Source organism: Nonomuraea sp. NPDC049607 (assembly GCF_040675375.1).
GTDB lineage: Bacteria > Actinomycetota > Actinomycetes > Streptosporangiales > Streptosporangiaceae > Nonomuraea.
Genome location: NZ_JBFAOV010000002.1, coordinates 1 through 115343 on the forward strand (window position 1 = coordinate 1; position 115343 = coordinate 115343).

Consider the following 115343-nt stretch of genomic DNA (forward strand, 5'->3'; position numbering starts at 1 on the left):
CCACCTCCCTCCAGGGAAACGATCACAAGGATCCTGGGAAGCGATCTTCCGAGCCTCCACTCAGTTCCAGGTCAGACCAACTCGTGAACACCCCAACGGTGAGGCCCGCCAGGAGTTTTCCATCGTCCTGACAGCCCAGCCGGTCAGCGGCGAGCCTATGCCAAGCGACGAGTCTCGCGAGGTCTGCTGGGTGCCTCGCGAGCAGGTCACCCAGCTGCAGATGGACCGCTCCATGCGGATGCGCATTAAGCACTATCTAGCCGGCACTGCCCTTCCGCACATTGGCTGATCTCCGCCAAAGCCTCGGGAGGGCCCCTACGATGACCATGCTGCTTCACATCACCGCGGCCAAGGACACCCGCCCAATACATCCGCGCAGTAGGCGGCGGACACGAGGGAGCAGCCAGTGCATATTGCTGCCGGTGCTCCCCTCCTTCCAGACCACACCAGCGGCTGGCCGCGAGCTGCGACGAGGCGATCAGCGAACCCCTCTTGCCCATCCCGGCACATTGGGTCGACCTGCAGGTCAAGCACCCTGCGATAGCTCTGAAGCGGTACAGGCCACCAGTGACGCTGCTGCCGGAGGGTATCGGCGAGGGCGGCACGGTCGGAGGTGGGACGTCGAGGGGGATCAGCTCCGACCGCGGGCACGCAACGCGGAACGGGTGGGCTGAGGCGGTCAGGCCGAGCGAGGATCTCGATAGTGCGTGGCGGAGAATCTGGAGGGCCCATGCACATCTGGCGCGTTTGCTGCAAGGCTTATGGGTGGCCTGCCAGGACGACAACTATTTGATCTTGCGGCGCACCTACCTGGGCGAGCTCGAAGAGAGCGCCCTCCAGCACCACGCTGACGGCTTCTCCTTGAACTCGGACGAAAAGTACCTGCGACTTCGCGTCACACACCCACCTCTTCCAGACTTCTGTCAGCTTATGTAGCCGACTGTCCGGAATCTTCTGGGCATCTCAATAGCCCTGCCGCTACGAGGACGCTGCAGTAGCCTGACGACCACAAACGATGGTGCCCGCTGAAGCGGGAGCAAGTTCACCCGTGGAACCAGAAGCGTGGCCTCCCCTCAGGCACACTACCCTCACCAGCATTCTGGCGTATCGGCCTGAAGAGAGATGGTGGGCAGGTATTCCATGGGACCTGACCACTTTATGCTGTGTCGAGCTAGCCGCGATACCGGGGCGTCGCGGGCGCGGTTATCGATGAGTGGATAGAGAGTGTGCAGTGACGAAGAGCTGGCACAGCGACTGGCCCGTCGTTGATCCGGAGATCCCTGCCGAGGATCGGAAGCTGATTGAAGACAATCCACAACTGCAAGGCCTTCAACTGTCTACGGCGACTCAGGCTGACTGGAAGCTGGCCCGGGAGCTCCAGCAGACCTACCACGATCGCTACGTCATCGCCTCCGAGCTCGACAAAACGGGCCGTGAACTCGTCTCGAGAGCCCTAGTCGCGGCAAACCGGGTGCTGACCGCCGAGGTCACTCGTCAAGAACAGCTTGATGCCGCCGCTGCGGCGGTGATGCTGCCGCAGCAGCTCTGGGAGATCGCGAAGCTCGCACGCATGCAGACCGAGGTCCGCCGCGATCTGGACAATCTGGCCGACGTTGCCGAGTTCGCCACCCAGCAGCAGGCTCTGGATGCCTCGCTGACTGAGCTAACCAGCAAGGTCGAGGAGCTGGAAGCATACGCTGCCACGGTCGTCGAGACGGAGCGGCTAGCCCAGCTAGCGGTGATTCGTCACCGAATGAACGACCGGGTTGAGGATCTGCTCTCCCATACCAGCGACAGCGAGTCGCTAAGGTATCTGAGTTCGGACGCCGAGACACTTAAGCAGGCCATGCAGGAGCAGGCTCCCGTTTCCGAACGGTACGCGGCCTCTGCGTTCCAGCGCGAGGTCAGTCTGGATGAAGGCCGCGAGGCGCAATTGGTGAAGGTGCTGCGAAAGTGGCGCGACTCGCTGATCGATCTCAGTGGCCGCAACAAGCTGCTCAACTTCAAGCCGGGCGCGAATGGCCTTGAGATCATTCAACCGGGCACGCACCAGTTGATCAGGGGCCTTGACAAGGGCATGCCGTTCGCCGAACTCCCAGAAGACCTGGAGGGGAAAAGGCAGTTCGCTCTCAAGGATGGCGAAATCCTCACCCACAAGGACTCACGGGCAGCGCTTACCCGCGCCCTGCGCAAGCTCTACCGCGACAGCACCCAGATCTACACTGATACCGGCCTGTGGGCGCTCGCACTCGGCATGGGCGCGCTGGAGTGGAGTGACGACGGGGGTAAGACCTTCATGTCGGCGCCACTCATGCTTGAGCCTGTGCACCTGGAACGCACTAACACCGGCTCTGGTTTCCGGATGAGGGCCACTGAAGAAGACGACACGATCCCCAACCCGGCGCTGGCCGTCAAGATGGAGACCCTCGGCATTAAGTGGCCCGCGCCTGAGGCGATGCAGGATCTCCCATCAGCGATATCTGCGGTGCGTGAGTCTGTCAGGGGGATACATGGCTGGCGGGTCACCGACCGGGTGGTGCTGGCGATCTTCCAGTCCCATAAGGAGGCGATGTACCGCGACCTCCTCGACAATGAGGGGCGCGTGCTCAGCAGCCCGCTAGTCGCAGCGGTCGCGCTCAGCGGCGATCCGAGCCCGCTGACGCAGGGGCTCTACTTCGATCCACCCGAGTTGAAGGACCTTGACGTAATCCAGCCACCGGAGACTGCACCGCTCGTTCTGGACGCCGACTCCTCCCAGCGGCAGTGCATCGCCGCGGCGGTCAACGGACACAGCTTCGTCATGGACGGCCCGCCCGGCACCGGTAAAAGCCAGACCATCGCCAACATGATCGCGTCACTGCTCCATGCTGGCCGTACCGTGTTGTTCGTCAGCGAGAAGGCCGCGGCGCTCGACGTCGTACGCAACCGGCTGAACCATGCCGGCCTTGATTCATTCTTGTTACCGCTGCACTCTCATAACACCAGCCGCAAACACGTCGCTCAGCAACTGGGCCGTGCGCTGATGGAGCGCACCAAGGCGGTCAAGCATTCCGTGGACTCCGATCGGCTGCGAGGGCTTCTCGGTGACCTGTCGGGCTACGCGGACGCGATGAACCGCATACGCCAGCCTCTAGAACGTTCCCTCCATGACGTGCTGGGGCGGCTCAATGAGCTCGCTGGTGTCAGGCAACTCGCGCCCCGCAGGACGTTCGACCCGAGCCGAGTCACCGCCAGGGAATTCCAGGAGATCCTGGTGGCGGCGCGCGGGGTTGCTAAGGCCTGGCGACCCGTCGCCGAGGGCGAAACTTTCCTCTGGCGTGGCCTGGCCAGCGCTAGTTCACCACAAATCTACCTTGACCGGCTTGGCGAAGAGCACCACGCCCTCATCACAGCGCTCGATGTTCACTACGAGCTGGCCATGCCGCTCGGGATGAACGACCCGGCGCGTATTGGCGACCTGATCGATCTGCTCGGGGCTACCGCCGAGCGACCGGTTGTGCCAGTTCACTGGCTCACTAGCGCCGACCTTCCCGGCCTCCGCTCCGCACTGCTCGATTTCGCGCAGCGCCGTGACCAGGTCCTCGACGTAATCGACCGCGTCGTACACGACGCCGGTCCGCGCTGGAATGAGCTAGACCGGTCACTGACTCCGGCGCCCTCTGCCGAAGAGCTGGCCTTGTCCACGCTCAGTCCGCACGGTATCGATATCACGGCACTTACTGCCCAGCAGGCCAAAGAGCTGTCCTCCAGATTGAGCGCCACCGCCGACATGCTCGTCAGACACCAGCTTTCCCTGTCCGACCTCGCCGAGCTGTACGGCGTGGCGGTACCGGTCAGTGCCGATGCTGGGCTGCGGCTTTGCCGCTTGGCAGCGTACTCGGCGGCCCAGGCCTGGCCCGAGGCAGTCTGGCTCACTCCGGCGGGTCGTCAGGCTGCCACGGCCGCTGTCCGGGAGCTGACCTTTGCGATCAACGAGCTGATCTATGCCAGGAGCGCGGCAGCCGATCTATTCACCGATGCGGTGCTTTACAGCGATCAGCTCGCGGAGGTTGCTAGCCGGTTCGCCACACTGTATCGGGGGCTGAAGAAGCTCTCCTCCGCGTACAGGAAGGACAAGGCATACGTCGCCAGCCTGACTACTGACGGCGTGTTCGGCAAGACCACCGCTGAGCGCCTTCCGCAGGCGATAGCCTGGCGAGCTGCGCATAAGCGCTACCTCGCGGTGGTGGCCACACATGCCGGCGCCCTCGGCGCCTACTGGAACGGCGAGACGACAGACTACGAGCTAATCCGCCAGGTCCTGACCGCTGCTGCAGATATTGAGGGACTGGCCGGACCTGTACAGAACCGTGCGGCCTTGAACGCACAAGTCGCCCATGGCGGGACACCCAATGCTTTTGCAGCGGAGGTAGCAACGTCAGTTTGTGCAGACCTGGAACGCTGGCAGGCAGAACTGGCGCCGGCTCCACAGGCGGGCGGACGTCCACAGCTGGCACGAATGCCCTTAACAGATGTGGTGGCCTGGTACCGAGCACACCTTGGGCCGCTTCGCTCCGCCGCTGAACTCGCTCAGCACGTCGATCAAATTAGCGCCGCTCAGAACAACACGCTCGGTTCGGCGCGCCGCAGGCTGGGCCTGGCGATCGATGCCTGGCGCTCGCAGGAGGAGTTAGCCGCGGATGCCAACGCGGACCGCGAGATCCTGGGGGAGCTCTTCGACGGTATCCGGACCGCTCAGAGCGCAATTGATGGCGCTTTGACCTGGGCCGAGCGGGCCCAGGACTGGGCGCACGGCCCGCTACCTGAGATGGCCGCCCACGCGCTGCTTGCTTCGGCCCCGGATCCAGTCCTGACCAGCGCCTATTCCCGCTATGTGCGCGCAGCCGACGAACTGTCAGAACTGTTCAGCGGCCCGCGTAATGCGGAGCTCCTCTCAGCTCTGCTCAGCACAGCTGACGCCGCGCAGGAGACTGTGACGAGGCTTCTGGCGGACCGCAATGGCGCCGAGGAGTGGCGGGCCTTCGTCAACAGCAGCACGATCCTCGGCCAGTATGGCCTGGCCGACCTCATCGAGCGCTCCGCTGCCCAGTCGGCCAGCGCAGCGGACTTCCCCAGCCTGGTGGAGTGCGCCGTCCTACGGGCCTGGGCCGAGCATGTACTCTCCCGCGATCCGGCTCTTGCGGTGGTCCGCGGCCCGCAACGCGACGACCTGGTCGATGAATTTCGCAGGCTCGACGAGGCTGTGATAGCGAATGCCTACTCGCAGGTGATAGACGCCTGCAACGCGCGTATGCCCAAGTCTTTCCTCGGGCCCGCCGCCATCATCCAGCGGGAAGCCGAGAAGAAGTCCCGGCACCTGCCAGTGCGCGTGCTTCTACATAAAGCGCCGGATGTGGTACAGCGCCTCAAGCCATGCTTCATGATGAGCCCGCTCACGGTGAGCCAATTTCTGCCGCCGGATTTCAAGTTCGATGTCGTCATTTTCGATGAGGCGTCGCAGGTCATGCCGCATGATGCAATCAACTGCATATATCGTGGCAAATCGCTGATTGTCGCTGGTGACCAGAAGCAGATGCCGCCGACAAACTTCTTCGGTGTCGCCGAGGCGGAGACCGACGAATACGACGAAGAGATCCCCGACACCTTCGAGTCTTTGCTAGACCTGTGCAAGGCAAGCGGCCAGATCCGCAGCATGCCGCTGCGCTGGCACTACCGGAGCAGGCACGAGGGACTGATCGCCTTCAGTAACCAGGCTTTCTACGACGGCGCACTGGTGACCTTCCCCGCGCCGCGCACGAGTGCGGCTTACCCCGGCATCACCTTCCACAAGGTGACGGGACGGTACTACCGGGGCACAGCGCGGAACAACCCCATCGAGGCGGAGGTAGTGGCCAGCCGGGTCTTGGAGCACTTCAGGATCAGGCCCGGGGAGAGCCTCGGAGTGGTTGCCATGTCGAGCGCACAGGCCCAGGCCATCGAAGATGCGGTGGAGCGTGCCCGGCTCGCCCAGCCCGACCTCGACAAATTCTTCACCGAAGGGCGTCTGGACGGCTTCTTCGTCAAGAATCTTGAGACGGTTCAGGGGGACGAGCGGGACGCCATCCTTCTCTCAGTCGGGTATGGCCCCGACGAGCGTGGCAAGCTGTCGCTGAACTTCGGGCCACTCAATCGCGCCGATGGCTGGCGGCGCCTCAATGTCGCCATTACCCGGGCCAGGTACAGGGTGGAGGTCATCTCCTCCATCTCCGGTTCGGATATCCCCGACAGCAACAACACCAGCCGGCAGTATTTCAAGCGTTACCTTGAATACGCCGAGCGCGGCACCGATATGCTGCCCGGGCACGCCAGCGCGGGCGAGAGCCCGGTCTTCGAGCGAACCATCGCCGAAGTCATCCGCAACTGGGCATACGACGTCACCGAGCAGGTAGGTATCGCCGGATACCGTATCGATGTCGCCGTCAAGCACCCCGAAGACCCAGGTCGTTACGTACTTGGAATCGAGTGCGATGGCCGGATGTACGCCTCCTCTGCGGTAGCCCGCGACCGCGACCGGCTTCGTGACCAGGTGCTCCGTCTGCTCGGCTGGCGCACCTATCGTCTGTGGGCTGCCGACTGGTACCGAGACCCTCGCGGAGCCGGGCTGCGGCTCCGCGAGGCGATCGAGCAGGCGGTAGTGCACGCCGAAGAGCCTGAGATCGCCATACCCGCTGCGGAACCCGCATCGGTGATGGTTGAGAACGCGACCGAAGAGCCTGTCGCCTGGGGAGAGCCATATCGTCGCGCTCGGACACGGCTAATCCCCCGCACTCTCCCGGAGATGCATCTGTACGACGCGCAGCCGCAGCTGCGGGCGCTCCTCATGGAAATCGCGTCGGCTGAGGCACCGATTCACCATGGCCTTCTCTACCAGCGCGCCCGCGAAGCCTGGGGAGTGGGCCGCACTGGCTCGCGGATCAGTGACAACCTCAATTACGTGCTCTACGGCCTGGTGAGAGAAGGCCAGCTGATCCTGGAGGAGGAGTTCGTCTACGTGCCTGGCAACAAGATCGTGGCCAGGAGCCCAGGTGATGGTGTGGAACGGAAGGTCGGGCAAATCGCACCTGCCGAGCGGGATGCCGCGATCTTCGGAATCATCGGGGACGCTCCCGGGATTTCCCAGGCAGACCTGATCACGGAAGTGACGCGGTTCTTTGGCTGGCGCCGTACCGGCGCCGAGATCACCGCAACTCTCAATGCCGATCTTAGCCGTCTGGCCGCGGCCGGGCGGATCAGCGGCCTACCGGAACGCATTGGCTTGGTGAACGATGCATGCTGACGTGCAGCTTGGCAGCGGCGTCCAGCCGCAGGACTTCGCCCTCCTGGACGGCCTGCTTGCCCCACGTGAGGCAACCCGCGCCATCTTCGCCGTCAAGCTGTTCAGCCCGCAGATCACTCACTTGGTAGTCACCAGCGCCAGACTGCTCGGTGTCGCGATGCCAGCAGGCCATGTGGCGCTGCAGATTCCGCTCACCGACGTGGCGGGTGTGGACATCAAGGCGCACGGCTTCGGCCGCCCGAACGCCGTGCTGGTCCACCGGAAGACGGCCTGCCCCGCCGACCTTGGTGACGCCTCTCCTCGGGATCGCGGCGGGATACGGCTGGCCATCACCAATGCCGCAAGATCACCGCAAGTGGTGGTCATTCCATCTCCTGCGGTTGGGCCGGTTGTGCCTGCGGTGCCTGTGCAACCTGAATCCCCGCCGGTTATTGCCGCGGAACACGCACAGGAGGATACGCCGGAGGAAGTGCATGCGTCCGGCTGGCATCGACGAGTGCCGACCAGCGGCTCCATCGAGTTGCCGCCAGATCCGCGAGCGCTGGACGGCCTCGGCCGTAATCACTCTCTGGAGACCGCCATCGCTGACCTGGTCGACAACTCCATCGACGCCAGCGCCACACACGTGCTGATCAGGATGGTTCGGCTAAATGGCCGCCTGACCACGCTCTACGTCGTCGACAACGGCAAGGGTATCCCTGACTCTGCAATCGATACCGCCATGACCGTCGGCGGGCAGCGGGACTACCAGTCCGCGGACCTGGGAAGGTTCGGCCTCGGATTAAAGGCCGCCTCGTTCAGCCAGGCGCAGAGTCTGACGGTGATATCCAAGGCTGCCGATTCGGCGGTCGTAGGCCGCAGGTGGCTACTCGACGGCAATCGCAAAGGCTTTCACTGCGATGTCATTTCCACCGCCTTCGCGAGCGCGGAGTTCGGCCGCGCTTGGGGATTGCCAGGATTGGCTACTGGAACGGTCATCCGCTGGGACGAAGTCAGCGGATTCCCTGCCACCAGCGACCCCGCGCGCGTCGAGGAGTTCATCACCCAGACGGCGAGCGCACTGCGCAGCCACCTCGGCCTGGTCTTCCACAAGATCCTTGAGGCTGGCCGCATCGTGATCGAGATCGACGTGGAGGACGTCGATCTCGACGCACCTCCGATGCGCACTCCCGTTTACCCCATCAACCCCCTGGGCTACCAGCGTTCCGGCAGGCACGGCTACCCGAAGGAGCTGAAGGCCGAGCGCGATGCGGTATCGCTCTCCTTCCGCTGTCATATCTGGTCCCCGCGGGCCAGTTCCCAGGCGTTCAAGCTGCCTGGTGGAGCCGAAGCACGGCAAGGTATCTACTTCTACCGGCGCGGCCGCTTGCTCCAGGCTGGGGGGAGCTGGCACGGCCTGCACCCCATGCACCGGCGGCTGCAGCTGGCGCGGGTCGAAGTCGAAATCGACGATGACATCATCCGGATCTTCTCCATGAACCCGGAAAAGTCAAGGGTCAATGTCGGTCCAGAGTTCGCACGGCTGGCGGAGCAGGCTGTCGCTGACGATGGGACTACCTTTCAGGACTACTTCACAGCTGCGGAAACCACCTTCAGCGACTCCCGCAAGCGCAAGAGTGAACGGCGCCCGATGGCGCCGCCTGGCAAGGGCATCGCGCCTGAGCTTCGTGAAGCCATCGAACGGGAGATCCCGCTCGACGAGGAAGCTGACCCCATCGATATCCGCTGGAAGATGCTCCCTCGCGACGACTTCTTCGAGCTGGATCGCGACCAGCGAGTGCTCTGGCTCAATGAGCGCCATCGGCCGGCTGCCTTTGGCCAACGGCGCAGTGTTAACGACGCACCGCTACTCAAGGCCCTGCTCTTCCTGCTCACCGAGAACCTGTTCGGCGGCGAATACCTCGGTCCGCGCGATAAGGATAACCTCGCGCTCTACCAGCAGATTCTCACCGCCGCGGCCAAGAGCAACCAGCCGTAACTGACCTTGAAAGGAGTCCGCATGACCGCCGAGCTGCGGGAGGCGTACCTTGACGCCCTCACCATCATGGAGCGCCGCGGGCCGCGCGACCTGCATGAGCTGGCGAGCAGGAACGCTGACATCGCTTGCAACGACGAGGCATTCCGCGCCTATCTGGCCGGCGCCGGACAGGACGACGAGGTGGTCCGGAACCTCCGTCTGCGGCTCGTCACCTGGGACAACGCCGACGCGGACCAGCCCTATTCGGCCGGGACCTTTCGCAACACGGAGGAGCGGCGCGCTGAGATCGTCCGCCTGCTCAAGGTCGATGACCGTACAGCGGCCCTGCTCCGGGAGCAGTTTCCGATCGCCGGAGTCGAGGAGCCCATCACCATCGCTGGAGACTGGGATCCGTGGTATCACGACCCGGCGCGCCAGGAGCGCGGCTTTTACTGGGATAATTACAGCAAGTTTCTCAGCGAGAAGCGCGCCTGGGAACCGGGAGCCGTCGCAGCACTCGACATCGCCACCGAGCGGGTGGTCGAATGGCTGTCCGACCCCCTGCGCTCAGAGGCATATCAGGCGAAGGGCCTGGTCGTCGGCTACGTTCAGAGCGGCAAGACCGCAAACTTCACCGGTGTGCTCGCCAAGGCCATCGACGCCGGCTATCGGCTGATCATCGTCCTGACCGGGACAACTGACCTGCTCCGTGCGCAGACACAGCGCCGACTGGACATGGAGTTGCTCGGCCGCGAGAACATCCTGCGCGGCATCGACGAGTCCAACCACGAGGCACTGGACTCCCTGGACTACCAGGACGACCCCGAGTGGCTGAACGACGGGTTTCTTCGTCATGGGGTCCGACCGTCAGACGCGGGGTTCCCGGACATCGACCGGCTCACAACCCACCGCTTCGACTATAAGAGCCTCAAGGCTGGCATCGCAGCGCTGGACTTCAAAAAACGAGAGCGCAACAGGCCCTTCTTCCACGAAGAGAACCTGTTCTTCAGCGACGCCCGACTGCTGGTGGTGAAGAAGAACGCAACCGTCCTCGGCAAACTGGTCAAGGACCTCAAGAAGATCAGCATACGACTCGGCGAGATCCCCGCCCTGATCGTGGACGACGAATCCGACCAGGCCTCTGTCAATACCAGCAATCCGAAGAAATGGAAAGCCGACCAGGTGGAGCGGACTGCGATCAACCGGCTCATCTCCCAGCTTCTGGTCATGCTGCCCAGAGCCCAGTACGTAGGCTACACCGCGACACCCTTCGCCAACGTCTTCATCGACCCGAGCGACGCTGAGGACATCTTTCCCAAGGACTTCCTCATCTCCCTGCCCTTCGCACCTGGCTACATGGGCGCCTCGGACTTCCACGACCTCGACTCCTCACCGGGCAGTGAGGCAGGCACCTTCGCTGGTTCCAGAGAGTGCGCGCACGTCCGGAAACTGAGCGAAGAGCCGGATGACACCGAGCTGTTGCGCGCGATGGACACCTTCGTGCTGACAGGAGCCGTGAAGGTCTTCCGCGAGCGAGTCAGTGGTTCCTCGTTCAGGCACCACACGATGCTCATCCACGAGGCCATGAAGCGAGACACGCACCGTGAGATGGCAGAGCAGGTATACGCGATGTGGAAGTCGGCCGGCTATGTGTCGGCTTCCGCCAATGAGCGACTCCGGCAGCTCTACGAGCGGGATGTCCTTCCCGTGTCTCGTGAAATTGGCGACGGACTGCCCATCCCGGGGACATTCGAGGCGCTAGTTCCGCATATCGGAGAGGCCGTCGCCCGGATTAGCAGCGTCGGCAACCCGGTCATTGTCGTCAACAGCGACAAGGACATCGAGCAAGAGGAGCTCGACTTCGATCGCAACCAGGTCTGGCGCATCCTTGTTGGTGGCAACAAGCTGGCCCGCGGCTTCACCATCGAGGGTCTCACCGTCTCCTACTACCGCCGGCTTACGAAACAGGCCGATACCCTGATGCAGATGGGACGATGGTTCGGCTACCGCAAGGGGTACCGGGACCTTGTCCGGTTGTTCATCACCGATGACCTTCACACCGCCTTCCGCGCGATCGTTCTCGACGAGGAGCACTTCCGGACCGAGCTCCGGCGCTACGCCGTAATGATCGACGGGAAGCCGCAGATCACACCGCGGGAGATCCCGCCTCTCGTGGCGCAGCACCTGCCGTGGCTCAGGCCAACCGCAGCGAACAAGATGTACAACGCCTACCTGACCGAGCGTTGCTCCCCGGGCGTTCCGCTGGAACCCCTGGCGTACCCGACGAGTACGGCCGCTTTGCGCGCGAACACCGAGCTGAGCAAGCCACTCCTTGCCGCTGCCACCGAGGACTGCTTCCTGTCCACGAAGACCTCCGCGTACCCGGCCAAGACAGGGATCATCGCGCACGCCGAATTGATCGACGTGCTGACCGGCTTGCAGTGGCTGGACAAGTCATTTGAGCCGGACCTTCGATGGCTGGCCCGGCTCAAGGCTGACCAGGTGCGCGACTGGGCCGTCATCTTCCCGCAGCACCGCAAGAGGGACCTTCCGACTGCCACCATCCTGGGTCACGGCCCGGTAAGCCTGGTCAACCGTACCCGTAGCCGCGGGCCGTACTTCAACCGCATCGCCGGCATGGAACACCGCCTGTCCGCCGAGCGGATCGCCAGGATGACGGGCCTGGACACCGATTCCGTGGCCGCCCGCCTCGCGGCGCCCCTGCGCGGCGCTATCCTGGTCTACTCGGTGATCGCGAATGAACAGTGGAAGCCCGACGCCTCCGGCGTGATCGCACCGGAAGACGTGATCCTGGCCTTCAACATCACTGCCCCCATCTCAGCCACAGAGAATGGTCGAGTCGTTACCTTCGCCGCCCGCGATCCAAAGCATGCCGAGGCCGCCATCATCGACGCCTGATCAGACGACTTCGAGGCATTCCAGATCTCGGAGAAGATCAGCCCCTTCGGCCGGGTGCTGCGCCAGCCGATAGACTACATCCGCCCAGGTCATGACTCTGGGGGGCTTCGCTTGGTGAACGCGTGCTTCGGCCGCCTGGGAGACGGAAGCGCGTCCGGCAGGATGATCCGCTGTGCCTTTTCGGTTGGCCTACCTGACTGTCTGGAGATTCTCGTTCTGCGTCACCAGATAGCCGTCCTGCACCGGCAACTCGGCGCTGGCACCAGAGTGCGATTCGCGCCCGAGGACCGGGCCTTTCTCCCTACGCTGCTGACCTCACTGCCGCGCGAGGTCCTGCGCCGACTACGGCTCCTTGTCCGGCCGGACACGGTCCTGCGCCGACACTGCGACCTGATGAGACGTCGTCATGCCGGCCGAAGCAGCCCTGGCGCCCACCCACGGTGCGCTCCATCCGCGCCTTCATTCTGCACCTGGTTCGCGAGAACCCGAGCTCGGACTACCAGCGGGTCCACAGAGAGCTCACCACGCTCGGCATAAAGGTCGCGCCGTCTACCGTCTGGGAGAGCGAGGCCTCACCTCGAGGTGTGGACACCTTGAGTGCCGGGTGATGGAAATCAAGGAGTTCCACCTTCTGCAACGCGATGATCAGTGCCAGCATCCCCGGTGGCAGGCCAGGCCGTTCCCGCGTCCCGTACGCGGCGAAACTCCGCATCGGCAAACAATTCGCCCAGCTCATCACGCACCCGCGTGGCCAGCCGATAGGCACCCTTCGCCGAAACAGCCCGGGCCACCTTCACGGTCATGTCCGGTATCTGCGGCCACGGGCGCGGATGCACTGACACAACGATCTCCACCCCATGGCCGAGGTGAGGGGAAACCGGCCGCACAGGGCATCGTCGTCGCAGACCAGCCCGAGATCACGGACATCGAGGGGTGTCGCCCGAATTAACCGCCAGGGTCTCATTGGAGCGCAAACGGGATTGCTCATGCATCCTGAACGCTGCAGCGCATTCGTGACAGTGCTCCAGCATCCGGAATATTGCCAAATTCTATCAAGTGGCTGACTACGGCTAAGACGATCCCTTCTGATCTGCTCCCGACTGCCCGCAGAAGGGTGTCTGTGGCCTCGGTGAGGCCCCGGGCTCGGCACGCCTGGATCGCGGCAGCGGCCTCCACCGCAGGCGCCTTGCCGCCGGCATAGTTCAACATGCCGACGGCATGCTCGTAACGGCCGTGGTCCAGATGCAGGACCAGTTCGTCGACCGGCCACAGTGCCTCCGCCGTCGAGCCGTTGCGCCGGTTCCCGTCGGCGGCCGGGACCGGCGCAACGGATAAGGCGCCGGTCCTGGCCGCCGTTGCCGCCGAGGTCCCACCATCCGCGTGCGCAACGATATCCGCAGCCGGCCCTGCGGCGGTGAATATGCCCTCGTCCAAGACTCGCTGCAGGAGGCGTCGCAGCTCCTCCTCGGTCACGGTCCCAGCAGGGTTCTTGCGCTCCGCGAGTTGGCGGAGCGCGAGGACCATTTGCGTGTCGGGATTCTGTACCTGCCCCGACGCAAGCCGGTCGAGGGCGGAGCGGGAGCGATGAATCTGAAACCCGACGCTGCGCAATGACCCGCCCGTGTCATGCAACAGAATGCGCACCGCCTGGGCGAGTTCGCGCCGCGCCGGTGAAAGGGAGGTTGAAAGGGGCTTCCTTCGCCCGCGTGGAGGCACAGATGACTCCTTGGGGTCCCGCAGGGATATCAGTTCCATCTTGGCGGACGCCTATGACAGTTGAGGGGTCCTGTTGCATCAGAGAGACACCGCGGGACACGGCGGCAAGCGGGACATAGCAGGGACAGGAAAGGCTTCCCGTGACGTAGATGCTTGCGCTTCGCTGGAGGAGCTGAAGGAATCGGCCCGCTTGACAGCTCTGGGCCGTCACGCGTTGCAGATGAGAGGATCCGAAGAACATGGTGGCAATACCGTCCTGGACGGACGAAGAACTCGGCACCAAGAAGCGCGTTGCGCTGTGGCTAGTGCAGGAGGTCGGAGTCGGAAGCGTGTTCACCAAGGAGCAGCTGCGGGCCGCGTTCGACGGAGTCAGCCAGGTCGACCGCCGTATGAGGGAATTGCGTGACCACGAGTGGCAGATCGACACCAACCGGGAGGATCCAGCTCTCGATCCCAGAGAGCATCGACTCGTGCGGCAGGGTCTGCCTGTCTGGGAGCCCGGCATGGGAAGCCGCAAGGCGACCGAGTCCGTGGGAGCCGTACAGCGTCGTGCCGTACTGATGGAGGACAACTATCTGTGCCGGACCTGCGGCATCGGAAACGGTGAAGCGTACGCCGACGGTCACGGAGCAACCTCCCATCTGGACATCGCGCGGCGCCAGATCACTTTGCCCAGCGGGGGCACCGAAGTGCAGCTGGTCACCGAGTGCAACCGGTGCCGCGTCGGCGGGCGTGACACCGACTGTGATCTAGGTGCCCTCGCGGCGGCACTGGCGCAGCTGTCGACGTACGAGCGCAAGATGCTGTCCGCCTGGATGGAGCGGGACGCCCGCAGCTTCAACGAGGTCGAGAAGCTTTGGGGCGTCTACCGCACCCTGCCGGCATCGGCCCGCGCCGAGGTCCGCGGCATGCTCCAATAGCCCCTATCCAAGCCGCGGGTCAAGCACCGAAGCCCGTGTGTCGGTGCTGCCCCGGCAGCTTTCTGATCGCTTTCACCCATGCGAAGGAGCACTCACGTGACGATCGACTTTGGCCAGCCCCGCGAGGCTGCCGACAACCGCGAACTCGTGGCCCAGCGGCTGAAGGAACTGCGCAACGGGAGCGGGGTCCCGGAGACGCTGACAGTTGAATGGCGGGGAAAGCCCATCCATGTCGAGGTCATCGACATGCCGGTCGAGGTCCTGCGCTACAACCCCGGCACGCACCGCATCCGCGCCCAACGAGCCTACGACCCGGCACGGGACAGAGCGCTGGACGAGGACCCCTGGAGCCCTGAGAGTCAGGAGTACCTCCACTCCCTGCTGAAGGCACTGCCCGCCGACCCCTCCGTGACCGACAAGGCCTTCGAGGACCTGCTTGAGAGCCTGCGCGAGTACCAGCAGAACGAACCCGGGCTGATCACCCGCGACTGCATCCTCGTCAACGGAAACACCCGCCGCGCTGCCCTCAAGGAACTCGGGCGGACCAGCATGCGGGTCGGCGTCCTGCCTGAGACCTGCACGTGGAGCGACATCCACGCCGTTGAGCTCTCCCTCCAGCTGCGCCCGGACACCCGACGGGACTACTCCTACATCAACCACCTGCTCGCCCTGGAGGAGCAGGTGAAGCTTGGCAAGCCTCTGCCGGAAATCGCCCGGAACTTCCACACCACAACGCCGGCTTGTGATCGTGACCTGTGGATCCTGGCCCAGTTGCGGGATCTCCTCAACCGCAGTTCTACCGGAACTATCTCTTTGCGGCTCATGGATTTCGAGAACGCCAAGGAGAGGTTCGCTGAGCTCTACCGCACCTACAACACCGAATCTGCACGTAACCGGGAGCGTGCCGACCTGATGAAGGAGGGTCGGCTCGCGGCCATCGTGCTCGAGTTCGCCAAGACGGATGTCCGGTTCATCCAGCCCGACTTCCACGAGCGTTTCCTGGACAAGCGGCTGCCCGCAGAGCTCAGACCCGAACCCGCACAGGAGACCACAGCTGTAGCCATCCCTGGCCTTGGCCGCACTGTCCAAGCTGCCAGCGCGAGGGTCACCGCAGCCAAGACTCTTACTGACTCCCTCCTGCGAGCCAAAGCTGTCAAGGCGGCAGGCTCCGCTACGACCGCTGAGGAGCAGAGGGCAGCAGCCGAGGTCTTCGAACGCGCACACGAAGTCTTCAACGAGGCGCTGGAGTTTGCTGGCAAGGACTTCCGGCTCCGCAAGAAGCGCCTCGCCGCCCCTGACCGCGTCGCTGACGCTTGTAAGGACCTGGAGCAGTGTGTTACCGACCTCGTCCTCGCCCGCGGCAACGCCAGTCTGGATGAAGGCGCATTCGACGACGCCCTACTCCAACTGCGCACCGTCATGGAGCGCGTTGCCATCGAGGCCGGCAAGAGCGTACCGCTCCCAGGCGAGGGCCTGACATGGCTCAACGGCGCTGTGGGGAGGCAGCAGTGACGGTAACACAGAAGGAGCCGTCGCTGCGGATAGCATTCGACGTCTCGCGAACCCGCGTGGTCCTGCGCACAGCGCCCGGGCACGAGCAGGATTTCGCAGACCTCGCCGCACGCATCGCCCCAGGCGGCCAGCGCGGGCCGCTGGTGGGGGAGTTCGATCTTGATGACTTCCTCGACCGCCTCATCGAGCTCGGCTCCTGGCGCCACGATGGCGTCGAGTGGGAAGACGCTCTTCTCCAACTCGTCAACGGTGTCCTCGACGACGCCGAGCGAGCCGAACAGACACTCCGCAACGGAGCAGACGTCGGCCAAGGCGCGATAACGCCAGACGATGTGCTGGGGCTACTTGGAGAAGGCTGGATCGGAGACCTCACCCTCTTCCAGCTCCGTGACGCTGCACAGCTGCTATCGCTCGGCCACGGCGCGAATTTCAGCGTCCCCGGCGCTGGCAAGACGCGCGTCACACTCGCCGTCTACGCAGCAATGCGCGAACAGGGCCTGGCCAAGCGGCTCCTCGTCGTCGGGCCCAAGTCCGCCTACGAGGCTTGGCTGACAGAAAGCCAGCTCTGCTTCCGCACGCCCCCGCGCACCGCTGTCATGAGCCGCACTCCCGACTACGGCGCCGAGGTTCTGCTGGTCAATTACGAGCGCCTGTCCCGGGCTGTGCCTGGACTCGTGTCCTGGCTGGGTGCCGCGCCATCGATGCTGGTGCTCGACGAAGCCCACCGTATGAAGCTTGGCGCAAACGGAACCTACGGCTCAGCCTGCCTCGCACTCGGGCCCGTCGCCGCCCGGCGGCTCATCCTCACTGGCACCCCGGCCCCAAACGGCGCTCGGGACCTGGAGAACCTGCTGTCGTTCGTCTGGCCCGGCCGCGGCAAACGCGTTGTCTCTGACGCCGTACGCGGCGGCGATCTCGCCTACGCCAGCACCGTGCTGCGTCCGCTGTTCACCCGCACCACCAAGCGGGAACTGAGTCTGCCACCATTCGAGCCGAAAGTCCGTTATATCAGTCTGCCGCCCATCCATCGGGAGGTGTACGAGGCGCTCAAGGGAAACTTCTCTGCGCGGGCTGAGGCATGCCGCGACGATATCGAAGCCCTCGGCCGGGCAGCGCTGCGCCTGATCATGGCCGCAACCAGTCCGGCACTTCTAATCGAGGGCAGCAGCCCGTACGAGCCGCTCGCCTATGGGCCATCGCCGCTAGAAGCCGCCCCCGGAGACTCTCTCTATGCGCTTCTGCGCGACCTGCCCAGCTACGAACTCTCCCCCAAGTACCAGGAGGCTGCCCACATCGTCGCTACCAACGCAGCAGCCGGCCGCAAAACGATCGTGTGGACGACCTTCGTACGCAACATCACCACCCTGGCCCAGCTTCTCTCCCCCCATTGTCCGGCCGTCGTCCACGGAGGCACGGCCGATCGAGACGAGGAAATCCGGCGGTTTCGCGAAGACCCGGGTTGCATGGTGCTGATTTCAAATCCAGCGACCCTCGGTGAGGGCATAAGCCTGCATCAGGTCTGCCACGACGCTATCTATATCGATCGCGATTTCATGGCCGGCCGGTTCTTGCAGAGCCTTGATCGCATCCACCGCTTGGGCTTGGCACCCGGCACGGAGACCAGGGTCACCGTTCTCGTCGCGGAAGGCACCATTGACGAAGTGGTCCAGTTGCGTCTCGAGGCAAAGCTGGAGTTCATGGGCAGCATCCTGGACGACCCAGAGGTGCGCCAGCTCGCAGACCTCGTCGAAGAGCCCGTGGACAGCTACGGCCTGGACTTGGCAGACATCCGCGAACTCCTGCGCCACCTGGGCTAAGTGCTCCGGGAGGACCGTGAACTCTGGTTATGTAACGATGGATTTGCTTGATCGTTTAGCGAATCGCTGATTGCCGGTTGCGTGACAGGCGTGGGCGGGGGTCGATGCCGCTTGAAATGGAGGTCGGATAGTATGATCGGCGCCTTGGCATCCACTGTCGGCGAGAATAAGCCGCCCCGACAGTGGACCGCGCCAAGTTTGATGCAGACTGGTGTGCCCCCTGAGTTGGATAGATTGCTTTGTGCGCCCCGGCCTGGGGTGATTCAACGGCCACCGGCCGCGGACGCATGGAGAGCCGCACCCAAAGTCCTCGCCGCGCCGCGGACTTGCTCCGGGCTTGGAAGATGCACAACTCCGAACCTGGATGCCCGCGCCAGCTGAATAGGGTGAAAGTGGAAGGGTGGAACAGCGCCCGCCAGAAGTTCGCTCGTTGGAATCTTGCGCCCTTGGCCATCTTTGTGGAACTTGGCGTTCTTCACAAGCAAGCTGCACACCGTACGACCGCACCAGAAGTCCACTCGGAAGAGCGCATCGGCAAGGGGATGCATCCTTACGTCAAGCCCAGCGTTGCGGAGATGCACGACTACGAAAATCTCCCGGAGGAAGGAGTAGTAGGCGTTCCCGACTCTCCAACGCATGGAGGCTGTGACTACGGTCCTGCTGGGGCCGCCCAGCGTTGACGATACCTGGGTGATCTTGTCCTGAGCAGGACGCCACAACATCTCGTTTCCCCGAGGATCGTCATGCACGAACGCCCGGAACTGCTGCCAGGTTGGCAGCATTTCCAATGACTCGACTGCGAGATGGAAAGTATGGGTGAAAGCGAAGTCCGGATGCCAGTCAACGATCGCCTTGACGCTCTCAGCTGTGGCACGCTTCACCTCGCCGAGGGCATGCTCGGTCGACATGCAGACGCGCTCTACGTCTTCAGGAGTCAGACGGTAGATCGTGGAGGTTTGATGTGCGAGCACGTGAGGGACGACCGTGTCCTTCTTGGCTGGGTCGTCAAGCCATCGTTGGAGCACGACTTCGGTGGGGCTGGTCACGTTGAACAGGTCGAGTACATCTTGAGCGGTGGTACGAAAGATCACAGTGGCCCCATCCGAGGGTTGCGGCCTGCAGGAACATCGAACCGTTCTATAGGTGAAGATACATGGCGCCACCGATAAATATCGGATCAAAGCGGGCATAGCTGCATCTAGCTAGGTAGATGCCGTCTTCTGCCAATAATTTGCCTGATCACGCCGCAGAAGGCTAGTTCCGAGAGGAGGGATCTTGGTGGGGAGTAAGCCTCATCGGGTCCTATGACCGGGAGCGAGGGTCTCTTGGTAGACGTCGTCTGGACGAACGACAAGCTGGGAACGCGGATTCGCGTCGCTCTGTGGCTACACAGTGAAGTTGACGAAGGAAACCGGCTCAACAAGCAGCAGCTGAGGAAGGCGATCCCCGGCATTGAGCAGGTGGATCGGCGGATGCGAGACCTCCGGCCGGCCGGCTGGGTTATCAAGACCTACCGCGACATGGCCAGCCTGGGCCCTGATGAGTTGTACCTCGAGAAGGTCGGTACCCACATTTGGGAGCCTGGGCAGCGCTCGGTTGGGCTGCGAACGATCAGCGGCAAGCTTCGAAGAAAGGTCATAGAGCGGGACAACCATCGCTGTGTCCGCTGCGGCATTAGCGCCGGCAAGGAATACCCCGACGAATCCGGCAACCACGCGCAGCTCACCCTTGAGCACATCACGCCACACAAGCATGGTTCGGCTGCCCAGCTCGAGGATCTTGTTACGGAGCGTGCGCGGTGTAACGAGACCGCCAGGCACCTGACGGGATCCCAGCTCTCCGCCGAGCAAATATGGGACCGTATTCAGGAACTGCCCAGGAGAGAGAAGGCCAAGCTGTTGACATGGATGGTGGCCGATCGAAGGGCCGCGACAGACACCGAACAGACCTGGGCGCGTTACCGCCAGCTTCCCGCCGCGCATCGGGACGCCCTCAAGAAGCAGCTCGGCATCGTATTGGGGAGCGGCAGTTGAGCATCGACAGCAGCGACGTCACCCAGCCTGTGAACGACTCGGAGCTGGAAGCAGTCTTCTCCCACCTCATGGGCGTCGACGAGGACGGAGTGAGAATCGCAAAGTCGATCCGGAGGACGTTCGACATGCTCCTGGACGGTCAGCACACCGGCCGTTTCCGCTGGCAGCAGCTACACAAGACCGAGAAGACCCACTGCGGGACACTGGTCGAGATCAACCTTCAGCGGGAGTTCGACTTCGACGATGGCCACTTACTGGACTACCTGATCGTCGGAGTCGAGGTGGACTGTAAGTACTCCCAGGATCTCGGGGATTGGATGATCCCCCCGGAGGCAGTCGGGCAGCTTCTCTTAGGCCTCTGGGGGAATGATCAGCTTGGTCAATGGTCTGCGGGCCTGGTTCGTGCACGTCCGCACCTTCTAACGTCAGCCAAGGGAAACCGTGATCTCAAGCGCCGCCTGACGAAGGAAGGCAAGAAGACCATTCGCTGGCTGTTCCAGAACGCCCCTCTCCCGGAGAATGTGCTGCTCCGCATACCGGAAGGTGATGTTGCTGCCGTCTTCGGCTGTGGGCCTGCGGGGCACAACTGCAAGGGCCATGGAAGCAAACGCGTAGACGAACTCTTTCGCAGAGCACAGGGCCGGCTGGTCAGCAGGACGGCTGTGGCCACCGTGGCGCAGCAGGAAGACTACATGAAGCGGATCCGCGGAAATGGCGGCGCTCGCTCCAGGCTCCAGCCTGAGGGCATCGTGATCTTCGGCCAGTACGACAGTCATAGAGACCTTGCTCGTCAGCTTGGGCTTCCGATCCCTGGCGCGGGTGAGTCCATCAGTGTCCGGCTCGCGGAACGCCGCCCTGAGCATGGCGACCTGCCGTACATCGTTCTCAAGGAAAAGCGATGGGTAGTCGCAGGACCTGGTGATCCAGTGGAACCCGCGCCTACCTTGCCAGAGATCAAGCGATCGGCCTCAGCGCAGGAGTAGTTTTCCAGAGGAGCGGCGTGTCATCCAATCTTGCGGGTAAGCGGGCTCTAATACCGCGAATCCGGGCATGTTGAGTAACCTTCCCGTGTGGGCGATGAAGATCAGACGGTGCCGTTTGCTGCTCTAGCAACGGCTGATCTCGTGGTGGATGCCGTTTTTGCGGGCGGCAGCGCAGGCAACGCGTCCGACGACCCCCTGGCCCGGCTCCTCCCTGGAGTCGGCAACCGGGGCGGTTTCCGCTGCAACGGTTCCCCCACGCGGCAGAGCGTCCGATTCGCGGTCCTCTTCACCACAGGCGCCGAACCCGACTGGCCAGACGAACTAGACGCTCAGACCGGCCTCTTCACCTTCTACGGAGACAACCGTCGCCCGGGCACAGAACTCCACAAGACTTCGCGTCGCGGCAATCTCCTGCTCCGCGATGCCTTCAACTGGAGCCACAGCGACGCTCGAGTGAGCGTGCCACCATTCTTCCTGTTCGAGAAGGCAGCCCCCGCTGGCCGCGATATCCGTTTCCGTGGCCTTCTTGCGCCCGGCGGCGCCGCACTGACGTCCGACGATGAGCTGCAAGCGATCTGGCGTTCGACCCGTGGTATTCGTTTCCAGAACTACCGTGCCCGGTTCACGGTTCTCGACTTCCCGAAGATCGAGCGAGCCTGGATCATGGATCTCGTCAGCGGAGACCCACTCGGGCCGAACTGCCCGCCGCCATGGCGTGAGTGGGTTGAAGCCCGCACGTACCAAACGCTCCTCGCGCCGTCCACCACGGTCATTCGGAGTACGGCGGAGCAGCTGCCTGACGCGGGTGGCAAGCTGATGGTGGCAGCCATCCACAGACACTTTGCCGGCCGTCCCCATGACTTCGAGGCCTGTGCCGTCGAGATCTGGCGGATGCTAGCCCCTTCAACGGGCGCCTGTGAGGTCACCCGGCATAGCCGCGATGGCGGTCGCGATGCTGTTGGCGAGTATCTTCTAGGGCCCGAGGGCGATCGGGTAGCCGTCGAGTTCGCTCTCGAAGCTAAGTGCTATGCCCCGAGCAACTCGGTGAGCGTCGAGGACGTAGCCCGGCTGATCTCCAGAATCCGCCACCGCCAGTTCGGCGTGTTCGTGACAACCTCCCACTTCAACAGCCAGGTCTACAAGGAAGTTCGCGGCGATGCGCATCCCATCGTCATGATCTGTGCCCGCGACATCGTCGATGTCCTCCGGCGTCATGGGTACGGAGACGCAGAAGCCGTACAAGCATGGCTCGAGCACCGGTTCCCGGTGTCAGCATGATCAGTTTGGCTTCTGCGAAGCTTTACCGTCATCCTGTCCGCATACACCTTGCCAACCTGGGGAACTTGTCAGCCAGTAGCGCTAGAGTCGCTCGCATGTTCGGAACTGGGATCGACTGCAGCGATCACCGCCTCAACGGCGGCGGTCAGCGCTTCGTGCTCCCAGAGGCGGACGACCCGCCATCCAGCAGATCTCAGCGCCTCGTTAACTGCCTGGTCGCGTTCCATGTTCCGACGGAGCTTGGGCGTCCAGTACCACTCATTTGTCGTCGGTTGCCGGCCGTGCTCGGGGCAGACATGCCAGAAACAGCCGTCCACGAAGACAGCAACCTTCCGCGCGGTGAAGACGATGTCCGGACGAACCTTCAGCTTTCCAAGATCAAGGCGAAGATCCTTGCGGTAGCGATACCCCAGCCGGTGCAGCGCACTGCGCAGCACCACCTCCGGCTTGGTGTTCGCCCGGCGGTTGGCCTGCATGTTCCGCGATCGGCCCTCGTTGAGCGGCGCCGGGTACAGCCCGCGCTCGTGGGCCTGCTCTCTAGCTTGAAGTCTCTTCTGGTCAGACACAATCGTTCCGTTGGGCTCATGGCTCCCTGTCTTCTCCGAGAAGATACAGCTGCCCACCGGTCCATGCCGTATCCAGATTACGAAAGGGGTCCCTGTGACCGAGAAGCAACTTCGGGTCATTGAGATCTGTGCTGGAGCCGGCGGCCAGTCCCTTGGGCTGGAGAAAGCTGGCTTCGATCATGAGCTCGCCATCGAGCTAGACGATAACGCAGTTAACACACTGAAGCACAACCGTCCTGACTGGCATGTGGCCTCGGGGGATGTGGCGGATCCTCAGGTGTGGGACCCAGCGAACTACACGCCGGACAAGCGAGGCGGCCAGCCGATCGACTTGTTCGCTGGAGGGGTTCCGTGCCCGCCCTTCTCCATCGCAGGTCGGCAACTGGGTGCGAATGACGAGCGAGATCTATTCGCCTGGGCCGTTGAGCAGGTCCACACCCTCCGCCCTCGAGCCCTCATGCTGGAGAACGTTCGGGGGCTGAGCATGCCGCGCTTCGCAGGTTACCGGCAGCATGTCTTGGACCGGCTCAAGAAGTTCGGTTACGCGGCCGAGTGGAAGCTCCTCCACGCGTCTGACTACGGGGTTCCCCAGCTTCGCCCTCGGTTCGTGCTCATCGCGATGGCTCCTGACGACTTTGAGCACTTTCACTGGCCTGAGCCCACAGGCAAGCGTTCCACGGTTGGCGAGACCCTGTACCACCTCATGAAGGCGAACGGCTGGGCAAGAGCTGAAGAGTGGCGCGACCGCGCCAATGACATCGCCCCAACGATCGTGGGCGGATCCAAGAAGCACGGCGGCGCGGACCTTGGTCCAACCCGTGCAAAGCGTGCATGGAGCGAGATGTGGGTTGATGGCCACGGGCTGGCAGATCATGCACCCTATACGGATGACGACATAATCGTTGACCGCGGACCGAAGCTCACGGTGGAGATGGTCAAGCACCTCCAGGGGTGGGACGACGACGACTTCAAGTGGGAGTTTAAGGGTAAGAAGACCTCGAGCTATCGCCAGATTGGAAACGCTTTCCCTCCGCCTGTGGCCAAGGTACTCGGAGAAGCTATCGCCGCAGCGCTTAATAAGAGAACCCAGCGGAGAGAGCGGACCTTCCGCGAACCTCAAGATCCGATCTATCTTGCGCTTCGCAACCACGGCGACTTCATGACCGCCACCGACCTTGCCGCCATGTTGGAGCTCGAGCTCAAGGAGTTGGAACGCCGCATCAATCTCCTAGGGCGGGACTTCCAGATCGAGGTCAGCAACGGCACCGAGCCCGCAGCTTACAAGCTTGGAGCTTTTAAGGCATTTATGGGCCAGGATGACCACATCCGTCACGATCAGTTTGAAAAGTTCCGATCTCGCATCAGCTGACTCGTGCAGCAGGATGCAGCGGCAGCGTTCTCATGCCCCACGGCGGCTGAAGCGGGCGCAGCGGCAACGGCGGGCGCCACCAGCGCAGTGCCGTTGAGGAGGGTGGACACGAGCAAGCCTCTGAGCGCTAGGAGCTCTCAGAGGCTAGGGATGGGATACGCGACAAGGATTAGACGTCTGCTACTCACGAATAATTGCCGCTCGTCGCTGTCCGGATGCGGACATCACAAAGCCCTGCGTCGCCGGTTGATAGCGTGGTTCGCCGCATCTGAGAACTGATCCGCGCGAGGCCAGCGGCTGAAATGACAGGGAAGATTTCCGGCATCATCGGCTAAACCTCGTACGGGAATCGGCCGTTCCTTGACTGACCTTGCCGCCCGTCGGATGCTGAGTCTTGCCCTGGTGCCTCGGCTTGGAGGGAACGTCTCGTGCGGAGAGATGTCACGCGGGCTCACTACGATCGCCTGGCGGACAGGTACGACGAGAACTGGGCCTACAGTCCAGAGTTCATCCGGTGGATGACCGATGGCATCCTCGGCCGGTTGAGTGTCGGCTCTAGCGATCTGATGTTGGATCTCGGGTGCGGGACTGGCCTCTACTCCCGCGGTCTGGGCGAGCACGCCGACACGGTGGTCAGCGCCGATCCCTCCCCAGCGATGCTGGAGCAACTCCCCGCCGACGAGGGTTTGATCCCGCTGTGCGCGGGAGCCGAAGACCTCGCCGAAGGCCGGATCATGCCTCCTCATGACGGCTACGACGCGATCCTCCTCAAGGAGGTGCTTCACCACGTTGCAGATCCGCCGCAGGTCCTCGCCGACCTGGCCCGCCTTTTGAGGCCGGGCGGGCGGATCCTCGTCGTCATGCTTCCGACGACTATCGACTACCCGTTGTTCGAGGCAGCGCTGACGCTCTTCCGGGAACGGCAGCCCGACCCGGAAGACGTGGCCGCTGCGATGGATCGCAGCGGTCTTCGGGCCGAGCTGACCTACGATGACTTCCCGCTAACGTTCACCGTCGAGCGCTACACGCAGATGGTCCGCGACCGGTACATGTCACTGAGCCGTTTTCATCCCCCGTACGGCGGGCTGCTGATCACAGGATGATCGCGAGGTTGGCGTTCACCTGATGGCATGGCGAAACCCCTGGTAGACGGGTTGATCACCACAATCACGTCCGCCACCACCAGGGGCCTCGGATGCTGTTCTATCGTGCTGCCGTCGATTTGTCGCGCTCAACCCTGAACTACCTCGCCAGCCTCATCCGCTGACACCGCAAGGCGATCGGATCGACCTGGCGGCTGCTCAACCCCGGGCAACAAGCCCTGCTCGTGCTGGTCCACCTGCGCAAGGGAGAAACGTTCCCTGAGCTCGGGGCCGGGTTCGGGGTCTCGACGGCGACCGCGTGGCGGTACGTGGAAGAGGCCGTGATGCTGCTGTCGGCACGCTCGCCGAAGCTCGGCCAGGCACTACGCCGGGCACGCCGAGCCGGGCTGCACTACCTGGTGCTGGACGGCACACTGATCCGCATCGACCGGATCGCCGCCGACCGCCCGTACTTCTCAGGCAAGCATCGCGTGCACGGCATGAACATCCAGGTCATCGCCTCGCCGGACGGCACGATCTTGTGGACCTCAGGCGCACTGCCGGGCAAGACCCACGACCTGAGCGCCGCCCGCATCTGGGGCATCCTGCGCGCACTCGAGACGGCCGGGATCATCACCCTCGCCGACAAGGCCTACCAAGGAGCCGAAGGCCCGATCCGCACCCCGTACAAGGGCAGGAACAAACCCGTGTCCCAGAAGCGGGCCAATCGCTCCCACGCCAGGCTCCGCAGCCCCGGCGAGCGCGCGAACGCCCAGCTGAAGAGCTGGAAGATCCTCCGGAAGCTACGGTGCAGCCCGTCCAAAGCCGGCCACCTGTGCAAGGCCATCGCCGTCCTTCAGAATCACCGAGTCACGCAGGCGGCGCAAAGATGAAAAGCGTTCACTGCTGTCCAGCTTCGACGACGCAGAGATCGAGGCCGGGATTTCCGAGATCCGCCGCGAGCATCCCGGTCCCGAGGTCCATTTCCTGGATCGGTTCGCCTTCATTCTCGGGACGAAGGGGTGACGGCACTGTGAGCGTTGAGTTCGACACTCGCTTGTTCCAGTTGAAGAACGAGCTGGATGATCATTCCAGGGTCGCCCGGCATCTCGGGCTGGACTTCGAGCGCCCGATCAAGTCGCTCGGCGACGGTTATCCCGAGAACGCCATCGCCCTGGTCGGGAAGATCACCGAACGGATCCTCAAGCAGCTCTGGCGGCACCACAACGTACCCGGTGACCCCGGCGGAAAGGCGCTGAGCGAGCTGATCAAGGGGGCGCAGCCGTACATCCGCAGCAGTACGGTCCTGGACTCCCTTCGCGACATCCAGCGGCTGCGGAACAGGTCCGCCCATGATGGGTATGAGATAGCCGAGGAGGACGGGCTCACTGCTGTCCGCCGGCTGCTAAGCGTGCTGGCGTGGTTCAGCAGCACCGGCAGCGGCGTCCTGAGTGGGGACGTGCCCAAGCTTGCCCCCGAGGTGGCCGCCAAGGCTGAGTTTCTCGCGGGGCTGTATCTCACGCTGGGCTTCCAGCCGGTCAAGCGGTTCGAGCTCTCCCGCAACACGGTTTATCAGCTGTTTTTTCGTGAGCGAGGACTGCGCAGCGAGTACGTCGAGTTGCTGCTGAGCAGGAACGTCGACGATGTGGTCCAGGTCCTGGAGACCACCGATGGCGAACTGCTGCAGACTCGGCTGCCCAAGCTCACTCGCTTCCTGATCCTGGAGGAGAACGGCATCAGCCAGGTGCCGAGCCCGCTGGGTGGTGACTACCGGGTGCTGGCCTACGACCGGTTCATGGACGCATTCGTCGACCTGGACCGGCATCTGGCAGATATCGTCGGCGCCTACCCGCAACTGCTGGGCGCGGGGCGACTGTCCCTCTCCGGTGATCTGCTTACCACCGACGAGCGAACGGGCGAGCAGCGAATCTCCCGGGTAGGTGCGGCCGACCAGTTGCTGGACGAGGTGGCGGCTTCGGGCGGGAACCTGCTCATCGTCGGCCGATCGGGCAGCGGCAAGACGACGCTGCTCAAGCAGTTGGTTGCCCGCTCGGTCGCGGCGAGCCGACGGCGGTACCGGTTCTACTTCGACATGAGCCTCAAGCGGCCGGACGAGGCCTTCCGCGAGTTCGTCACGCGCGTCCTCACGCCGTACATGGCCGTGGAGAGTGCGTACGTTTTCGAGGTGTTCCACTACTTCGCCCGTTCCGGCTCGGTGCTCTGCGCGCTGGACGGCATCGATGAGGCGGTGCCGTCGACGACCCAGGCAGGATTCCTGGAGCTGTTCAGCGAGATCGCCCAGGTCCTGTCGGCGGAGTCGGCGGTCATCACCACCTCCCGGGTCTCCTTCCTGGAGGACTCCCCCCAGGTGCGGCGGCTGCTGGACGGCACTTCACTGGTGTCGGAGAAACTGGTTCAGCAGCTTCACGCGCAAGGCGTGAACCCGCTGCTCGTGCCGCGCTTTTCGGCGTTGCGCCTGCATGACGCCACCGACGCCGCCTCGCCCCTGGAAGTACGGCTGGCTGAGGATCTGGATCTCGACCGTGACCGGCGTCTCCCACACCTGGCCGAGCTGGCCTGGCAGCACATCACCCGGGTCGGTGACTCGGCGGGGCTGAGGTCCGCTCTGCCGTCGATCACAGCGTACTTCGGGCTGGCCTTCCTACACGGCCGTACGGTCTTCACCATCGTCGACCTCGTCAATGATCTAGGTATCGAGTTGTTCGACGGCGGGCGGCTCACCTACGACGCCTTCCGGCTGCGGGCCTTGTTCCGGCTCGCGGGTCCCTCTGCGGTCTCCTTCGCCCACAGTGCTTACCAGGAGCTGCTGGCTGCAGAGTTCCTCCGCGATGCGGCCAATCGAGAAGCGTCCCTCGGGGTGGCCTCGCGTCTGACTGAGCAGGTTCGCGAGTTTCTCCATCGCAGGGGCCAGCAGGAAGCCCCGGCGGAGGACTGTGTCCTGCCGGCCGGTGTCTACCTGGTCGGACCGAGCCATCACTTGATGCTCAAGCGCGTCAGGCAGACCGTCCGCTTCGATCGTTTTCCTGTTACGGTCGGCCGCTACAACCGCTTCCTGGAGGCGGTCCGCCGGTACGGTTCACGGCAGTGGGACCACCAGGACAAACCCGAAGAGTTCTCCCACGAGCCTTGGCAGGAACGCCTCAAGGTTCAGGAGTACTTCACCAACCCGGCATACGAGGACCATCCGGCGGTCTGCATCAACTACTGGAGCGCCTACGCCTTTGCCCGCTTTGAGGGCAAGCGCCTGCCCACCTCTCTGGAATGGGAAGCCGCCGCCCGCGGGACCGACGGCCGGCTGTTTCCCTGGGGGGACGAGATCGATCTTGACATCGTTAGCAGCGCGGACTCCTGGAGCGGCCGTGCACTGATCACCTACGAGGCGTGGCGGGAGGAACTCGATCTCGGGAGGCTGAGCCAAGCCATGCCCAGTCCGGTCGACGCACATCCTGGCAATGTCTCCCCGTTCGGCATCCGGGAGATGGCCGGAAACGTCTGGGAGATCACCGGCACCGTACTGGAAGATCTAAACGAGGTGGTCATCTGCGGCGGCTCCTATGACAACCCCTATCGGGCACTGCAAACCTCCTCCAAAGGCCTGGCGCGGCGGCGAGGATGTAGCAACGCGGTCGGCTTTCGTTGCGTCGAGGAGCTGTGATGAGCGGTGAAGGGCTCGCCGAGAGCGATGGGCAGCGGTTCGGCTACATCGTCGATCGCATGCCGCACGGCAGCGGGCAAGGCGGGCGCCAGGGCACCTACATCGTCCGTGACGCCGACTCGGGCACACACCACTCCTTCATGTACGCCGACATTGTGACCGAGGGGTTCCGGACCATCCGGACCGGCGAACGAGTGCGGTTCCTGAAGACGCCGGAGGACTCAGAACATGCCTGCTACGTCATCCGCTTGGACCTCCCGGAGATCGAGGACTACTACCAGTGACCCGGCTGGTACGCCAGACCCTGATCGTTGTCTATGAGGCCCGCTTCCCTGCCGCACCTGCATGGGAGCCGGGACCGCTGGTCCTCCAGCATGGCCAGGTCCGCTCCACCGCCGAAGCCCGCAGTGAGTACTACAGCGCCAAGGCGGCCCGCGTGCTGTACGGTGACGCGGCACACGCCAGACGCTGGCACGACGCCTCTCGCCGCCTCACCGCCCACGGCGAGATCGCCGGCATTGAAGCCGTCCGCGTGAACGACGAGCCGGACGCTTGCGGGCTGGTGGCGATCCATCTACGGCTCAGGCAGGGAACCCCCATTGCACTGCTGCGCGCCCTTGCCCGGCGCCGAGACACCCTACCCGCCGATTTCGACCCGCAAGAGCTCGTCGGGGGGCAGATCACGATCGAGCCAGGTGTCCGCCCCTTCACCATCACTTTCATCACCTCAGCACGGAACGGCCTGCCGCGCCTATACCGGCAGCCTCGCTACTGGCGCTGGCCACCCGTCTGCCAGTGGCTGTGGGCTCTCGCTTCCCGGACTAACCTGGCCGACTACCCCCCTGACCCGAAGAACCTCGAACCTGCAGACAACGAGATCATCCGGCTTTCCAGCGACTGGCAGGCCATCGTCCTGCGAGATGGGATGGGAGTAGTCGGCGTCCGTTCCGACCGGGGGCAGGACGACCCGTTCTACTGCTACGCGGAGCTGTACCTGCGCTCGATCTACCTGGACGCCGTCCTGCTCGGCATGCTGCAGAAGCAGGGGCTCACCCATCTGGAGAAGCGCATGGCCGCCGCACTCGATTCCGCGCTGTCTGCGACGATGGCCGGGCTCGAACGCGAAGTCAGCTTCTTCCGCCATCAGCTGTGGGCGCAGCACCTTACCCCACATGGCACACCCAACCGCCTGCTGACCGCCTACCAGCGCCAGCACGCGCTCCGGGAGCGGTTCGAGCAGATGCTCACCGAGATCAGCGACTTCAACCGGCTCACCCGCGACGACGAGAACCGGCACGTCAACAGCGCCGTAGTCGTATTCACCCTTGTCACTGTCCCCGCTGGCATCGCCCTCGCGCTCCTGCAGGTCCTGGGGACCGATCAACCATGGCTCCTAGCCACCGTCGCAGGAGTCTGTCTAGTGCTCACCGCGCTTCTCCTGCGCACACGTTCCGCGCGGATGGCCTTCGGAGCTCTCCGCCGCCGCTTCACGCCATGACACAGGACGTTGGTGACACTTTCGTCGCGTACCAATCGGCGTGACGCTGCCTCGGCGAAGACCGCGGTGTATTTGGCGTTGCGGTCACGGATAAAGCCTCTACGCCTTCGGCCCGCTCCCCCAGGCCCATGACACGGTCGCTCCCCGAACGCCATCATTCAACCTCATCGCGGCGATCCTCCGCGTACCCCACCGGATGCCCGTGGCAGTAGCGAGGAATCCTACAACGAGCCTAGAGCCCATCATTCCCTGGCGTAGGCGGCCCCCGACACGCTGTCCTGGATCCCATCACCGACCCGGCGGACATCGCCAACCTAATCCCGTGCCGACGAGGGCGGCTCGCGATGCCCTTCGAATACTTGCATGCGGCCCGAACTGCACGGACGGAGTTTCGGCAGGCGCTCTATCGGCGGCTCGCCCATGCCGTAGCCACTTCCCACGTTGTACGTACGGCCAGGGCTGCCAGGTTCGAGTGATATCCACTTGGTCGGACTCATCCCTATTGCGCCACACAGGGTTAGCATTCAAGCGTCCAGTCGTCTCTCCTGGGTCAGGCCGTCATGCCGACGAAAGATGAGGTGGAGACCGCCCGCCGGCAGATCGAGCGTCTTTCCGATCAGTGCGAGGCGGATTTACGCGAGCTCATCCGCCTTGCTGAGGGTGGCGCGCTGAAAGGACCGGAGGGTGACAAACTCTCCGCCGATATGCGTCAGTGGGAACGCGAGACCAAGAACTACTTCCGGGCGGCCCTGGACACTCTCCACAACCTCCCCGCGTCCGAGGTGTCTCGATGAGTCCTCAGGTGGGCATCAACCCCGAACTCATGACCAAGCTCATCGCCATGCTCAAGCGCACGGGCCCTGAGTTCCGGGAATCGAGCCGCCAGGTCGAAAGCGCGCTCGGTCGTCTCGGAGTCGAGCTTTGGGCCTCCCCCGCGCTGCGCTTGGTCGCCGACCAGATGAGCGCGAAGCCGCCGGACCTTCAAGGCCGCCTGGACCTGATTCTCGCCACCCCTGACGTGGGGCTCGACCGCGAGGGCATGATGTGGGCGGACGGTGCGGACTGGCAGTCCAGCACCGCGGAAGGCGCCGCCGCCGCCCAGACCCTGGCGGCCAGAATCCGGGCGCAGGCCAAAGCCGGGAACCTCGACGCCAAGACAGTCGCCGAACTCGAAAGACACAAGAACGATCCCCTCTTCGCGGCCGCGTTCGCCAAGGAACTCCCGCCTGCTGAGCTCAAGCGACTGATCTCCCGCATGTTCAGAACAGATCTTCCTCCCACCGGCCGCCCGGACGACAAGGGCCTGGACACCGAGAAGAAGGTCGCCGACCTGTTCAGCACCATCCTGGGTACCGCCTCCCGGGCCCGGAAGCTGCCCGACAAGTACGCCGATGAACTGCTCAAGGATCTGGGCGACCCGCAGAGCGCGTTCGCCCTCGGCAGGCTCCTCGGCAAGGGGACGTTCGACCACGCGTTCCTGCTCAACGTGGTGAAGCGGGTCTACGACTACGACGTCGCCCACCCCCAGGCACGGGCCATCGAGCCGGAGTTGCCGCTTTCCGGCACGAACAAGATGCGCCCCGGCCCCGACGTGAGCCCCATGAGCACCGTGCTGAACGCCCTGATCAATCATCCGAAGGTGGCCCAGGACTTCTTCACCGACTCCAAGCGCAGGCCGCTGGCGTACCTGATGCGCGATCGGCGGTGGGCGCCTGGGAGCGACAAGCTGCTCGGCGAGGCCCTTTTCGAGGCGGCGACGAAGTTCCGGGACCATGGCATGCCCCGGGAGCAGTCGAGCGGATACAAGTCCGCGCTCATCGCCTCCTGGGCCGCCCACTACTGGTCTGAGGAGAAGGTCCAGCAGAACCTGGCGAACACCCGGACCTGGGCCGCCTCCATCCAGGCGAACTACATCAGCGACGTTCACCGGGCCTTCCAGGCTCCGGCGAGAAAAGACATAGGTGTAGACCCCGCCTACGATCCGGACAAGTCCCTGCCCGGCATAGAGCCCTATGGCGCCGTCTTCAACAAGAACGAGCTCAAGACGGTCATGACGTGGGCGTTCAACGACAACGACGCGTTCAAGACCATGGCAGCGGCCCACGCGCAGTACTCGGTGAAAGCCCTGGACGAGACAGCGTCCAAACTGGCCGCGGAGGTCAGAACCAAGTTCGCCGCCTGGCACAAGTCGCACCCCGGAGCGACCAAGAAACAGATCGACGACAAGCGACAGGACATCCTCGAGAACACGATGAGCGACAGCGGCGGATCTGCCGAATTCAAGGGCATGGTGAAGGACCTCAGCGAGACGACGTACGCGGTCGCCGATGCCGGGAACATCGCCAAGATCGAGGAAGCCAAGAAGAACGACGAGCGTTACGCGATGTACAAGGACATGGTCACGAAGATCATCGATCTGGTACCCGGACCACCTGGCAAGTTCGTCGGCCTACTGGTGGACCAAGCAAAGGACCACATCTATGGACAATTCACGCCCAATCAAGAAGGCGAGGCAAAGAAGGCGGCCGCGAATGCGATGGATGATGCCAAGGTAATGTTCGAAGATGCCACTGCGGCCGCCATGATGCGACACGGCCTCTTCGGCGACGGATCGGTACCGGCACCCACTCATCCATACGCTTCCACGGAGAGACCAAAAGCCCCTGAGAACGACTTTCTTGTGAACGGGAAGATCATATCAAAGGATAAGATGAGCGAATCACAAAAGACTGCCTATGATGAATGGCTCCACCGAACCCCTGCAACGGATCGCGTCTTCTTCGGCGTAGATGACGCTATAAACCGTGACACTTGGTCGTGACAGAGGCCTATCATGAGTGAAGCCCGCTGCACAATGAGAAACCTATCACCTCCCACAGCACTGCTTCTTGCGGTGGTCCTGCTGACTGCCTGCTCGGCCTCTCCCCCGCCGTCGCCATCGCCCACTCCAGACACGCGACCGCTTGGTGACATCACCGCCGCCCCCAAGGAGTGTGGCTTGCTCTCGAGGCAGTCCGTCGAACGGGCCACTGGTCTCAGCGACTTCACCGTCGAGAAGCACATGTCCGACGATGGAAAGCTCCTCAGGTCCTGCTCCTTCTACGCCAAACCCCATACCGGAAACGCATATCGGCTAAAAATCAGAATTGACGATCCGTCTCAACTTCCACTGAGTCGTTTAGGGGGATCCAGAGCCTCCAGAAACGGAGTCGACCTGCCAGCTGACGCCGGGCCCGGATTCACCTTCACCCTCGTGGAGTCCGGCGAGAAATACGGGACCGACGGCTGGGCATGGTCACGGAATGGCAGTCGCATGCTCAGCGTGTCGCTCTCCGACACCCCACCCAACAGGGACGCCCAGAAGGATGCCATAGAGTTTATTCGCCAGCTCAGGCCCATAGTTCTCGACAAGGACTGAGTATCGACCCGGACGCCCGACCGACCCAAGTGATCCGTTCACACGCATATAGTCGATCGAAGACCGAGGCCGCCGACTGCCCGATCAACACAGCGACGACCAGCTCGGCCACTTCCGCCGAAGGTATCCGCCTGCGCCTCATGACACCCAAGCGCATAGACCGGCCCACCAAGCGGCGGCATCGAATTCCTGTCAGTCTGCCGTGACTGGGCAAGGAGCACACAGACCGAATTACCCGGGTAGACGGAGCGTGGCATCCGTGGAGGAACGCCACGATAAGACGCGAGGCAGGGAGTGAACAGCCCCGGCAGGGCCGGGGCCGGAAGCAGGTCCATGCAGGCTACTCGGTCAGAGCGTCGTTGATCTTGCCATTGAAGTGCTCTCGCTGACCATCCACGCATTTCGCGTAGACCCGCAGCAGGACATCCACGCCATGGCCGGCGCGCTTGGCCACCTCGACGGCCGGAACGCCCGCGTTCAACCACAGCGAAACTGCAGCGTGCCGCAGGTCGTACGGTCGAGCAGCCAAAGATGAGGCGAACTGCGCCGGGGTGAGCGCGAGTTTGCGAGCTTCCTGCCAGACGTAGGAGTACGCCGAACTGGAGTAGGTGCCACCGGTACCCGTGTGGAAGACTCTGCCGTCCTCAGCGGTGGCATACGCGGCGATGTGCTCGCGAAGCATGGCAACCAGGATGGGCGGGATGGGGATCTCTCGTGTTTCCTTGTCCGCGCGGTGCTTCAGGTTGCGCGACTCGTGGGTCTCGCCGGAGTTGGTCCAGCGCTTCGTTCCCTGAGGCCGCGCCCTTTCCAAGACGATCAGGCCCCAGCCCGCGTCCGGCAACGTGCAGTTGGTCAGCCGCAGGTCCGCCGCTTCCTCCGGCCGGAGTGCGGCGTAGTAGACGCATGCGAAAAGGGCCTTGAGCCGAGGACCGCGCCTGCGGCCCACTTTCGGCACTGCATCGAGGAGTTGCCGTGCTTGGGTGGGGTTGACCACCGTCCGGGGGTCAACGAGCGTTACGGACTTGGGCGGCCTCCTCTTGATCTTGTCCAGCGGGTTTCTGTTGAACAGTTGCTCCTCGACTGCATGCTCCAGGAGGTGATGCAGGATGGCGCGCTTGCGGCGTACCGTGTTCGCCGCCGCCGGTGCGCCGGAGAAGGTGATGGATACGGCTTCGAGGGCCTTGTGTAGAACCTGCGCTTCTTCGAAGGCCGTCAGCGGCAATGAGGCCCTCTCCAACCAACTCAAAGCCACGGCCTGTGCCGTCGTCAGGTCGGCCCGCCGCTTCTCCGGGAGCAGCGCGTGGATCCGTAGAACCTCTCTGAGTTCCCCATCGGCAGGACGGTGCGGCGCGTCGGTGACCAGCACGGGGATGAGAGAGAGCAGTGCGTACGCGTCTGTCTCTCGGGTTCGAGGTGCCGTCGAGTTCCAGCGTCGCAGGACATACGCCTGAGCGAACTGGAGGAACGATGGCCCGGAGGATCGCCGCGCGCACTTCGACACAGGCAGGCCGGTGCCGAGGTCGAACTCCTCCCCTACCTTGGTCGCCTGCCGTAGGTCGGACATGAAGGCGTAGGCCAGCCCCTTGGTCCGGAAGCTCTTCGACCTTTCCTTGCCGGCTACTCGCCAGCGAGCGATGTAGGCGGGCGTACTGTTGTTGAAGCGCCGCTGGATCTGGCCTAGCTTCACGTCGTAAGTGGTGTTCACCTCGACTCCCGTCGTGAGTCGAGCCAGGCCATGAGGTCGCTCCGCCAGATGCGGAGTTCGAGGTTGGGCAGTTGGACGCAGACTGGTGCGCGGCCAATCTGACGCCAGCGGTAGAAGGTGCGGCGGGACACGCCGCCCAGCTCTTTGAGGACCTGAGGAACGGTCAGCAGCTCATCATGCCTGGTCATCGGCCAATACCCCGGTTCGGAACGCAGGTGCTTGGGCGACTGCTGCCTGCGGGGACCGAATGGCGTACGGTACACCGGACCTTGAGGTCTACCCGGCGGACACTGTCCAGCTCATGCATGGTGTTGGCGTGGTGGAGGAGCCCACATGGAGTGCCGATTGGGCGATTCACACTGCCATGTAGGAGTACGCGTCGACGGAGCTCGCCGGCTCTACAGATCCGACTGGCCCCGCGGTTGTCAGGCCGGGCGTTCAGCCAGTCGATCGGCCCAGGGGTGGTGCGGGAACGGGCGAGCTTGCCCAAGACGTACATCTTTCCTCCAGCGATCTGATCTGACCTCGGCCCGTCAGGTGTCCTGGTGGACGTACGGTCCCGCGATCACCCGCATGGCGATGATCCCCGGACCGGCTGAGGCACGGGCTATAGACGCTCACCTCTAGCCGCGCTGTCAAGTCCAACGGGATGGCGTACTCACGTATCGCGGCAGCTCAGCATGGACCCAACCGCTGAGCGGATGGGCGAACAGGAGCAGTTTTCGGCGGCTTGCGGAAGGTCAGCTGGTCGCCGTACACGGTGACATGGATCGGCAATTCAACTGGGGAGCGCTTCCAGTTCGTCGTCGACCTCGCGAGCGCCTTCGGCGCCAAGCGGTAGGCGCTAACCTATTGATCTTGGTGGAAGGGGCCGATCGCCCTACCCGGCAACAGGGACAGGAGCTCGCCGCCAGCGAGCCCCAGTCAATTCCAACATCGGTAATCGTCAGAAGTCGAATTCGCCCTTCTTGGCGCCATCGATGAACGCAGCCCAAACCGATGCTGAGACGACGTAGGGAGCCTGGTCGGGGGCTTCAGTGTCGCGGATGCCGACCCGGCCTCCGGGTAGCGGTGCAACCTCCAGGCAATTGCCGTTGTCGCCAGAGTGTGCGGCCTTGCGCCAAGCAGCGCGGCCCAGATCCTCGTTGGTCACTTCCATTGCTTGGCTTTCTCCTCGATCAATCGGAGTGACGCCCTGCGGGGAAGGGCATCACCATGCAACATCTCATACCTCGACTTGACGTCCAGGACACGATCGGAGTCGGCGGTGATCTGGCTCAGAGTGATTGACTCAATATAGGCCGTATCGGGCATCTCTGGTCCGCTGGCGAGCATGAAGGCACCTTGCAGGCCGGTCGTCAGCCACGCATTGTGGGGAAGGACATGAATGTGAACGCGCGGATGATCATCCATCGCGGCCAAGTGCGTGAGTTGCTCGTTCATGACCGCCTCACTACCGATGGGCCGGATGAGGACCCCCTCGTCCAGCACTGCCCATAGCGTAGGCCCGTTCTCCCGCTCCAGGATGCGCTGGCGATCCATCCGGGCGGCGACGCTTTGCTCGACGAGGTCGGGAGTGGTTCTCGGCCTGCCCCGGAAAATGGCTCGAGCGTACTGCTCGGTCTGAAGTATGCCAGGGATGATCAGCGGCTCCCAGGCGCGAAGCATGTCCGCCCGCTGTTCGATCTCGACGAGTTGAGCCAGCCAAATCGGCCACCGGCCGGCATGCTCGACGGTCTCCCGCCAGCGGGCCAGCAGTCCGCCATCGGCTTCCAACGCAGTGTCGGCGGCGCGGGCGAATTCCTCGTCGGCCGGACGTTCCCCGCGCTCAACCATGCTGATCTTCGAGACAGACCAGCCGAGCATTGCGGCAAGTTCCTTTTGCCGCCTCCCAGCCAGTATGCGGTATTCACGAAGATGAACACCGAATTCCGCTCTTGGGGCTTTCAACGCGGGTTCTGGATCGATGTCTCGCAATACAGGCTGCCTCCTTACTCGGGGTACACGAGAAACGCACGCCGCATGTGTAGTAGCACACCTGGTTCGTGCCTGGAAAGTGCTTTGCAATCCACCCCTCAGGCTGGGGATTTCTGGGAAGGTTCCTTCAGGCCAGCTCGGCGTATCACAGCCAGCCACACACAGAAGATGATCGTGCGTGCACTTGGCCGATCCCATTATTCACATAAGCGGCATGGCTGTTGATCGAGGATTAGCGAGGCGGATTCGTTGATCTACTACATTTCACTCCCCCAGCTCCAGGTAATCGGCACAGCCCATCTGGCGCACAGCGATCGGGCCCCTCATCTGGCCCGGAAAGCTGTCAGCGTCTGGCTGGCGCCCGAGCATCCAGCGCAGGAGATCACGGTTCTGGCGGCCTCGGAACTGGTCACCAATGCGGTGAAGTACGCCGACGCCTCCAGCGACAGCGGCGATGACGGTCGTGATTGCGGCGGTGATGCCGAAGGCCGTCAGGACGCAATCACGCTCAGGCTGTGTCAGGGGCGGGACTATCTGCGGCTGACGGTGACCGATCCCGGATCGTCCTGCTCAGAGCCGTCGAGGATTCCGCTGCAGACACCGAGCCTGGACGCCGAGCGTGGGCGGGGGCTGGCAATCGTGGAAGCCCTATCCCGCAACCGGTGGGGCAGCTACCTGATGCCCCTGACCGGACTGCGCCTGGTGTGGTGCCATCTGGACCTCAACCCGACCCCAGCGCAAGTCGAAGACCTGTTCCGCGCCCCGATCTAGCCGAGCGCATCCAGCCGCGTGTCAGAAGCAATCTCCGCTGGAACCCATTGCCGTCGATCAGCCTCGGAGACCGTCATGCCCGAACCCGTCCCGCCCGGCGTAGCCGACCAAGCCGCCACCTACCTCAGCGACCTGCAAAAACTGCTGCAGGAACAGGGCCTGCACGCGCGCCTGCTCACCCACGACGAGCGACTGCCGCGTCTACGGGTCATCAACCCCGACGCCCCCTCGCTCAGCGAGGTCATCTCGGCGGCACCTCTGGGAAACGAGTGGAGCTTGTGGTGGTCATGGGCCGAACCGATCACCCCGGTCAATGAGATCGCCACCGCCGCCGAGCGCATCCGCTACGTGCTAACCCCCACCGCGAACTAAGACGCCTGCCTCGGACCACAACGCGAACCAACCTGACAGCTTCCTGCCGCTCCATGACGCGGCAGGAAGGGCCACGATCCGCACCCATCGAACGACACCGGCCACGCCGGTGCGCAAACCCCCGCCCAGAAGGCGGACTTGTCTGGATGCAGCGCCTCATCTGGCCACATCCGAGAGCGCCGGATGAGAGCAAATCCTCTGTCTCTCGGGAGCGCGGGAGTCGTGTGCAGCTCGACACGAAGCGCTTCTGAGAGGGCGGTGACCGCGAGCGCCTCGAGTGAAGGCGTGGACGCGGTCACGCCCGGACGGCTGGCCGATGAGCGGAGCCCGGTCAGCCGCCCCTGCGACGATCACGGTGGGGCCCCCGTCCGCCTGATCGTCGCCGGGCGGCCCCTCGCAAGGAAATGGCGTCGCAGAGGCAATGGGCCCTGCGACTGAGGGGCCGCCCATCTCCGTAGACGTCCGGCAGCAGCGCGCTCCCTTCCCAGCGTGTGCTGCTGCCGGACCCAGGGTCTCCCAGAAAGCACCTGCTATGGGTCACACCTGCCAGGCGCATCATCCCCTTCTGATAGGGCCTCCTTCTGTTGCAGAGCAGGGAGAAGGTGAAGGCCGGCCAGTCGTGCGACCCTTAAATGCGGTGCCCTTGGCGACTTGTCATCCGTCCTAGCCTGCCGGGCGGCGGCTGTCATTGCCGCCCTGGGTAGTGGGTTCAAGAAGCGCCCGCAGCCCTCGCACCGGCACCGCGTACCGGCCGCCGATGCGCAGCACCCGGCACGGGAACTCGCCTGCTTTGGCCAGGCGATATGCCTTGGTGCGGCCCATCCCGAGCAGCCGTCCGGCCGTCAGCAGGCTGACTACCTCCGGCCGTTCAAGGGCCTCGGTCGCCTGGAGCTGGGTTGGGATCGTGCTAGTCATGCATGACCTCCGTGACATTGATGAACAGGAGCCGTGGTGGGCCACGCGGGATGCGCAGCCGCTGTGACCGTGGCGGGCTGCGGTGAGCGCTACGCCACCGGCCCGGCCCCGACCGGCCCCTGCTGGGGGACCGCCGTTCATGGACGGGCGGCCACAGCCCTAGGCATATAGGTCTGGCGCGGGACGGGCTGATGGTGGCGCTATCGATGCTTACCTTCGTGGCACGCACAAGCGATATCCGCAGGTCTACGCCCATGGCCAGGATCAGGACCGGAGCGCGGGATGATCCGGGCTACTTCAGCTCGCGGCCGTCTCGAAGGCTGGAATCCGACTGAGCTGATGCCGGAGTCGATTCCTGCTGGAGACTCTGCAGCTTCTGCGAACTCACGGGCTTCGCGACTCTCCGGAACACCAGCAGGTCCTCGTGCGCGACGGCGTGGATGGGCAGGCCGCGCGTCCATGCCTTGCGTGCTTCATAAAGCTGGAAGAACGACGCCCGGTTCAGAAGGTGGCCATCGCCGAGGCCACACAGCAGGCACACGATCCGATCGGCGAACACCAGACCCGCGTCCTCGGCGACCTGGTGGACGTGACCGGGCAGGTCGATCAGCTCACCGCGCACCCGGTACGGCCGCACGGTAATCGCCGCAACTCCGCCCGGGCGCAGCAGTTCCACGCAGCCGGCCAGGATGTGGCCGAACCCGTCCAGCAATGCCGGGAGCTGCTGGTGGGCGAGGTTGCCGCGGTCGGTCGAGTAGTGATGGTTCCACTTGCGCACGCCTGGCTCTCCGGTGTCGCGGGTGGAGCGGATGTGCCCGTGCGTCACCGCTCCGTACGGCGGGGAGGTCAGCACCAGCGCCGCCTGCCCCGCCAGATCCGGTAGCAACCGGGCGATGTTGCGAGAGTCCCCGACCACCACTCGCCCGAAGCCGGACGCCCCCTGCTTCTTTGCGAAGCCGAGGTTCGCGACGGCCAGGCGCGCCCATTGTTCCTCGTACTCCACGCCCGCGGCGTGCCTGTCGAGATGGATGGCTTCGACCAGAGTGGTGCCGATTCCGCACATCGGGTCGACGACCAGTTCGCCCGGCCGGGTGTAGGTGGAGATCACGCGGGCGGCGATGGAGGGCAGCATCTTTCCCGGATGCCGCATCGACTCCGGCACGTACCGGCCCCGCCGCTGCACCCGCGAGGGCTGCTGCCCGGTCGCCCACACCGACGTTGTCACCTCGGCCATCAGCGCTCACTCCCAGCCTGCGCGATGGAACCGGTGGCGGCCTGCGAGCCGGCGCTGCCCGCGGGCGGCGCCTGCCGTCCGTGCGGCTCGGGTAGCCCTCTTGGCCGCGTGAACAGCAGCACGTCCGAGTGCACCCGGGCGCTGGCCGGCAATCCGGTGCACTGCGGCAGGTCCTGCAACGCGGCCAGGCCACTGCGCAAGAGGTCAGGCTCGATGCACTCACCGCGAGCAGAGTGCCGCAGGGCGACGATGTGCTGCAGATACACCAGCCCCACGCTCCGGGCCTGGGTGATGATCTTCGGCATCGGGTCGGCCACATCGCCTTGGCGATGCAGGCCGGTCACCACAGCCAGATGCCCGTCCGGCTTCACCAGTCTCGCCGCCGCCGCGATGCCGTGCGGCCTGGCCTCATCGTGCGAGCTTGCCTGGCCCAGGCGCCGACCCGGCTGGTCGCAGATCTGCTCCGTCACCACCAGCCCTGCACTCCTGATGAGATCGGTCAGCGGCGCTTCGTCGTCCTTGTGTTCGGTGATGCGTAGATCGGTGACCTCCAGGTCGTGGGCGGTGTGGGTGCGCGCGAGACGTGTCCAGGTCACGTCCGCACGAGCCGCGTCGGTGAAGACGGCCACCGGCAGGCAGCCCGCCGTCAACGCGGCCGAGACCAGCTGGTGATCGCCAGCACCGAGATGAACCACCGTCTCGCCCAATCGCGCGCAGGTGGCTATGAGGTGACGGGCCAGGGGGCCGCTGACCGGATGGCAGCAGCCCGCCGCGCAGGCGGCGATGGCTTCGGTGTCGGCTGCCGCCAACCAAACGGTCAGCGGCAGATGCCCCCGTGAAGGGGCCTGGGCCTCGCGGCTCATACAGAGTTCGCGGAAGGGATCGATGGTCGTTGCGGACGTGGACGAAGAGTTGGCGGTGGTAGAGCCGGAGACGGTGGAGGTGGTGATGGCCGGTTCAGTCATCTGGGTGTGGCCCGAGTACCGGGTCAGCGGTCCCTGTCACTGAACCAAATACCGGACTGATGGCCGGAGTTAGGACGGGCCGTCAAGCAAAGGTCCGGCAATGCCGGCCGCTACCGTCCAGCACTCGCGGCCTCCACGGCTCGGTCTCACCTGCGGATCCGTCCACAGCTTGCGGGCGATGTTTCCTCATCGGAGGCACTTGCCAGCCATCGAGGCAGCCACGGATCCGGAGGCGCATGTTCCGCACGCCAATGAGGCAGTTCCTCTTCTGCGTTCATTCGATCATGCAGATAATGATGCGGCATATGGGTCGGACACTGATGTAGCTCTGGCCCGCTCGGTGGTGTGCTGGCCTGGCCCCTTTCCTTGCCGGGCCAGCATCTTCATGTCCCGCCGTTGCGACAAGTCCACCCCTGCCCAGAAACGTTTTCCCAGGTCACAGCGTTTTCGTGCAGGCCCTGCACATATCTCGGACACTGCCTGTCCTCAGCTTTCACCTGGGTTAACCACCGTTGCTGGGCAGCATCGGCCTACGCTGAGAAGACACGGGCCCAGGCCGTGTCAGCGGGAGGTGGTTCGCGTGTCGAGCCAGAAGGACGAACTGGCCCAGCGCCGCTTCGTGAAGCTCGTCGACCAGATCAAGGTGATGATGGCTGCCGGTCTCAAGCCGGAGTACTGCGGCTTCTATGGCCAGCTCATACTCGACCAAGAGGCGGTCGCCGAACTGGGAGAGCTTGCCGACATTCGGCGAGCAGCGCGAACGGCCGGACGTCAGCTCGGTTGGCATGTGCGCACCCATGCCGCCCACAACAGAACCCTCTTCATCATCGATGACCGTGACCCTCCCCGGGGGATCCAGGAGCTGGCGGGACGCCGCGCCGCTGACGCCGTCTCTGCCGTCATCTCCAGCGCCATGGCCGAGGCTCGCATGCTCCGCACCAGCGCGCCCATCGCCCTCCCCAACCGTCCAGACAGCGCAGGCGTGGATCTCTGAGCAGCCGATGGCCTGCCATGTCCTCAACGGCGCTTACCGCCGAGCTACGGGACCAGGCTCGGGGCTGCCCGCTTGACTCAAGCTTGACCTAGGAGTTTCGCCCCCATCCCGTTATCGCAGGTCACGCAGCTTTTCGGATGCAAGAGGCGCGGAGCGCGACCTCGTTCCGGCCAGCGCGCGTATGCGCCACTTCCTTACGTCTTCGCAGGTCATCCTTAGTTCAGCGACATGATCCAAAACAGACTTGATCTTTGCTGTGCCCGAAGTCTGATCATTTCCTGCCCGGTTCTTGCCCAGGGCCCTTGGCGGGATGGCGACATCCGAACCGATCTCGTCTTCCGGGAGCGTCGCCATGTCTCAGCCTTCTTCGATCCGTCTGTCTTCGGACATCGCCAGCTCGACCGCCAACAACACGGCCCTCCAACTGTTCCCCTCCGATGTCGGCGACCTGTCCGGCACCTCCTGCCGATCCATCACAGACCTTCCCGTCTCCGACCTGGCCAGTTCGCTGGCGCTGGACGTGGCCGAGCACGCCTTCAACCTGCTCATGTGCGGCCCGTCCCCGCTGTCAGTCGACGGCGCCGCACTCGGGCAGGGGCTCCCCGCCCGGCCGATCCCGATGAACGAACTGCGGGCGATCCTGCTGCACCCGTCCTGCTCGCGTACCACCCGCGACCATGTCTGGCGGCACCTCATCGACCAGGCCCGCACCCACCGAGGAGCATGGATGGTCGCCGCCGTCGCACTCGCCATCCCAATGCTGCGCCGCCTCGCCACCACGCTCACCGACAAGATCTACCCCGGGCAGTCTGGCCGCCTTGCCCGCGCCGATCGGGAGGATCTGGAAGCCGAAGTGCTGGCCGCCTACATCGAGGCCTTGACTCGGGTGAAGCTGGCCTGGTCGCACCCGGTACTGCGGCTGTCGCGGCTCGCCCAGTTCACAGTTCTGCGCGCCTACGCTTCGGAGCGGCCCGGCCTGTTGGCCGATCCCGATCTCATCGACCGCCCCGACGAGCGGCAGCATCCGCTCGCCTATCCGGCCGGTCACCCCGACCTGCTCCTGGCTCAGGCGGTCGCCGACGGGGTCATCACTGAGCTGGAGGCGGAACTCATCGGGTTCACGCGACTGGAGGGCGTCTCGCTAAGCTCCTACTGCCGGCGCCGCGGCCTGCTCTACTGCACCGCGCTCAAGCGCCGTCAGCGCGCCGAAAACGCCCTCTACCAGGCCCTTCTCAAGCACAACCGGTAGCAACGGCATCGGTGTCGACGTGAGACGAGCAGCAAAGCGTGCGCAAAATCCGCTGGCTCCGATGTCCTAACTCAACTCTTCGGCCTGGTCTTTAGCCAGTTGAGAAGGCAGCGCGGAGGGCGTCGGTCCTCGGCAGCGGGCCACCTGGTCACCGGTCCCTGTCACCCGGCCCAGCCCAACGCTTCCGCTCTTGAAGGAGGACGCCCATCCGGCCCCGCAGCCGACCGGCACCTCCGCACTGCCCTCGCCCTGCACAACCACCCGCAACCGCAGCTCGACCGCACCACCGCACTGGGAGGTAGTACATGATCCGCCCGCGACGCACCACCTCATCCCAGACCCACAGCCTCAAGATCTTCCTTGTCGTCCTGGTCGTTCTCGGCGGCCTTGTCGTAGGCACCCTGCTCGAATACGCCATCGCCCATGCCGCCGCCTACGCCAACGCCACCAGCGTGACGCTGGCCAGCACGGCAGCGGTCCCGTCCTCGCTGAACGCGGTGATCGACAATCTGCGCAACGTCATCGTCGGCCTGCTCGTGGCTCTGGCCACCCTCTTCCTCACCGTCGGCGGAGTCCGCTACATCCTGGCCGGCGGCGACCCCGGCGAGGTCGAGGCCGCCAAGAAGACCCTGCGCTACGCCGCCCTCGGCTACGGCATCGCCGTCCTGGCACCCCTTCTGGTGACCATCCTCAAGGGCATCGTCGGAGCCTGACGATGCCGCAGCTCGCACGCCTCCGGCCGCTCCGGAGGCTGCCCTGGCCGGCCATGGCCCTGGTTCTGGTCACTCTCCTGACCGGGCTCGCCGCCACCGCGCCAGCACACGCAGCCCCGAGCCCCACACCAACGCCAGCGCCGTCGCCTTCCGCCAGCCCGGCCCTCTCGCCGCAGGTGACCTGGATCCCGCCAGCCCAGCAGTCGCCGCCGTCCTCGCCGCCCACCGGCGTGCAGGAGTGCGGGTGGATGGACATCGGATGCAAGATCAATCAGGCGATGAACGGCTGGTTCACCAGCCTGGTGACCGATGCCATCAACCCGGCCTTCGTTCTGGTCGGTAGCGTCCTGCTCGCCGCCCCGCCGCCCATGATGCTGGAGCGGGTTCAGGAGCTGTCCGGTCACGTGCGGCTGGTCGCCAATGCGCTGCTGGTGTTGATGGTGCTGGCAGGCGGTGTGATCGTGATGGCCTACGGCAGCGCCCAGACCTCCACCACGCCCGGCGAGGTCATCCCACGCCTGGTGGTCGCGGTAATCGCGTTGAACACCTCGCTGACCATCTGCCAGTACGCGATCGAACTGGCCAACGCCATGGTCACCGCGCTGCTCGGCGACGGGGTCGACGGGCAGCGGGCCGGGAACCTGATCGCCGCCAAAATCGACGGCCTCATCAAAGACCCCAGAGGCACCCTGCTCTTTCTCGTGCTGCTGGTCGGCGTGGCGGCATTGATGGGCTTCCTGCTCGCCTTCATCGGCATCATCCGGGTCACGCTGCTGCTGTTCCTGATCATCGCCGCACCACTCGCTCTGCTGTGTCACGCGCTCCCGCAGACCGAGGGAATCGCGAAGCTGTGGTGGCGGTCCTTGTCCGGTCTGCTGGCCATCCAGATCCTGCAGGCCCTCGGCCTGATCCTGGCGTTCAAGTTGTTCCTCACCGACTCCGCCGCCGCTTACCCGCTCAGCCCCGCAGCCCCAGGCACAGGCGATGTGGTAGAGGCGCTAGTGAAGCCCACCGCGAACCGGGCTCTGGACGCGCTCATCGTGATCGGCGTCCTGTTCGTGCTGATCAAGATTCCTGGCTGGGTGGCCAGGACAATCTGGCAGCAGGGGCAACCCAACATGCTGAAGCGGCTGCTCAAGGCCGTAATCGTCTACAAGACGCTCGGCGCCGCCCGCGCCCTGGGCAAGGCCGGGCGCACAGCCACCTCCAAGGGTGCTGTGCGAGCCGCGCACCGGCGCGGCAGGCCATCAGGTCAAGGCCGCCCCAGCGGCCCCCAAGGTCCACGAGCGCGCGGGCCCCGCCGCCCCGGCCCACGCACTCCACCCAGCTCATCATCGGGAGCCGCCATGCCCGGCAGCACGCCCACCTGGCAGCAGCTTGCACTGCCGCTCAATCTGCCGCCCCATGCAGCAGCGACGCCGACACCTGGAGCCGCATCTACCCCCAGCAGGCGAAGCAGGCAGGGCAAACAGCTCACATTGCCCTTCCCTGTCACCCGCGTACCACGCCCACCCACACCACCCTCCGCGGCCACCGCGACGACAGCGCGGCCCTGGATACGGCCCCACCCGCCCTGGGTTCAAAACCGGCTTCCTGGCATGCCCACCCGTGCCCCCCGCCCGGGCCAACTCCGCCTGCGACTCGATCCGCCACCTCGCCGCATCCCGCGCACTGGTTGTCAGCAACGATGGGAGGGCTGATGAGGCACGAGGCCGAACCGCCGCCGCTGTTGGCCCGTATCCCCTCCGACATCAACCAGCCGGACAAGATCGCCTACGGGCTCACCTTCCGCCAGATCCTCGTCGTCACCCTCACTGGCGGCATCGCTGCCGCCATCTACTACCTGTTCCACCAGCTACTGCCCGTCGTCATCCTGGCTTCCATCCTGCTCCCTCTCATCGCCCTCGGCATCACGGTCGCCCTCGGACGACGCGATGGGCTGAGCCTGGACCGGTTCGCCTGGACCGCGCTGTCGTTCGCCTGGGCTCCGAAAAGGCTGGTAGCCGCTCCTGAGGGGATAACCGAGCCGCCCCGGTGGTGCCGCCTGCGGGGCAAGCTGCCCGCACCGCTGCGGTTGCCGGTACGCGCGATCCGCACCGACGGCGCACTCGAACTCGCAGACGGAGGCGTCGCTGTGCTGGTGGAGACCAGCACCCTGTCCTTCCACCTACGCACCACCAGCGAGCAGGGCGCGCTGGTAGGCGCGTTCGGCCGATGGCTGAACTCACTTGAGTCTCCCGTGCAACTTCTGGCCCGCGCCCGGCCTGCGGACCTGTCCGACCTGATCCAGAGCATCGAGCATCAGGCAGACGAGCTGCCGCATCCGGCGCTGGCCCAGGCTGCCCGCGAGCACGCCGGCTACCTGGCCGAGCTGAACACCTCGCGTGAGCTACTGACCCGGCAAGTGCTCGTCGTGCTCCGCGACCATCCCGCCACCAATCGGGGACGGCGCCCGGTACGACGCGACGCCTCGGCCGCGGTCGTGTTGCGCAGGGCCGCAGAAACCGAACGCAGCCTGGCCGCACTCGGCATCGCCACCCGCGTCCTGGACGCCGAACAAGCCGCCCAAGCACTCACTGAGTGTCTCGACCCCGGCAGCTGGCATCCGCTCGGTCAGGCCCTCCTCGATGAGCCGATCTCCGCGACGGCGCAGACCCACACCACCTCGTGAGGAACACGTGAGATTTCACCGCCATCTCCACGGTCAAGACTCTCGGACGCTGCTCCACCCGACTGCTGTGCAGGTCGGTGTACGGTCCGTCGCCTTGCCCAACGCCGTCTGCGCGTCGTTCGCCGTCGCCGGATACCCGCGCGAGGTCGGCGCGGGCTGGCTCGAACCCCTGCTCACCTACCCCAGCCACCTGGACGTGTCCCTGCACGTGGAACCCATCCCGCAGCAGGTCGCCGCGATGCGGCTGCGCCGCCAGCTTGCCCGCCTGGAAGCAGCCAGCCGCGCCGACGCCCAACACGGCAGACTTGCCGACTTCACGGCCGAGGCCGCCGCCGACGACGCCACCGACCTGGCCGACAGCCTCGCCCGAGGGCACGGCCGCCTGTTCAAAGTCGGTCTCTACCTCACCATCCACGCCCCCTCGGAGCCGGAACTGGCCGCCGAGGTCGAACGCGTCCGGGCACTCGCGTCCTCGCTGCTGCTCGATGCCCAACCGGCGACGTTTCGTGCCCTGCAGGGCTGGACCACGACCCTTCCGCTGGGTGTTGACTCGCTCAACGCGACACGCACGTTCGACACGACCGCGCTGGCCGCCGCCTTCCCGTTCACTTCCCCTGACCTGACGACCGAAGTCGGAGGGACAGGGGTCCTGTATGGCCTGAGCGCCACCAGCTCCGGCATCGTCCTGTGGGACCGCTACGCCCAGGACAACCACAACTCCGTCGTCCTGGCCCGCTCCGGCGCGGGCAAGAGCTTCTTCACCAAACTCGAAGCCCTGCGCCTGCTCTACCAAGGGGTCGAGGTCGCCGTCGTTGACCCCGAAGACGAATACGCCCGCCTGGCACGAGCGGTCGGCGGCACCTATGTGCACCTCGGCGCGGCCGGAGTGCGATGGAATCCCTTCGACCTGCCCGTCAGTCAGGGTCCTCGTGACAACGTGCTGTCGCGTCGAGCAATGTTCCTGCAGACTCTCATCGCCACCATGCTCGGCGGGCAGCTCACCGCGCAAATGCGGGCTGTGCTCGACTCGGCGATCATCGCCACCTACCAGGCGGCCGGGATCACCCGCGACTCGGCCACTTGGACTCGGCCTGCGCCGCTGCTCGCCGATCTGGCCACAACCCTTACCAAAAACACCAAAGCAGCCGGTTCCGTGGAGACGGAACTGGCGGCGCAGCTTGCCCCCTACGTCTCCGGCTCCTACCGCGACCTGTTCGACGGCCCGACCACCACGCAGCCAGCCGGACACCTGACCGTCTTCTCCTTGCGTGACCTGCCTGAGGAGATGAAAGCGGTCGGCACGCTACTGGCGCTGGACGCCATCTGGCGACGAGTGGCCAACCCGCGCAACCGCAAGAAGCGCCTCGTCGTCGTGGACGAAGCCTGGCTGCTGATGAAGGAACCCGAAGGGGCCCGGTTCCTGTTCCGAATGGCCAAGGCCGCGCGCAAGCACTGGGCCGGGCTCGCCGTCGTCACCCAAGATGCAGCCGACCTGCTCGGCTCCGAGCTCGGGCAGGCGATCGTGGCCAACGCCGCCAACCAGATCCTCCTGCGTCAGGCACCGCAGGCCATCGGCACGGTCGGAGACGCCTTCGACCTGACCGACGGAGAACGCCAGTTCCTGCTCACCGCCGAGCGCGGCGAGGCGCTCCTGGTCGCCGGCCCCGCCAGCCGAGCCGCCTTCCACGTCATCGCCTCCGCCCGTGAGGTCGAGCTGATCACTACCGATCCCGCCCACCTGACCGAACTCGACCAACACGACCCACCTCCAGACCGTGCCGGTCACTCACCGGCCCAGACCGCTTCCAGCTTCCCGGGCGAAGACCACGACGAGGAGAGCGACCCGCTGTGATCACCGCTCCGTCGCCTCACCTGGACGGGTCGTGCCTCCTGTGCGGGATCGACGACCGCGATGTCCAGACCACGCTCGACTTCCTGGCCGAACTCCCCGCCCACCTGCCCCAACTCGCCCTCGCCTACGGGCCCCGTCTCGCTGCAGCCCTCGCCGTCATTTGGTCCATGGCCGCCGCCGCGCGCTACGTGCTGGGCTGGCTCCACCACATCGACATGGCGCCCGAGGCCCAGCTCATCGAGATCGCCAGCCCGCCCCGCAGCGACCCCGAAGGGGCCGTAGTGCTGTGGCGGCAACTCGTCGGCCTGCTCCGGCCAGCATGGAAACGCGCCTTCACCGGTCAGCCGCACCTGGTATGGGAGTACCACGGCAGCGACGCCGGAATCCGCATCCGCCTGTGGGTGCCAGGCCTAATCCCGCCCGGCATCGTGGAGAAGGCCATTCACGCCGCATGGCCAGGCGCAACCACCACCACCAGACCCGCCACCCCACCCTTCTCTGAGGGCACCAAGGCCACGGGCGGGCGGCTCGTGCCAGCCGCACCTGAACACTTCCCACTCAAGACCGACCACAGCCACGACCCGGTTCGATCGTTGCTGGAAGCCATGAGCGGACTGCGCGAAGGCGAACACGCTGTCGTACAGATCCTGGCCCGGCCCACCACCGGCAAACGCCTGCGCCACGCCTACCGGGCAGCCGCCCGCCTGCGCGGAGGAGGCAGCCGCAACAGCCTCGGCCGCGTCTTCGACGAGATCCTTCCCCTACCGTCAGATACGCGAGGCCACCACCGCGCGAGCGAGCTGGCCCGCGAATTCCCCGAACGCGCCGAACAAGTCCGCGCCATCCTCGCCAAAGCCGGTCAACCGCGCTACACGGTCGCAATCCGCTACGCCGTCGCCACCAGCCGCGAACCAGCCTCCACCGGCCTTCCGGCAAACAGTCCGATGAGCACCCGCCACGATGGCATGGGCTCCTCTGATCTGGTTCGCGGATGGCTACGAGGTCAAGCACACACCCTGGCCGGCGTCTTCGCCCTCTTCAGCGGCGGCCACCAGTACCTCCGCCGAGCCCGCCTCTGGCTCCCCCGTCGCGCGGTCAGCTCGCGCCGCCTCGACAGCGGCTACCTGCTGTCCGTCAACGAGCTGGCAGCACTGGCGCACCTGCCATGGGACATCGACGCACCCGGCGTCACCCGCGCCGGAGCCCGCCCCAACGCCCCGTCCCCGGCCATACCCCGCGCCACGGCCGGAGGGACGGCCCGCGTCCTGGGCGACGCCGACAGCGGCCCCCAGCGGCCCGTTGCGTTGCCCGTGGCCGACGCACGCCATCACACCCACGTGCTCGGCGGCACCGGCGTCGGCAAATCGACTCTCCTGGCCAACCTCGTGCTCGCCGACGCCCACGCTGGGCGAGGCGCCCTGGTCATCGACCCGAAAGGCGACCTGGTCACCGACATCCTCAACCGGCTCCCAAAGCGAGCAGTCGGCAAGACTGTGGTGTTCGACCCGCAAGACCCTGCGCCACCGCCCTCGATCAATATCCTCGCCGGACATGACCCCACCTTTGCCGTCGACTCCGTCGTCACCATCTTCCACCGTTGCTTCTCCACAGCCTGGGGACCGCGGGTGGATGACCTGCTCCGCTCCACCTGTCTCACCCTCACCCATGTCCTGGGCCGCAAGGCGACCCTGGCCGATGTGCCCCGGCTGCTGACCGACTCGGCCTTCCGAGCCCGGACCATATGCAAGCTCGGTGATGAGCTGCTGGCAGGGTTCTGGGACTCCTACGAAGCCCTCACCCCCGCAGGACAGGCCACCGTCATCGGCCCGGTGATGAACAAGCTCCGCGCCGTCCTGCTACGTCCGTTCGTCCGGCAGGCGCTGGCCAGCCCGGACACCACAGTCCCCATCGGCAGGCTCCTTGACCGAGGCGGACTGATCCTGGCCCGGCTCCCCAAGGGCATCCTCGGCGACGATGCCGCCCGGCTGTTCGGCTCCATCCTGCTCGCCCACACCTGGCAAGCCGCCACCCGCCGCTCCGAACTCCCCGAAACTGACCGGCCCGACGCCTCGCTCGTCATCGACGAGTGCCACAACTTCTTGAACCTGCCCGGCCACATCAACGACGTTCTCGCCGAGGCGCGGGGCTACCGCCTCTCCCTCGTCCTGGCCCATCAGCACCTCGACCAGCTCCCCGCCGACCTGCGCGAGGCCCTGTCCGCCGACGCCCGCAACAAGATCTACTTCAACGCCTCACCCAAAGACGCAGGTGACCTCAAGCACCACACCGCACCGTTGATCAGCCCGCACGACCTCACCCACCTCGGCGCCTACCAAGCCGCCGCCCGCCTCATCATCGACGGCCAGCAAACCTCCGCGTTCACCCTGTGCACCCGCCCCTTGCCCGCTGCGGTCGAAGGCCGGGAGACGGAGATCCGGCAGGCATCCCGCGAAGGATTCACTGCCTCGAAGAACGCCGCTCCTTCTCATCCGCGCACAGACCGCGAAGGCCGCCGCACCTCCAGCCGCGACCCGCGCTACGGCGCACCATCCACCCGCTGAACCGCACCCGCCTCTGCTGACCAGCCACACGCTCGCCCCGCAGATCCGAAAAGGGCCGGCGTGCCGCAACAGCCATGCGTCTGCTCCAACCAGTCCACCATCCGATCAACCCGCAAGGAGACGCCCATGAACATGCTCCCGATCCCGGCCGGACAGCCCCGCCTCGACCGCGCCACATTGCCCGCTCTGTCGGCGCGGCTGACCCCCCGCGACCACGACATCCTCACCTACCTGCACCGGCACCGCGTCCTGACCACTCACCAGATCCAGCGCATCTTCTTCGGCATTCCCCAGTCCACACGCAAGCGCATGAACACCCTGCACCTGCTCAACGCCGTCACCCGCTTCCGGCCCTGGGCCGGATACGGCGCAGGCTCAGCCCCCATCCACTGGGTACTCGGTAAGGCCGGAGCCGCCGTTCTGGCCGAACGCTGGGGTATCAGCGTCAAGGAACTCGGCTACAACCCTGACATTCCCATCGCCGTTTCCTCCCGCCTGAACCACCAGGTCGGCGTCAACGACTTCTTCTCCCGCCTCCACCACCAGGCCCGCCATGCTTCAGCAGAGCCCGAAGCCGCAGCCGAAGTAAGGGCTTGGTGGTCCGAGCAGCAATGCGCCAAGCTCTGGGGCGACCTGGCCCGTCCCGACGCCTGGGGCCAGTGGCGGGAGAACAGTAACGAGATCAACTTCTTTCTCGAACACGACACCGGCAGCGAAACCCTCAAGCGTGTCGCCGACAAGCTGCACGACTACCGCAACCTCGCCAACGCCACCGGCATCAACACCCCTGTGCTGTTCTGGCTGCCCAGCGCCGCTCGCGAAGCAAACCTGCGCAAACTCCTCACCGAATCGGGCATTCCGCTAGCCACCGCCGTCCACACCAGCGACGGGGATGGCCCCGCCGGGCCGATCTGGCTCCCCCTCGGAGCCGATGCCCATCCGTCCCGGCTGCGGCTCGCCGACCTTGCGGGCGCTTGGCCTCACCTACCCCTCGGCCGGATCCACGACCCGTCCGGCACCGACCAGCCGCACCCTGAACTCGCCACCATGCCTGCCGTCCGCGTCGGAGACGAACCGAGGTGAAGGCCGCCGCGGCCGGCGCCGCCCTCCTGCTGCTCGTCGTCTTGGCCCTCATCGCAGCCGCCACCAGCCTCCTGAGCACCTCCGGGACGCCCGGCGTCGTCTGCGCGACCATACCCGCGACGACGAGCAGGCCGGAGAGCAGCCCGGTCGCGGCCTCAGCTCCGGCGCCTACGGCTCTCGACCTGGACGCCGATCAGCGGGCCAACGCCTCGCTCATCGTCCAGACCGCGATGGAGCGGGGTCTGCCCGTACGAGCAGCCGTCATCGCGGTCGCCACCGCCTTGCAGGAATCCCAACTCCGTAACCTGCGCTACGGCCATCTCGACAGCCTCGGCCTGTTTCAGCAACGCCCGTCGCAAGGCTGGGGAACACCCGAGCAGATCCTCACTCCCCGCTACGCCACTGGCATCTTCTACGACCGCCTGGTCGAAGTGCCCCGCTGGGAGCAGATGCCGCTCACCAGAGCCGCCCAAGCCGTTCAGCGCTCTGCCCGCCCTGACGCCTATGCCCAGTGGGAGCCGCTCGCCCAGCGCACCGTCGACGCCCTGGCCGGGACTTGCGCCCCGCTCATCCCTGGCGAGCAGATCGCCGCTGTACTCGCCTACGCCCACGCCCAGCTCGGCAAGCCGTACTTGTGGGGAGCCGAGGGACCTGCATCCTTCGACTGCAGCGGTCTAACCATGCGCGCCTTTCAAGCCGCCGGGATCTCGATCCCCCGTGTTGCCGCCGACCAGTGGCGGCACGGCCCGGTCATCCCGCTCGGCCAGGAACAACCCGGCGATCTCGCCTTCTTCCGGATGGAAGCAGACGGCCCCGGACACGTCGGCATCGTCCTCGACAACGGCCAGATGATCCACGCACCCCACCAGCACACCGTCGTCCAAATCGGCACCTACCAGCGCGGGGACCTGATCGGGTTCACCCGCCCGGCCGCCCACCCTGCCACTGGCCAACCCGACCCACGCTGACTGCATGACCCACCACCATGTACAGCCCTAACGGGGCCATGGTTGCCCTTCACCGCCCCCGCCCTGCCTTGACATGCTGCCTGGCCGGGCGTGCCCCTGCCGGGCAGCGTGAGCTGCTCGTTTCTTCCCTAAACACATAGTCACAGATAGCGATGTGACCGATACTGTCCGGGAAGGTCTCCAGCAGGACCCGGTGAAGGAGACACCTCCATGTGCGCAGTCCGGCTCGCCCCGTCCCCGCTCATCGTCAGCCTCTCCTACGACCTCAACAACCCGATCAAGATCCGAGCCAAGCACAAGGTCGCCGGCATGCTTCTGCTCGACCGAGACCACGCCAACCGCCTCGAACGGGGCTGGAACGTCCCCGGCGCCTATATCCTCCTCGACCGCCCAGACACTGAGGGCCGATGGGGAGCCTACGTCGGCAAGGCCACCACCCCTGGACTACGCCAGCGTGTCCTCCAGCAGCTCAAAGGCCGGAACCACTGGTATCGGGCCCTGCTCATACGCTACGAATCCAATGAGGACGAGACGCTCAACAGTAGCGAAGCCGGATGGCTGGAAGGCCGCCTCCACGACCACCTCGCCAACGCCGGGCAAGTCGACCTGCACAACCGCAACCGGCCCCAGGACCCACCCTGACCGACGACGACGAAACCAGTCTCCTCGACTACATGCTCCCCATCGAATCAGTGCTCCGCCTCATCGGCCACACCCTCCACCCGCGCAACCCCAACGCCCCGGACGGCGGCGGACCCCTCGTCAAAATGGCCAAGCCTGTGCCGGAGAAGCCCGAACCCTACGTGAGCGTTTTCGGGGATGGGCCCAACCCGTATCTCCTGCAAAACCCAACACCTCAAGCGCTACTGGAGCGGTTCGAGCTGATCAAAGCAGGGAAGCATCCTCGAATTGTTGAAGCGGACTCCACCAGGCCGATGTGAGCCGGTGGTGCAGGAGGTATGCCCCGCCCAGCGCACTACGGATGTGCTGGGCGGGGCATGCCTCCTACGCCACCGGGTCAGGCACTACGCGATGCAGCCCTGTCCCTTCTCCCCGCCGTGCATCCTGCAGGCGAGCTCCTCCTCGGCCGTGAGCACCACGGCGTACAGCTCGGACACTTCGGTGGTCAGAGCCTTGTACAAGCGGTGCCAGCCGTCGATGATCAGCATCCCGCCGTTCGGGACCGTGGCCATGATCAACGGCACGGACAGGTCCACCTGAGCGGCGTGCTCGCGGTTGATGGCGACCAACCGGAGCATGCCCGCCCACTCCTTGGGTTCGATCCGGCCCTCAGCTGCGCGGTTCCGGGTGAGCTTCTTGGCTGTGGTGATGTCCCATCGCCAGGCCATCATCTGGAACGATTCCATCCGCGAGCTGCCCTCACAGCCGGATGCGGGCGGGTGCGTCGAGGAGGCCTCAGGCACGGTTGGGATCGGTTCGCCGGTGGCGGCGCTGTTGCTCATGCCTTCGCCTCCGGCCCGGGCGAGCTGCTGGGAGCCTGCTCTGAGGAGGAGGCCGGCACGAGTGTCTTGACTTGCGCCAAGAAGGTTCGAGCCGCGTCCTGCCGGATGAGGGCCAAGGCCCGGTCGAAGTGGGCCAGGGCGAGTTCGTGTTCGCAGTGCAGCCCGAGGACACGCACGGTCCCAGCGGTGTCAGGGGCGGTGGTGTCGTCGTCCAGGTAGGGACTGACCCAGGTGACGAACCTGGCCGTTGCATGAGCCGGGGTCAGGCCCCGGCCGCCTCGGGCGTGCTGGATCTGCCGGTCGACGAGCAGCCACCAACCGGCGAGCGTTTGCGCGTGCAGGATGTCGTAGAGCACCTCGGCACTCAGCCGCTGGCCCTGGCCGAGCCGCCGTCCGATGGTGTCGGCGTTATGCTGCCGTATCTGGCGGGCCTGCTCGATGACCACCTCCACCGACGGCGCTTCACTCTGATCGGGGCCGGAAGTGGCGGCGGTACCGGTGTCGGGTGCGGGGATTGGGGCATCGGGATGCTGCGGGTTCCACATGGGATTGTCCCTTCGTCCGGTGATGACGCCAGCGCCGGGACGCGCTGACACGGCTGGTTGCAGATTCACAGCGCGTCCGCCGTCGCTGAGGGAACCTCCGGGAGTACTACCGGGTTCGGGGGCGTGCTGGCGGGGTGGTGGTTGCCCACGGGCATACCTGAAGCCGGAACATCGGCTCCATCACCGGACTCGGCGAGGTGCTGGATCAGGAGCTGGCCGCTGGCGGTGAGGAAGTCGCGGGCGGCGATGCGTGAGGCGTGGGCGAGGGCGTGATCGAACAATGTGCCTGGCAGGGCCGCCGGAGGTTCTCCGGTGAGGTAGTGGCGGGCCCAGGAGCGCACCCGCCGCAGCGCGTGATCGGAGGCCAGCTTCTTGCCGGTGATCTCCTCATCCACCAGATCCCACCAGGCTCGCGATGCCTGGGCGTAAGCAGCGGCGAACAACTTCTCGCTGGAAAGCCGTCGCCCGTTCTGCAAGGTGAAGATCGCCTTTGCTGCCGCCGTGTAGAAGGCGTGGCGGGCAGCGATGATCTTCTCGCCGATCAGCCGATCGAACGGGTGCCGCTCCTGCCCGGTTTGGTTCGCGCCGATGTGCCAGGCGGGGGTACTACTGTCCGCTTCCCCAATCGGGGGCAGAGGGCCGGACTGGCGGTGATGATCCATCGCGTGTTTTCCTTTCGTCGGGTGATCGGTGAGGGGTGGGGGCTCATTGAGTGGCCGCCGGACCAGCGGCTCGGGTTCGCCAGGCGCGCGCCAAAGAGGCGCAGGCCGGGCAAGTGGACGGTGGGCGGCTGGAAAGCGCCGCGTCGGATACGGCACACGCGCCCGTCGATGACGAGAGACGCCGCGCGGGCATGGAAGCGCGATCAACGGCCACCCGGCTCTGCGCGAACCCGCGCCCGTGAAATCCTGGTCGTCCGCGCCGCCTGCGCAACCATCTCGGCCTCGTGCTTCTGGTCCGTTCGAGTCGGGGTTGAGGGAGGCCAACAACGCCCACCGTGCCCACCGTGCCCAGCGAGACGGGCAGACTGCTTGGTAGCGGCCTGGGACCTCGCGATCACGTGGGCCCCTGCCCAGCCCGTCCGCTCGATCCGGGAACCGCTCTCCCACGGCGTCACGAACGGTCGCCCTCGACCGAGGACCGCTCGATCCCCGGGATATCGGTGTCGGCCGGACGAATGCCGTGATCGATGGGGAGGGCAATCGCCTCGGCGAGCTTCTCGGTCGCGTCCAGAAAGGCACGCGCGCCGCCTCTGCGGGACTCGGCCATCGCCTGGGCGAACATGCCGCCGTTGTTCATCGGGCGGGCGTTGATCAGCGACTCCCGTGCCCGTCGCCGCACGGTCAACAGCGCGGTCCCGCCGTCGAGCGTCTCCTCGCAGCCGTGCGTGAGGTCGGTGACCTGCTGCCACCACGACAGCCGCTGGTAGGCGTAAGCGATGCGGCCCAGGTCCTTGTCACCCAACGTGCCTTCGTCATCGAGGGAGACGATGCGGCTGAGGGCCTCGCTGAGTTCCCAGCGGGCGGCGGTGGCGTAGTGGCTGACCAGGTCTTCGAGTCGTCCCATGACGATCTCCTTCAGTAGTGGTGGATGACGTACGTGGGGCGGGGTACCGGCCGGTCGGGGTGCCCCCGGCCCCAACCGGCAACTCGTCGCCTAGCGCGTCTCGTGATGGTCGGACGGGCGGCCCTCTGTGACGGTTGTCGGGTTAGTCCGTGTGGGTCCGGTACGGCTCGCGTCGGAGCCGGACCGGACAGCGACGTTGTGGGCTACGCGGAAACCAGGAGCCGGAAGGCACGCGCCTTGATCTTGGCGTTGTCGTGGTCATCCAGCAGGGCCCGCTCGGCCCGCACCGCCGCCACGTCGCGGTTGCCGAATACCGGGCTCCTGTGGTCCAGCCGCTCGGTCACCGCGTTGTACGCGGCCCATCGCGTGTTCCGGATCGGTTCCTGAGTCGGGGCCTGCGCGAACAGGTACTCGAGCTCCCGCATCGTTAGATCGTGATTGCGCTTGGCCAGGTCCTTTGCGTCCGCGGGAAGCGGGTGGAGCCGGTTGGCGAACTGACGGAACTCCTTCACACCCATCGGGACCGCGAGCAACTTCTCGGCCTCGGCCGCGAAGGCTTCCCCGTGCTTCCAGGTCAGTTTCAGCGCGTCGCGCGCCTCGGAGATGCGCCCGGCAACGTTGCCGGTGTGCCGGACAGTGAACTTCGAGGCGTGGTTGGCGAGCGCGGCTCGTTCGGTGTTCGCGCACACCACCCGAACCGGGGTGGCGACCGTGACGAACGAACCCCATCCGTCATGCCGGGAGAACGCGGCGAGGTACAGGTCGATCTGATCGAATCCGCCGACCATGAGGGGCTCGGGCAGGCGCATGGTGACGAACACCCGGCGTCCGCCGTTCAGCGAGCCGCCCGTGTCGAAGATCGCCCCGGACTCGTCCACCAGCGTCTGCAGGAAGCCGGTCACGTCCTCGTTCTGCAGGACCTGATAGTCCCTGCCGACACGGCCGAGACGCTCGGGTTGACTGGTGACCGGGTTGGTACGCACTACGAGGAAGTCCTCATCGGTGACGACCGGCTGGCCGGTGACCGGATCGGTGACCTGACCGACCGGCACCTTACGCACGTTCCACCCGGCCAGCTGGGCGTTGGACAGGAGTTCCTCGGCGGTCATCGGGCCTGGTGCGGTGTAGCCGAGCCCGTGCCAGCCGGGTTTCCCGGCGGCGGCGAACCCGGCCGAACCGTTGGCGAAGATCTCGATCTCGTGAGCCATGACAGCTCCTCTCTTTGAGCATGCGAAACAGAAGTGATGACCGAATGGGCCATGGGTGGGGTGGGGTTCCGCCGTACTGAGGGCTGGTGCGCCGGTGATCAGGGGGGCCAGGCGGTGTTACCGCCCGGCACAGGCCGGGGTTGTGCCGCACATGCGGCGGCGTTGTGGTGGGCTCGGAGAGCCCTGGGTCGGGGCCATGGGACCGGGGCGGGCGGGCCGGTGGGGTCGGCCCGCCCTCACGCCCGGCTCAGTCGCCGTAGGTGTCGACCCCCTCGTCGGTGTTGACGGCGGGCCGGGCCGTGGGGGCGAGGGCGAACCGTCGGGGCCGTTCACATGTCAGCACCGCATCCCCGAGGTTCACGAGGCGGTCCAGGGCGTTGGCTACCGCGCCGGAGGAGGCGTTCAGAACCCTTCCGATCTCGTAGGGGGTGAAGTCCTTGTCCGGGAACTCGATCAGGTGGGCGTGCACCCGATCCCGCAATGCCCCCGGCCGCACCCCGTTGGCCGTACCCGCGCCACTGGCGCTACCCGGCCGGGCGGCCGACACCGCGCGGGTCGGCGCGACGGCGGTGCCCGTCAGCACTGCCCGCGCGTTACGGTGCACCGAGGCGACCTTCGTCATCGCCATTTCCAGACACCCCAACGCCATCACGGCGTTACCCTCATCATTCGCCAGAATCACCCCGCCGAGGAGGCTTCCGATCTCGGTGAGCTCAGCTTTCACGAGTGCCCACATCGGATCGTCCACCCCCGGCTCGGACACTGGCTGGGATGCGTCCATGTCGGGGATCGAGTCGAGTTCGCCGTTCGTCCCGTCGGACCCCTGATCGGCTGCGCCGTCGGCGATCAGGTTCTCCTCGCCATCGGCCGGGCCTTCCGCCGGGGCGGCATCATTCGAATCGATGGCGGCCGGGAGCGCCTCCTCCTCGGATGCGGGCACCGTGTCAGCGTCCGGAGTGTCCGCATCCAGGGCGGGGGCTGCCTCAGGCGTGACATCCGGCGTCTCCGGGGCCGGGGCCGGGGCGGACGTGTCGGCGGTGCCGGTCAGCTCGGTGTCGGTGGTGATCGGAAACCACCGGTCCGCCGCCCGGCCGCGCGTGGTGCCGTCGCTCACGCCCGGCTCACGGCGGGCGCGACCATCGGCCTCGAACTCGTTGAGGATCTTGCCCGCCGCCATCCGGCTCAGACCGGCCGCCGCCCCGATCATCGTGGCCGACCCGCCCGGCTCGGCGCTCAGCGCCGCCCACACCGCCGCTACGCGCACATCGGTATCCGGCGCGGGGACGGCGTTCGGGGCGTCAGCGTCGGCCCGTTCAGGAGCCGTCAGGGGCGCAGCGTCGGCGTGGGCAGTGATGGCGGTTTCCGTGTCATCGGAAACATATTCGGTAACAGTCGTTTCCGGGATGTGAATAGCCATTGCGCGATGCCCTTTCCGGTCGCATTCCCGGCCCGGTGCGGCCGGTGTTTTGTTTGCATCACGACCATCCCTCGCACATCACCCAGGCAGCAAGTCGACCGGCCAATAAATTCCGTCACCCCAACGGCTGGAGAGGCTAACCCAATGAAACAATGGCTGACCTGCCGAGACAACTTCCGAGAAGGCGGCCGGATCGACTTGACACCAATGACCCGCCCGACTCTTCACGCATTTCACCGGACAGCGGCAAACAGCATCCTGTTGTCCAAATTGGGCTCGAAATAATCTGCGAGCCGTGTGCGCATTCGGTTGACATCGACGCAGTATCGAGCGTCAATGGAACTAGGTGGAAAACGTCGCCAGCAAACGCGCGTCAACACGTCAGGAAACGAAAAGGGATCATTCCCACTGCTACCCGCCGACGCCGCCACCTCCGACACCCACTGATGCTGCCAAGCCGATCGCCGCTCACATCGCCATCCCCCCTACAGACACCACGGGTACGTCTGAAAAACGCCGACACCCCGCCACCGCATACCCTCAGCAGAGGACAACCCAACGGCCCGAGTACGTGCCCCACGGGCGGCACATGGGCCCGTACACATTCACGGCCGTCAGTCCATGGCAGTACCGCCGTACCGAGTCGAGGCGGACGACCGGACCCCGGGTGGCCCCTCAGGCGCTGCTCGCCGCTCACGGCGAGGTCACCGCAGCGGCCGGCCTTCGGCGAGGCCGACTACAAGTTGCTGATAAAGAGAAGTGATGGAGAGATACACCAGAAGCGGCAGAGCAGGGCGCGAGCAGCATGGCCCGCCACGAGGCGCATGCACACATATTCCCAGGAGTCGTCTTAGACGAGTCGGGCCGTCCACCGCCGCAGCCGAAAACGGCTTGACCTGCAAGAATGAATTCTCCAAGGCCTAGCGGTCTTAATCGCGCAGGCGAACGCTACCCCAATTTCCAGTGCGGAAATCTGCCCCCATTCGCGTACCAGCTGACGGCCTGAACCGGTCTGAACCAAAGACGCCGGCGTTGGTTTGCCTCGTCCCCTACACGAGGCAAACCCACCCCAGCCCGTCCGCCCAGCCCCACCACACCGCGCCTACGGACGGACCGTCGGACCGGTATCTACGCCCACCTGCACTCCAGGTGTCAAGTCCGCCCCCCACCACCGTGATCAGGCCGTCGACTCCAGGCTTCGACGACCTGCGGTAGCACCCGCCGCCACGTCACCGAAACCATGCGAACGCCCCGGCGATCACCCCATGCGGAGACTGGAACTCCTCATCAGAACCCGCCTACCGTCCGCCGGAACCCGGCAACGGGCCCCGCGCGCATCCAGCGCTGAACCACGAAGAGACCTGAGCCCATGTCCGGCACCGGACATCAGACACTGCTCGATTGCCGCCGCCTCAGCCGATATCTACGCCAGCACAGCTTCACCACTGACCAGATCGCCGTCATCCTCGGCCTGGACCACCGTGCCACCCCACTGCGCCTCTACCGGTACACCGTCGGGCTCACCGCAGTGCAAACGGTCGACGACTTCCACCGTCTCTCAGGCATCAACGGCGCCGGACTGCGCGAGTACCCGCCTGTATGACTATGAGAACTGGCCCCAGGGAGGCCGACGCCCATCCGTTACCACCCTGCGCCTACTGGCCCGCATCTACGGCACTCACCCCGCCCATCTGCTCACGGGCGAGGCTTTGGCCGCATACCCCATGCGTGACCGACAGATTCTCGGGCACCGAGGCTGGGAGCCGCCAATCACCCGATGAAGCGCTGGTAGATCTGCCGGGCTTGTGCACTCGGCCGCGCGTCGATTTCCGCCAGCCGTTCCGTCAGCTGTTGGAAAGTCACCTCGAAGGCGGACAATCGACCGAGATCCCCTTGAATCATGAGGATCTGGCGCCACAACACCTCGTTGTAGGGATCGATGCGGTCAACCACCAACGTCAGCACATCCAGCGCACGGTCCGGGTTCTCCGGTCGCTCGAGGTCGACCAGTCGCAGAGCTCCCCGAACTGCCTGTGTCGCAGCAGCCTGGCGTGGAGAAAGGCACCAGGCGTCATCACGATCCGCCAGGAGGGGCCCCTGGTACAGGTCCAGCATCCGTCGCAACGCCTCCCGGCGAGCGTGCTCGCCGGACGCGGAATTGGCTTGAACGCACGCCTCCTCGAACTGCCACCAGTCCACGTCGAAGTACGCCGCAGGCAGCCGGCGCCTCTGTCCTGTCTTCACCACGAACTTCACATGGGCTGCAAGTCCCGTCGCCTGCCGCATCGTCGCATTGATATCGCGCACCGCTGTGTCCAGGCGGCGGGCACCTCGCTCTTCATCCCCTGGCCACAACCGCTCGACCACCGACTCCGACGATGCGCCATCCTTGATCGTCGCGAGTAGGGCGAACAACGCGCGGCCTTCCGCACGGCCGAATGACACCTCCCGTCCAGCCACCATCACGCGCGCCGGTCCAAGTACGTACACCTGTGCCAGGGCTGCCGTGCCCGCGACTGTCGGAGGTCCTATTGCCCCCGATGCGGGCTCCGAAATCGGCGAGGCTGCCGCCGCCGTTTCGCGCCGGGAGGGCAGTTCCTGTGCACTGGCCTCTTCCTGAGTACCCGTACTGACCGTGGCGGCACCGACAGTTGCAGTAATGAGTTCGCGCCCAGGGACGAGGCCCTCCTCGCGCCGTATGTCTACTCCAGGTACCGCGATCAGCGGGACGTTCGGCCTGCCCCTCCTTCGGGCCCAATGGACTAGAAGCCCGGTCAGCAGCATCACCAACAAGGCGAATGCGGCAGCCCCGCCCAAGACCGGCCAGGAGTCGGTCGAGGCGGTATTCACTGACTCGCTGCCTTGAGCAGATCGGGAAGGCAGGGCGGGCATGGGTGCAACACGCGTACTGGCCGGAGCAGGAGCCAGCACGCCGGAAGCAGAAGGCTTGGGCCTTGGATGAGCATGCCGGCGCCCACGGGGCGCGTGCGAGTGCTTGTGTCGTGCCTTCTGGGCGTTCAGGGAACTCATCGGATGTGGTCGCACGACCCGCCCAGGCGACACCTCTACGTCGGCCGGATGATGACCGCGAGCGTTCAGTGCCGGCTCGGCTGCTGGTCGCTGCGTTCTGATCGGATGTGGAGCGTCCGGGGTTACCGTTCTGCTGGGTGATGGTTGCGGCCTGGCCCGTGGCCTTTCTGCTATGTCGCGTTCTGGAGGTGCTACGGAGGCCGGCTGACGCCGCGCCTCCTTCAAAAGCCCCAACAAGTCCGGGTAGTGACCGCTTTCAAACTCATCGTTGACGGAAGCGCACCACTTTTCGATGTCGAACATTTTGTACGCTTCCTCAGATACTGGCGGGCAGTAATCCGTGCCCAGTGCATGCGCCAAGGATGGTCCGCCCAAGACTGCGCCGAGCGCAGCTGCGGCCAGGGCGAGGGAACGGCTCGCCAGCCAGAACCCCAGCCATTTTCCCCTTGCGTGAGGATCATCCCGAATCAGCAGGCACCTCCACAGGAGCCGATCACGTCACTTCAGATTTACCAGCCCCTTCAGCGGAATTGATCCGGGAAACACGATTCCAATCGCCAAAGCTTGACCCAAGAGCCACTTGCGGACACGGCAGATACGATCACATAAGGCGTATTCCCCGCCCGCCAAGAATCGGGTCAGCCGATGAAGACACTCTTGCCCGTTCTGGCGATTTCCAGCCGACCGGAGAGTAGTACGGCGTTGATGTCGACGTCACAGCTTGGGCCCTCATGGATAAAGGCGACCCCGTTGGTCTCGTTGAGAACGTACGCCGGCAGATCTCGGATGGGGTAACAGCCATGAGGTTTGTAGTACACCTCACCGTTGATGATCAGCGCTCCAGTCGCAGCACGTACCGGTGCAGCGGGAAGGGCAGCCGTCACCAACATCCCTACTGCGGCGAGGGCAAAGAACCTGGCAGCGAACAATCCCACGCGAAGCCTCCCTGTGCTCTGACTGCCCCTTGCAGCCATACGGTAAACAGAGAGTCACATGATAACCACGGTTAGCTATAGCCGCTGGGTAACAGCCCGGTTCGCTTGCACCGAGGCTGCGCGAGCGGATCGCATCACGTCTCCTCCTTCGCGTAGATCTAGTGGGTCCCTGCATTGATCAGCATCTTCATGGGCCAAGCGACAAGCTGCTGCGTCGCGCGGATGGCACGTAGATGCAGGCCGCCTCCTCAAATCTCAGTGCCACGAATCTTTCAGGGAAGATCAAAGCCTGTCGGACGGGCACCGTCCCACAATTAGGCTGCGACATCTTAGCGATCAGGAGAATCGGGAGCAGGTTATGCCCGGAATGAGTGAGCGACGACGCGGGCGAATGCGCGCCATGGCTCTGTTGCTCGCAGGCGGGGCCACTACCGCGGCAGCCATCGCCATGGCCGTCAGCGGAGCCGGGACAGCCACGCCGGGGAGTCAGCAGGCCTCCTCACCTCAAGCAGCCACGGAGATTGCGCAAGGCGCCAACAACACGGGGATCGTCACATCTCCCCACCACAAGAGGAAGTCGGCCACCTCATCCAGGGGCACCACCGGTACTCCAAACGAAACGACCGGAAAACGAGATGGCATCACCGGCAACGCCAAGGCCGTCGTCGCCCCCAGGAATCGAGCACACGTCGATGTGGCGCGTGACCGCCTCCCGGCCGTCCACCCGCAAACGCCGGACGGACCCGCGATTGACCGTCACGCGCCACAGTCGAGCCATCGAGCAAAACGAGCGCCGAGCCGTCCCCGCCCAGCCTCATCCCGCAGCTCAGAGCACGCTGGAATCCCATCATTGATCGGGATGAAGTGCGACGAGTTGTTCCCCTCCCACGAACGAGACTTTCGTCTGCGCAACATGGCCTGCCATCAATTCTTGGATTGATCCTGCGCGTTCAGCGCGATGTCAAGGTTGTGTGCGCACGACAGCGATGGAGATCTCCCCGTTGAGGGCGTGGGCGGCGACCACAGGCGCCACGGCACTGTCCACGACGACCGTTGCCTGAGTGGCCGATCCGGACGTGTAGCTCACGCTCTCCACCACAGCCTCCTCCGCGAGAAGCGTGGGCGGTTCGGAGTCGGTCCTGCGCGCGGGGACGTGGATCAGCTGGACCCGTTCACCGCGCTGCAGGTCGTAGGGCGCTTGGCCAGGCTTGAGCGCCAGTCCCATCCTGACGGAGTTCCCGCTGATCGCTCCGGTCCCGTTCGCCGCGGCCATCGTCTGGGTGAGGAGCGTGCCGGGCAGCACGGTGACGGTGGCGACGGTGGCGGCCACCTGGTTGCGCTGGGCCCACGACCAGTAGGTGACTCCTCCATCGGCGATGCGTGCCTCCTGCAGCGCTCCGCGGTCGAAGCGCTGGCCGGCACCGATCTTCTTGGTGACACGGATGACGGAGATGCGTTCGTCGGCGCGCATCACCAGGAGGGTCGTGGCCAGGGCGCCACCAAGCACGAGCAGCACAGCGAGGGCGGCGAGGGCCGGCCTGCGTTGACGCGCCTGCTGTGGTAAGCCACGGGAAGCAACTCCGGTCAGCACACCCGCTCCTTCGGTCACTTGCGGTCGTCCTGGGAGTTCCTAGATGTTGCGTGCCGGGTTGCACCAGCGCCATGTGCCGCCATCGGGATCGACGTCCGGGCCGTGGCAGAACTGGGCCCGCTTGATGGAGCCGAAGAACACCGAGTCGTCGACACATCCCGACTTGGGCCCTGCCTGCAGCAGGATCGTCCGGCCGATCGTGGTCTTGTACTCCACGGCCACCTTGTCCTCGTCGTCGAGCGCATCACACAGCATCACGCGCTTTCGGTCGGCACTGATCTCAACGGTCCCAAGCCGCCCATACCCGTCGGTCCACGGGCGTGCGGACGCCCACACCGGCCCCGTCACCAACACCCCGCCCACCAACACTCCTAGCACTACCCTCGCCCACCGTGACATCGTTCCCCTTTCTGCGAGCACGCAGCTCATGATGTCACGAAGAGTTATCATGCATACCCGGAACGCAACGACTGAATGTGGCGCACAGCCCCCTTGAGGAGATCGAGCCGGCAGACCAACTCAACCGCCTGCGCCGCTACAAGAGCTGTAAGCCCGCCGCGGAGCCGACTACATTCAAATGACAGAACGATCGTGTCTGCGCCTCGTTGGCCGCACCTGCAGATTGCGAGCGACCACCTGGACTGGCGACCATGGCTCAAGCTCCTCACATCAAGCACTGCCGCCACGGCCCAGGCATAGCCTCACCGAACGCGATGCTCCATGAGCCACCTCCGTGTCGCCGCCACGGCCCAACCCACGCCGCGCCGCCGCCAAGCTCTCCGTCCTGCGCGGTCCCCGTATCGCTGCGGTCAGCTGCCATGAGCCGCAGGGGCTCCGAGATCCACGACCTGGCTGGCCGTGCACGACGTGGAACGGACGTTGCATCCCCCGAACAGCTGAATGTCTGGCCACTGTCGAGCTGCACATCCGCCATACGGCGGACGCCACCTCGCTGTCCGTGGCAGCTCTTGACCCTTAGTCCGCAGGCGCCAGCCTGCCCGCGTGTTGCCCTAGGCACCCCGGCATGCCAACAAGACCGTTGGCCACCCGGCCGGCGCCTTGCCACTAATCAAGGGCGCATGAGCGCCCCCTGATACGTACGCCTTGTCCGGTAATCATGGCCGGACTTTTGCTTCGCCTGCTGTCCGAGTTCGGAGCCGACCACAGGTATTTGGAGAGGTGACAGGGATCAGGTGGCCCGGCTGATCGGGCGCACCAGCATGACACCGCCTCACCGCAGGGCAACACAACCGAACCACGTCACCCCGCCATGTAACGAAGCCGCCCTCGTCCACGCCGTTCAGCACTCCGGCGGCGCCCGGCTGGTGCCCGATAACACTCATCAGCACCGGCCGATCGGCCATCCCATGCCGGCACTCGGTACACGGCCGCCTTATCTCCCTATGCGGACGAGCGCGCATGCACCCCGGAGCAGGCTCTGCTCTGGGGTGCATGCGAGAGGTGATGCGCAGCTCGATGGCCGCGCGGCAAAGCGGAGGCTGGCAGCGTCGCGACCTGGCGGTGACCGTCGGATTCGGCTTGACCATTGCCACCCAGGTGGGCGTCGATACGCCCTGTCCGACACGGTCCTGAACGCGATGGTGCGATCATCACGGGCGTGCTCGCGTGATCATCCCCGCCGCATCGTGCCGGGCCGGATGGCACCAGCAACCCCCGGCTACGCCACACGGCCATGACCGGGTTTGCCGCAGCCCATCCAGCCAGCGCCGACCGTGGCCTACCGGGCCACCCGGGGGCCAGAGCTCGCTAGGGACACCCGCCTGGATCCGGACTGCGGTCAGGCAGCGGCACCGTGCGAACACCGCCCATCGAATCCAGCTCGCCACGACCGTCGGCTCGATCCAGCAGCACCCGAAGAGAAGGAGACACGACACACGATGGCTGAGGGACGTACGTTCAAGCGCTGCTCCTGCCGCGACAATGATGGCAAGGCACTCGGGCAGAAATGCCCCAAGCTGCGCCGGCCCGGCGGTGGGTGGAGCTACCGGCACGGCATCTGGAACTACCAGATCGAACTCCCGCCCACCGCCGACGGCAAGCGGCGCGGGCCGCTGCGCCGCGGCGGCTTCGCCTCACAAGACGCCGCCGAAGCCGAGCTCGGTCAGGTGCGTGACCTGCTGGCGCTGGCCGATCCCCGCGAGCCCGCCACCCGCACCCAGATCGCCGACCTGATCAAACGCACGCTGGCCGAGACCCACACCCTCCCGACCCTCGATGCGGTCCGCCGCAAGATCAAGACCGGGCAGCACCTGAACCAAGAGATCATCGTCGAGCAGTGGCTGACCGAGTTCCTCCACCGTAAGCGGAGGATCGAGGAGACCACCCGCCGCTCCTACGAAGGCCACATCCGCCTCTACCTAACGCCCTATCTGGGGCGGCTGCGGTTGGATCAGCTCAAGGTCAGCGACATCGCGTTGATGTTCGAGCAGATCGAGGAGTTCAACGACACCATCACCGAACGCCGCACCAGCGCCGACCCGCAAGTGCGTGAGAGCGTCAAATTCCGGCGGCCGATCAGCATCGCCACCATGCACCGCATCCGCGCCACCCTCCGCCACGCGCTCAACATGGCCATGTGCCAGGACCGGCTGATCGACTTCAACCCCGCCGCCGTGCTGGAGATGCCCGCCCACGTCCGGCCCAAGCCGTTGGTGTGGACCGAGGACCGGGTCCACGCCTGGCAGCAGGACTTCCGCACCTACCGGCAGGCGGAGAAGCAGCGCCGGGGCGGACGGCGCGTCGATCCCATCGACGCCTACACCAGCGTGCCGCGCCCCTCCCCGGTCATGGTCTGGACACCCGCCCAGACCCGGCTGTTCCTCGAAGAAGCACGACAGCACCGGCTGTTCGGCTTGTATCAGCTGGTCGCGCTGCGCGGGCTACGCCGGGGCGAGGCGTGCGGGCTGCGGTGGAAGGAGGTCGATCTCAACGGTCACAGCCTGACGGTGAACTGGCAGCTGGTGCAGCTGGCCTGGCAGGTCCATGAGGGCACCCCGAAGACCGACGCCTCCGTCCGTACCATCGCCCTGGACAGCGACACCGCCCAAGTGCTGCGCGCCCACCGGCAGCAGCAACTCCAGGAACGCCTGGCCATGGGCGAGGCATGGGTCGACTCCGGGTTCGTGTTCACCCAGCCCGACGGCAACCGCCTGCATCCCCAGCACGTCTCCGACCAGTTCCTGTGGCTGGCCTACCTGGCCGGCCTGCCACCCATCCGGCTGCACGACCTTCGGCATGGCGCGGCCTCGCTGATGCTGGCGGCCGGGGTGGAGATGAAGGTGGTGCAGGAAACGCTGGGCCATACCTCCAGCGCGTTCACCGCCGACACCTACACTTCCGTCTACCCGCAGGTGGCCACCGCGGCGGCCGAGAAGACCGCGGCCCTGCTGTTCGGCAAGGAAGAGCAGGGCGAGAGCGGGAGAGTGGTCTCGTTGAGGAGCTGACAGTCGGATTAACCGTCCGGCCCCGCGTTCGCCGCCCGCTCGCGGCGAGGCGGGGCCGCTGCTCTTGCCGAGCCGGGCCGGGAGGGCGGATGATCATGGCGTGTGCAGGGTTGGTGCAACCGAGCACGCACGGAGCACGCAACCGCTAGACGAAAATTCTAGAACGCGTCCGATCCCACATAACCACAGGTCAGGACATGATCAAAGCGCGCCCTGCAGGATTCGAACCTGCGACCGTCGGATTAGAAGTCCGGTGCTCTATCCAGCTGAGCTAAGGGCGCTCCTGCCTTATTGTGCATGATCCGGCGACTTGTCACGCACACGTTTTGGTCGTGTCAGGCAGACAGGGCGATCACCAGCCACATGAAGAGGGTTCCGGAGACCGTGGCGGCCAGGGTCCAGCCGGTGGCGCGTCTCGTTGTGTGGGCCTCGGGGAGGATGTCGGAGATGGCCAAGTAGAGGAGGAAACCGGAGAAAAGGCCCAGGTAGGCGGTCAGGATGTGGGCCGGGATGGTGATGAGGAAGGTCAGGGTGGCGCCGATCACGGGGGCGAGGGCGTCCAGGGCCAGGAGGGTGAAGGCGCGGCGGCGGGCGTTTCCGTACAGAGAGGTGATCGTGTACGTGTTGAAGCCGTCGGTGAAGTCGTGGGCGATGACGCCAATGGCGACGGCCACGGCGAGGGAAGCGTCCGTCTGGTAGGAGGCGCCGATGGCGGCGCCGTCCAGGAGGCTGTGGATGACCAGGGCGGATCCCGCTGTGACGCCTACGCCGGCTCGGGCGTGGCGGTGGGCGGCGTAGTCGCCTTCGTGGGCGTCGTGCATGCCCATGGAGCGTTCGACGATGTGGATGCCGAGGAACGCCAGGGCGAACATGAGCATCGGGAGCGGCACGCCGAGGACTTCGACGGCGTCCCGGGTGAGGGCTTCCGGGAGGAGGTCGAAGGCCACGACGCCCAGCATCACGCCTGCGGCGGCGCCGAGTACGAGGTGGCGGTTGTTCTTGACGCGGTCGGCGACCAGCCCGCCCAGCAGCGTCATGAGGAAGGCCGCCAAGGAGAGCAGGATGGGCACGGTTCCTCAGGCTAGGGGGTGGGTGGGGGCGGGGGGTGGTGCGACACTCGGCCTGCGTTCCAGGCCACGCGCCGAGGGGCAGGGCTGGGCAGGGGCAAGCGGGGCGCGGTGGCCGTGCGTCACGCATGCCTCCCGCGGTCGGGGCGCCGGTCGGGGCCAAGGTGCCGATCGCGGTTGGGGTGCCGGGTGCCGGTCGGGGTTGGAGCTGCCGGTCGAGGTCAAGGGGCCGGTCGGGGTTGGAGCTGCCGGTCGAGGTCAAGGGGCCGGTCGGGGTTGGGGTGCCAAATACCGGTCGAGGTCAAAGGGCCGGTTCGTCTCGGATGCCCCCGTGGTCGGGAGGGCCGGTTCGTCTCGGACGGCTCCCGCTGTCGCCGGGGCTGTTCGTCACGAACGTGCCCCCCTGTTGAGGTGCCGGTTCGGCGTGGATGGCCCTCGTGGTTGTGGCGTCAGGGGTGGGGACGGCATGGAGGTGGCGAGCTTGCAGGGGCGGGCATCGCCGGGCCAGGCCGATTCGGAGGCGAGGGAGGAAAAGGAGGTGGAAACGAGGGAGGGAGGCAAGGAAGGGGCCGGTGGGGTGGGTGAAAGGGCAGGCGGCGGTGGGGCAAATGGGGCTAAGCTGTTGTGGCATGGTCGCGACGCTCCTGCATGAGATTCCCCTGCAGGGCGGGGACGTGACAGACGGGGTGGTGCGCGTCGGTGACACGGTGCGCAGGCCGGTCTGTCCGGCCACGCCCGCCGTGCACGCCCTGCTCAGACACCTTGAGGCAGCCGGGTTCGGGGGTGCGCCGCGGGTCCTGGGGACGGACGGTTTAGGCCGCGAGATGCTCACCTACGTCCCGGGGCGGAGTGGGTTGTGCCTGGCGAGTTCGACCGACGGGTTCCTGGTCGAGCTGGCGATGCTGGTAAGGGAGTTCCACGACGCGACCGCGGGCTTCCCGCTCGACGCCGGACGATGGGAAGGCGGCTCGAACGACGACCGCGCGCCGGAGATCATCGGCCACTGCGACCTGACGCCCGACAACGTGGTCTTCCATCAGGACGGCGACACCACCGCGGCCCCCGTCGCGCTGATCGACTTCGACCTGGCCCGGCCCACCACCCGCCTGTTCGACATCGTGACCACCCTGCGCCACTGGGCCCCGATCGCCGACCCGGTCGACCGTCCCCCGCTCCAGCGCAACGTCGACGTGGGGGCCAGGATCCGCCTGTTCTGCGACGCGTACGGCCTGCCGCCCCGCGAACGACGACGGCTGCTCGAACTGTCCAGGCTCCGCTTCCACCGCTCCTACGACGTCATGCGCACCCGTGCCACGGCCGGCGGCAACTGGGCCAAGATGTGGGCCGGCGGCGCGGGGCAACGCATCCGCCGGGCGGCAGCCTGGCTGGATGTGCACGAAGATGAGCTTCATGCCCATTTGGTATGACCCGCTAGGTCTCGCACTCGGTGTCGCACTCGATCAGGTTCTCGGTGATCCGCGCAGCTCAGCCCACCCGGTCGCCCTGTTCGGACGGGCGGCGGCGAAGCTGGAGGAGTCGTCGTACGGCGACACGAGGTGGCGTGGGGTGGTCCATGTCGGGATCTGCGTCGGAGGCGTGACCGCCCTGGGCGTGCTGGCTCAGCGCAGCGGCGACCGGGCCGTCCGTACGGCGGTGACGGCGTTGGCCACGTGGGCCGTGCTCGGCGGCATGACCCTCGCCCGCGAAGGCGTGCACATGGCCGAGGCCCTGGAGGCGGACGATCTCCAGCGGGCCCGGGACCGGCTGCCCCACCTGTGCGGGCGCGACCCGTCGCGGCTGGAGGCGTCCGAGCTGGCCAGGGCGACGGTGGAGTCGCTGGCCGAGAACACCTCCGACGCCGTGGTGGCCCCGCTGTTCTGGGGCGCGGTGGCCGGCGTCCCGGGGCTGCTGGCCTACCGGGCGGTCAACACGCTGGACGCCATGATCGGCCACCACTCCCCCCGCTACGAACGGTTCGGCTGGGCCGCGGCCAGGCTCGACGACGTGGCCAACTACGTACCGGCACGCGTGACGGGCCTGCTGACGGCGGCGCTGGCGGCCGACCCCGTCCAGGCGCTGCGGGTGCTGCGGCGGGACGGCCACCGCCACCCCAGCCCGAACGCGGGCAGGTGCGAGGCCGCCTTCGCCGGCGCGCTGGGCGTCACCCTCGGCGGCACGAACGTGTACGGCGGGCGGACGGAACACCGTCCCACGATGGGTGACGGCCCCAAGCCGGACGTCAAGGACATCAGGCGCGCCGCCCGGCTCACCCGCGCGGTCGGACTGGCGGCGGCGGGGCTGGCCGTGGTCACCGCTTGGGGCCTGCGCCACCGCCGCCGTTCCGGATAATCGCGGTAATCGGCTGAATGGCGGTCAGCTCATTATCCGATTGAGATTGATCGCGAGCCAGATGACGAATGCGGCGACCGCGGTGACGGCGACGAGACCCTTCACCGCGTTATGCGCGGTCTCCCGTCGCACCGTCACCTGCCTCTGCGTTTGCTTCCAGGCCTGCCTGAGCATGATCATGTTCTGGAAGCGGCGTCCCAGCGCGAACAGGGCCAGCCCGATGAGGACGAACAGGATGACCCGACCATCGGCAGGTTCCACGACACGGCCCCCTTTTTCAGCGTGAAGAAGGTGTGCCCCCGCACATTTGGTCACTCACGATACTCGTCTTGCTGCTGTTTGTTGATTAAATTATCGCGTCGAGATCCACCACGATGGGCGCGTGATCCGAGGGGCCTTTCCCCTTGCGCGCCTCGCGGTCGACGTACGCCGACCGCACCCGTTCGGCGACGTCGGCGCTGGCGTACACCAGGTCGATCCGCATGCCCTTGTTCTGGTGGAACATCCCGGCCCGGTAGTCCCAGTACGTGTACGGGTGCGGCCCCTTCATCGGCGTCGGCACCACGTCGCGCAGCCCGAGGTCGAGCAATTCGGCGAGCGCGCGGCGCTCGGCGGGGGTGACGTGCGTGGAGCCGACGAACAGCGCGGGGTCCCAGACGTCGGCGTCGGTCGGCGCCACGTTGTAGTCACCGCAGGCCACCAGCGGCGAGCCCAGCTCCTCGGCCAGCGCGTCCCGCAGCGCGGCGAACCACTCCAGCTTGTACGCGTAGTGCGGCGAGTCGAGCGCGCGGCCGTTCGGCGCGTACAGGGACCAGACCCGCAGGCCGCCGCAGGTCGCGCCGATCGCGCGGGCCTCGGGACGGGCGGCGCCCACCCCGTCGAGCTCGGCGAAGCCGGGTTCGCCGGGGAAGCTCCGCGTCACCTCCTCCAGCCCCACCCGCGACAGCACCGCGACGCCGTTCCACCGGCCGTCGCCGTGGGCGGCGGCGGCGTAGCCGAGCTCGCCCACCTCCGCCACGGGGAACGACTCCGCGGGACACTTGGTCTCCTGCAGGCAGACGATGTCGGGCTCGGTCGCGGCCAGCCAGTCGAGCAGGCGCGGCAGCCGTGCCTTGACCGAGTTCACGTTCCAGGTCGCAAGGCGCATCCCCCCAGCCTGCCACGGCCGAACCCGGCGCCCGGTGTCCGGCGCCCGGTGGCCGGCCGCCTTCGGCGAAAGTGTCAGACCGCCTTCATGAGAGGGGCCGAGATCTCGCGCAGGAAGCCGCCTTCGCCCGCGTCGAGGGCGGCCTTGGCCTGGCGCACGGCGTCGAGGACGTTCCCGGCGGCGCTCGGCGAGTCCTCCACCACCATGCGCAGCTCCACCTCCAGCGGGGAGCCGCCGAACCCCTCACCCTCCAGCCGGATGAACGCGATCTTGCGGTCGTCGAGGAAGGGCAGGTACTGGGCGCCGACGTGGGTGGAGGTGCCGGCGCCGGTCGCCTTGGTGGCCCGCTTGCCCGCCATCCTGGCCGGGTCCTGGAGGTTGACGAAGTCCATGTTGCCCCCGGCCAGGAGCTGGTAGCCGTCGTGCAGGCGCACCCCGCTCGCGGTCAGGGCGTCGACCAGCGCGCGGTGCACGAGCGTGGCGCCGAAGGAGCTCTTGAGGTCGTCGCCGAGCAGCGGCAGCCCGGCCGCGGCGAAGCGGTCGCGCCACTGCTCGGAGCGGGCGAGCACGGCGGGCATGCAGTTGACGAACGCGCAGCCGGCCTCGATCGCGGCCTCGGCGTACAGCTCGGTGGCGCGCTGGGCGCCGGTGGGCAGGAAGTTCACCACGACCTGGGAGCCGGTCTCGCGCAGGTGGGCGGCCACGTCGGCGACCGTGGCGCCGCCGGTCGGCTCGACCAGCTCGGCCGAGCCCTCGCCCACGCCGTCGGCCAGGACGCCCTCGCGCACCGGCACGTCCAGGTGGGGCACGTCGGCGAAGCGGCGCGAGTTGTTCGGCGGCGCCCAGATCGCCTGCGACAGGTCCAGGCCGAGCTTGGCGCGGCCGACGTCGAAGGCGGCGGTGAAGCGCACGTCGGAGGCGGCGTATCCGGCGCACACGGGGTTGAGCAGGCCGGGGGCCTCGCCGTCGCGGTAGTACTCGACGCCCTGCACCAGGGACGACACGCAGTTGCCCACGCCGACGAGGGCGACGTTCACGGTGGTCATGCCGAGTTCATATCAGGCCGGTCCGGCGGGCCAGCGCGGCGGCCTCGACGCGGGAGGCGGCGCCTAGCTTGGCCATGATGTTCGACACGTGCACGCCGGACGTCCTGGCCGAGATGAACAGCCGCTCGGCGATCTGCCTGTTGCTCAGGCCCTCGGCGACCAGGCCGAGCACCTCCAGCTCGCGGGCCGACAATCCCGGCGTCGCGGACAGGGCCACCCGCGTGGTGGCCGCCGCCGCCTCCGCCTGCCGGCGCAGGGGCTCCGCGCCGAGCGCGGCGGCGATGGCCAGGGCCTCGCGCAGCGGCTCGCGGGCCCGCGCCGGGTCCTGCTCGGCCGCCCTGACCAGCGCCTGCCCCAGCCCGTACGGCTGCGCGACGGCCCGCCAGGCGGCCACCGCGTCCGCCCACGAGCCGCCGAGCTCGGCCTCGAACGTGGCCCGGTACGCCTCCTGCACCCGCCCGACGGTGGACAGGCCGGGCGGCGCGGCGCGCACCCGTCCGATGCGGGCCGCGAGGGCCAGCAGCGGCCAGGCGTAGCGGCGGCTGCGGGTGAGGTCGTGCTCCGACAGCACGTGGTCGACCAGCCGCCGCGCCCGGTCCAGGTCTCCCCCGGCCTCGGCGAGGCGGAGTTCGAGCAGGTCGGGCTCCAGGCAGGAGTCGTAGCCGCGCGACCGCCCGCGCATGAGCGGCCTGGCCTGCGCGAGCAGCGCGTCGGCCGCGGACGCCGAGCCCTCCCGCACCGCGACCGTGCCGAGCACCAGCAGGATCCAGGCGCGGTGGATCGGCGGCGGGTCGAGCGCGAGCGCGGGAGCGGCCACCTCGCGGGCCTCCCGCCAGCGGCCCAGCGAGGCGAGCGGTTCGGCCAGGTTCGCTGCCAGATGGGCGCCGCGCGAGCGGGCCAGGCCCAGGCGGGCGGCCTCGGCGATGCCGCGCCGCGCGACCGCCTCGGCCCTGGCGTGCTCGCCGGCGGCCTCCAGCGCGTCGGCCTCGCCGGCGTACGACACGAGCAGCGTATCGTCGTCGGGCGCGCCGACCCGGGCGCGGGCGTACAGGGCGGAGGCGGTACCGAGGTCGCCGTCGAGCGCCGCGAGCGCGGCCAGGGTGGTCAGGGACCTGGTGTCGCCCAGCTCGTACGCCTCCTCGGCGCGGACGCGGGCCTCTCCGTCCCGGCCGTGCCAGGCCAGCGTGCACGCCAGGGCGCCGAGCAGCCTGGACTCGCGAGGGGCCAGGCGTACGGCCTCGCGCAGGTCGTCCAGGCCCTCCTCGCCGTGCAGGTCGCGGACGGCGACGCGCAGCTCCAGCAGGTGGGCCGCGCGCAGCGGGTCGACGACCTCGGCGAGCGCCCTGGTGGCCAGGTCCTCGGCGCGGTGGGCGTCGCCGTCGCGCAGGGCGTCCCTGGCGGCGTTCTCCAGCACTTCGGCGTGGTCCTGGCCGTCCGCGTACGCCCACAGCTTCAGCACCAGGTCCCATCTGCGGGCCCGCCAGGCCGCCTCGAAGGCGCGCGGGCCGTCCCCGGCGGCGTGCCAGTGGTCGGCGGCCAGCTCGGGCTGGGCGGGGGCGCAGCGGGCGTGCAGGCGGCGGCGTTCGCCGGGGAGCAGGTCGTCGTAGACGGCCTCGCGGATGAGCGCGTGCCGGAAGACGTAGTCGTCGCCGTCCACGAGCAGCAGCCGCGCCCGTACGACCGGCCGCAGCGCCTCGTCGAGCGCCAGGTCGTCGAGCCCGGCGACCCGGCGCAGCACCTCGTGGGGCGTCCTGCGCCCGGCCACGGCGGCGATCCGCAGCACGTCGAGGCCGGGGCCCGGCAGCTTCTCGGCCCCGGCGAGCAGCAGCTCGCGCAGCGAGGCCGGGGTCGTGTCGCCCGCCTCGGCCAGCGCCTCGGCGAACAGCGGGTTGCCCTCGCTGCGCGCCACGATCGTGTCCACGTCGTCGCGGCCGAGCAGGCGGGCCACCTCGTCCCGGCCGAGCGGTGGCACCCTGACCACCTCGGCGCCGGGCAGCCGCAGCGGCTCACGCGAGGTCACGACGACCATCACGCCGGGCCGCGTCAGGTTGCGCAGCAGGTACGCCAGCAGGTCGCGGGCGGCCTGGTCGGCCCAGTGCAGATCCTCCAGCAGGATCAGCAGGGGACGGCGCTCGGCGGCCCGCTCGACCAGCAGCAGCACCTCCTCGAACAGCCGGGCCCGGCCCAGGTCGGGCGTGTCGTCCAGCTCCCCCAGCTCGGGCAGCAGGCACGCCAGCCCCTTGCGCCCGCCGCCCGGCACGAGCCCGGCGCCGTACTCCCTGACCAGGCGGCGCAGCACGGGCACGAACGGCGCGTACGCCGGCCCGCCCGGATCGGCCCCGCCCTCGGCCACCAGCGCGTCCACTCCACCGGCGAACCGCTCGACCAGCCTGGACTTGCCGATCCCCGCCTCGCCCACGACCAGCACCGCACCGGGGGTACGGGCCCACGCGGCGGCCAGCCGGGTCAGCTCGGCCTCACGTCCCACGAACACCTCCTCATTATGAAGAGGCGGCTATGCATCATGCCCGATCCCGTCCAAGGCGGGATTTGTCATCGTCGAAGGCGTGATGACGCGTTCGTTAGGTCTGATGATGGCCGCCTCGGTGTCCGGGATGCTCGGCTTCTTCCTGTTGTTCTCCGCCGTCCCCCTCTATGCCGCGACCGGCGGCTCCGGCGCGACCGGCGCGGGCCTGGCCACCGGCGCGATGATGGCGTCCACGGTCCTCGCCGAGCTGGCCGTGCCCTGGCTGCTGTCCCGGCACGGCTACCGGGTGGCGCTGGCGCTCGGCCTGCTCCTGCTCGGCCTGCCCGCCCTGCTGCTCCCGCTGTCGGCGGACCTGCCCGTGGTGCTGGCCGTGTCGCTGCTGCGCGGCGCGGGCCTCGGCGTGCTCGTGGTCGCCGGCACCGCGCTCACCGCCGACCTGGTGCCCGCCGAGCGCCGCGGCGAAGGGCTGGGCCTGTACGGCCTGGCCGTCGGGGTGCCCTCGGTCGCCGGTCTGCCGCTGGGCCTGTGGGCGGCCGACGCGCTCGGGTTCGCGCCCGTCCTGGTGGTCGGCGGGCTGCTGCCGCTGGCCGGGCTCGCGGCCGTGACCGGCCTGCCCGCCGCCCGGCCGGTCACCGCCGGTCAGGGCGGGCGGACGGGCGGGCTGGCCGCGCCGATGCTGGTCTTCGCCTCGGTCACGTTCGCCGTCGGCGTGCTGGTGACGTTCCTGCCGCTGGCGGGCTCGCCCGGACTGGCCTCGGCGGCCCTGCTCGCCCAGTCGCTGGCCACGCCGGCGGCCCGCTGGTGGGCGGGCCGGTTCGGCGACCGCCACGGCCCGGCCACGCTGCTCGTGCCGGGCCTGCTCGCCGCCGCCACGGGCACCGCGCTCCAGGCGTGGACGGACGCGCCGGTACCGGTCGTGGCCGGGATGGCGCTGTTCGGCGCGGGCTTCGGGGTGCTGCAGAACGCGACGCTGACACTGATGCTCCGGCGCGGCCCGGCGGCCCGGGTCAGCGCCCTGTGGAACCTGGCCTACGACGCCGGGATGGGCGTGGGCGCGACGGGGTTCGGGCTGGTGCTCGGGCACACCGGCTACCGGCTGGGGTTCGTGCTGGTGGCCGCGCTGATCGCGGTGACGGTCCCGCTGGCCGTGGTCAGGCCCGCGTACGCGCCACTCCCACGGTGATCTCGTGGCCGAGGCGGCGGCCGGTCAGCAGCTCCAGGTCGTCGCCGCTCCAGAACCTGCCGGGGTCGTACCAGTTGGGACGGCGTCCGCCGGGCAGCAGGCCCATCGCCTCGTAGGTGACGGCCACGACCTCCGCGCAGTACGCGCTCTCCAGCGTGCGGTCGTTCCTGGCGCGGCGCGGGACCCGGCCCCTGGCCCAGCGGGCGGCCAGCCGGGCCGTGGACGGGAACGGGGTGCCGTCGAGCCGGGCGACCGTGCGCAGCGCCGCGTCCTCCATCTCGGGGGTGGCCTGCGGTTCGAGCTGGCGCAGCCACGGACGCTGCCCGTAGCGGTCGGCCCAGACGGTGACCGCGTCGCGCAGGTCGTGCAGCTGGACGCCGCGGTGGTGGGTGCCGTCCCACAGGTCGAGCAGCGACTTGCCCAGCTCGGCGTGCCACATCATGGGCGGCAGGTCCTCGATCACGATCGCCATGCCCACGTGGTTGACCGGGCTGTTGGTCATGGTCTGGATGGCCCGGTCGGGCACGGACCTCCCGCGGAAGATCCACAGATCGCCGGTCCTGGTCACCTTGACGGCCTCGTCGAGAGTCAGCACATCGCTAGCCTAGGCACATGCGCTGGTGGAAGATGCTCGGTCTGGCGGGAATCGCGGGAGTCGCGGCGACAGGGGTGGTGATCGCGCGCGCCGAGCGACGGCGGCGGGCGTACACGCCCGAGGAGATCAGGACGCGGCTGCGCGAGCGCGTCGAGGCGTCCTCGGCGGAGGCGGTTCAGCCGGAGGGGCGCAGCTCGTAGGCGAACACCACGTCGGGGTAGGCCGGGTTGTCGTCGTAGCCCTGCACACCGCCCAGGTAGGCCCGCTGGTACCGCACCACCCAGGGCAGCGCCGCGGCGGCCCGCACGTCGAGCACGCGTCCGGTTGCCTGCTCGTAGGCCGCCCGCGCCGCCTCCTTGTCGGTCACGCTCAGCTCGGGCAGCCCTTCGAGCAGCTCGTCCAGGGTCCTGTCGCGCAGGTAGGCGAGGTTGAACACGGGCGGGTCGGCGCTGCGGAAGACGTTGCCGAACCATGAGTAGCCGTCGGCGTACTCGGGCCACCAGTACATGAGGAAGATGTCCTGCTCACGTTTCCTGCCCTGCTGCCACTGGGCGTTCCAGGACAGGGCGCGGGCGTCGAGCGTGACGTTGAGCGGCTTCAGCTCCGCCGCCAGGCTGGTGGCCAGCAGCCGCTGGTCGTGGTCGCCCTGGGCGTAGGTCAGCCGCAGCCGCAGCGGCCGGCCGGCGGGCCCGTACCCGGCGCGGCCCAGCAGCCGCGCGGCGCCCGCCAGGTCCTGCAGGGGCTCGCGGCCCGCGACGTGGCCGGTCAGCCCCTCGGGGACGATGCCGCTGGCCGGCGCGACCGCTCCCCTGAGCGCCCTGACCAGGCCGCGGTAGTCGACGGCCTTCTGCACCGCGCGGCGCACCCGCACGTCCTTCATGGGCCCGGCCGCGGTGTTGAACAGCAGCATGGCCGTCTGGTACGAGTCCCGCTCGCTGGTGCGCACCCCCGGCGTGACCGCGGCCCTGGCGAACAGCCGGGGGCTGAGCCGGTCCACGAAGCTCACCTCGCCGCGCGCCAGCATCCGCCACGCGCGGTCGGGGTCGGGCACGACGCGGTACTTGACCGCGCTGTAGTGCGGCTTGTCCCATCCGCCCCAGTATTTGGGGTACGCCTTCAGCGTCAGCTCGTCCTCCTGGCCCGGACGCCAGGCCGCCACCGTGTACGGCCCCGACCCCGCGTCCCGGCCCGCGCCGAGCCATGAGCGCAGGTCGGGCGCCGCCCGCGTGTCGTAGATGTAGGCCGCGTACCCGGAGGAGGCCACCAGGTCCAGCGGCACGGCGTACTTCAGGGCGAAGGTGACCGTGCTCGCGTCCACGGCCCTGATAGAGGAGACGGCGTCCCAGATGTAGGACGCGCCCGCGCGGGCCTTCATCGTGCGCTCGATCGACGCCTTGACCGCCGCCGCGTCCACCGGCCTGCCGGTGTGGAAGGTCGCGCCCTGGCGCAGCGTGAACGTCCAGGTGCGGCCGTCGGGGGTCGAGCGCCAGGAGGTGGCCAGGCGGGGGGCCGACTTCTTGGTGAAGGGGTTCCAGAGGGTCAGGGTCTCGTAGACGTTCTGGAAGGCGATGAGCTCGTTGGAGTCGGAGGTCGCCGGGTCCCAGTCGGAGATGACGTCCAGGTTCTGCGCGTACACGAAGACGGACTCCGCGGCGGGGGGCCGGGGGATCTCCGCCGGGGCCGAGCAGGCCGACAGGAGTGCCAGCGCGGCGGCCGCTACGAGACGACGGCGCAACGCATCTCTCCTCTGTAACCGATTTGGGGGAAACCTACTGCAAGATCACGGACACATGTCCAAAAGTCCAGAAAAATTGGGCAATTGGGTGATCGAATTGCTATCCTCTGGGCTTGTCCCGTCCGGGGTTGCCAGCAGGGGACCGACCGGAGTGAGGTGCCATGGGTCGTAGCCGGACGATCCGCATGAAGATCATCGGACTACTACTCGTGCCCCTGACCTCCATGGTCGTGCTGTGGGGCGTCATCACCGCCGTCACCGCCGGCGAGAGCCTGGAGCTGCGTCAGTACAAGACACTCTGGACGAACCTCCGCCATCCGGCGTACAAGTTGATCAGCGAGCTCCAGCACGAGCGTCTCTCCTCGGCCAAGCTGCTGCGCCGGGCCGCCTCCCCGAAGGACGTGGCCGACCAGCGCACCCGCACCGACGCCGCCAGGGACGAGTTCAGAAAGCTCTCCAGCAGCTCCAAGGACCGATCGGAAGAGATCCGTACGCAGGTGGACGCGGTGTACACGCAGCTCGGCAGGATCGACGCGATCCGCAGTGAGATCGACGACGGCCATTCCGACCGTCTGCTCGTCGGCGAGGCGTACAACACCGTGGTCGACTCCCTCTACGGCCTGCACCGGCGCGTCGCGCTCATCAACGACATCCCGATCTACGAGCAGTCCCGTGTGATCATCGAGCTGGGCTACGCCAAGGAGCTGCTGACCAGGGAGCAGGCCATCGCGCTCGGGCCCGTCACGCCGTCCGAACGCCGGCAGTTCACCCAGATCGTCGGCAACCGGCGCTTCCTGATCGACCAGGGGCTCGGCGAGCTGGACCCGAGCCTCCGCGACACCCAGGTCTCCCTCGTCACCTCCCCCGCCTACCAGCGCATGCGGCTGATGGAGGACCGGATCATCGCCGGCGCCACGCCGCCGCGCGGCTGGCTGAGCACGACCGAGTCGATCTCCAAGACGTACGCGGAGTCGCTCATGCGGGCCAGCACGCTGCTCAACTCGCGCGCCGACCCGGTGGCCGACCAGGTGTTGTCGCGGGCGTTCATCCTGGCCGGCACGTGTTTCCTGCTGGTCATCGTGTCGATCGTGTTCTCGCTGCGGATGGGCAACCGGCTGTCGAAGGAGCTGGGCGCGCTCAGGCTCGCCGCGCTGGAGGTCGCCCAGGAGCGGCTGCCGCACGTGGTGGCCAAGCTGCGCAAGGGCGAGCGCGTGGAGATGCCGGAGTTGTCGGTGGCGACCAGCACGGTCGAGATCGGCGACGTCGGCCAGGCCTTCTCCACCGTCCAGCAGACCGCCGTCGAGGCCGCGATCGGCCAGGCGCAGCTCAGCGAGGGCGTCGGGCACGTTTTCCGCAACCTCGCCAGGCGTTCCCAGGCCCTGCTGCACCGCCAGCGCATCCAGCTGGAGGACATGCAGCACCGCGCCACCGACCCCGAGGCCCTGGACGACCTGTTCCGCCTCGACCACCTGACCACCCGCATGCGCCGCCACGCCGAGGGTCTGATCATCCTGTCGGGCGCCACCCCGGGCCGCGGCTGGAGCAAGCCCGTGCCGCTGCTCGACGTGGCCCGCGGCGCCACGGCCGAGGTGGAGGACTACCGCAGGGTCACCGTCGAGCCGATGTCCGGACAGCGCCTGGCCGGACCGGTGGTCGGCGACGTGATCCACCTGGTCGCCGAGCTGATCGAGAACGCGACCGTCTACTCGCCCCCGCACACGCAGGTCATCGTGCGCGGCGAGGAGACGGCCCGCGGCTTCGCCTTCGAGGTCGAGGACCGCGGGCTGGGACTGAGCACCCAGGAGCTGGCCGAACTCAACGAGCGGCTGGCCAGCCCACCCGAGTTCGACCTGGCCGACAGCGACAAGCTGGGGCTTTTCGTCGTCTCCCGCCTGGCCGCCAGGCATGACATCCGCGTGACGCTACGCGGTTCACCATATGGAGGGACCACCGCGATCGTGTTGATCCCGGCTGAGCACGTGGCCGATCCGGAACCGGAGGCCGACGTGAAGGAGCCCGCCCGTCCTGTGATGCGGGTGGTGCCAAGTGAGTGACGAGCGCTGGCTGGACGAGGACGCCGGTCCGATCGTCCCGGCCTACCTGCTGACCAGGGGCCGTACGGTGCCCGCGAGCGAGGCCATCGACCTCATCGCGGTCATCGTCACCGCCGGCGGGCTGACGCCTCCGGTGGGGCTCGGGCCCGAGCACCTGATCATCATGCAGAAGTGCACCAAGCCCACCCGGCTGGTGGACGTGGCCGCCGAGCTGAACCTGCCCATCGGCGTGGTCAGGGTGCTGGTCGGCGACCTGCACGCGCGGCAGCTCGTCCAGGTCGAGCTGCCGCCGCCCGCGCCGGACGCCAAGGTGCTGCTGGAAGTGATCAGTGGGCTGAAGGCGCTGTGACGGCCCGGCTGTTCAGCTTCCCGTAGACCGTGGCGAAGGCCGCCGCGACCAGCCCGGCCACCGCGGCGGTGCCGAACACCCACTGGAAGCCCAGGACGCCGGGCCGCGCGGCCAGGGTCGCGGCGATGGCCGCGCCCGCCACACTGCCGCCGACGATGCGCACCAGCGCGTTCACGCCCGCGGCCAGCGCGGTCCTGGACGGCTCGACATGCTCGACGGCCATCGTGCCCAGCGCGGCGTAGCCGACGCCGAGGCCGACGCCCATGAGGGAGGAGGCCACGTACAGGGTGGCCGGGCTGCCGTGCTCGAACGCCAGCCACGCCCCCGAGAGCCCGGTCACCCCCGCGCCCGCCGCCACCATGTACGAGGCGGCGAACCGGCGCATGAGCCGCCCCGCGAACAGCGAGATGACCAGCATGAACAGGGTACTCGGCAGCAGGAAGAAGCCGACCTGCAGGGTGGAGGCGCCGAAGCCGTAGCCGGTCGCCTTCGGCACCTGGGCGAACTGCGACATGCCGGTCAGCAGCGTGAAGAACGAGAACCCGAGCAGCATCGAGGAGACCGTCGCGCCGATCGTGCCCCTGTGCACCAGCATCGACATCTCGACCAGCGGCTCGGCCACCCTGCGCTCGACCAGCACCCACACCACGGCCAGCGCGGCGGCCGCGGCGAACAGGCCGAGCACGCCGGGCGACGTCCAGCCCCACGAGCCGCCCTCGCTGATCGCCAGCAGCAGCGCGACCAGCCAGGCGGTCAGCAGCGCGGCCCCGGCGAGATCCGGACGGCCCTTGCCGGCCGGCGCCACGTCACGCACGAGGAAGGCCAGGATCACGAGGGCCACCAGGGAGATCCCGCCGGTGATCCAGAACACCAGGTGGTAGTCGCCGGCGGCCAGCCCGGCCAGGATCATGCCGCCACCGCTGCCGAACCCCATCGTCGCGCTCAGCACGCCGATGCCGGTCGCGAGCTGCTGCCGGGGAAGCAGGTCGCGGACCACTCCGATCGACAGCGGGACCAGCGCGGACACCGCTCCCTGGAGGATGCGGGCGACGATCAGCCAGGCCAGCGACGTGGCCAGCGCCGCCATGACCGAACCCACCACCAGCAGGGCCAGGGCGCCGAGGATCATCCGGCGCCGGCCGTACATGTCGCCGAAGCGCGACAGCAGCGGCGTGGAGACCGCGGCGACCAGCAGGCTGATGGTGAGCGTCCAGCTCACGGCCGAGAGTGAGGCGTGCAGCTCGCGCTGCAGCACGGGAAGCAACGGGACCACCGCGGTGTTCTGGAGGGCGGCTATGGAGGCCGCGAACGCCAGTGAGACCACCGTGGGCCAGGGGTTGCGCATCGACGTCTCACGCGCCGCGGATGCGACGACTGTCGCCATGTCGGCTCCTTTAGATAACTTAGGTAAGTAACCGAGCAACGATGATACATACGTAAGTTAGGTAAGCAAACAGATGGGCGAAGATCTCAACAAGACGGTGTCGGCCTTCCGCCGGCTGGTCATCACGCTCAACCGCGCCAAGGCCCACGAGTGGCTCACCGAGGCCGCCGGCATCCGGCTCGACCGGCCCGATGTGCAGATCATCGTCTACCTGCTGGACGCGGGCGAGCCGCGCAGGATCGGCATGATCGCCGAGGGCCTGCAGGTGGAGAGCCCGCACGTGACCAGGCACGTCGCCGCTCTGGAGCAGCGCGGGCTGGTCGAGCGCGTACGCGACCCCGACGACCGGCGGGCCTGGCGCATCGCACTCACCGAGGAGGGGGCCGAGGTGGCCGGCAGGTGCCGCCGGATCACCACCGGCTGGTTCGAGGAGGCGCTGGCCGACTGGCCGGAGTCGGAGCGGGAAGAGCTGTCCAGGCTGATGACGAAGCTGTCTGACGATTTCTGCGAGCGCATGCGCGCCCGGTACACCTGAAAACGCGTTGCGGGGCCGGTCGGCCGGGCGGCATGCTCGTGCCATGGTCATCCGGCGAATGCGCGTCCCGCACCCGTCCGGGGGTTCCCGCCGTTGAGATCGGCGGCCCCCGGCTCGTTCCAGGCGGGTGGGGGCGCTGGTGTGCCCGGCGGTTTCATAAGCCGCTCCAGGCGGGTTCGATCCCCGCACCCGCCACCGCGTTGCTGATAGAGATGAACCCATGCGGATCTCGGTGGCGGCGGACAGCGACGACGGAGTGGCCGGGCGCGTGGTGTCCGAGCTGCGCGGGCGGGGTCACGAGGTGCTGACCCACGGCGCACTCGACGACGGCGAACGCGACGACTGGGCCTGGGCCTGCGAACTGGCCGCCAGAGACGTCGCCGAGGGCCGGGCCGACCAGGCGGTGGTCTGCTGCTGGACGGGCACGGGCGCCTCGATCGCCGCCAACAAGGTGCCGGGCGTGCGCGCCGCGCTCTGCGTCGACGCCTACACCGCCGACGGGGCGCGCAAGTGGAACGACGCCAACGTGCTGGCCCTCAGCCTCCGCCTGACCTCCGACGTCGTGCTCGGCGAGATCCTCGACGCCTGGTTCGGCGGCCGGCCCAGCACCGATCCGGCCGACGTGGCCAACGTGGCGCACCTCGCGGAGATCTAGGCTCTGTGGCATGGACAACTTACGGTGCACGCACTGCGGCGAGGAGGGCCTCGAACCCGGGTTCGTCGCGGACCAGGGTGAGCACTCCCGGGGGTACGCCCGCTGGGTCGAAGGGGCCTTGCGGCGCGGGATCCTGGGCGGGGCCCGGCTGATGGGCCGTCCCAAGTGGGAGATCGACGCCTACCGCTGCCGTTCCTGCCACCACCTCGAACTCTTCGCCACCCGTCCCGACTAGGCCGTGCCCGCCGTCCGGGGCGACTCACAACCCTCGCGTCCGGGGGGCACGGAAATCGTCGGTGCCGCCCTCTAGGGTGCTTGCCATGACCGACGTGCTGATCCGCGGCGGGCGGCCCTGGGGGCTCGCGTTCCCCGCCGACCTGCTCGTCCGCGACGGCCGCATCCACCAGGTGGGCGCGTCCCTCCACGCGCCCGGCGCCCTCGTCCTCGACGTCACCGGCCAGCTCGTCCTGCCCGGTCTCGTCGACGCCCACTGCCACCTCGACAAGACGCTCTACGGCGGCCCCTGGATCCCTCACTCCGCCGACGACTCGCTGGCCGGCCGCATCGCCAACGACCTGGGCCGCCGCGCCGAGCTGGGCGTGCCGAGCGCCGAGCGCGCCGGCGCGCTGCTGGCCCGGATGAGCGAGGCCGGCACCACCCACGTGCGCACCCACACCGACATCGACCCGTCCGTGGGCCTGCGGGGCGTGGAGGCTGTGCGCGAGGCCGCCGCCCGCTCCCCCGTCGACGTGCGGCAGGTCGCCTTCCCGCAACACGGCGTGCTCACCAACCCCGGCACCGCCGACCTGCTGGCCGAGGCGCTCAGAAGCGGCGTCGAGGCGGTCGGCGGCCTCGATCCGGCCGGCGTCGACCGCGATCCGGTGCGCCACCTCGACCTGATCTTCGGCCTGGCCGACCGGTTCGGCGCGCACATCGACATCCACCTCCACGACGGAGGCTCGCTGGGCGGCTGGGAGCTGGAGCTGATCATCGAGCGCACCAAGGCGCTGGGGCTCGGCGGCCGGGTGACGGTCAGCCACGCGTACGCGCTGGGCGAGCTCGGCGACGCCGCCCAGGACCGCCTGATCCAGGGCTTCCTCGACGCGGGCGTGGCCGTCGCCACCGCCGCCGTCTACAGCTACCCGGTGCCGCCGGTCAAGAAGCTGCGCGCCGCGGGCGTCACCGTCGCCTGCGGCCACGACGGCGTCCGCGACCTGTGGGGCCCCTACGGCTCGGGCGACATGCTGGAGCGCGCGATGCACCTCGCCTACCGCAGCGCGTTCCGCCGCGACGAGGACATCGAGCTCGCTCTGGAGGCGGCCACCGTGGGCGGCGCGCGGGCCCTCGGGCTGCCCGACTACGGCCTGGCTCCGGGCGACCGGGCCGACCTCGTCGTGGTGCCCGCGAGCGGCCCCGGAGAGGCCGTGGTCGTTCACCCTCGGCGCACTCTGGTCATGAAGGACGGCGTAGTCCTGCACAATTGACCGGCGGGACCATCGAAAGGCAGGCAAGTGCTCTCTATACACCAGCGGATCGCGGCAGAGCTCGACGTGCGCGACGGGCAGGTGCAGGCGGCGGTCGATCTGCTCGACGGCGGCGCCACCGTGCCGTTCATCGCGCGCTACCGCAAGGAGGTCACCGGCGCCCTCGACGACGCGCAGCTCCGCACGCTCGAAGAACGGCTGCGCTACCTTCGCGAGCTCGACGAGCGCCGGGCGGCGATCCTGGAGTCGATCGAGTCTCAGGGCAAGCTCGACGACGACCTGCGCGCGCAGATCATGGCGGCCGAGACCAAGGCCAGGCTCGAAGACATCTACCTGCCCTACAAGCCCAAGCGGCGCACCAAGGCGCAGATCGCCCGCGAGCTGGGCCTTGAGCCGCTGGCCGAGAAGCTGCTCGGCGACCCCACGCTCCACCCGGCCACGGTCGCCGCGGAGTTCGTCACCGAGGGCGTGGCCGACGCCGGCGCGGCCCTCGAAGGGGCCAGGGCGATCCTGATCGAGCGGTTCGCCGAAGACGCCGACCTCATCGGCGACCTGCGCGAGCGGCTGTGGAGCCGCGGCCGGCTGGTGTCGAAGGTGCGCGAGGGCAAGCAGGAGGCGGGGGCGAAGTTCTCCGACTACTTCGAGTTCACCGAGCCGTTCACCAAGCTGCCCTCCCACCGCGTCCTGGCGATGTTCAGGGGCGAGAAGGAGGAGGTCCTCAACGTCGTGCTGGAGCCCGGCGAGACCGCCGACTACGAGCTGCGCATCGGCGCCCGGTTCGGCATCTCCGACAAGGGGCGTCCGGCCGACGCGTGGCTGGCCGAGACCGTGCGCTGGGCCTGGCGCACCCGCATCCTCGTGCATCTCGGCATCGACCTGCGGATGCGCCTGTGGCAGGCGGCCGAGGAGGAGGCCGTGCGGGTCTTCGCCGCCAACCTGCGCGACCTGCTGCTCGCCGCCCCGGCCGGCACCCGCGCGACCATGGGCCTCGACCCCGGCCTGCGCACCGGCGTGAAGGTGGCCGTGGTCGACGCCACGGGCAAGGTCGTCGAGACCGCCACCATCTACCCCCACGAGCCCAAGCGCCAGTGGGACCAGTCGCTGGCCGTGCTCGGCGCGCTGGCCCAGAAGCACGGCGTCGAGCTCATCGCCATCGGCAACGGCACCGCCTCGCGCGAGACCGACAAGCTGGCCGGCGACCTGGTCAAGCTCATGCCGTCGATCATCAAGATCGTGGTGTCGGAGGCGGGCGCCTCGGTCTACTCGGCCTCGGCCTACGCCTCCCAGGAGCTGCCCGACCTCGACGTGTCACTGCGCGGCGCGGTCTCCATCGCCCGCCGGCTCCAGGACCCGCTGGCCGAGCTGGTCAAGATCGACCCCAAGTCGATCGGCGTCGGCCAGTACCAGCACGACCTGGCCGAGTCCAAGCTCTCCCGCTCGCTCGACGCCGTCGTCGAAGACTGCGTCAACGCGGTCGGGGTCGACGTCAACACGGCGTCCGCGCCCCTGCTCACGCGGGTGTCGGGCATCGGCGCGACGCTGGCCGAGGGCATCGTGCGCCACCGCGACGCCAACGGGCCGTTCCGTACCCGCACGGCGCTGAAGGAGGTCTCGCGGCTCGGGCCCAAGGCGTTCGAGCAGTGCGCCGGCTTCCTGCGCATCCCGGACGGCGACGACCCGCTCGACGCCTCCAGCGTGCACCCCGAGGCGTACCCGGTGGTCCGGCGCATCCTGAGCTCGGTCCAGACCGACCTCAAGTCGCTGATCGGCAACACCTCGGCCCTGCACACGATCCGGCCGCAGGACTTCATCGACGACACCTTCGGCCTGCCGACCGTCACCGACATCCTGCGCGAGCTGGAGAAGCCGGGTCGCGACCCGCGTCCGGCGTTCAAGACGGCCGCCTTCAAGGAGGGCGTGGAGAAGATCTCCGACCTGGTGGCGGGGATGATCCTGGAGGGCGTGGTCACCAACGTGGCCGCCTTCGGCGCGTTCATCGACATCGGCGTCCACCAGGACGGTCTGGCGCACGTGTCGGCCCTGTCCCGCACCTTCGTCAAGGACCCGCGCGACGTGGTCAAGCCCGGCGACATCGTCCGGGTCAAGGTGCTCGACGTCGACATCCCGCGCAAGCGCATCTCCCTGACCCTCCGCCTGGAGGACGACGTCACCCAGCCGTCCGCGGAGGGCCGCCCGCCCCGCAAGTCCGGCACCCGCCCGGAGGGCGCCCGCCCGGAGGGCGCCCGCCCGGAGGGCGCCCGCCCGGAGGGCGCCCGCCCGGAGGGCGCCCGCAACGGCGACGGCGGCGGTCGCAACGGCAACCGTGACGGCTCCGCCCCCCGTGGCGAAGGCGGCCGCAACGGCGGCGCCCGCGACGGTGGCCGGGGCGACGGCGCTCGCGGTGACAGCGGTCGCGACGGCGGTCGTGACGGCGGTCGTGACGGTGGCCGCGACGGTGGCCGCGGTCAGGGTGGTCGTGGCGACGGCGGTCGTGGTCAGGGCCGCGGCGACGGTCAGCGCGGCGGCCAGCGCCGCCAGGACCGTCCGGCTCCCATGGGCGCGATGGCCGAAGCCCTCCGCAAGGCGGGCCTCGGCGGCGACAACCGCTGACCCAGCCACTGGACGGTGGGCCGGCCACCATCACCTGACCGGCCCACCATCCAGCCTGCGCCGACATACGCCGCCCACCATGACGGCCCACCATCCAGCCTGTGCCAACCACACGCCGCCCTTGGCCCGCCACTCGACAAGTGGTCCCCTGCACCACCCCACCACCGACCGACCACCCCCACCCGCCCCACCAGCCGGTGGAGCCGACCAACGACACCGCCCCACCAGCCGGTGGAGCCGACCAACGACACCGCCACGCCAGGCGCGGAGCCGGTCGAAGCGAGCCGGCCCGGCCTGAGCGGAGGGTGAGGTGGGCGGGGGTGAGGTGGGCGGGGGTGTCGGTGGGTGGGGGGTGTCGGTGGGTGGGGGGTGTCGGTGGGTGGGGCGGTACGGTCGGGGGGTGAGCACAACTGCGTTTTCCGCGGCCGTCGCCCAAGCCCGCGACCTGCTTCGCTGGCGTTCGCCGCTGCGGACCGAGCTCTGGGCGGCCCGGCTCACCGCCGGTCTGGAGCCCGACGAGGTGGAGCCGTTCCTGCGCGAGCTGGCCGAGGACGGGAGCGCCGAGTCGCGCCTCACCCTCGCCGCCCTGGCCGCGATCGACAGGACCGGTTGGACGGGGACGCACCCCCTCCCGGACGCCGACGACGAGCCGGCTGACCCGACGGCCGATCAGCACGTACCGGACGGAGACCGGCGGGACTCGGAGCCAGGAGCCCCCGGCACACAGGACCGGGAAGCTCTCGGGGCGTCCGAGGGGCAGGAGCCGGAATCGGATGAGGGACCGCTGCGGATTCTCGGGGTGGAGGTTCCCGGGACGACGTACGCCGATCTCGTACTGCCCGGCTGGGTAGGCCGTATGGGCCAGGTGACCTGCGAAGGAGCCTGGTACGGCAAGGCCGACCCGTACGGCGAGCAGACCTTGGCCGTCCTGTCGTTCCGGTACGGGAACGGCAAGGAGCCGCACCTCCTCGTCGTCGGCATCGACCAGCCCAACGGCGGCCTCGCCGTCGACGCCGTCGTCGAGGAGGTCAAGTTCCTCGACGATCTGGGCCTGAGCCCGGCCGAGCCCGGGGTGGTGGCCGGGCGGGTGCTGGACGGGTTCGAGCTGGGCGACCGGATCATGGGGGCTCAGGTGGCCGACACGCTGGCCGCCGTCCGTCCGCTGGCCGTCGCGCGGGCCCTCGCCGTGCCGGGGCTCGTCCGGCAGGCACCCGACGGGACGATGGCCGACTTCCACGACCTGCCCGACGTGCCGGGGGCGCGGGAGGCGTTCGAGAAGCTCGTGGAGTTCGTGGGCGGGCGTCCGCTGTGGTGGAGTCCGGCCCGGGTGAGCCAGTTCCTGACGTCGTGGCTGCCGCGGGAGGCCATCCTGTCGGACCCGGCGGTGGCCGCGATGCCGGAGGTGGTCCGGGCGTGGAGCCGCTTCAACGGCGGCCATCCCGCCGTCCTGCACCAGATCGACCTGGACGCCCCGCGTCTGCCCGCCCTGATGGCGGACGAGTCCCTGGCAGGACTCGGGAAGCGCATCGCCCGCCGACAGCTGTGACGAGGGCCCGTGCAGCGAACGCGTGACCGAGGGGTGGGCCTTGCCGGAAGTGGGTGGACCGCGATGGGGGTGGGGGCGGCTATGCTGCGCAGTGACGTTTAGCAGTGCCCCACTTGGGCGTTTCGAGGGAGACTTGCGCGATGTACAAGGAGTTCGCTGTCGAGGCCGTCATGTGGCTCGTCCCGGTTGCGGTGCTGATCGGGGTCGCGCTCCTCGTCACCGCCTGACCCAGGACCCGAGGAGTGACGGGGGCCGGGCGCAGGCTCGGCCCTCGTCCGCTGCCTGAGGCGCGGCCGGGAGTCAGGATGCCCAGGCCGGCAGGGGGCCGTCCTGGCGGAGCCGTTTGAGCGCCTGCTTCTCCAGCTGCCTGACGCGTTCCCTGGTCAGCCCGAGACGGTCCGCGATCTCGCTGTGGCTCTGTGCCTTCTGCCCGGTGAGGCCGTACCGGAGCTTGATGACGAACGCCTCGCGCGGCGGCAGCGACGTGACCACCTCCCGGACGTCGGCGCTCATGGCACGGTGTTCGGCGACGTCCTGCACCCCCATGCCGTCCTCGTCGGCGATCAGATCGGCGATGCGGCTCTCGCCGGACTCCCCGACCGGGAGGTCCAGGCTGACCACGTCCTGGCCGAGGCCGCGTAACGCGGCGACCTGGCCGGAGGGCAGCGCGGCCGACCGGGCGAGCTCGCCGTCCGTCGGGTCGCGGCCCAGGTCGGCGGCGAGCTGCCGCTCGACCCTGAGCAGCCGCGACAGCTCCTCGCCCACGCGGATGGGCAGCCGTACGGTGCGGCTCTTGTCGTGGATGCCGCGTTCGATGGCCTGGCGGATCCACCACATCCCGTACGTCGAGAACTTGTACCCGCGGGTGTAGTCGAACTTCTCCACGGCCCTGATCAGCCCGAGGTTGCCCTCCTGGATGACGTCGAGCAGCGGCAGCCCGCGGAAGGCGTAACGCTTGGCGGCGGCGACGACCAGGCGGAGGTTGGACCTGATCAGCTCGTCCTTGGCACGCCGCCCGTCGCGTACGAGGTGTTCGAGCTCGGGGGTGCCGTCGCCGCGCCCGATGAGGTGGCCCGCGTACAGGCCGGCCTCGATGCGGCGGGCGAGGTCGACTTCGTCCGCGGCGGAGAGGAGGGGGTTCTTGCCGATCTGCTTCAGGTACATGCCGAGCGGATCGGGCTCTGCGGCCGACATGTACCGGCAACTACCCGGTGAACGGCGGCGAATTCCCGGCTTCGTTGAGTTCCGCGATGGCGAGTTCGGCCGTGCTGCGGATGTCGAAGAACTTGTCCAGCGCGGTGATCGCGAACAGGTGCTTGCACCGGCCGTTGAGACCGGACAGCAGCAGCTTGCCGCCGGAGGCGGTGACGGCCTTGTGCAGGTAGACCAGCACGGACAGGCCGGAGGAGTCGCAGACGCTGACGGCCTGCATGTCGATGACGAGGAGCGGCGGCTGGGTGAGGTCGAGCGCCTTGGTGACACGGTCGCGCACCTCGGCCGCGGACCCGAAGTCGAAATCTCCAGTCAGCCGCGCGATGACGCAGGGGCCCTGGAGTCCGAGGCTGATCGACAAAGCCTGCTCCGAAGTCACCCAGCTCCACCTACCTGCGTCGCTTTCCCACTTGTCGTTACTTCTCGACCACTTTACGAGAAGTAACGCCTTGGGTTGAACACCAGCATCTGCTCAATCTGGTCGTCGGTGACACCGGAGTCGAGCAGTGCGGCCAGAACGTCATCGTGAATGTGATCGTAGCGCCAGTTCGGCGCGAGCGTGCTTCTGGCCTCGTCCCATGCGCCGCCGAAGTAGTCCATGAAGCAGGCGGCGTCGTGGCTGAGGACCATGCGGTCGGCGTATCCGCGTCCGCAGAGGGCGGCGACCGTGGCCACGCGCTGCTCGGTCGAGTTGTAGGCGTCGAGACCGAACCGGTCCATCCCCAGCGTCGCGCCGGTGTCGGCCAGGCGCATCAGGTAGTCGAGGTCGTTGCTGTCGCCCGCGTGCCCGATGACCACCTTCTCCAGGTTCACCCCTTCCTTGGCGAACAGGTCGAGCGCGAGCAGACCGCTCTGGGTGAAGGAGTTCGTGTGTACGGTGATCGGCGCCCCGGTCCGTACGTGGGCCCGCGCGACGGCCCGGCAGATGCGCTCGACGCCGGGCGTCAGGCCCTTGTGCTCCACCACGCACTTGAGCAACGCGGCCTTGACCCCGGTGTCGGCGATGCCCTCGGTGAGGTCCCGGACGAAGTCGTCGATCATCGGGTCCGGCATGTCGAGGAACAGGCCGGGGCCGCGGTGCTCGTACTGGTGGGGCAGTTCCTCGAAGGCGTAGAGGCCGGTGGCGACGACGATGTTGAGTCCGGGCACCCCGGCGGCCACGCGCTGGATGCGCGGGATGTGGCGGCCCAGGCCCCACACCGTCGGGTCGACGATCGTCCGCACGCCCTTGGCCGCCACCGCGTTGAGCTTCGAGATCGCGTCGGCGACCCGGAACTCCTCGTCCCACCAGGCGCCTTTGCCGTAGTTGTCCACGTGCTCGGCGGCCACGACGAAGACGTGCTCGTGCATCAGCGTCTGACCGAGCTCCTCGACGTCGATCGGGCCGCGGACGGTCTCGACGGTGGGCATGGGACCTCCATACCAACTGGTCAGTAAGTGGGCCCACCGTAGGCCGCCCCTGCCGCACCGTCAACCATCCCCGGGTCGGCACGTCCGCACCGGGGGTGGACGCGTCCGTACATGTCAGGACTCATCGGGTCAGGCGCGGGAACAGCGGCTCCGGCCGTGGCAACCGCTCCCCCGCCACCGCCGCCGCCACCCGCGCCGCCGCCGTCGGCAGGAAGGGCTCCAGCTGGTCGGCCAGCGTCCGGCACGCCCCTACCAGCACGCCCAGCGACGCCTCCCGCTCGGCCGGGGGCTGCTTCCACGGCCGGACGCGTTCGACGTACCTGTTCGCCTCCTCGACCAGCCGCCACACCGCTCCGGCGGCCCGGCGGAAGTCGAAGTCCCCCAGCGCGCCGTGCACGTCGCCCGGCCCGAACTCCTCGCGCACCTCCGGCACGTTCCCGTCCAGGAACCGGTGGACCATGGTGACCACCCGGTTGACCAGGTTGCCCACGCCGTTGGCCAGGTCCTCGTCGGCCCTGGCGACCAGGCGTTCCTCGGTGAAGTCGGCGTCGCCCACGCGCGGCACCTCGCGCAGCAGCCACCACCGCACCGCGTCCACGCCGTACGCGTCCACCAGGGCCACCGGGTCGGCGGCCGTCCCGGACGACTTGCTGATCTTGCGGCCGTTCGCCGTGAGGTAGTCGTGCACGAAGATCTGCGAGGGCGGCGGCTGCCCGGCGGCCAGCAGCATCGCCGGCCAGTAGACCGCGTGGAAGCGGATCACCCCCTTCCCGACCAGGTGCACCTTGTCCGGCTCGGCCACCCACCAGCGCTCGTAGTCCGAGCCCTCCAGGGCGGTGACGTAGTGGCGAGGGCGTCCCACCACACGTACACGACCTGGCTGGGATCGCCCGGCACGGGGATGCCCCAGCCGCGGGCGCGCGCCGCCGACCGCGAGACGCTGATGTCGGCCAGCCCCGCCTCGACGAACGCCAGCACCTCGTTGCGCCGGGCCGCCGGCTCGATGCGCAGGTCACCGCCGCGGATGAGGTCGAGCAGGGCGTCCTGGTAGCGGGAGAGCCGGAAGAACCAGTTCCGCTCCGACACCGCCTGCAGGGGCGCCTCGTGCCCTTCCGCGCAGGGGCCCTCCGGGTAGAACTGCTCGCAGCCCACGCAGTAGAGCCCTTCGTAGTGCCGCTGGTAGAGGTCGCCTTCGACGGCCTTCCAGATGCGTTCGACGCCGGCGCGGTGCCCGGGATGGCTGCTCGTCCTGACGAACGCGTCGAAGGACAGGTCCAGCGGTTCCCGCAGCTCTTGGAAGGCGGCCGCGTTGCGGTCCACGAACTCCCGTACCGGCACTCCTTCGGCCTCGGCGGCCAGCACGTTCTTCAGCGAGTTGTCGTCGGTCCCGGTCTGGAACCGCACGGGTTCGCCGCGCCGCCGGTGGTGCCTGGCCAGCACGTCCGCCTGGACGAGCTCCAGCGCGTGCCCGAGGTGCGGTCGCGCGTTGACGTAGGGGATGGTCGTCGTGATGTACATCGGTCGCCTCCCGAAGGGGCCCCGACACGACGAGAGGCCCCGGGTCGCAGGGCCTCAACAGGTCGTCGTCGGTGAAACCCCCTACGGGGTCATCATCACCGCGCTGATCGTCATGTTCGGCATCGTACCGTTCTCAGGCGAGCCCGGCGAGCTTGTAAAGCACCAGCGACCCGGCCACCGCCACGTTGAGGCTGGCCCCGGTGCCGATCATCGGGATCTCGACCACGGCGTCGAGCAGGTCGAGCGCCTCGCCGGGGATGCCGGTGGCCTCATGACCGAGCACGACGACGGTGGGCTCGCGGGCCATGGGCAGGTCGGCCAGCCTGATGGCGTTCTCGGCCAGCTCGACGCCCAGCACGCGCTCGCGCCGGGAGGCCAGCCAGGGCAGCGGTTTCACCCAGTGCACGCACGCCCCGGCCCGCAGCGTGTTCCCCCTGGCCAGCGCCTCGGGGACCCACGGCAGGCGCGGCACGGCCATGCAGGCGCCGGCCGCGTCGCAGGTGCGCAGCAGGGTGCCGAGGTTGACGCCGTGCATGGGCCACAGTGGGGCGACGGTGAGGTGGCCGAGGCATCGGGGCGGCCTGCGCCGCCGCTGGGCCCGGAGCTCTCCGGAGGTGCGCACCCGGATGCCGCTCATGCGGCCGGGAGGAGGTTCCTTACGCGGACGTTCACGAGGAGGGCGCTTTCGTCGGCACGCCCGGGCCATCACCGAAGGGATTCGCGGCCAGTCTACGCCCGCGAGCCGGTCGAGGCACGATCACGAGCGATGGCGTACGGCCCACGCGACCAGCCCCACGGCGAAGACCGCCACGCCCGCGAGCACGGACGCGAGCGGCAACGTGAACGCCAGCACCAGGCACAGGACCAGCCCGAGCGCCGGCACGGCCTTGACCGGCGCGCCCTCGGCCCGCGAGAGCGTCAGCGCGCCGGCGTTGGCGATCGCGTAGTAGACCAGCACCCCGAACGAGGAGAACCCGATCGCGCCGCGCAGGTCGGCCACCAGCAGCAGCACGACCACCGCGGCCCCCACTGCCGCCTCGGCCCGGCGCGGGACCCGCCGCTGCGGATCGACCGCGGCCAGCACGCCCGGCAGGTCGCGCTCCCTGGCCATCGCCAGCACGGTGCGCGAGACGCCGAGCAGCAGCGCGAGCAGCGCCCCGAGCGAGGCCACCGCCGCCCCTGCCCCCACGACCGGGACCAGCCACTCGGCCCCGCCCCGCCGTGCGACGTCGGCCAGCGGCGCCGCCGACCCGGCCAGCCCGGACGCCCCGAGCGTGCGCAGGGCGGCCACCGCCACCAGCGTGTAGACGACGAGCGTGACGCCCAGGGCGATGCCGATCGCCCGCGGGATGGCACGGGCCGGATCGCGCACCTCCTCCCCCAGCGTGGCGATCCTGGCGTATCCGGCGAACGCGAAGAACAGCAGCCCGGCGCCCTGAAGCACCCCCCACAGGCCGGCCCCGGACAGCGCGGCCTCGGGCGTCACAGGCGGCCGCTCCCCTGTCAGCCCGGCGACGATCACCGCCGCCAGCACGGCGAGCACGAGCACGACGATCACCCGGGCGACCGCGGCCGAGCGCTGGACGCCGTAGAGGTTGAGAAGGGTGATCGCGACGACCGCCGCGACGGCCAGGGGCCGGGCCGCGCCGGGGGCGACGTACGAGCCGAAGGTGAGCGCCATCGCGGCGCACGAGGCCGTCTTGCCGACGGTGAAGCCCCAGCCCGCCAGGTAGCCCCACAGCGGGCCGAGCCGTCGCCTGCCGTAGACGTAGGTGCCACCGGACTCGGGGTAGAGCGCGGCCAGCCGAGCCGAGGACGTGGCGTTGCAGTAGGCCACGACGGCGGCGAGCGCGAGGGCGGCGAGCAGCTTGCCTCCCGCCGCGGCGGCGGCCGGGGCGAAGGCGGCGAACACGCCCGCGCCGATCATCGCGCTCAGCCCGACCACGACCGCGTCGCCGGTGCCCAGCCGCCGTGCCAGGCCGTCAGCCATGCCGCCCCTTCCTCCGGGCCCGCGCCCGCGTCGGGGGTCGCCGGTCAGGGGATCCCGAGGGGGCCCACTCTGCCGTACGTTCCCGGCGTTCCCGTCCCCGGGGCCGTCAGGAGGTCGCCTCGGGGCCCGGGACCACCAGCACGGGACGGCGGGCGTGGTGCAGGACGCGGTCCGAGGTGCTGCCGAGCAGCAACGACCGCACTCCGCCCAGTCCCCGTGTCCCGGTGACGATGAGGGTGGCGTCGATCTCGTCGGCCACGTCCACGATGGTCGACCACACCGCCACCGAGTCCAGGTCGCACCGCGGTGTCGCGTCGAGGCCGGCCTCGCGGGCCAGCTCGGCGCCGTGTCCGGCCAGCTCGGTCATCGCCTGGCCGATCGCCTCGTCCTCGGCCGCGGTGTTGTCGAGGGTCATCATGAGCCCGGCCGAGGCGCGGGCCGAGGTCATCGCCAGCCGCTCCCACACCGTGAGCACGACGGCGGACCTGTCCTGCACCGCTCGTCCGGCGAAGGCGATGGCGGCCTTGGAGTCGTCCGAACCGTCATAGGCGATCAAAATGGTCATGTTCACAGCTCCTTGCCCGAGGTCAGATGCCTCTCCTCTTTCCAGGAGCGGACCGTTCTCACGCGAAAAGGGGCGGGAAGATCATCCCGCCCCTCGCGAACCAGGCGTCACGCCAGCACGGCCGACACCCGCCGGGCCGCCGGCCTGAGCATCGACAGGCCCGCCAGCGCCAGCACCCCGATCTCGGTCACGACCACGACCCGCTGCGTCAGGCCCGCCGGGATGTCGTCGTTGCTCAAGGGGATGCCGAACATGCGCACCACGTACGGGACCACGACCAGCAGCAGCGCGCCGAGGGCCACGCCGCTCAGCACCCGCATCGCCGTGGCGTACCTGGTCCTGGCCTTGGCCAGCAGGAAGCCCGCGGCGGGCATCACCAGGAAGGCGGCGAAGGCGGCGTAGCGGTGGATGCCTCCGGACAACGACAGCGGCACCCCGGGACGGTCGGTCGGGAACGCCCCGATCAGGAACATGCTCGCCCCCCACGCCAGCAGCAGCGCGACGACCCAGCGGTTCGCTCCGGAGCGGCGCAGCGCCTCGGCGATCAGCCCGGACCCGACGGCGAACAGCGTCAGCGAGGCCGGCAGCAACCATCCGGACGCCTGGAAGGCGTACTCGCTGATCACGCTGTGCAACGGGTCGAGGCCCGCTTCGGCGTGCAAGGTGAGCATGGCGCCGGTCCCGGTGCCGATCGCCGTGAATCCGCTGGCAAGCAATCCCTTCATGCCTTAAAGCTCGCGGAATGCGCTCCTTGCCAACATCGGAGATGAGCCCCAGCGGGCCCTGACTCGTCCCTTAAGACCTTGGTCGCGGGGCCTCAGGGTCGAGCCTCCGACCTGCGGGAAGATGACCCTGAGTAGGGCCTGCCCCCTCAGGGTGGCTACAGCCGGCGGCACCCTCGATTTGACTTCGAGTGCACTCAAAGGGTGAACCTGTACGCATGACGATCCAAGAGGCCGCCCAGCGTTCGGGCCTCAGCGCCCACACCTTGCGCTACTACGAGCGCATCGGGCTCATCCACTCGGTCGGCCGCAACCTCAGCGGGCACCGGGACTACGCGGAGGAGGATCTCCGCTGGCTGGACTTCCTCACCAAGCTCAGGACCACCGGCATGCCCATCGCCGACATGTGCCGTTACGCGGAGCTGCGCCGCATGGGCGAGCACACCTCCCCCGAGCGCCTGGCCATGCTGGAGCTGCACCGCGAGCGCGTCCAGGCCAGGATCGCCGAGCTGAGCAAGGACATCAAGGTCCTCGACCTGAAGATCGACGTCTACAAGGGCCGGGTGTGAACGGGCGTCCTCCCGCCCGCTAGCCGAGCGCGCCGGAGGCCGGGCGCCGGGCCTCGCGCCTGGTCACACCGGTCACGATCACCAGCGCGACCAGCACGACGGCGATCAGCGGGACCGGCGTCGGCGTCAGCGCCGACAACAGCACCAGCACGGCCGCCCCCAGGAAGGCCGCGCTGTCGGCCGCGCCGTAGCGGTGGGGCCGCACGTGCAGCAGCCAGACCATGAACAGGAACACCGCGACGGGCACCGAGACGGCCAGCGCCGCGCCCGTGCCGGACAGGTGGGCCGTGCCCGACTCGAAGTCGATGGCCACCTCGACCCCGGCGCTGAAGGCCCCGACGGCCGCGAAGACGGCGTAGTGGCCGTACCCCCACAGGATGGCGCGCCTGGTGGAGTCGAGGATGTCGGCGGTCGGCGGGTCGAAGTAGAGCCACCACATGGCGAACGCGATCACCAGCGCGCCCAGGGCCAGCACGATCAGCTCGGGCCGCAGGCCGCCGCCGCGCGCCTCGCCCTGGAAGGCCACCGTGGCGGCCAGCACGTTCTCGCCCATCATGATGATCGTGAACGAGCCGTACCGCTCGGCGATGTGGTGCGGGTGCCAGGCGGTCGGACTGCCGCGCTCGGCCCATACGGGCACCGAGAGCTCCAGGACGACGCCGAACGCGAACGCCGCCAGGTACCACTCCCCCGGCACGACCAGCAGCGGGATCCAGCCGGCCTGCGCGAGGCAGATGCCGACGGCGTACCGCACGGCCGTACGCCGTCCCGCCGGGTCGCCGCAGGCCGCGCGCAGCCAGTGGGCGGCCATGGCCAGGCGCATGATCAGGTATCCGGCGTAGACGACGCGGAAGTCGTGGTCCTGGAACGCCCTGGGCACCCCGGCGGCCAGCACCAGCACGCCCGACATCTGCACGAGCGTGGTCAGCCGGAACAGCCAGTCGTCGTTGTCGTAGGCGGAGGCGAACCAGGTGTGGTTCATCCACGCCCACCAGATGGCGAAGAACGTGGTCAGGTAGCCGAGGACGCCCTGGGCCAGGTGCCCTTCGCTGAGCGCGTGGTGGAGCTGGGAGCCGGCGAAGGAGACCGCGACGACGAAGCACAGGTCGAAGAAGAGTTCGAGGTTGGTGGCGGTGCGATGGGACTCGCCCGCGTCGCGTGCCCGCATGGGCCGGAGCCGGATCATCCTCCGATGTCTACACCAGGACGTCCGGCAGGTCGAAGTAGGCGCGGACCGCGGTCGCGCCGGGGCGGGTGTGGACGCGTACGAGATCGCTGAGCAGGTTGACGATGAGCAGGCCGCGCGAGCCGGAGCGCTGCGCCTCGACGGGGACGCGTCCGGCCAGCGGATCGGCGATGTGACCGCGGTCGGCGACCTCGCAGACCAGCCGCGCGTCCTCGGTCCAGATCCTGACCAGGCCGGAGCCGCCGCCGTGGTCGAGGCTGTTCGCGCCGAGTTCGGCCACCACGAGGCGGATGTCGTCGAGCCGGTCGTCCCCGAAGCCCGCCGCACTGGCCTGCTCGCCCGCGAGGTTGCGGGCCGCGGCCAGGTCGGTGCGGTCGAAACGCAGGGAGACGCACGCCGCCGGCTCGTCGAAGGGCCGGTTGTGCCGGGCGACGACCAGATCGGGCGCGTAGCGGGGGCTGGCCCGCTCACCTGTGGCGTCGCGCAGCACGGGATGGGTGCGCTCGGCCTCGCGCAGCACCTCGGGCGTCAGCCCCTCCAGGTCGTACGGGCACAGGATCGTGACGTGCCGGCCCGCGAACGACAGATTGATCAGCGCCTCGTGCTGGGCGCAGGCCGGGTATTCGGTGCCCGAGCGACCGGGCCAGACGGGCTCGCCGATGATCCGCACGTGCTGGCCGGGATGCCGGTCGGCGACGGCCCGCAGCACGGCGGGGATGATGCGCCCCGGGTTGCGGCCCGCCACGCCCATGTCGATCAGGGTCACCCGGGAGGCGTCGGCGCCGAGCCCGGCCTCGATCCTGGCCAGATTCGCGGCGGGCACGGCCACCGCGACGGGCTCGCCTGCGGCCAGCCCCTCGCGCACGAAATCCGTGGTGGCAGCCACATATTCCGGGTCACCTCGGTAGAAGAGGGCCGGATGCACGAAGAGGTCCGCCGACATCAGGCATCACGGTACCTGCGCATGAGGACTCCAAGACAATCAAATGGGTATTTGTCGGGTGTGAAGAGACTTCAGCTCGTACGCAGGCCCCTGAGGGGGCGCCGGTACTCCCACCTCGATCTGCGGACCCCTTCAGGGCGACGCCTCCCGTTCTGATCGCCGCGAACCTATGCTCGGGACATGTCGGAAATGCAGATGCGGGTCTCCGACGAGGACCGGGAGCGCACGGCAGGGCAGCTCCAGCAGGCGTTCGCCGAAGGCCGCCTGACGCGTCCCGAGCTCGAAGACCGGCTTGAACTCGCGTTCACCTCCAAGACCTATGGCGACCTGCTCGGCCTGATCACCGATCTGCCCGCCGGGACGGCACCGGCCGACGACGTGGTCGAGCTGGAGTCCAAGAGCGGCCACGTGCGCCGCTCGGGCGACTGGGCCGTCCCCCGGCGGCTGCGGATCGCCTCCAGGTACGGCAGCGTCGATCTCGACCTGTCCCAGGCCGTCATCCCCCACCCGGTCGTCGACCTCGAACTCGACCTCACGTACGGCTCCGCCAAGATCGTCGTTCCCGAGGGCGCCGTCGTGAACGTGGACGCCTTCCGCACCGACTGGGGGCAGACCGTCGTCACCGACGTGCCCGGCAGGCGGCGGCCCGGCGTGCTCTACCTGGTGGTCGGCGGCCGGGCCAAGTACGGCGGCCTGCGGGTGCGCTATCCGCGCAAACGCTGGTTCACCCACTGATGGAAGGCCGAGATGTGGTGCTCGCTCGGCACCAGCACGCCGCCCGCCCGGTAGGCGCGTGACCCCATGCCGAGCTGGGTCCGCTCGCAGGCGTCGAAGTCCTGCTCGTTGACCCGGTGGAACAGCTCGACCGACGGCGACAGGTCGGCCCCGGAGGCCACCACGTCCGGGTGGTAGAGCCAGTCGCACTCGACGACCGTGCGGTCGGCGGCCATGGGGAACATCCGGTGCAGGATCACGTGGTCGGGCACCAGGTTGACGAACACCTGCGGCTTGACGGTGATCGCGTAGTAGCGGCGGTCCTGCTCCGGCGCCACGTCGGGGAGGCGGCCGAAGCCCGCGCCGCCGTCCACGGTGAAGCCCTCGACACGCGGCGCGAACTCGGCGCCGTGGCCCACGTAGTACTGGGCGGCGTACCCGCCGGCGAACTCGGGCAGCACGGCCACCAGCTCGGGGTGGATCGTGGCGCAGTGGTAGCACTCCATGAAGTTCTCGACGACGAGCTTCCAGTTGGCCTTGACGTCGTAGACGAGGCGGCGGCCCAGGGCGAGCCGGTCGACGTGGTAGTTCTCGATCGCGGCGGGGTCGCCGAGGCGCTCGGTGGCCGCGTACGTGACGGTGTCCTCGAAGGAGGGCGGCTCGTCGGCCAGGCACACCCAGGCGTAGCCGAGCCATTCGCGCAGGGCCACCGGGACCAGGCCGTACTCGACGCGGTCGACGTCGGGCATCCTCGCCAGGTTGGGGGCGGCGGCGAGGCGGCCGTCCAGGTCGTAGGACCAGGCGTGGTAGGCGCACCTGATCGTCCGTCTGACCTCGCCCTGCTCCTCCATGCACAGCCGCGCCCCGCGGTGGCGGCAGACGTTGAGGAAGGCGCGCAGCAGCCCGTCGCGCCCGCGGACCACGATCACGCTCTCCCCGCCCACCTGGACGGTCCGGAACGCGCCGGGGCCGGGCAGGTCGCCGGCCCGGACGGCGCAGAACCACATGGACTCGAAGATCTTGGCCTGCTCCTCGGCGAACAGGTCGGGATCGGTGTAGGAGCGGCCGGGAAGCGTGGAGATCAAGCTCGACGTGGTGGTCAACCGACACCCCTTGTTGCGTATTACGCACCGAGTTGCTCTATATGCGACATCGTCCGGCGGCTTTCACAAGGCTGTCAAGAGGTAGGAGCTGAACCTGCGCAGCGACTCCGTGTGCACCCAGGTCGCCATCCGGTCGGGGAGCAGTCCGGCGAACGAGCGCTGCCGGTTCGTCACCTCGGTCCCGGCGATCATGGCGGGCCGCCGCGCGATCCGCGCCCTGGCCCGCTCGTACGCGCGCAGGTCGCCTCCGGCCGAGCGGGTCAGCAGCCAGGCGTCCTCCAGCGCCTGGTTGGCGCCCTGGGCCATGGTGGGCGGCATGGTGTGGGCCGCGTCCCCGGCCAGCGTGGTCGGACCCCTGCCCCACACCCGGGGGATCGTGTGCCGGTGGTGCGGGAAGAAGTCGATCTCCTTCATCGTCTCCAGCACCGTGGGCACCGGGTCGGCCCAGCCGCCGAACCGCTCGCGCAGGCGCGGCACGATGTCGGGGTCGTCCCCCCAGAACGGCCCGCCGGGCGACGCCTGGACGTCGAACCACCACAGCAGCCTGCCCTCGCCCGCCGGGATCAGCCCGCACAGCTCCCGCCGTCCGGCGATCATCACCGCCCGGCGAGCCCCGGTCAGCGACGTCGGCGCGGTGGTGAACCCCTGCCAGGTGACCCAGCCGCTCAGCGTGGCCGGATCGTCCCCCCACAGGGCGCGGCGCACCGCCGACCTGCGGCCGTCGGCCCCCACCAGCAGGTCGCCGCGTACGACGCGGCCGTCGGACAGCCGCGCCTCGGCCCGCTCGGGCTCGGCGTGCTCGACGCCCGCGCCGTAGACGACGGGCACACCCTCGCACAACGCCTCGACCAGCTCACGCCGGGCCACGTGGACGCACGGACACCCGTAGCGCCGCTCGGCGGCGGTGAGGTCGATGGTGAACAGCCGGCGGCCGTCGTCGGCCCACGACTCCATCGTCTCCAGCCGCCATCCGACGTCCGCGTGCCCGACGCCGAGCTCGTCGAGGATGGCCGTGCTACCGGGCCACAGGGTGACCGAGCCGCCCGCCGTGCGCTGCTCGGGCGCCTTCTCGTACACCTCGACGTCATGACCGGCGTTCAGCAGGCCGCGCGCCGCCGCGAGCCCCGCGACCCCGGCTCCCGCCACGATTACTCTCATAGAAGCCCCACTTTGAGAGACTGTCAGTATCAGATACTTGGAGTATCACAATGTCCGCGCGTGGCCGCAAGCCCGACCCCACGGTCCATCACCGCATCAGGCAGGCCGCCACCGAGCTGCTGCTCTCCCACGGTCTGGACTTCACCATGGACGACGTCGCCCACGCGGCAGGCGTGGGCCGGGCGAGCGTGTTCCGTCGCTACGCCACCAAACGCGACATGCTGCTCGAATCGCTCGGCGGCCTCATGGACACGCACGTCGCCGTCCCCGACACCGGCTCGCTCGAAGGCGACCTGCGCGTGGTGGTCGCCGACACCCTCGCCCTGTGGCGGCAGCCCGGCGTCGCCCGCCTGACCAGGCAGATGTACGGCGAGACCGGCCGCGACCCCGCCGTGGCCGACATCATCCGCACCGGCATGCGCACCCGCATGGAACGTTCGTGGATCGTCTACGAGCGCGCGATCGACCGCGGCGAGCTGCCCCCGGACGCCGACCTGTGGCTGCTGACGGACCTGTTCGCGGGCCTGGTGACCTACCGAGGCATGCTCGACCTGCCCATGCCCGGCCCGGCGGAGGTCGTCGAGGTGCTGCTGCGCGGCTTTACGCGCATCTGACGGCCGGAATGTTAGCGGCGTGCAAGCGGCGATCAAGCAGAGATCGCTAATGTCCTCCTCGTACGGAAAACCAACGAAGGGCACCAAAAATGACTCCCCCTCGCCGACTCGCCCTCGCGGTCGCGACGATCTCCCTTGCCGTTCTGTCCACCGCCTGCGGTGCCGTCGGCCAGGCCGTTGACTGCAACAGCGCCGTCAACGAGCTTTCGAAGATCACCACTGAGTGGAGCGGCGCCATCACGAAGAACGCCACGGACACCGCGGCGATCGGCGACGCCTCCAAGGCCGCCGCCGCCAAGACCAAGGAGCTCGCCGGCAAGTACGACGGCGACGTCGCGGCCGCCCTGAACGACTTCGCCTCCGGCTTCGAGAGCCTGGAGAGCGGCGACCTCAGCAAGGCGACCGAGTTCAGCGGCAAGATGAGCGGCTTCACCACCAAGATCACCGCTGCCTGCTCCTGATCGGCCCGCGGTCGCCGCACCGCCTGCGGGGGGCAGGCCGGCGCGGTGACCGCGTCATCCGGTCCGTCGGAATGGGGAACGGACAGGACCGGATGGCCCCTTTACGCTTGCTGCCGTGACGGACGAAACGGTGATCGCACGGCCGCAGGCAGACACCGCACTCCCCGCCAGAGTGCTCTTCCGCCACCGTGTGCGGGTCGGCGCCCTCGCGCTGCTCGCCGCGGTGGCGTACGCCGTTCTCGGCCTGGTCAAGCTGGCCACCTTCCGCGCGACCACGTTCGACCTGGTGATCGTGGATCAGGCCGTGCGCAACTACGCCCGGTTCCGGCCGCCGTACGTGCCGGTGCTCGGCGTCTTCCACGAGCGCGGCACGGACTACCTCCAGCTCGCCGACCACTTCTCGCCCATCTACGCGCTGCTCGCGCCGTTCTACTGGGTGCACGACGGGCCCGAGACGCTCATCGTGGCCCAGGCGCTGCTGTTCGCGGGCGCGATCCCGTTCCTGTGGCTGTTCACCCGGCGCGTGCTCGGGGTCGGGCCCGCCTATCTGGTCGCCGTGGCGTACGCGCTGTCGTGGCCGATCGCGCAGGCCGTCGCGTTCGACGCGCACGAGGTGATGTTCGTCCCGCTGCTCACCGCGATCATGATCGAGCGTTACCACGCCGGGCGCGTGCTGCCGGCGTTCCTGGCGATGCTCGGGCTCCTGCTCGTCAAGGAGGACATGGGGCTCCTGGTGATCGGGGCGGGGCTGTACCTGTTCGCCGTCGGCGACCGCCTGCGCGGCGTCGTGGCCGCGCTGCTCGGCGCGGGGGCCGTCGTGCTCGTCCGCGGCCTGCTGATCACCTCGTTCGGCGGTGACAGCAAGGACTTCTGGGCCTACGGCCACCTCGGCCCCGACGCGCCCGGCGCGCTGCTCGCGATGTTGCGCGACCCGCTCGCCGCCCTGCTGCTGCCCTTCAGCGACGAGGCCAAGGTCGACACGCTGTTCCTGCTGGTCTGGCCGACGCTGTTGCTGTGCCTGCTGTCGCCGCTGTCGCTGGCGGCGCTGCCGCACGTGCTCGAACGCCTGCTGTCCGACCGTCCGCAGTGGTGGCAGGCCGACTTCCAGTACAGCGCGTTCACCGTGCTGATCCTCTTCTGCGCCGGCGTGGACGGCCTGGCCAGGCTGCTGCGCTGGACCGGCCGCGCCGATCGGCAGGGGCTCAAGCTGGCCTGGGCCGCCGCGGCCTGCGCCGTCGCCCTCACCCTGGTGCCCAGGTTCGCGCTCGACCAGCTCTACCATCCCGCCTTCTACAAGGAGGACAAGGCCGCCGCCGCGGCCGAGGCGGTGAGCAGGGTGCCCTCGGGGGTGACGGTCGAGGCGGTCAACTCCGTCGGCCCGGCGCTGAGCTCGCGCACCACCGTCCTGCTGTGGAGCGCGGCCCCGCGCGGCGCCCCGTGGATCGTGGCCGACACCGCCCGCTGGGAGTTCCCGTTCGGCTCGGCCGACGACCAGCGCAACCGGGTCGAGCAGCTCCAGACCGAGGGCTACACGAAGGTGTACGAACGCGACGGGTACGTCGTCCTCCGGCGGAACTGACCGTACCGGCCGATGCCGCAGAATGTCGGCATGGGAATGATCGTGCTCACCGGCGCCGCCGGCATGGTGGGCGGCGCCGTACGCGAGCGGCTCCGCCAGTCCGCCACCAGGCTGATCCTGGTCGACAGGGAGCTCATGGAGGCCGGGCCGGGCGAGGAGGCCGTCCGCACCGACCTGTCGGACCTGGCCGCGACCGTGGCGCTGGTCAAGGGCGCCGACGCGATCGTGCACCTGGCCGGCGTGCCGGACGAGGCGCCCCTGCCCGACCTGCTCGACGGCAACGTGCTGACCACCCACCGCGTGCTGGAGGCGGCCCGGCTGGCCGGCGTGCCACGCGTGGTCCTGGCCAGTAGCAACCGCCTGACCGGCATGTACCCGGCCACCGCGACGATCTCCCCCGACCTGCCGCCGCGCCCCGACGGCCTGTACGGCGTCAGCAAGGCCGCCGTGGAGGCCCTCGGCCGCCTGTACGCCGACAAGTTCGGCCTTGAGGTGGTCTGCCTGCGCATCGGCAGCCTGGAGGCCGAGCCTCAGGACGTCCGCCACCTGGCGACCTGGCTGAGCCCCCGCGACTGCGCCGGGTTCGTCCACGCCGCCGTCACCACGCCCGGCCTGCGCTTCCTGGCCGCCTACGCCGTCTCGGCCAACACCCGCCGCTTCTGGCTGCTCTCCCCCGAACTCGGCTACGAGCCCGAGGACGACGCCGAGTCGTACGCCGCCCGCGTGACCGGCACGCCGGACGCCTTCTTCACCGAGGGCGTCCCGCAGGGCGGCGACTTCGCCTCGCGCGAGTACACGCTGCGCAGGGGCGGCCTGGCCTAACGCGCGATCGCCTGCTCGTAGGCCCGGTCGAACCCCTCCAGCACCCCGGCCCACGAGCCCGCGACGGGCGGCGTCGACCGGTTGTGGGCGGCGATCTCCCTGCGCAGCCCCGCGTCGGAGCACAGCCGCGCCACCGCCCCGGCCAGGTCGCCCAGCGTGCGGCCGAGCAGCCCCTCGGTGCCGTCCTTGACGAAGTCGGCGACGCCGCTCTGGGCCCTGGCCACCACCGGCACGCCGGCCGCCCGCGCCTCCAGCGCCGCGATGCCGAACGACTCCCTGGCCGCCGGGGCCACGAAGACGTCGGCCGAGTCGAGCACCTTGGCGATCTGCTCCCGCGTGTAGCGGCCCGGCAGCGACACCCAGCCGGTCATGCCGTGCTTGACCAGGAACCGTTCCATGCGGGCGCGGGCGGGCCCGTCGCCCACGATCGTGGCGCGCATCGGGATCTCGGCGGGCACCCGCTCCCGCGCGGCCAGCAGCAGCCTGAGCAGCCGTACGGGCTGCTTGCGCGGCGCGAGCCGGCCGACGGCGACCACGTGCACCTCCGCCCGCGCGGCGGGCACGCCCGGGGAGGGCGCCCAGCCCGTCAGGTCGAGGCCGTTGGAGACCACCCGCACCGGCACGCCGGCCCCCGCCACCGCCCTGATCGGCGCCGCCGCCGCCGTGCTCACCGTGGTGGCCACCAGCCCCCAGCGCTGCCAGCCGAACGCCAGCCGCAGCAGCCGGTAGAGCCCCCGCGTGACCGGGTCCCACATGCTGTGCACGGTCACCACGCACGGCACCCCCGCCCGCCGCGCCGCCCGCACCCCCATCCAGGCGAACGGCGAGACCGCTCCGGTGTGCACGTGCACCACGTCCGGCCGGACGACGGAGATGCCCCGAGTGAGATGCCCCACTCCGAACGGATGGACCGGCAGGTCGAACGGCATCCTGGCGACGACCCTGCGCACCCCCGGCAACGCCTCGCCCCTGGTCGCCGTGGCCACGAGCACGTCGTGCCCGGCCTCGCGCTGAGCGCGCACGAGGTCGGCCACCTGGACCTCGATCCCCCCGAGTCTCGGCAGGTAACAGTCACTCACGTGAAAGATCCGCACCCCTCCCAGACTAATCTGGGCGTGTGCCTCCACGTACCGCGGTCTTCTTCCACGCCCATCCCGACGACGAGGCTTTGCTCACGGCGGGCACCATGGCGATGCTCGCGGCCGAGGGCCACCGCGTGGTGCTCGTGGTCGCGACGGCCGGCGAACGCGGCCTGGCCGAGATCGGCCCCGGCGAGGAGCTGCGCGAGACCAGGCTCAAGGAGCTCTACGAGTCGGCCGCGCTGCTCGGCTGCGCCCGCGTCGAGTGCCTGGGCTACGGCGATTCCGGGCTCAGCCCCAAGGGCGGCGTCGCCGACGAGCGGCCCGACAACGCCTTCATCGACGCCGACACGGAGGCCGCCGCCAGGGCGCTGGCGGCGATCCTGGAGGAGGAGAAGGCCGACCTGCTGTCGATCTACGACCCGGCCGGCGGCTACGGGCACCCCGACCACGTGCAGGTCCACCGGGTGGGCAAGCGGGCGGCGCAGATCGCGGGCACGGAGATCGTCCTGGAGGCGACGGTCAACCGCGACCCGCTGGTACGGCTGCTGCGCATGGCGGGCCGGGTGTACAAGTTCCCGCCGGAGTTCGACGTGCGCACGTTCGAGAGCGCGTACTCGGCGAGCGACACGATCACCCACCGGGTCAACGTCCGCCGGTACGCCCGGCAGAAGCGCGCCTCCATGGCCGCGCACGCCTCCCAGGCCAGCGGCGGCGACAGCGACCGCACCCTCGCCGTCATGCTGAAGGTCCCCGGCCCGCTCTACCGCCTGGTCTTCGGCACCGAGTGGTTCGTCCGCCGCGACCTGCCCCCCGGCGCTCGTCTCACTCACCCCTTCGACCGATGGCCGAAGTAGCACCTGAGGGTGACGTGCCGGCTCCGGCGACCCGTCAGACTGGTGGGCGATGAAGAACAAGCCGCTCCAGATCGCCCTGTCCGTCCTGTCGCTCGGGCTGGCCGTGCTGCTCGTGGTCTACCTGCCGCAGATCGTGCGCACGCTCACCGGCAAGCCGGTCTCCTGGCACGCGATCGGCGAGGTCTTCGGGGCGCTCGGCGCCGGCCAGATCGTCCTGATGACGGCCCTGTGGCTGCTGAGCCTGCTGGCGTACACGTTCGTGCTGACCAACTCGCTGCCGGGGCTGACCAACCTCCAGGGCCTCACACTCAACGCGGCGGGCAGCGCGGTCAGCAACCTGCTGCCGTTCGGCGGCGCGGTCGGGGTGGCGCTGTCGTTCGCCATGACCAGGGGCTGGGGCTTCGCCAACCGGCCCATCGTGGTGATGACGCTGGTCAGCGGCATCTGGAACACCTTGTTCAGGTTCATCCTGCCGGCTGTGGGCATCATCGCGCTGCTCATGGCGGGCGAGGTGCTCGACCCGGCGTTCGTCAAGGCGGGCTGGACGGGCGCGATCTCCATCCTGGCGCTCTGCGTGATCGTGGCCGTCGCCCTCTACTGGGACCGCGCCGCCGCCGTGCTCGGCCGGGCGCTCGACGGCCTCACCCGGCTGCTGCGCCTGAAGGTGCACGCCTCCGAGGCCTTCCACCGGCTGCGCGCCGACACCGCGGAGATCGTCCGTACGCGCGCGCTCGGCCTGTCGCTCGGCATGGTGTTCTTCCTGGGCTTCCAGTGGGCCATCATGGCGGCCTGCATGTGGGCCACCGGCGCCTGGCCGGGCCTGGCCCAGTCGATCGCGGTCTTCGCGCTGTCCCGCGTGCTCACCAGCGCCGTGATCACGCCCAGCGGGGCCGGGATCATGGAGAGCGGGGTCGCCGCGTTGCTGATCACGTTCGGGGTGCCGGGCACTCCGGCCGTCGCGACAGCACTACTTTTCGGCTTCTGGACTTACACTATCGAGATCCCGTTCGGCGGCCTCGCACTGGGCGCGTGGGCGCTCCTGCGCAGGCGCAACGGCCGGAACGCCGCCGCGGAGCCCCCGTCCGCGATCTCGAAGGCCCCCCAGTGACAATCCCAAAGCCATCAAACACCTTGTGCGCCGTTCGGAAGCCCGCATAGCGTGGCGGCTGACATGGTGGCGTTCCGGGTTCTGGGGCCAGTCGAGGCGTACGAACACGACGACGAACTCGACCTCGGCGGGTTGCGGCAGCGGGCCGTCCTCGCCCGACTTCTCGTGGCCAGAGGTCAGGTCGTGCCGGTTGACACGCTTCTTTACGATCTGTGGGACGACGACGCCGCCAAGGGCGCCCAGTCGGGTCTCCAGGTCTACATCTCCCGCCTGCGCAGAGTGCTCGAACCGGGCCGTCCGCGCGGCGGCCCCAACCGTCTGCTGGTGACCGTCGCCTCCGGCTACGCCCTGCGCGTGGCCGCCGAGCAGGTCGACGCGCTGCGTTTCGAGCAACTGGTCAGGGCGGCGGGCGAACACCTCGAAGAGGGCGACCCGCAGTCCGCCCGCGGCCGCCTGGAGAAGGCGCTCGGCCTGTGGCGCGGCACCCCCTACTCCGACTTCGCCGACCAGCCCTGGGCCGAGGCCGAGGTCAACCGGCTGGCCGAGCTGCGCCTGGTGGCCCGCGAGCGGCACGCCGACACCGGCCTGCGGCTGGGCCTGCACGCCGAGACCGTGCCCGACCTGGAGGCGCTGACCACCGAACACCCGCTGCGCGAGGAGGGCTGGCGGCTGCTGGCGCTCGGTCTCTACCGCTGCGGCCGGCAGGGCGACGCGCTGGCCGCGCTGCGCAGGGCCAGGAACATGCTGGCCGACGAGCTGGGCATCGACCCGGGCCCCGCGCTGCGCAAGCTGGAGTCCGACATCCTGGCCCAGTCCCCCGAGCTGGAGCTGGCCGCGCCGCCGCGGCCCGCCAGGTCCGCCCCGGTCACCGACACCTGGCCGCCGCGGCCCGCCGCCGCCCACGTCGAGCCGCCGCCGCTGGAGCCCGAGCCGTTCGTCGGCCGCGACGCCGAGCTGGCCAGGCTGACCACCGCCGCCTCGCGCACCGGCCGCTTCCAGGTCTCGATCGTGACCGGCGTCGCCGGCGCGGGCAAGACCACGCTGCTGCGCCAGCTCGACGGAAGGCTCGGCGCCGACGGCTGGATCACCGCCTCCGGCGCCTGCCCCGACTCCAGCGCGACCCCGCCGGGCTGGGCCTGGGTGGAGATCCTGCGCTCGCTGATCGGCGCGACCGGCGCCGGCGAATACGCCCAGCTCCTCGCCCCCCTGCTCGACGACACCGCCCCCGACCCCGACGAGGACGAGGTCTCCGGCGGCTTCCGCCTGCACCGCGCGGTCGGCGGCTACCTCGCCGGCGTGGCCCGCCGGGCGCCGGTGCTGCTCACGCTGGAAGACCTCCACTGGGCGGACGACCAGACGCTGGCCCTGCTGCGCGCGCTGCCGAGCCTGCTGGCCACCAGCCGCGTCCTGCTCGTCGTGACGTGCCGGGAGAGCGAGCTCGACGACCGCCAGTCCGACGTGCTGGCCGCCCTGGCCCGTCTCGAACCGGTCCGCGTGGGCCTGTCCGGTCTCGACCCCAAGGCCGTGGCCGAGCTGGTCAAGGCCACCTGCGTCCGCGAGATCGACGAGGACGCGGTCGAGTCCATCGTCGAGCGCACCGGCGGCAACCCGTTCTTCGTGCGCGAGACCGTGCGCCTGCTCGACGCCGAAGGCGCGGCCGACCGGGCCAGCGCCACGCAGGTGCTCTCTCGCGTGCCCTCGGGCGTGCGCGACGTGCTGCGGCGGCGCATCTCGCGGCTGCCCGCGGGGGCCCAGCAGATCCTGCTCCAGGCCGCGGTCATCGGCCGCGACGTCGACCTCGACGTGCTGGTCACGGTCGCCGGCGACGAAGACGCGGTGATCGAGGCGGTCGAGGCCGCGCTGCTGGCCGGCCTGGTGACCGAGCCGGGGCCGGGGCTGCTGCGCTTCGACCACGACCTGGTGCGCGACACGATCTACTCCGACGCCTCCCGGCTGCGCCGCACCCGGCTGCACGCCGCCGTCGCCGCGGTGATCGAGCAGCGCACGTCCTCCGACGTGGCGGCGCTGGCCCACCACTACTTCCTGGCCGACGCGGCCGAGAAGGCCGTCCACTACGCGGGCCTGGCGGCCGAGCAGGCCGAGCGGCGCTTCGCCCACCGCGAGGCGGCCACGTTGTGGGAGCAGGCCATCGCGGCCTTCGACCGGGGCGGCCCCCGTACCGAGGACAAGGGGCGCGAGCCCGGCCAGGAGCGTGCCAAGGAGCGGCTACGGCTGATGCTGCGCCAGATCAAGGCACTGGCGCTGTGCGGCGACATGACGGCCGCCAGGCTGCTGCGCCGCCAGGCCATGGACGCCGCGCTGCCGCTCGGCGACCTGGAGATCACCGCGAAGGTGGCGGCGTCGCTGGCCGTGCCGCACAAGGGCATGGCGCGCGACTTCACCCGCACCGCATGGGAGATCGTCGACGTCACCGAGAAGGCGCTCATCGAGCTGCCCGCGGGCGAGCAGCGCCTGCGGGCGAGCCTGCTCACCACGCTGGCGCTGGAGCTGGAGGGCTCCTCCTCGCCCGAGCGCGGGCGGCAGGCCTCGCTGGAGGCGCTGGAGCTGGCCAGGCAGAGCGGCGACCCGACGCTGATCGCGGCGGCGCTGAGCGGCCGGCTGCGCCAGTCCTACGACATCCCGGCCGTCGACACCCGCGAGGGCATCGGCAGGGAGCTGCTGGAGGTCGCCCAGCGCTCGGGCCAGATGGCCACGCAGGCCCTGGCCCACCTGGTGCTGCTGGAGTGCGCGGCGGCCAGGGGCGAGTTCGCGGCCGCCGACCAGCACGCCGCCGCCGCCGACCGGCTGGCCAAGCAGTACGACCTGTCGGCCCCCGCGGCCGTCGTCGTCTGGTACGCCGGCCAGCGTCTGATGATCTCCGGCGACTACACGGGCGCCGAACGCACCTACCGCGAGGCCGCCCGGATGACCGCGCGGGCCGGCATGCTCGAAGGCCGCCAGGACCTCCCGCTGATCACCGCGTTCTGCCTGCACCTGGTCGACGGCCGGGCGGCCCAGACCGTCGACCTGCTGGCGGCGGCCCACCAGCGTGGCGCCAAGTGGACGCTCGACGCCTACGCGCTCGCGCTGGCCTCGGCCGGGCATCTCGACGACGCCAGGGCGGTCGCCGCGACGCGCCCGCCGGTCCGGCCCGACTTCCTCTACGAGCTGGTGATGACCTGGCGTGCCCTGGCGGGCATGCTGCTGGACGACCGCGAGCGCATGGTCGACTGCTACGACAAGCTCAAGCCGTTCGCCGACCGGGTGGCCGGCGCGGGCACGGGCGTCGTGGCGCTGTGGCCGGTGGCGCTGACCCTCGGCGATCTGGCCATCCGGCTGGGCCAGCCCGACGCGGCGCGCGCGCACTACGAGAAGGCGCTGGAGGTGGCCCAGCGGGTGGGCGTGCCGCGCTGGGTCGAGGCGGCGCGGCGCTCGGTCAGCAGCTCACCTGGAAACGCTCGCTCATGACGGTCCCGCCGGGCCGGGCGATCAGCTCGACCCGGTACCACCCGGCGTTGCCGGTGATCTGCGGCTGCCATTCCACGTTCCGGCTGCCGGCGGCGAACCCGGAGTGGTCCACCAGGTAGGTGCGCCACGTCCTGGCCGCCGGGCTCCAGCGCGACAGCCGCCAGCGGTACAGGACCGTCGTGCCCGGCCGCGGGTTGACCAGCAGGCCGCGGGCCAGGAACGACTTGCCGCAGCCGGGGGTGGCGTCGGGCAGGGCGCTGAGGGCGATCTCGCCCGCCCTGGCGGGGGCGCTCTGCCGGGCCGGGGCGGTGATGGGCAGCTCGCGGGCCGAGAGGGTGACGGTCCGCGCGGGCCCGGTGTCCGAGCCGGCGCTGCTGTAGGCGGAGACGCCGACGTAGGCGCTGGTGAAGGCCAAGGCCGCCACGAACAGCTTGACCGCGTTGGCGGTACCGCCTGCCAGGACCACCGCGCTTCTCGACGACATGATCAACACCCCTTTTGCTCAGTTCAGGTATAGGGCGTGAGGGTTGAGGGGTGGTTGTCGCCTACTTGCAGCCGGTGCCGTGCCCTTGCAAGCTGATGTGGCGGAATGCCTTCTCCTTGACTAAGGTAAGGCTGACCTAAGGCGTTGGAGTGGGGGTGAGCGGGCTCATGTGGCATGCGGCTGCCGCCCTCCCTGATCCCGCCCGGCCGTTCTGGTTCGGGCTGCCGTACTGGCTGGTGGGGGCCG

The 115343-nt window shown here is 68.1% G+C and carries 97 protein-coding genes, 2 tRNA genes and 2 pseudogenes (1 of these 101 running past the window's edge); 57 read left to right on the forward strand and 44 right to left on the reverse strand.

What is annotated here, in order from left to right:
* The 4 genes and pseudogenes from AB0J97_RS04230 to AB0J97_RS04245 form a co-directional block, all read left to right on the forward strand.
* A pseudogene (locus AB0J97_RS04230) lies at positions 1-289 on the forward strand (hypothetical protein); the annotation flags it as partial.
* A 942-nt stretch (positions 290-1231) separates the two neighbouring features.
* Positions 1232-7315: a DUF3320 domain-containing protein gene (locus AB0J97_RS04235; protein ID WP_364084269.1), complete on the forward strand. Its 6084-nt coding sequence runs from the start codon at positions 1232-1234 to the stop codon at positions 7313-7315.
* Entirely contained in the window at positions 7305-9293 is a 1989-nt protein-coding gene (locus AB0J97_RS04240; protein ID WP_364084272.1) for an ATP-binding protein, read from the forward strand. Before AB0J97_RS04235 ends, AB0J97_RS04240 begins: the two co-directional genes overlap by 11 nt.
* A 21-nt stretch (positions 9294-9314) precedes the next feature.
* Positions 9315-12191 (forward strand): Z1 domain-containing protein, encoded by a 2877-nt coding sequence (locus tag AB0J97_RS04245; protein ID WP_364084275.1) that lies wholly within the window; start codon positions 9315-9317, stop codon positions 12189-12191.
* A gap of 984 nt (positions 12192-13175) precedes the next feature.
* Here the strand turns inward: AB0J97_RS04245 and AB0J97_RS04250 are convergent.
* Positions 13176-13907 carry a hypothetical protein gene (locus AB0J97_RS04250; RefSeq protein ID WP_364084278.1) on the reverse strand — a complete coding sequence of 244 codons (732 nt, stop codon included), beginning with the start codon at positions 13905-13907 and terminating at the stop codon, positions 13176-13178.
* A gap of 239 nt (positions 13908-14146) precedes the next feature.
* Here AB0J97_RS04250 and AB0J97_RS04255 point away from each other — a divergent pair, with 239 nt between their 5' ends.
* The 3 genes from AB0J97_RS04255 (at position 14147) to AB0J97_RS04265 (ending at position 18156) form a co-directional block, all read left to right on the forward strand.
* On the forward strand, positions 14147-14827 hold the full coding sequence (locus AB0J97_RS04255) for a hypothetical protein (protein ID WP_364084281.1): 681 nt from the start codon (positions 14147-14149) through the stop codon (positions 14825-14827).
* A gap of 96 nt (positions 14828-14923) precedes the next feature.
* Positions 14924-16339, forward strand: a complete 1416-nt coding sequence (locus AB0J97_RS04260) for a transcriptional regulator (protein ID WP_364084283.1) — start codon at positions 14924-14926, stop codon at positions 16337-16339.
* Positions 16336-18156 (forward strand): DEAD/DEAH box helicase, encoded by a 1821-nt coding sequence (locus AB0J97_RS04265; RefSeq protein ID WP_364084286.1) that lies wholly within the window; start codon positions 16336-16338, stop codon positions 18154-18156. The genes AB0J97_RS04260 and AB0J97_RS04265 overlap by 4 nt, the downstream gene beginning before the upstream one ends.
* 263 nt (positions 18157-18419) lie before the next feature.
* Here the strand turns inward: AB0J97_RS04265 and AB0J97_RS04270 are convergent, their stop codons facing one another.
* Positions 18420-19247, reverse strand: coding sequence for a hypothetical protein (locus tag AB0J97_RS04270; protein WP_364084289.1), 828 nt, complete (start codon positions 19245-19247; stop codon positions 18420-18422).
* A 234-nt stretch (positions 19248-19481) separates the two neighbouring features.
* Between AB0J97_RS04270 and AB0J97_RS04275 the strand changes: the two genes are divergently transcribed.
* The 3 genes from AB0J97_RS04275 (at position 19482) to AB0J97_RS04285 (ending at position 22450) form a co-directional block, all read left to right on the forward strand.
* The gene (locus AB0J97_RS04275) at positions 19482-20189 is read left to right on the forward strand and encodes an HNH endonuclease (RefSeq protein WP_364084291.1); all 708 of its coding nucleotides are present in this window, start codon (positions 19482-19484) and stop codon (positions 20187-20189) included.
* On the forward strand, positions 20186-21172 hold the full coding sequence (locus tag AB0J97_RS04280) for a NaeI family type II restriction endonuclease (protein WP_364084294.1): 987 nt from the start codon (positions 20186-20188) through the stop codon (positions 21170-21172). The genes AB0J97_RS04275 and AB0J97_RS04280 overlap by 4 nt, the downstream gene beginning before the upstream one ends.
* Before the next feature lie 87 nt (positions 21173-21259).
* A complete protein-coding gene (locus AB0J97_RS04285) occupies positions 21260-22450 on the forward strand; it encodes a restriction endonuclease (protein WP_364084297.1) in 1191 nt (396 codons plus the stop codon).
* Between the two features lie 68 nt (positions 22451-22518).
* Here AB0J97_RS04285 and AB0J97_RS04290 read toward each other — a convergent pair whose 3' ends face one another.
* A complete protein-coding gene (locus AB0J97_RS04290) occupies positions 22519-23016 on the reverse strand; it encodes a very short patch repair endonuclease (RefSeq protein WP_364084300.1) in 498 nt (165 codons plus the stop codon).
* Between the two features lie 94 nt (positions 23017-23110).
* Between AB0J97_RS04290 and dcm the strand changes: the two genes are divergently transcribed.
* The 9 genes and pseudogenes from dcm (at position 23111) to AB0J97_RS04335 (ending at position 34059) form a co-directional block, all read left to right on the forward strand.
* The gene (gene dcm / locus AB0J97_RS04295) at positions 23111-24385 is read left to right on the forward strand and encodes a DNA (cytosine-5-)-methyltransferase (RefSeq protein ID WP_364084303.1); all 1275 of its coding nucleotides are present in this window, start codon (positions 23111-23113) and stop codon (positions 24383-24385) included.
* Positions 24386-24903: 518 nt separating this feature from the next.
* Complete coding sequence (locus AB0J97_RS04300) at positions 24904-25488, forward strand: class I SAM-dependent methyltransferase (protein WP_364084306.1); 585 nt, start codon at positions 24904-24906, stop codon at positions 25486-25488.
* A gap of 92 nt (positions 25489-25580) precedes the next feature.
* Positions 25581-26360: pseudogene (locus AB0J97_RS04305) on the forward strand (transposase family protein).
* Between the two features lie 140 nt (positions 26361-26500).
* The gene (locus AB0J97_RS04310) at positions 26501-29143 is read left to right on the forward strand and encodes an SUMF1/EgtB/PvdO family nonheme iron enzyme (protein ID WP_364084309.1); all 2643 of its coding nucleotides are present in this window, start codon (positions 26501-26503) and stop codon (positions 29141-29143) included.
* Positions 29143-29427, forward strand: a complete 285-nt coding sequence (locus tag AB0J97_RS04315) for a hypothetical protein (protein ID WP_364084311.1) — start codon at positions 29143-29145, stop codon at positions 29425-29427. Before AB0J97_RS04310 ends, AB0J97_RS04315 begins: the two co-directional genes overlap by 1 nt.
* Positions 29424-30641: a hypothetical protein gene (locus AB0J97_RS04320; RefSeq protein ID WP_364084314.1), complete on the forward strand. Its 1218-nt coding sequence runs from the start codon at positions 29424-29426 to the stop codon at positions 30639-30641. The genes AB0J97_RS04315 and AB0J97_RS04320 overlap by 4 nt, the downstream gene beginning before the upstream one ends.
* Positions 30642-31201: 560 nt before the next feature.
* The gene (locus AB0J97_RS04325; protein WP_364084317.1) at positions 31202-31435 is read left to right on the forward strand and encodes a hypothetical protein; all 234 of its coding nucleotides are present in this window, start codon (positions 31202-31204) and stop codon (positions 31433-31435) included.
* Positions 31436-31443: 8 nt separating this feature from the next.
* The gene (locus tag AB0J97_RS04330; RefSeq protein ID WP_364084320.1) at positions 31444-33462 is read left to right on the forward strand and encodes a DUF6571 family protein; all 2019 of its coding nucleotides are present in this window, start codon (positions 31444-31446) and stop codon (positions 33460-33462) included.
* A gap of 177 nt (positions 33463-33639) precedes the next feature.
* Positions 33640-34059 (forward strand): hypothetical protein, encoded by a 420-nt coding sequence (locus AB0J97_RS04335; protein ID WP_364084323.1) that lies wholly within the window; start codon positions 33640-33642, stop codon positions 34057-34059.
* A gap of 340 nt (positions 34060-34399) precedes the next feature.
* Here AB0J97_RS04335 and AB0J97_RS04340 read toward each other — a convergent pair whose 3' ends face one another.
* The 4 genes from AB0J97_RS04340 to AB0J97_RS04355 form a co-directional block, all read right to left on the reverse strand.
* A complete protein-coding gene (locus AB0J97_RS04340; RefSeq protein ID WP_364084326.1) occupies positions 34400-35764 on the reverse strand; it encodes a tyrosine-type recombinase/integrase in 1365 nt (454 codons plus the stop codon).
* On the reverse strand, positions 35761-35952 hold the full coding sequence (locus AB0J97_RS04345) for a helix-turn-helix domain-containing protein (protein ID WP_364084329.1): 192 nt from the start codon (positions 35950-35952) through the stop codon (positions 35761-35763). The genes AB0J97_RS04340 and AB0J97_RS04345 overlap by 4 nt, the downstream gene beginning before the upstream one ends.
* A 758-nt stretch (positions 35953-36710) precedes the next feature.
* Positions 36711-36923, reverse strand: coding sequence for a DUF397 domain-containing protein (locus AB0J97_RS04350; protein WP_364084332.1), 213 nt, complete (start codon positions 36921-36923; stop codon positions 36711-36713).
* Positions 36914-37741, reverse strand: a complete 828-nt coding sequence (locus AB0J97_RS04355) for a helix-turn-helix transcriptional regulator (RefSeq protein ID WP_364084335.1) — start codon at positions 37739-37741, stop codon at positions 36914-36916. The genes AB0J97_RS04350 and AB0J97_RS04355 overlap by 10 nt, the downstream gene beginning before the upstream one ends.
* Before the next feature lie 249 nt (positions 37742-37990).
* Here AB0J97_RS04355 and AB0J97_RS04360 point away from each other — a divergent pair, with 249 nt between their 5' ends.
* A complete protein-coding gene (locus AB0J97_RS04360) occupies positions 37991-38512 on the forward strand; it encodes an ATP-binding protein (protein WP_364084338.1) in 522 nt (173 codons plus the stop codon).
* 75 nt (positions 38513-38587) lie between these two features.
* Entirely contained in the window at positions 38588-38884 is a 297-nt protein-coding gene (locus AB0J97_RS04365; protein WP_364084341.1) for a hypothetical protein, read from the forward strand.
* A 663-nt stretch (positions 38885-39547) separates the two neighbouring features.
* Here the strand turns inward: AB0J97_RS04365 and AB0J97_RS04370 are convergent.
* From AB0J97_RS04370 to AB0J97_RS04380, 3 genes are all read right to left on the reverse strand, one after another.
* A complete protein-coding gene (locus tag AB0J97_RS04370; RefSeq protein WP_364084344.1) occupies positions 39548-39799 on the reverse strand; it encodes a helix-turn-helix domain-containing protein in 252 nt (83 codons plus the stop codon).
* A 292-nt stretch (positions 39800-40091) separates the two neighbouring features.
* Positions 40092-41033, reverse strand: coding sequence for a DNA methyltransferase (locus tag AB0J97_RS04375; RefSeq protein ID WP_364084347.1), 942 nt, complete (start codon positions 41031-41033; stop codon positions 40092-40094).
* Positions 41033-41998 carry a hypothetical protein gene (locus AB0J97_RS04380; protein WP_364084349.1) on the reverse strand — a complete coding sequence of 322 codons (966 nt, stop codon included), beginning with the start codon at positions 41996-41998 and terminating at the stop codon, positions 41033-41035. The genes AB0J97_RS04375 and AB0J97_RS04380 overlap by 1 nt, the downstream gene beginning before the upstream one ends.
* 580 nt (positions 41999-42578) lie before the next feature.
* Here AB0J97_RS04380 and AB0J97_RS04385 point away from each other — a divergent pair.
* The 11 genes from AB0J97_RS04385 to AB0J97_RS04435 all read left to right on the forward strand — a co-directional run bounded on the left by AB0J97_RS04385 (position 42579) and on the right by AB0J97_RS04435 (position 55030).
* Positions 42579-42992 (forward strand): hypothetical protein, encoded by a 414-nt coding sequence (locus tag AB0J97_RS04385; protein ID WP_364084351.1) that lies wholly within the window; start codon positions 42579-42581, stop codon positions 42990-42992.
* 310 nt (positions 42993-43302) lie between these two features.
* Positions 43303-44241, forward strand: coding sequence for a hypothetical protein (locus AB0J97_RS04390; RefSeq protein WP_364084354.1), 939 nt, complete (start codon positions 43303-43305; stop codon positions 44239-44241).
* A 305-nt stretch (positions 44242-44546) separates the two neighbouring features.
* Positions 44547-44954, forward strand: a complete 408-nt coding sequence (locus AB0J97_RS04395; RefSeq protein ID WP_364084357.1) for a pilin — start codon at positions 44547-44549, stop codon at positions 44952-44954.
* A 248-nt stretch (positions 44955-45202) separates the two neighbouring features.
* Positions 45203-46654, forward strand: a complete 1452-nt coding sequence (locus AB0J97_RS04400) for a hypothetical protein (protein WP_364084360.1) — start codon at positions 45203-45205, stop codon at positions 46652-46654.
* Positions 46654-47625, forward strand: coding sequence for a PrgI family mobile element protein (locus tag AB0J97_RS04405; protein WP_364084363.1), 972 nt, complete (start codon positions 46654-46656; stop codon positions 47623-47625). The genes AB0J97_RS04400 and AB0J97_RS04405 overlap by 1 nt, the downstream gene beginning before the upstream one ends.
* 94 nt (positions 47626-47719) lie before the next feature.
* On the forward strand, positions 47720-49477 hold the full coding sequence (locus AB0J97_RS04410) for an ATP-binding protein (protein WP_364084366.1): 1758 nt from the start codon (positions 47720-47722) through the stop codon (positions 49475-49477).
* Entirely contained in the window at positions 49474-52038 is a 2565-nt protein-coding gene (locus AB0J97_RS04415; protein WP_364084369.1) for a type IV secretion system DNA-binding domain-containing protein, read from the forward strand. The genes AB0J97_RS04410 and AB0J97_RS04415 overlap by 4 nt, the downstream gene beginning before the upstream one ends.
* Positions 52039-52164: 126 nt before the next feature.
* Positions 52165-53121 (forward strand): replication-relaxation family protein, encoded by a 957-nt coding sequence (locus AB0J97_RS04420; protein WP_364084372.1) that lies wholly within the window; start codon positions 52165-52167, stop codon positions 53119-53121.
* Positions 53118-54089: a C40 family peptidase gene (locus AB0J97_RS04425; protein WP_364084375.1), complete on the forward strand. Its 972-nt coding sequence runs from the start codon at positions 53118-53120 to the stop codon at positions 54087-54089. The genes AB0J97_RS04420 and AB0J97_RS04425 overlap by 4 nt, the downstream gene beginning before the upstream one ends.
* Positions 54090-54299: 210 nt before the next feature.
* Positions 54300-54731 carry a hypothetical protein gene (locus AB0J97_RS04430; protein ID WP_364084378.1) on the forward strand — a complete coding sequence of 144 codons (432 nt, stop codon included), beginning with the start codon at positions 54300-54302 and terminating at the stop codon, positions 54729-54731.
* Between the two features lie 32 nt (positions 54732-54763).
* Entirely contained in the window at positions 54764-55030 is a 267-nt protein-coding gene (locus AB0J97_RS04435) for a hypothetical protein (RefSeq protein WP_364084381.1), read from the forward strand.
* A gap of 84 nt (positions 55031-55114) precedes the next feature.
* On the opposite strand, the gene AB0J97_RS04440 is transcribed toward AB0J97_RS04435, so the two are convergent.
* The 6 genes from AB0J97_RS04440 to AB0J97_RS04465 all read right to left on the reverse strand — a co-directional run bounded on the left by AB0J97_RS04440 (position 55115) and on the right by AB0J97_RS04465 (position 60288).
* A complete protein-coding gene (locus tag AB0J97_RS04440) occupies positions 55115-55552 on the reverse strand; it encodes a hypothetical protein (protein ID WP_364084384.1) in 438 nt (145 codons plus the stop codon).
* Positions 55549-56097: a hypothetical protein gene (locus AB0J97_RS04445; protein ID WP_364084387.1), complete on the reverse strand. Its 549-nt coding sequence runs from the start codon at positions 56095-56097 to the stop codon at positions 55549-55551. Before AB0J97_RS04445 ends, AB0J97_RS04440 begins: the two co-directional genes overlap by 4 nt.
* Before the next feature lie 65 nt (positions 56098-56162).
* Positions 56163-56759: a hypothetical protein gene (locus AB0J97_RS04450; protein ID WP_364084390.1), complete on the reverse strand. Its 597-nt coding sequence runs from the start codon at positions 56757-56759 to the stop codon at positions 56163-56165.
* A 451-nt stretch (positions 56760-57210) separates the two neighbouring features.
* A complete protein-coding gene (locus AB0J97_RS04455) occupies positions 57211-57663 on the reverse strand; it encodes a hypothetical protein (protein ID WP_364084393.1) in 453 nt (150 codons plus the stop codon).
* Positions 57664-57866: 203 nt separating this feature from the next.
* Positions 57867-58871 carry a DUF932 domain-containing protein gene (locus tag AB0J97_RS04460; RefSeq protein ID WP_364084396.1) on the reverse strand — a complete coding sequence of 335 codons (1005 nt, stop codon included), beginning with the start codon at positions 58869-58871 and terminating at the stop codon, positions 57867-57869.
* A 247-nt stretch (positions 58872-59118) separates the two neighbouring features.
* Positions 59119-60288, reverse strand: a complete 1170-nt coding sequence (locus tag AB0J97_RS04465) for a hypothetical protein (RefSeq protein WP_364084399.1) — start codon at positions 60286-60288, stop codon at positions 59119-59121.
* 1369 nt (positions 60289-61657) lie between these two features.
* Between AB0J97_RS04465 and AB0J97_RS04470 the strand changes: the two genes are divergently transcribed.
* A complete protein-coding gene (locus tag AB0J97_RS04470; RefSeq protein ID WP_364084402.1) occupies positions 61658-61891 on the forward strand; it encodes a hypothetical protein in 234 nt (77 codons plus the stop codon).
* 167 nt (positions 61892-62058) lie between these two features.
* Here AB0J97_RS04470 and AB0J97_RS04475 read toward each other — a convergent pair whose 3' ends face one another.
* The 4 genes from AB0J97_RS04475 to AB0J97_RS04490 all read right to left on the reverse strand — a co-directional run bounded on the left by AB0J97_RS04475 (position 62059) and on the right by AB0J97_RS04490 (position 66207).
* Positions 62059-62733: a bacterial transcriptional activator domain-containing protein gene (locus tag AB0J97_RS04475; RefSeq protein WP_364084405.1), complete on the reverse strand. Its 675-nt coding sequence runs from the start codon at positions 62731-62733 to the stop codon at positions 62059-62061.
* 1223 nt (positions 62734-63956) lie between these two features.
* On the reverse strand, positions 63957-64253 hold the full coding sequence (locus AB0J97_RS04480; RefSeq protein ID WP_364084408.1) for a hypothetical protein: 297 nt from the start codon (positions 64251-64253) through the stop codon (positions 63957-63959).
* A gap of 961 nt (positions 64254-65214) precedes the next feature.
* Positions 65215-65844 (reverse strand): hypothetical protein, encoded by a 630-nt coding sequence (locus tag AB0J97_RS04485; protein WP_364084411.1) that lies wholly within the window; start codon positions 65842-65844, stop codon positions 65215-65217.
* A gap of 39 nt (positions 65845-65883) precedes the next feature.
* Positions 65884-66207 (reverse strand): hypothetical protein, encoded by a 324-nt coding sequence (locus tag AB0J97_RS04490; protein ID WP_364084414.1) that lies wholly within the window; start codon positions 66205-66207, stop codon positions 65884-65886.
* Between the two features lie 1535 nt (positions 66208-67742).
* On the opposite strand from AB0J97_RS04490, the gene AB0J97_RS04495 reads away from it, so the two are divergent.
* Positions 67743-69308, forward strand: coding sequence for a tyrosine-type recombinase/integrase (locus AB0J97_RS04495; protein ID WP_364084417.1), 1566 nt, complete (start codon positions 67743-67745; stop codon positions 69306-69308).
* 207 nt (positions 69309-69515) lie between these two features.
* On the opposite strand, the gene AB0J97_RS04500 is transcribed toward AB0J97_RS04495, so the two are convergent.
* Together AB0J97_RS04500 and AB0J97_RS04505 are read right to left on the reverse strand one after the other, a co-directional pair.
* A tRNA-Arg gene (locus tag AB0J97_RS04500) sits at positions 69516-69589 on the reverse strand.
* 54 nt (positions 69590-69643) lie between these two features.
* Complete coding sequence (locus tag AB0J97_RS04505) at positions 69644-70378, reverse strand: ZIP family metal transporter (RefSeq protein WP_357699384.1); 735 nt, start codon at positions 70376-70378, stop codon at positions 69644-69646.
* A 626-nt stretch (positions 70379-71004) separates the two neighbouring features.
* Here AB0J97_RS04505 and AB0J97_RS04510 point away from each other — a divergent pair.
* Positions 71005-71802, forward strand: coding sequence for an aminoglycoside phosphotransferase family protein (locus AB0J97_RS04510; RefSeq protein ID WP_357699382.1), 798 nt, complete (start codon positions 71005-71007; stop codon positions 71800-71802).
* Positions 71786-72724 carry a cobalamin biosynthesis protein gene (locus AB0J97_RS04515; protein ID WP_364084421.1) on the forward strand — a complete coding sequence of 313 codons (939 nt, stop codon included), beginning with the start codon at positions 71786-71788 and terminating at the stop codon, positions 72722-72724. The genes AB0J97_RS04510 and AB0J97_RS04515 overlap by 17 nt, the downstream gene beginning before the upstream one ends.
* A 24-nt stretch (positions 72725-72748) precedes the next feature.
* Here AB0J97_RS04515 and AB0J97_RS04520 read toward each other — a convergent pair whose 3' ends face one another.
* The 4 genes from AB0J97_RS04520 to AB0J97_RS04535 form a co-directional block, all read right to left on the reverse strand.
* The gene (locus AB0J97_RS04520; RefSeq protein ID WP_357699378.1) at positions 72749-72985 is read right to left on the reverse strand and encodes a hypothetical protein; all 237 of its coding nucleotides are present in this window, start codon (positions 72983-72985) and stop codon (positions 72749-72751) included.
* An 85-nt stretch (positions 72986-73070) separates the two neighbouring features.
* Positions 73071-73871, reverse strand: a complete 801-nt coding sequence (locus AB0J97_RS04525; protein WP_364084424.1) for an exodeoxyribonuclease III — start codon at positions 73869-73871, stop codon at positions 73071-73073.
* A gap of 74 nt (positions 73872-73945) precedes the next feature.
* Positions 73946-74917 (reverse strand): inositol-3-phosphate synthase, encoded by a 972-nt coding sequence (locus AB0J97_RS04530; RefSeq protein WP_364084427.1) that lies wholly within the window; start codon positions 74915-74917, stop codon positions 73946-73948.
* Between the two features lie 7 nt (positions 74918-74924).
* Positions 74925-77405, reverse strand: a complete 2481-nt coding sequence (locus AB0J97_RS04535; protein ID WP_364084430.1) for an AAA family ATPase — start codon at positions 77403-77405, stop codon at positions 74925-74927.
* An 82-nt stretch (positions 77406-77487) separates the two neighbouring features.
* Here AB0J97_RS04535 and AB0J97_RS04540 point away from each other — a divergent pair, with 82 nt between their 5' ends.
* A complete protein-coding gene (locus AB0J97_RS04540; RefSeq protein ID WP_364084434.1) occupies positions 77488-78588 on the forward strand; it encodes an MFS transporter in 1101 nt (366 codons plus the stop codon).
* On the opposite strand, the gene AB0J97_RS04545 is transcribed toward AB0J97_RS04540, so the two are convergent.
* Positions 78557-79183 (reverse strand): hypothetical protein, encoded by a 627-nt coding sequence (locus AB0J97_RS04545; protein WP_357699368.1) that lies wholly within the window; start codon positions 79181-79183, stop codon positions 78557-78559. The two genes, AB0J97_RS04540 and AB0J97_RS04545, sit on opposite strands and share 32 nt — an antisense overlap.
* Before the next feature lie 17 nt (positions 79184-79200).
* Between AB0J97_RS04545 and AB0J97_RS04550 the strand changes: the two genes are divergently transcribed.
* A complete protein-coding gene (locus tag AB0J97_RS04550; protein ID WP_357699477.1) occupies positions 79201-79383 on the forward strand; it encodes a hypothetical protein in 183 nt (60 codons plus the stop codon).
* Here AB0J97_RS04550 and AB0J97_RS04555 read toward each other — a convergent pair.
* The gene (locus AB0J97_RS04555; RefSeq protein ID WP_364084439.1) at positions 79359-80918 is read right to left on the reverse strand and encodes an ABC transporter substrate-binding protein; all 1560 of its coding nucleotides are present in this window, start codon (positions 80916-80918) and stop codon (positions 79359-79361) included. The genes AB0J97_RS04550 and AB0J97_RS04555 overlap by 25 nt on opposite strands.
* Before the next feature lie 161 nt (positions 80919-81079).
* Here AB0J97_RS04555 and AB0J97_RS04560 point away from each other — a divergent pair, with 161 nt between their 5' ends.
* Both AB0J97_RS04560 and AB0J97_RS04565 read left to right on the forward strand, forming a co-directional pair.
* On the forward strand, positions 81080-82972 hold the full coding sequence (locus AB0J97_RS04560; protein ID WP_364084442.1) for a nitrate- and nitrite sensing domain-containing protein: 1893 nt from the start codon (positions 81080-81082) through the stop codon (positions 82970-82972).
* Positions 82965-83321: a DUF742 domain-containing protein gene (locus tag AB0J97_RS04565; protein ID WP_352328721.1), complete on the forward strand. Its 357-nt coding sequence runs from the start codon at positions 82965-82967 to the stop codon at positions 83319-83321. Before AB0J97_RS04560 ends, AB0J97_RS04565 begins: the two co-directional genes overlap by 8 nt.
* On the opposite strand, the gene AB0J97_RS04570 is transcribed toward AB0J97_RS04565, so the two are convergent.
* The gene (locus tag AB0J97_RS04570; protein ID WP_357699362.1) at positions 83299-84705 is read right to left on the reverse strand and encodes an MFS transporter; all 1407 of its coding nucleotides are present in this window, start codon (positions 84703-84705) and stop codon (positions 83299-83301) included. The genes AB0J97_RS04565 and AB0J97_RS04570 overlap by 23 nt on opposite strands.
* Positions 84706-84778: 73 nt before the next feature.
* Here AB0J97_RS04570 and AB0J97_RS04575 point away from each other — a divergent pair, with 73 nt between their 5' ends.
* The 7 genes from AB0J97_RS04575 to AB0J97_RS04605 all read left to right on the forward strand — a co-directional run bounded on the left by AB0J97_RS04575 (position 84779) and on the right by AB0J97_RS04605 (position 91535).
* Complete coding sequence (locus AB0J97_RS04575; RefSeq protein ID WP_357699360.1) at positions 84779-85240, forward strand: MarR family transcriptional regulator; 462 nt, start codon at positions 84779-84781, stop codon at positions 85238-85240.
* A gap of 122 nt (positions 85241-85362) precedes the next feature.
* Positions 85363-85435: transfer RNA gene (locus AB0J97_RS04580), tRNA-Met, on the forward strand.
* 25 nt (positions 85436-85460) lie between these two features.
* On the forward strand, positions 85461-85895 hold the full coding sequence (locus AB0J97_RS04585) for an RpiB/LacA/LacB family sugar-phosphate isomerase (protein WP_357699356.1): 435 nt from the start codon (positions 85461-85463) through the stop codon (positions 85893-85895).
* 10 nt (positions 85896-85905) lie between these two features.
* Complete coding sequence (locus AB0J97_RS04590; RefSeq protein ID WP_357699355.1) at positions 85906-86130, forward strand: hypothetical protein; 225 nt, start codon at positions 85906-85908, stop codon at positions 86128-86130.
* Between the two features lie 85 nt (positions 86131-86215).
* Complete coding sequence (locus AB0J97_RS04595) at positions 86216-87379, forward strand: amidohydrolase (RefSeq protein WP_364084448.1); 1164 nt, start codon at positions 86216-86218, stop codon at positions 87377-87379.
* Positions 87380-87406: 27 nt separating this feature from the next.
* Positions 87407-89989: a Tex family protein gene (locus AB0J97_RS04600; RefSeq protein ID WP_364084455.1), complete on the forward strand. Its 2583-nt coding sequence runs from the start codon at positions 87407-87409 to the stop codon at positions 89987-89989.
* Positions 89990-90389: 400 nt separating this feature from the next.
* Complete coding sequence (locus tag AB0J97_RS04605; RefSeq protein ID WP_364084458.1) at positions 90390-91535, forward strand: hypothetical protein; 1146 nt, start codon at positions 90390-90392, stop codon at positions 91533-91535.
* A gap of 300 nt (positions 91536-91835) precedes the next feature.
* On the opposite strand, the gene AB0J97_RS04610 is transcribed toward AB0J97_RS04605, so the two are convergent.
* The 9 genes from AB0J97_RS04610 to AB0J97_RS04650 all read right to left on the reverse strand — a co-directional run bounded on the left by AB0J97_RS04610 (position 91836) and on the right by AB0J97_RS04650 (position 98955).
* On the reverse strand, positions 91836-92729 hold the full coding sequence (locus tag AB0J97_RS04610) for a sigma-70 family RNA polymerase sigma factor (protein ID WP_364084461.1): 894 nt from the start codon (positions 92727-92729) through the stop codon (positions 91836-91838).
* Positions 92730-92739: 10 nt separating this feature from the next.
* Positions 92740-93126, reverse strand: a complete 387-nt coding sequence (locus tag AB0J97_RS04615; protein WP_352327166.1) for an STAS domain-containing protein — start codon at positions 93124-93126, stop codon at positions 92740-92742.
* Positions 93127-93179: 53 nt separating this feature from the next.
* Positions 93180-94157: a phosphotriesterase-related protein gene (locus tag AB0J97_RS04620; RefSeq protein WP_364084465.1), complete on the reverse strand. Its 978-nt coding sequence runs from the start codon at positions 94155-94157 to the stop codon at positions 93180-93182.
* 121 nt (positions 94158-94278) lie between these two features.
* Complete coding sequence (locus AB0J97_RS04625; protein WP_364084468.1) at positions 94279-95019, reverse strand: class I tRNA ligase family protein; 741 nt, start codon at positions 95017-95019, stop codon at positions 94279-94281.
* Entirely contained in the window at positions 94917-95675 is a 759-nt protein-coding gene (locus AB0J97_RS04630) for a class I tRNA ligase family protein (RefSeq protein WP_364084471.1), read from the reverse strand. Before AB0J97_RS04630 ends, AB0J97_RS04625 begins: the two co-directional genes overlap by 103 nt.
* Positions 95676-95808: 133 nt before the next feature.
* Positions 95809-96312, reverse strand: coding sequence for a TrmH family RNA methyltransferase (locus tag AB0J97_RS04635; RefSeq protein WP_357699342.1), 504 nt, complete (start codon positions 96310-96312; stop codon positions 95809-95811).
* 120 nt (positions 96313-96432) lie between these two features.
* The gene (locus tag AB0J97_RS04640; RefSeq protein WP_364084474.1) at positions 96433-97665 is read right to left on the reverse strand and encodes an APC family permease; all 1233 of its coding nucleotides are present in this window, start codon (positions 97663-97665) and stop codon (positions 96433-96435) included.
* Positions 97666-97771: 106 nt separating this feature from the next.
* Positions 97772-98230, reverse strand: coding sequence for a universal stress protein (locus AB0J97_RS04645; protein WP_357699338.1), 459 nt, complete (start codon positions 98228-98230; stop codon positions 97772-97774).
* Between the two features lie 107 nt (positions 98231-98337).
* Complete coding sequence (locus AB0J97_RS04650; RefSeq protein ID WP_364084479.1) at positions 98338-98955, reverse strand: DUF998 domain-containing protein; 618 nt, start codon at positions 98953-98955, stop codon at positions 98338-98340.
* A 215-nt stretch (positions 98956-99170) separates the two neighbouring features.
* Between AB0J97_RS04650 and AB0J97_RS04655 the strand changes: the two genes are divergently transcribed.
* Positions 99171-99521: a MerR family transcriptional regulator gene (locus tag AB0J97_RS04655; protein ID WP_357699334.1), complete on the forward strand. Its 351-nt coding sequence runs from the start codon at positions 99171-99173 to the stop codon at positions 99519-99521.
* A gap of 19 nt (positions 99522-99540) precedes the next feature.
* Here AB0J97_RS04655 and AB0J97_RS04660 read toward each other — a convergent pair whose 3' ends face one another.
* Both AB0J97_RS04660 and AB0J97_RS04665 read right to left on the reverse strand, forming a co-directional pair.
* Positions 99541-100707: a low temperature requirement protein A gene (locus AB0J97_RS04660; RefSeq protein WP_364084483.1), complete on the reverse strand. Its 1167-nt coding sequence runs from the start codon at positions 100705-100707 to the stop codon at positions 99541-99543.
* Positions 100708-100717: 10 nt separating this feature from the next.
* The gene (locus AB0J97_RS04665) at positions 100718-101650 is read right to left on the reverse strand and encodes a sensor histidine kinase (protein WP_364084486.1); all 933 of its coding nucleotides are present in this window, start codon (positions 101648-101650) and stop codon (positions 100718-100720) included.
* 180 nt (positions 101651-101830) lie between these two features.
* On the opposite strand from AB0J97_RS04665, the gene AB0J97_RS04670 reads away from it, so the two are divergent.
* On the forward strand, positions 101831-102385 hold the full coding sequence (locus tag AB0J97_RS04670) for a DUF1707 domain-containing protein (RefSeq protein WP_357699328.1): 555 nt from the start codon (positions 101831-101833) through the stop codon (positions 102383-102385).
* On the opposite strand, the gene AB0J97_RS04675 is transcribed toward AB0J97_RS04670, so the two are convergent.
* Positions 102355-103467 carry an aromatic ring-hydroxylating dioxygenase subunit alpha gene (locus AB0J97_RS04675; protein ID WP_364084489.1) on the reverse strand — a complete coding sequence of 371 codons (1113 nt, stop codon included), beginning with the start codon at positions 103465-103467 and terminating at the stop codon, positions 102355-102357. The genes AB0J97_RS04670 and AB0J97_RS04675 overlap by 31 nt on opposite strands.
* A gap of 63 nt (positions 103468-103530) precedes the next feature.
* Entirely contained in the window at positions 103531-104625 is a 1095-nt protein-coding gene (locus AB0J97_RS04680; RefSeq protein ID WP_364084492.1) for an NAD(P)/FAD-dependent oxidoreductase, read from the reverse strand.
* A gap of 50 nt (positions 104626-104675) precedes the next feature.
* Between AB0J97_RS04680 and AB0J97_RS04685 the strand changes: the two genes are divergently transcribed.
* The 4 genes from AB0J97_RS04685 (at position 104676) to AB0J97_RS04700 (ending at position 108101) form a co-directional block, all read left to right on the forward strand.
* On the forward strand, positions 104676-105239 hold the full coding sequence (locus AB0J97_RS04685) for a TetR/AcrR family transcriptional regulator (RefSeq protein ID WP_357699322.1): 564 nt from the start codon (positions 104676-104678) through the stop codon (positions 105237-105239).
* Positions 105240-105328: 89 nt separating this feature from the next.
* The gene (locus tag AB0J97_RS04690) at positions 105329-105700 is read left to right on the forward strand and encodes a hypothetical protein (protein ID WP_357699320.1); all 372 of its coding nucleotides are present in this window, start codon (positions 105329-105331) and stop codon (positions 105698-105700) included.
* Positions 105701-105815: 115 nt separating this feature from the next.
* Positions 105816-107279, forward strand: a complete 1464-nt coding sequence (locus AB0J97_RS04695) for a DUF2079 domain-containing protein (RefSeq protein ID WP_357699318.1) — start codon at positions 105816-105818, stop codon at positions 107277-107279.
* Positions 107280-107309: 30 nt separating this feature from the next.
* Positions 107310-108101: an NAD(P)-dependent oxidoreductase gene (locus tag AB0J97_RS04700; protein ID WP_364084497.1), complete on the forward strand. Its 792-nt coding sequence runs from the start codon at positions 107310-107312 to the stop codon at positions 108099-108101.
* Here AB0J97_RS04700 and AB0J97_RS04705 read toward each other — a convergent pair.
* Entirely contained in the window at positions 108098-109180 is a 1083-nt protein-coding gene (locus AB0J97_RS04705) for a glycosyltransferase (protein ID WP_364084500.1), read from the reverse strand. The two genes, AB0J97_RS04700 and AB0J97_RS04705, sit on opposite strands and share 4 nt — an antisense overlap.
* 38 nt (positions 109181-109218) lie before the next feature.
* Here AB0J97_RS04705 and AB0J97_RS04710 point away from each other — a divergent pair, with 38 nt between their 5' ends.
* From AB0J97_RS04710 to AB0J97_RS04720, 3 genes are all read left to right on the forward strand, one after another.
* Positions 109219-110037 (forward strand): PIG-L family deacetylase, encoded by an 819-nt coding sequence (locus AB0J97_RS04710; RefSeq protein WP_357699313.1) that lies wholly within the window; start codon positions 109219-109221, stop codon positions 110035-110037.
* 49 nt (positions 110038-110086) lie between these two features.
* A complete protein-coding gene (locus tag AB0J97_RS04715) occupies positions 110087-111145 on the forward strand; it encodes a lysylphosphatidylglycerol synthase domain-containing protein (RefSeq protein ID WP_357699311.1) in 1059 nt (352 codons plus the stop codon).
* 63 nt (positions 111146-111208) lie between these two features.
* Complete coding sequence (locus AB0J97_RS04720) at positions 111209-114613, forward strand: BTAD domain-containing putative transcriptional regulator (RefSeq protein ID WP_364084503.1); 3405 nt, start codon at positions 111209-111211, stop codon at positions 114611-114613.
* On the opposite strand, the gene AB0J97_RS04725 is transcribed toward AB0J97_RS04720, so the two are convergent.
* A complete protein-coding gene (locus AB0J97_RS04725) occupies positions 114582-115097 on the reverse strand; it encodes a hypothetical protein (RefSeq protein ID WP_364084505.1) in 516 nt (171 codons plus the stop codon). The genes AB0J97_RS04720 and AB0J97_RS04725 overlap by 32 nt on opposite strands.
* A 155-nt stretch (positions 115098-115252) precedes the next feature.
* On the opposite strand from AB0J97_RS04725, the gene AB0J97_RS04730 reads away from it, so the two are divergent.
* Positions 115253-115343, forward strand: the start of a protein-coding gene (locus AB0J97_RS04730) for a VTT domain-containing protein (RefSeq protein ID WP_364084508.1). 431 nt of this gene lie beyond the right edge of the window; the window shows 91 of its 522 coding nt (coding positions 1-91); the start codon lies at positions 115253-115255; the stop codon falls past the right edge of the window.

Bases quoted from the DNA above. Each gene is read 5' to 3' on its own strand.
- AB0J97_RS04375 (WP_364084347.1), bottom strand. From the start codon at position 41,033: ATGGCCGAGGTGACAACGTCGGTGTGGGCGACCGGGCAGCAGCCCTCG.
- AB0J97_RS04590 (WP_357699355.1), top strand. From the start codon at position 85,906: ATGGACAACTTACGGTGCACGCACTGCGGCGAGGAGGGCCTCGAACCC.
- AB0J97_RS04470 (WP_364084402.1), top strand. From the start codon at position 61,658: ATGTCCGGCACCGGACATCAGACACTGCTCGATTGCCGCCGCCTCAGC.
- AB0J97_RS04255 (WP_364084281.1), top strand. From the start codon at position 14,147: ATGGTGGCAATACCGTCCTGGACGGACGAAGAACTCGGCACCAAGAAG.
- AB0J97_RS04715 (WP_357699311.1), top strand. From the start codon at position 110,087: ATGAAGAACAAGCCGCTCCAGATCGCCCTGTCCGTCCTGTCGCTCGGG.
- AB0J97_RS04550 (WP_357699477.1), top strand. From the start codon at position 79,201: ATGCGCTGGTGGAAGATGCTCGGTCTGGCGGGAATCGCGGGAGTCGCG.
- AB0J97_RS04395 (WP_364084357.1), top strand. From the start codon at position 44,547: ATGATCCGCCCGCGACGCACCACCTCATCCCAGACCCACAGCCTCAAG.
- AB0J97_RS04560 (WP_364084442.1), top strand. From the start codon at position 81,080: ATGGGTCGTAGCCGGACGATCCGCATGAAGATCATCGGACTACTACTC.
- AB0J97_RS04540 (WP_364084434.1), top strand. From the start codon at position 77,488: ATGACGCGTTCGTTAGGTCTGATGATGGCCGCCTCGGTGTCCGGGATG.
- AB0J97_RS04530 (WP_364084427.1), bottom strand. From the start codon at position 74,917: ATGACCACCGTGAACGTCGCCCTCGTCGGCGTGGGCAACTGCGTGTCG.
- AB0J97_RS04665 (WP_364084486.1), bottom strand. From the start codon at position 101,650: ATGTCGGCGGACCTCTTCGTGCATCCGGCCCTCTTCTACCGAGGTGAC.
- AB0J97_RS04435 (WP_364084381.1), top strand. From the start codon at position 54,764: ATGCTCCCCATCGAATCAGTGCTCCGCCTCATCGGCCACACCCTCCAC.
- AB0J97_RS04440 (WP_364084384.1), bottom strand. From the start codon at position 55,552: ATGAGCAACAGCGCCGCCACCGGCGAACCGATCCCAACCGTGCCTGAG.
- AB0J97_RS04405 (WP_364084363.1), top strand. From the start codon at position 46,654: ATGAGGCACGAGGCCGAACCGCCGCCGCTGTTGGCCCGTATCCCCTCC.
- AB0J97_RS04325 (WP_364084317.1), top strand. From the start codon at position 31,202: ATGCCGACGAAAGATGAGGTGGAGACCGCCCGCCGGCAGATCGAGCGT.
- AB0J97_RS04465 (WP_364084399.1), bottom strand. From the start codon at position 60,288: ATGGCTATTCACATCCCGGAAACGACTGTTACCGAATATGTTTCCGAT.
- AB0J97_RS04670 (WP_357699328.1), top strand. From the start codon at position 101,831: ATGTCGGAAATGCAGATGCGGGTCTCCGACGAGGACCGGGAGCGCACG.
- AB0J97_RS04315 (WP_364084311.1), top strand. From the start codon at position 29,143: ATGAGCGGTGAAGGGCTCGCCGAGAGCGATGGGCAGCGGTTCGGCTAC.
- AB0J97_RS04610 (WP_364084461.1), bottom strand. From the start codon at position 92,729: ATGTCGGCCGCAGAGCCCGATCCGCTCGGCATGTACCTGAAGCAGATC.
- AB0J97_RS04455 (WP_364084393.1), bottom strand. From the start codon at position 57,663: ATGGGACGACTCGAAGACCTGGTCAGCCACTACGCCACCGCCGCCCGC.
- AB0J97_RS04585 (WP_357699356.1), top strand. From the start codon at position 85,461: ATGCGGATCTCGGTGGCGGCGGACAGCGACGACGGAGTGGCCGGGCGC.
- AB0J97_RS04365 (WP_364084341.1), top strand. From the start codon at position 38,588: ATGCCCGAACCCGTCCCGCCCGGCGTAGCCGACCAAGCCGCCACCTAC.
- AB0J97_RS04515 (WP_364084421.1), top strand. From the start codon at position 71,786: ATGCCCATTTGGTATGACCCGCTAGGTCTCGCACTCGGTGTCGCACTC.
- AB0J97_RS04620 (WP_364084465.1), bottom strand. From the start codon at position 94,157: ATGCCCACCGTCGAGACCGTCCGCGGCCCGATCGACGTCGAGGAGCTC.
- AB0J97_RS04420 (WP_364084372.1), top strand. From the start codon at position 52,165: ATGAACATGCTCCCGATCCCGGCCGGACAGCCCCGCCTCGACCGCGCC.
- AB0J97_RS04640 (WP_364084474.1), bottom strand. From the start codon at position 97,665: ATGGCTGACGGCCTGGCACGGCGGCTGGGCACCGGCGACGCGGTCGTG.
- AB0J97_RS04245 (WP_364084275.1), top strand. From the start codon at position 9,315: ATGACCGCCGAGCTGCGGGAGGCGTACCTTGACGCCCTCACCATCATG.
- AB0J97_RS04635 (WP_357699342.1), bottom strand. From the start codon at position 96,312: ATGAGCGGCATCCGGGTGCGCACCTCCGGAGAGCTCCGGGCCCAGCGG.
- AB0J97_RS04570 (WP_357699362.1), bottom strand. From the start codon at position 84,705: ATGGCGACAGTCGTCGCATCCGCGGCGCGTGAGACGTCGATGCGCAAC.
- AB0J97_RS04630 (WP_364084471.1), bottom strand. From the start codon at position 95,675: ATGTACATCACGACGACCATCCCCTACGTCAACGCGCGACCGCACCTC.
- AB0J97_RS04460 (WP_364084396.1), bottom strand. From the start codon at position 58,871: ATGGCTCACGAGATCGAGATCTTCGCCAACGGTTCGGCCGGGTTCGCC.
- AB0J97_RS04345 (WP_364084329.1), bottom strand. From the start codon at position 35,952: ATGACCAGGCATGATGAGCTGCTGACCGTTCCTCAGGTCCTCAAAGAG.
- AB0J97_RS04390 (WP_364084354.1), top strand. From the start codon at position 43,303: ATGGCGACATCCGAACCGATCTCGTCTTCCGGGAGCGTCGCCATGTCT.
- AB0J97_RS04430 (WP_364084378.1), top strand. From the start codon at position 54,300: ATGTGCGCAGTCCGGCTCGCCCCGTCCCCGCTCATCGTCAGCCTCTCC.
- AB0J97_RS04240 (WP_364084272.1), top strand. From the start codon at position 7,305: ATGCATGCTGACGTGCAGCTTGGCAGCGGCGTCCAGCCGCAGGACTTC.
- AB0J97_RS04575 (WP_357699360.1), top strand. From the start codon at position 84,779: ATGGGCGAAGATCTCAACAAGACGGTGTCGGCCTTCCGCCGGCTGGTC.
- AB0J97_RS04660 (WP_364084483.1), bottom strand. From the start codon at position 100,707: ATGATCCGGCTCCGGCCCATGCGGGCACGCGACGCGGGCGAGTCCCAT.
- AB0J97_RS04445 (WP_364084387.1), bottom strand. From the start codon at position 56,097: ATGTGGAACCCGCAGCATCCCGATGCCCCAATCCCCGCACCCGACACC.
- AB0J97_RS04690 (WP_357699320.1), top strand. From the start codon at position 105,329: ATGACTCCCCCTCGCCGACTCGCCCTCGCGGTCGCGACGATCTCCCTT.
- AB0J97_RS04450 (WP_364084390.1), bottom strand. From the start codon at position 56,759: ATGGATCATCACCGCCAGTCCGGCCCTCTGCCCCCGATTGGGGAAGCG.
- AB0J97_RS04645 (WP_357699338.1), bottom strand. From the start codon at position 98,230: ATGACCATTTTGATCGCCTATGACGGTTCGGACGACTCCAAGGCCGCC.
- AB0J97_RS04400 (WP_364084360.1), top strand. From the start codon at position 45,203: ATGGACATCGGATGCAAGATCAATCAGGCGATGAACGGCTGGTTCACC.
- AB0J97_RS04525 (WP_364084424.1), bottom strand. From the start codon at position 73,871: ATGCGCCTTGCGACCTGGAACGTGAACTCGGTCAAGGCACGGCTGCCG.
- AB0J97_RS04380 (WP_364084349.1), bottom strand. From the start codon at position 41,998: ATGACTGAACCGGCCATCACCACCTCCACCGTCTCCGGCTCTACCACC.
- AB0J97_RS04495 (WP_364084417.1), top strand. From the start codon at position 67,743: ATGGCTGAGGGACGTACGTTCAAGCGCTGCTCCTGCCGCGACAATGAT.
- AB0J97_RS04300 (WP_364084306.1), top strand. From the start codon at position 24,904: ATGACCGATGGCATCCTCGGCCGGTTGAGTGTCGGCTCTAGCGATCTG.
- AB0J97_RS04680 (WP_364084492.1), bottom strand. From the start codon at position 104,625: ATGAGAGTAATCGTGGCGGGAGCCGGGGTCGCGGGGCTCGCGGCGGCG.
- AB0J97_RS04685 (WP_357699322.1), top strand. From the start codon at position 104,676: ATGTCCGCGCGTGGCCGCAAGCCCGACCCCACGGTCCATCACCGCATC.
- AB0J97_RS04510 (WP_357699382.1), top strand. From the start codon at position 71,005: ATGGTCGCGACGCTCCTGCATGAGATTCCCCTGCAGGGCGGGGACGTG.
- AB0J97_RS04370 (WP_364084344.1), bottom strand. From the start codon at position 39,799: ATGACTAGCACGATCCCAACCCAGCTCCAGGCGACCGAGGCCCTTGAA.
- AB0J97_RS04720 (WP_364084503.1), top strand. From the start codon at position 111,209: ATGGTGGCGTTCCGGGTTCTGGGGCCAGTCGAGGCGTACGAACACGAC.
- AB0J97_RS04725 (WP_364084505.1), bottom strand. From the start codon at position 115,097: ATGTCGTCGAGAAGCGCGGTGGTCCTGGCAGGCGGTACCGCCAACGCG.
- AB0J97_RS04655 (WP_357699334.1), top strand. From the start codon at position 99,171: ATGACGATCCAAGAGGCCGCCCAGCGTTCGGGCCTCAGCGCCCACACC.
- AB0J97_RS04595 (WP_364084448.1), top strand. From the start codon at position 86,216: ATGACCGACGTGCTGATCCGCGGCGGGCGGCCCTGGGGGCTCGCGTTC.
- AB0J97_RS04700 (WP_364084497.1), top strand. From the start codon at position 107,310: ATGGGAATGATCGTGCTCACCGGCGCCGCCGGCATGGTGGGCGGCGCC.
- AB0J97_RS04650 (WP_364084479.1), bottom strand. From the start codon at position 98,955: ATGAAGGGATTGCTTGCCAGCGGATTCACGGCGATCGGCACCGGGACC.
- AB0J97_RS04350 (WP_364084332.1), bottom strand. From the start codon at position 36,923: ATGGAAGTGACCAACGAGGATCTGGGCCGCGCTGCTTGGCGCAAGGCC.